Origin of the sequence: Enterobacter cloacae complex sp. ECL414 (genome assembly GCF_021869685.1) — a bacterium.
In the GTDB taxonomy this organism is placed as follows: domain Bacteria; phylum Pseudomonadota; class Gammaproteobacteria; order Enterobacterales; family Enterobacteriaceae; genus Enterobacter; species Enterobacter kobei.
The window spans coordinates 1,151,271-1,266,150 of sequence record NZ_CP091481.1 but is presented as its reverse complement, the minus strand read 5'-3'; the positions used below and the strand labels follow the sequence as shown (position 1 = coordinate 1,266,150).

Genomic DNA, 114,880 nt, shown 5'->3' with positions numbered 1-114,880 from the left:
GGCCGCGAAGCCTGGCAGCGCAGTCAGTAATCCAAGTGCTACCAATGAGCGTGCAATTTTTTTCATTTTTTATCCTGTTGTGTTATCAGCGTTTTTGTATGTAGGTCATCGCCAGCGCCACCGCGAGCACCAGCCCTTTTATAATGTCCATGGCGTAATACGGCACGGAGAGCATCACCAGCCCGTTCGACAGCACGCCGAGAATAACTGCCCCAACCAGCGTCCCCAGCGCGTTCGGCTTGCCGGAACCCGCCAGCGAGAAGCCGATCCACGCCGCGGCCACCGCATCCATCAGATAACCGCCCCCGGCATTCACCTGCGACGAGCCAATGCGCGAGGCCAGCAAAATCCCGCCCAGCCCCGCCAGCAGCGAGGCGATCACGTAAGCTGCCACCTTGTAGCGCGTGGTGCGAATACCGGAGAGGCGTGCGGCTTCCGGGTTGCCGCCGATGGCGTACATGCGTCGGCCATGCGTGGTGAGGGACAGTCCCAGCTGCGCGAGAACCGTCACCACCAGCATGATGATGACGATGGTCGGCACCTGCCCCAGCAGGCTGAACGCCGCCGGAATGGTCCCTTCCGCCATATCACCGCTCGGCAGCACCATGTTTTCGGTAATCGACCCGCCATAGCTGTAAGTCATCGCCACGCCCTGGATCACAAACAGGCTGGCGAGGGTTGCGAGCATGTCCGGAATACGCAGGATGACGATCAGAAACGCGTTGAACAGCCCCACCAGCGTGCAGAGCGCAAGGGTAATCAGAATCGACTCGGTAGTGCCGAAGCCGTGCCAGACGAAAAGCGATATCACCAGCGCGTTTGCCAGCGACGCGGTGGATCCCACGGAGAGATCGAACCCGCCGACGGTCAGCGAAATCGATACGCCAATGGCAATCACCGTCACGATGGCGATCGCGCGCAATATGTTGATGATGTTGTTCGGATCGAGGAAGTTGTCCGAGGCCAGGCCAAACACCGCCACCAGCGCGACGACGGTCAGCAGCATGCCCCACTTGTAGAGAAAATCGAAAATATGCTGACGGCCTGACGCCGCCGCAGTCACTGAAAGGGCCTTACTCACGACGCCGATCCTCCGGTTGAATAATAAAGTAGTGTCTCTTCACGGGCCTCGGCCCCGGCGATTTCCGCCACGATACGTCCGTCCCACAGCACGCAGATGCGGTCGCACAGCCCGACCAGCTCGGCAAATTCACCCGAGGCATAAATCACCCCTTTGCCCTCGCGCGCCAGGCCGTCAATCAGCTGGAACAGATCGGTTTTGGCTTTCACGTCCACGCCCTTAGTCGGCTCATCGAAAATCAGCACGCTGGCATCATTACGCAGCCATTTACCGATGGCGACCTTCTGCTGGTTGCCGCCGGATAAACGGCGCAGCACCTGCCCCGGCCCCCGCGCACGCACGCCGACGCGGGCAATCACCTCTTCTGCCCAGCGCCACGCCTGACGATGACCAAACAGGCTCCAGCGCGAGAAGCTGTTATCGGCGCACACGGCAAGGTTCATGCTCACGGGCTCGTCGATAAAAATACCCTCCTTGCGCCGCTCCTCCGGCACCAGCGCCAGCCCGCGCAGCACCGAGTCGGCCGGGTCGCGCGGTTTCCAGGGCTGATGATTCAACTCGCCTTGTGTCACCCGGCTTTTCGTGGCGCCAAACAGCGCCTTGCAAAGTTCGGTTTTGCCCGCGCCCGCCAGCCCGGCAATGCCCAGAATTTCGCCTTTGCGCAGGTGAAGGGAGATATCTTTCAGCAGCGCGTCATCGTGCAGGCCCTCTACGCGCAGCAACGTTTCGTCGCTGTGCGGGGGGCGAGCAGGCGGGTAAATATCGCTCAGCACGTGGCCAAGCATCTTCTCAACGATCGCTTCGCCGCTGAGATCGGCCATCGGGCCGGACTCAATCAGCTTGCCGTCACGCAGCACCGTCAGGGTGTCGCAGATGGCTTTCAGCTCGTGAATACGGTGCGAGATAAACACTACGCCGATGCCCTGCTGCTGCAGGCGTCTCACCACCGCAAACAGGCGCTCGCTTTCGTGTGCATCCAGCGGTGCGGTGGGTTCATCCAGAATTAAAAAACGGCAATGATGGGACAGCGCCCGCGCCAGCAAAATCTGCTGTTTTTCAGCAAGCGTGCAGCTGTCGACCGATCGCCGAACATCCATGGACACGTCCAGTTGCGCCAGCGCCTGTATCGCCTGGTGACGAACCGCACGCCAGCTGAAGCGGTGCCCGGGCTGCGCAAGCTGGTCGAGCATGATGTTCTCGGCAATGCTCAGCCCCGGGATCAGCGCCACGTCCACTTCCTGCTGCACAAGGTGAATGCCCAGCCGCTTGGCGTCCAGCGGCTCGCGGATCGTCACCGACTGGTTGTTAATGCAAATCTCGCCTTCATAGCGATCGTGCGTTCCGCACAGCACCGCCATCAGCGTCGATTTCCCCGCGCCGTTGGCGCCGGTCAGCGCATGCACCGACCCTCCGCTCAGGGTAAAGTCCACCCGTGACAGCGCCTGAAAGCCGGAAAAGGCCAGGCTGATACCACGCATCTCAAGGCGACTGGAAACCATCCGCGTAAATCCTTCATTACTCTTCTGATTTATCGAATTTTTCACAGCGCCGGTTGACTGACAACGACGGAAAAGGCATAAGATAAAGCGAAATATTATTAGCCATCCGGATGTCCAGACATAACATCGGGTTAGCGCGTGCTAAAAAAGGACAACACCATGAGCAATACCGATATCCGCGTCGTGCCCGGCCCGGCGAACTACTTCTCCCACCCAGGCAGCCTTGCGCATCTCAATGATTTCTTCACGCCGGAGCAGCTTTCCCGCGCGGTGTGGATTTACGGCGAGCGCGCCATCGAAGCCGCGCGCCCTTTCCTGCCAGCGAGCTTTGACGCGCCGGGGGCAAAACACCTGCTGTTTAAGGGCCACTGCAGCGAGCGCGACGTCAGCCACCTGGTGAATGAAGCCGGCAGCGACGTCAGCGTGGTGATAGGCATCGGCGGCGGCGCGGTGATGGATACCGTCAAAGCCGTGGCGCGCCGTTCAGGTGTACCGTTCGTGGGCATCCCCACCATCGCCGCGACCTGCGCGGCGTGGACCCCGCTCTCCGTCTGGTACAACGATGAAGGCCAGGCGCTGCAGTTTGAGATTTTCGACGACGCGAACTTCCTGGTGCTGGTGGAGCCGCAGATCGTTCTCAATGCCCCGGCGGAATACCTGCTGGCGGGCATCGGCGACACGCTGGCGAAGTGGTACGAAGCGGTTGTGTTGGCACCTGAGCCGGAAAACCTGCCCCTGACCGTGCGGCTGGGCATCAACAGCGCGCTGGCGATCCGCGACGTGCTGCTGGAACGCAGCGAGGAAGCGCTGGCAGACCAACAGCGTGGCGAGTTATCGCAGGCGTTCCGGGACGTAGTGGATGCGATCGTTGCCGGCGGTGGAATGGTCGGCGGTCTGGGCGAGCGCTACACCCGCGTGGCGGCGGCGCATGCCGTACATAACGGGTTAACCGTGCTGCCGCAGACGGAAAAATACCTGCACGGCACCAAGGTGGCCTACGGCATTCTGGTGCAAAGCGCCCTGCTCGGCCAGGACGACGTGCTGGCGCAGCTGGTGGCGGCCTATCAACGCTTTAACCTGCCGACCCGGCTACGCGAACTGGACGTTGATATTAATAACCGCGACGCGCTGGATAAGGTTATTACCCACACCCTGCGTCCGGTGGAGTCGATTCATTATCTGCCCGTTGAGTTAACCCCTGACGTTCTGCGCGCCGCGTTTGAGAAGGTGGAAACATTCCCCCGTTAAATGCGCCGACCGTCTATACCTAATGATGATTCTCACCACTCTCTCGCAACGAGGTCATCATGCAGATCGATTTAACAGGTAAGAAAGCGCTGGTTACCGGCGCCAGCCGTGGGTTGGGCCGTGCGATAGCCCTGTCGCTGGCCCGCGCCGGTGCCGATGTGGTTATAACGTATGAAAAATCAGCCGATAAAGCCCAGGCGGTCGCCGATGAGATAAAAGCGCTTGGCCGATACGGTGAAGCCGTACAGGCTGACAGCGCCAGCGCGCAGGCGATTCAGGATGCCGTCACCCATGCGGCGCGCGCGCTCGGCGGGCTGGACATTCTGGTCAACAACGCCGGGATCGCGCGCGGTGGCCCGCTGGAGTCCATGACGCTGGCTGACATTGACGCCCTGATCAACGTCAACATCCGCGGCGTGGTGATCGCCATTCAGGAAGCGCTGGTGCACATGTCTGACGGCGGGCGCATCATTAACATCGGCAGCTGCCTGGCAAACCGCGTGGCCATGCCCGGTATTGCCGTTTACTCCATGACCAAGTCGGCCCTCAACTCTCTTACCCGCGGCCTGGCGCGCGATCTCGGCCCGCGCGGCATCACCGTCAACCTGGTGCATCCCGGTCCGACCAACAGCGATATGAACCCGGAGGACGGGGAACAGGCGGAAGCCCAGCGCCAGATGATTGCGGTCGGCCATTACGGTCAGCCGGAAGACATCGCGGCGGCAGTCACTTTCCTTGCCAGCCCAGCCGCCGGGCAGATCTCCGGTACCGGTCTGGACGTGGACGGCGGTTTGAACGCCTGATCGCATATTTCTGCAAGCCTCTGTCACCCGGCAGAGGCGCTTCCGGGCCGCCTCGACGGTTTGCGTTTTGCCGCTTTCTCGCGGTTTTTCGCCGCTCTACAGTACCCCATTAGAAATTCGGATTTTATCTAATAGTCTTATTATTTCCTTATATTTTGTGTGGGCGTACAGTGGAGGTACGGATGAAGATTGTCTGGTCAAAGAATGCAAAGAAAGAGTTTTCCAAAATCGATGGCCGATATCAGCGAAGAATCAAAGTTAAACTTTCTGAGCTAGACGATCGCTCAGCTCCCCGGCCCGATATCAAAAAAATATCGGCGACAGAAAATCATTTCCGGCTACGCGTTGGCGATTACCGCATTCTGATTACACTTCGGGACGATCCCGATAAACATTGTTATGTTTTGGCCGTCAAGCGCAGAACATCAACGACCTACCTTCACGAGGAGAAAGCCCCCTATGGCTGTTCAGCTAATTAAGGACGATGACGGAAAAACGCAGTACGTGGTTATTCCCTATGATGAATACTTTCGTATGTGCTTACAGATGGCAGAAATCGACGACGAAACCGACGATGATCTGGAGGATATTGAAGTCGAACACGATTGTTATGATGACGTAGGTTTACCGGGGGAAGTGTGCGACATCATGCATAACGAGAACGTCAGCCTGCAGGCCGCGTGGCGCATCCATTGCGGGTTATCCCAGCAGGAGGTGGCGCAGAAACTCGGCATCACCCAGTCCGCCGTCTCACAGCTGGAAGCGCTGGACTCCCGCCCGCAAAAACGTACCCGCGAAAAGCTGGCGGCAATTTACGGCTGCAAGCAGGAGCAGATCAGCCTCTATTTACCAAAAGAGGGTTAACAGCACTTCGCCCCGCCCTTGCCGCCGTAGCGGGCGTCCTGGCGGTCGCGGAAAAAGGCTTCGTAGGTCATGGGCGTCTGGTCCGGGTGGTTGACGCGCATATGTTCAACGTAGTTGTCGTAGTCCGGCACACCAATCATCATTTTGGCGGCCTGGCCCAGGTACTTACCTGCTTTGGAGAGGGTGTCGAACATCGTTCTGGTCTCACAGAAAATGTAGGCCGGGTAAGCGCTAGCGCCACCCGGCACACTGGTTAATGCGCCCCTTTCGCCTGGGTGACAATCTCTTCCAGGTTTTCAGGCATTGGCTCATACGGTGTCTCTTTCGCCGTTGGCTTATCCACTTTCAATGCTGCCAGCGCGGTTTTAAGAGAATACAACGCCAGCACCACGACCACCACCATAAAGAAGATGGTCAGCCCGGCATCCAGACGGTTATTAAACACCAGCTGCGACAGCTGAGACTCGGTGTACTGCGCCGGGATCTTGCCGCTGTCGATCATCGCCTGGAACTTGTTGGCAATCGCCAGGAAGCCCACTTTGTTATCCGGGCTGAAGGCTTTCTGCCAGCCTGCCGTCAGGGTACAGATCAGCAGCCACGCGGTCGGCACCAGCGCCACCCACGCATAGCGCTGGCGCTTCATTTTGAACAGCACCACCGCGCAGAGCATCAGCGCCATGCCTGCCAGCATCTGGTTAGCGATACCGAACAGCGGCCAGAGCGTGTTAATGCCGCCTAGCGGATCCACCACGCCCTGATGCAGGAAGTAGCCCCACGCCAGCACGCACAGCGCCGTCGCCAGCAGGTTTGCCGGGAGCGAATCGGTACGCTTAAGGTTCGGGGAGATCACCCCCAGCAGATCCTGCAGCATAAAGCGCGCCGCACGCGTACCGGCATCCACCGCCGTCAGGATAAACAGCGCCTCGAACAGAATGGCGAAGTGATACCAGAACGACACGTCCATCAGCCCACCCAGCGCACCGTGGAGAATGTAGGCCATACCCACCGCCAGCGTTGGCGCACCACCCGCACGGGAGATAATTGACTGCTCGCCCACCTCATTAGCGATATGCGTCAACGTTTCCGGGGTAATCGCAAAGCCCCAGCCGCTGACCACCTGCGCAGCAGACGCCACGACGTCAACGGTCCCGGCCGGGGCCAGTACCGCCATCGGGCTGTTCATCGCGAAGTAGACGCCCGGGTCGATAATACAGGCGGAAACCAGCGCCATAATGGCGACGAAGGATTCCATCAGCATGCCGCCGTAGCCAATCAGGCAGGCCTGATTTTCATTCGCCAGCATCTTCGGCGTGGTTCCGGAGGCAATCAGCGCGTGGAAACCAGACACCGCACCGCAGGCGATGGTGATAAACAGGAACGGGAACAGGTTGCCGGTCCAGACCGGGCCGGTACCGTCGATGAACTTAGTCAGCGCAGGCATGGTCAGGGTCGGACGCATAATCAGAATGCCGATCGCCAGCCCGACGATGGTACCGATTTTCAGGAACGTAGAGAGGTAGTCACGCGGGGCCAACAGCAGCCATACCGGCAGCACCGCCGCAACAAAGCCATACCCCACCAGCATCCAGGTCAGCTGTATACCGGTAAAGTCGAAGAACGGCGCCCAGGTCGGGCTTTCCGCCACCCAGCCGCCGGAAATAATGGCGAACACCAGGAACACCAGGCCAATCACCGACACTTCACCAATGCGTCCCGGGCGCAGGTAGCGAATATAAATTCCCATAAACAGCGCCAGCGGTATGGTGAACGCGACGGTGTATGTCCCCCACGGGCTGTGGGTCAGCGCTTTCACCACAATCATCGCCAGCACCGCGAGGATGATCACCATGATCATAAAGGTCGCCACCAGGGCAATCACCCCGGCGGTTGCCCCCATCTCCTCTTTCACCAGCTCGCCCAGCGAACGGCCGTCGCGGCGGGTGGAGACGAACAGCACCATAAAGTCCTGCACCGCGCCCGCCAGCACCACGCCCGCGAGGATCCAGATCATCCCGGGCAGGTAGCCCATCTGGGCCGCCAGCACCGGCCCCACCAGTGGGCCCGCCCCGGCAATCGCCGCAAAATGGTGACCGAACAGCACTTTTTTGTCGGTCGGGACGTAGTCCAGACCGTCATTATGACGTACGGCAGGCGTCATGCGCGTCGCATCAACGCCCAGGACGGTTTTCGCGATATAGCGGCCATAAAAACGATACGCGATCAGATAAATGCAGACGGAGGCGACAACGATCCAGAGCGCATTGATCTGTTCCCCCCGGTTGAGGGCGATATAGCCCAGGGCAAAAGCTCCCACAACGGAGAGCCCTGCCCATGTAAGGTATTTCCCTGAGTTGTTCATTGTGGTTATCCGTTGTTGTGAAACAGTGAGATGTTACATTTTGTTTCTAGAACAACGGCAAATATTTAACAACTCTGAAACGCAATAATGTGTGGTCAAACCAGAGATTTACACCACAGTGTTAAGCCGATCACTTTCAGCTAAATGACTTACCCCAACACCATCGTACTCAACCTGCAGGTACAGCATCGTCGTCCCTGCTCGTCGAAAACCACAATTTCCCAGCTCTGGTTTGTTCTCCCCAGATGCAGCGGCTGGCACACCCCACACACCTTTCCCTGCGCCACGGCACGGTGGTGTGTGGCGTTCAGTTCGGTGCCCACGACGCTTTGCCCGTCACGGGTCATCAGAAATCCGGCCATCGACCCCAGCGTTTCCGCCAGCGCGGCTGAGGCGCCGCCGTGCAGCAGGCCAAACGGCTGATGGGTACGCGCATCCACCGGCATCTCGGCCTCGAGCGTGTCGTCGCCGAGGCGGGTATAGACGATGCCCAGATGCGCCACCAGGGTGTTCATGCTGGTCGCGTTCAGCTCGTCGAGCGATAAATGACGTTTCCAGATCATTTACGCCCCCAGCGTGGAGCCGCCGTCCACCACGATATCCTGCAGAGTGATATGGCTGGCGGCATCGGAGGCAAGAAACAGCACGGTACTGGCAATCTCCTGCGGACGGGCGATTTTGCCAAGCGGAATACCAAGCTTGAACTGCTCGCCAAAACCGCGAATGCGCTGCTGCTGTGCATCGTCGTTCGTCCACAGGGTCCGCTGCATATCGGTGTCCGTTGACCCCGGCGACACCAGGTTACAGCGTATGCCGCTGCCCGCCAGCTCCAGGCCGACGGTCAGGGCGAGGCTTTTCAGTGCCGCTTTCGAGGCGCCGTAGGCGCTCATCCCGATACGCGGCGTATGTGCCGCGTCAGAGGAGACGGTGACGATCGCCCCGCCCTGCTGACGGCGAAACTGGCCCATCGTCTGCTGGAACAGGTTGAACGCACCGCCAACGTTGACCGCGAAGGTCTGCTGCCAGTCCTCCTGCGAGAGCTGGTCCGTCGCCCCCATACGCAGAATACCCGCCGCGTTGACCAGCACGTCCAGGCGTTCAAGCGAAGCCAGCACGCGGCCACACACGTCACTCACCTGCGAGGCATTTGCTACGTCCAGCGTTTCAGTCGCGAAGGGGTAGTCGTCCTGCGGGAAGGCCAGATCGAACCCGGTCACCTGCGCGCCCGCGTCAACAAACGCCAGCGCCGTCGCGTAGCCAATCCCCTTCCCCGCGCCCGTCACCCAGACGGTTTTGCCGCTGAAATCAAATCCCGCCATCACTTCACCTCGCGGGAGAGCAGCGCCCACCAGGCGTCGAGGGTAGGATTTTTGGCCAGCATCACGAAGTCGATATCGCCATGCACTTTGCGCCAGCGGGCGGCCAGCGCCATCATGCGCACCGAGTCCAGACCATAGTCGATCAGGTTTTCGTCATCCATCGGCTCATCGGACTCGTCCAGCAGCGGCAGGATCAGCGCGCGCAGCGCCGTTTTCGATGCCGGAATGGACGGCAGCAGCTCGTCGGTCATCACCACGCGGCCTGAACGCCCGGCAACGTAGTTGAGGGACATCAGGTGCTCGTCGCGGGTGAAATCCGCCAGCGCGTCGGCGATAAAGAACGGCTTGATGTCGCGCATAAAGGCATCGGTCGCAGTGGTCATACAGCCGATGTGGGCGTACACGCCGGTAATCAGCAGCTGGTTGCGGCCGGTCTCTTTCAGCATCTGCTCCAGCGGCGAACGATGGAACGCGCTATAGCGCCACTTCACCAGCACGGTGTCCGCTTCGTCCGGCGTCAGTTCGGCCACAATACGCTGCTGGTCCGGCGAGCGGGTCAGGCCCGGCCCCCACATGTCGTTCAGCAGGGCGCGGTCCTCATCGCTCTGCTCTTTTGGCTGCGCGGTGTAGTACACCGGAATATTGTGCGCTTTGCAGTACGCGCGAAGTCTGGCGATGTTCGCCACCACCTGCTGCATCATGGCGCTGTTTTCGCCCCAGAAATTCAGGAAATACTCCTGCATGTCGTGGATCAGCAGCGCGGCACGTTCTGGCTCGAACGCCCAGTTCACTTTATTGGCTGGCAGTTCTGCAGCGGTCGGCAGCGCGTAAGCGGTTAATTTTGGAATGGCCATACTCTGTTCCTCAGCCCTGTGCCCGTTCAGCCAGCCACAGGCGCAACTGTTTCTTATCAACTTTGCCGACCGGCGTCAGCGGGAGCGCATCCACGCTCTCCACGCGGTCCGGCAGTTTAAACTCGGCAACGCCCTCCTCGCGAAGAAAGCGGCGCACCTCGACCGCGCGCAGGGGCTTTTTCACCACCAGATACGCGCAGCTCTTTTCGCCCAGCAGGCTGTCCTCCATGCTCACCAGCGCGGCGTGGATCACCGACTCATGGCGCAGCAGCAGGTTTTCGATCTCTTCCGCGGCGATCTTCTCTCCGCCGCGGTTGATCTGATCTTTCTCGCGCCCCTGCACGGTGATATAGCCCTGCTCGTCGATGGCGATCAGATCGCCGGAGCAGTAAAAACCCTCAGCGTCGAAAGCGCTGGCGTTGTGTTCCGGGCTGTTAAAATAGCCGCGGAAGGTGTACGGCCCGCGCGTCATCAGACGCCCGACTTCCCCGCGCGGCAGCGGATTGCCGTGTTCATCTGCCACCCACACTTCGTCGTCCGGACACATCGGGCGGCCCTGGGTATTGATGATGCGTTCCGGGGCGTCGTCGAGCGCGGTGTAGTTCACCAGCCCTTCCGCCATGCCAAACACCTGCTGAAGCTGACAGCCGATTTCCGCCGGAATGCGCGCGGCAAGCGTGGCGGAAAGGCGCGCACCGCCCACCTGCAGGAGCTTGAGAGATTTAAGCTGTGCGTTCCCCGCGCCGTCGGCAATCGCCTGCAACCACAGGCTGACCGCCGGTGGCACCAGCGAGGTGACGTTGATCTGATGTTGTTCAATCAACGGGAAGCAGAGCGTGGCGCTCGGGTCGCTCGCTAACACCACGCAGCCACCCGCCGTGAAAACGCCTAACGATCCCGGCGAACTCATGGCGTAGTTGTGCGCCGCGGGCAGCGCGTTCAGATAACGGGTCTTCGCGGTAATGCCGCAAATCTCGTTGCTGCGGCGGATGCTGTAGTCGTAATCGTTGTGCGTGCGCGGGATCAGTTTCGGCGTGCCGGTGCTCCCCCCGGAAAGCTGAAAGAAGGCCACTTCATCGGCGGGCGTCGGGTTCGGGATGACGTTGTCCGCCGGGCGGGTAATCGCCGCGTCCAGGGCGTGTTCGCCCTTATCGCCGCGCAGGAGCACGACGCGTACCGACCGATGCGCATCCACGAAGGTGTTGAGGAAATCATCGCCCGCGAACAGCGCGTGATCGCGATCGGCAATCAGCACGGCGGGTTTGATCTGCATAGCGTAGGCGTTCAGTTCGCTGCGCTGATGGCTAAAGAGCGCGTTGACCGGCGCGACGCCAATGTGCAGCAGCGCAAAGAAGGTTATGTAGAACTCGGCCACGTTGCCGAGCTGTACCAGTGCGGTTTCACCGCGATGCAGCCCCTGCGCCTGAAGTGCGGACGCGAGGTTGTTCACCGCCTGATTAAAGTTACGATAGGTGATAAGCCGATCGCCGTCGATAATCGCCACGGCATCGCTGTCCGCATGGTCCGTCAGGATGTGGGTCAGCGGCAGATCCTGCCAGTAGCCTTTTTCTCGGTAGCGACGGGCAAAATCCTCCGGCCAGCGGGTAAAGGGAATGGTCATCAGTCTTCCTTAGTGCAAACCAAACACGTTGAGCATGGTGGAAAGCTTCACACCGGTTTCACGCCATTCGCCCACCGGAGAGGAGGCAGGCACAATGCCCGCGCCGGCAAACAGGCGAACGGTATTGTTATGCAGACGCGCGCAGCGGATGGTCACCACCCACTCGCCGTTCCCTTCGCTGTCGCACCAGCCGACGATGCCGCCGAACAGCTCGCGATCAAACGGTTCCAGCTCGGCAATCAGCGCTTTCGCCGCCTGATGCGGGAAGCCGCTCAGGGCAGGCGTCGGGTGCAGCAGGCAGGCCAGCGTCAGGGCGTTCTCGTTTTCACGCGCCTCGCCCTCCACCGGCGTTGCCAGGTGCCACAGCGTTGGCGTGGTAATGAGCTGCGGAGAAGACGGCATGCTCAGGTGATGGCTGCGCGGTTCCAGAATCGCTTTCATCGCCTGGGTGACCAGATCGTGCTCGTGGCGATCTTTTTCGGACGCCAGCAGCTTATTACCCGCCTCGCGATCCAGTACATCGTCCGGCTGACGACGCGCGGAGCCTGCCAGCGGCAGCGAGCTAAAGTGCGCGCCCTCTTTGCGCAGCAGCAGTTCCGGGCTGGCGCCGAGCAGCACGCCCCCGTCCTCCAGCGGTACGTGGAAGTTAAAACTGGCCGGATTCTGGGCGATAAGGCGCTCCATCAGGGCACCGCTGTCCAGCTTTTTGTCAGCCGCGATATCAATCAGACGCGACAACACCACCTTGTTCACCCGCGGGGTGGCGGTGAGCGACGCTGCACGCGCGACCATCTCTTCAAACACGGGCTGCGCAGGGATCTCGGTGCGTTGTTGCACCTTCAGCGCCTGTGAACCGGAGAAATAACGTGCGGATTGCTGACGCGCAGGACGGGAAAAGGTCTGCCAGCGTTGCGGAATAAACAGCGACGACGGCTTGCGGGTATCAAAGGGAATGGCACCCACCATCACCGGATGGGCAATGCCGCTGGCTTTCGCATTCCGGAAAGCCTGGGCTAATTTTTGCTGGAAGTGACCTGCCGGATCGTCGCCGCCGACGGCGGGTTCACTGAAGCGGGCAAAACAGCCGGAGGTGGTAAAACTGCGGTAAGGCGACATAAAGAAAAAGCTGTCTGATGGCAGCGTGGTCGCGGTGTGCTGAACTTCCTCAGCCAGGGACGTGTCCATATCATCCTCCACAAACGATAAAAGAAGCAATAATGATTATCATTTATATTTTCGTCGGCTAACCTAATCCCACAGCGCCCCGCTGTCAACCGTCGGACAAATAACTTATGCGACAAACGCTTGCATCCCTTCCCGGCAACCATGAAAATGAGAAGCATTATCTTCAACAAAAACAGGATGCCGAGCTGTGAATCTTCCCGCCCTTTTCCGTAATGCCCTTTTTTTAACAGGCGTATTTGTTTTAGGCGTTACCTCATCGATTGCCGCCGACTGGCCGCGTCAGGTCACCGACAGCCGTGGCGTTCATACCCTTGAGCACAAACCGACGCGCATTGTCTCCACCAGCGTGACCCTGACCGGCTCCCTGCTGGCAATTGATGCGCCGGTTATCGCCAGCGGTGCGACCACGCCGAATAACCGCGTCGCGGATGCGCAGGGTTTCCTGCGCCAGTGGGGAGACATTGCGAAACAGCGTAAGGTTGCGCGGCTGTATATTGGTGAACCCAGCGCAGAGGCGGTGGCCGCCCAAATGCCGGATCTGATTTTGATCAGCGCCACCGGCGGGGATTCGGCGCTGGCGCTGTACGATCAGCTCTCGGCCATCGCGCCCACGCTTATCATCAACTACGACGACAAAAGCTGGCAGGAACTGCTGACGCAGCTGGGCACGATGACCGGACACGAAAAGCAGGCCACCGAGCGCATTGCCGCATTTGATGAACAGCTCGCCCAGGTGAAGCAGCAGATGACGCTGCCGCCGCAGCCAGTAAACGCCATCGTCTATACCGCCGCCGCACACACGGCGAACCTGTGGACCACGGAATCGGCCCAGGGCAAGCTTCTGCACCAGCTGGGCTTTACGCTGGCGGACCTGCCTGCCGGCTTGCATACCTCGAAAAGCCAGGGGAAACGCCACGACATTATTCAGCTGGGTGGGGAAAACCTGGCGACGGGGCTAAACGGCGAAGGGCTGTTTGTCTTTGCCGGCGACCAGAAAGACGTGGATGCGATCTACGCCAACCCGCTGCTGGCGCACCTGCCAGCTGTGCAGAACAAGCGCGTCTGGGCGCTGGGAACGGAGACGTTCCGCCTGGATTATTACAGCGCGATGTTGGTTTTACAGCGTTTAGAGGCAATTTTCAGGTAATAACTGCGCCCGGTGGCGCTTCGCTTACCGGGCCTACGGGTGCAAAATGTAGGCCCGGTAAGGCGCAGCCGCCACCCGGCAAATCACACCGGAGCACTCTCCTGCCTGAACCGACGCAACTCCACCAAAACCGCCAATAAAATCACGCCAACAACGGCTAACACTAACCCGCTGCTGCTCGCCGAGGCCACCGGACTCATGACGGCTCCCAGTCCGCCAAGGATCGCCGCACCGATCGCATCCCCCGTCACGTTCTGCGCGGTCCACAAACCGTTAATGCGCCCGAGCATCCCCTCCGGCGTCTGGGTCTGGATCAGGGTGTACTGTAAAAGCGAGCTGATGGCGCTCAGCCAGCCAAAAATCGTCAGACACATCACCCCGAGCGCCCACACCGGCATCAGGCTGAAGAAGCCAATGGCAACAAACGAGGCCAGCGTGGCAAGCAGCATAATCAGCCCCGGACGCGCGCTCTGCGCCAGATGACCGCTGGTCAACGCGCCGCACGCCGCGCCGAGCGGAATGGCGGCGTAGAGAATACCGATTTCCGAGGCGCTCATCTGCCACTCGCCCGCCAGCGCCGGGTACAACACGCGCACCGCACTCGCCATGGTCAGCAGGCCACCGAGCAGCGCAATGCCGCCAATCAGCGGGTTGCTGAACAGAAAACGAATGGCCGCCATCAGGGACTTCAGCGGATGCTCACGCGGCTGCGGCGGAGGTGGCAGCAACGGCAGGCGCAGCAGCGTCAACGTGGTAATGAAGGTTCCCGCCGCCGCCAGCCCGTAGTTCCACGCCACGTTGCCGGTGGCCAGCAGCAGGCCACCCACCATCGGCGAAATCACCGAGCCGAGGCGCACGGTGAGCATGGTGATCGCCCCCGCCTGCATCAGATTCTCACGCCCCACCAGCGCAGGCGTCGCCGCCAGCAGCGCCGTCACGCCTAGCGAGGCAAAAAAACCGTCCCACAGCCCCAGGGCGTAAATTGCCATCAGCGACGGCTCCGGCAGCAAAGCGTTAATACACAGCCCGATAAAGCCCACACCACAGGTGCCGCGCGCCAGCAGGATCAGTTTTTTACGCTCGTAGCGGTCCGCCAGCACGCCGCCGACCATCAGGCCGATAAACATTGCGCTGCCGGTTAACGTAACCGATAACCCCACCAGCCAGCTGGAGTGCGTCATGGCCTGGATCTGGACCGGCACCGCCACGCCGAGAAGCCCGAGGGACAAAATGGAGATAAAGCGCGCGATAAAAACGGCGCGATACGCCGGGTGCGTTTTGAGCAGGCTGAGGTTGAGCAGCCAGGATTTTTGATTCATGACAAAGCCTTGAGTCTATTTCTACCCATTCCATGGGCGCACATGCTAACATAGCCAAATAAGATAGATAACGATAATCACTATCATTATCAAATCATGGATGTTGCTATGTCGTTTTCCTCTTCTGCGGTGCGCGCCATTGCCGTGCCCGTATTATTGCTGCTGTTGATCCTTGCGATTGCACTCAGTCTGCTGGTTGGCGCGAAGTCCCTGCCCGCATCCGTTATTGTCGATGCGCTCTCCGGAAGTTGTCAGAGCGCCGACTGCGTTATCGTGCTCGACGCTCGTCTGCCCCGAACCCTCGCCGGACTGCTGGCCGGTGGTGCCCTCGGTCTTGCCGGGGCCCTGATGCAAACCCTCACCCGTAACCCGCTGGCGGACCCCGGCATTCTCGGCGTGAACTCTGGCGCCAGCTTTGCCATCGTGCTCGGCGCGTCGCTGTTCGGATTGACGTCACCTTCTGAGCAACTGGTGATGGCCTTTTGCGGCGCGCTGGCCGCCTCGCTGGTGGTCGCGTTTACCGGCAGCCAGGGCGGCGGACAGCTAAGCCCGGTACGCCTGACGCTGGCTGGCGTAGCGCTCGCAGCGGTGCTGGAAGGCTTATCCAACGGCATCGCCCTGCTCAACCCGGACGTCTACGACCAGCTGCGCTTCTGGCAGGCCGGCTCGCTGGATATCCGTACTCTCGACACGCTGAAAGTGGTGGCGCTCCCGGTCATTATCGCCGCCGCCGTGGCGCTGTTGTTAAGCCGGGCGCTCAACAGCCTCAGTCTTGGCAGCGACACCGCGACCTCACTCGGCAACCGCGTGGCGCGCACGCAGCTGGTTGGCCTGCTCGCCATCACCGTCCTGTGCGGCTGCGCGACCGCCATAGTCGGCCCGATTGCCTTTATCGGCCTGATGATGCCGCACATGGCGCGCTGGCTGGTGGGGGCCGATCACCGCTGGTCATTGCCGGTCACCTTGCTTGCCACCCCGGCCCTGCTGCTGTTTGCCGATGTGCTCGGGCGTCTACTGGTGCCAGGCGAACTGCGGGTTTCGGTGGTCAGCGCCTTTATCGGCGCGCCGGTGCTGATCGTCCTGGTACGACGCAGACGCGGAGGTGGCGCATGAGGGTTCTGTCCCGTCGTTTAATCACCAGCGTATCTCTGCTGGTTATCGCCACGGTTATGCTGGCGGTCTGGAGCCTGCAAAGCGGTGCGGTCACGCTCGATTTCGTGCAGGTCTTCCACGCCCTCACGGGCAGCGCCCCGCGCAATATCACCCTGGTGGTCACCGAATGGCGACTGCCGCGGGTGGCGATGGCGATTCTGGTGGGCGCAGCGCTCGGGGTCAGCGGCGCGATTTTCCAGTCGCTGATGCGCAACCCGCTCGGCAGCCCGGACGTAATGGGCCTGAATACCGGAGCCTGGAGTGGCGTACTGGTGGCGATGGTGCTGTTCGGCCAGCACCTGACAGCCATCACCTTTACGGCGATGGCGGGCGGTATTCTGACGTCGCTGGTTATCTGGCTGCTTGCCTGGCGCAACGGCATCGATACCTTCCGCCTGATCATCATCGGTATTGGCGTGCGCGCCATGCTGATGGCCTTTAACACCTGGCTGTTACTGCAGGCCTCGCTGGACACCGCGATCTCCGCCGGGCTGTGGTATGCCGGTTCACTCAACGGCCTGACGTGGGGCAAAACCTGGCCCGCCGCACCGTTGATTTTGCTGATGTTTATCGGCGCGCTGCTGCTGGTGCGCCGCATGCGGCTGCTGGAGATGGGCGACGACAGCGCCTGCGCGCTGGGCGTGAGCGTTGAGCGCTCGCGCCTGATGCTGATGCTGGTGGCCGTATTACTGACCGCCGCCTCCACCGCCATCGCCGGGCCGATATCCTTTATTGCGCTTGTCGCCCCGCACATCGCCCGGCGTCTTAGCGGCACCGCGCGCTGGGGATTAACCCAGGCGGCGCTGTGCGGATCGCTGTTACTGCTGGCCGCCGATCTCTGCGCCCAGCGGCTGTTTATGCCCTATCAACTGCCGGTGGGCGTGGTAACCGTCAGCCTCGGCGGGATTTACCTCATCGTCTTGCTCGTTCAGGAGTCACGCAAGAAATGACAGACACAACAACCCGCTTGCGCGGCGAAAACCTTACCCTTGGCTACGGCAAAAAAATCATTGCCCGTGATTTAACCGTCGCTATTCCGGACGGCCACTTCACGGCGATTATCGGCCCGAACGGCTGCGGCAAATCAACCTTGCTGCGCACGCTGAGCCGCCTGATGACCCCGGTTGAGGGCAGCGTGTTTCTGGACGGAGAGCAGATCCAGCGCTTCGCCAGCAAAGAGGTGGCCAGGCGCATCGGGCTGCTGGCGCAAAACGCCACCACGCCGGGGGACATCACGGTGCAGGAACTGGTCTCGCGCGGGCGCTATCCGCACCAGCCGCTATTTACCCGCTGGCGTAAAGAGGACGATGAAGCGGTAAACCGCGCGATGCAGGCGACGGGGATTACCGCTCTCGCCCAACAAAGTGTCGATACCCTTTCCGGGGGCCAGCGCCAGCGCGCGTGGATTGCGATGGTGTTAGCGCAGGAAACCTCCATCATGCTGCTGGACGAGCCAACAACGTGGCTGGATATCAGCCATCAAATTGACCTGCTGGAGCTGCTGAGCGAGCTGAACCGCACCCAAGGGTATACGCTGGCGGCGGTGCTCCATGATTTGAACCAGGCGTGCCGCTACGCGACGCATCTGATTGCCTTGCGCGACGGTGAGATTGTGGCGCAGGGCGCGCCGAAGGAGATTGTGACGCCGGATCTGATCGCGCAGATCTACGGTATGCGCTGCATGATTATTGACGATCCGGTGGCGGGAACGCCGCTGGTGGTGCCATTGGGTCGGCGGTAATTGCCGCGTGGCGGCTACGCCTTACCCGGCCTACATTCAGCTCCCGTAGGCCCGGTAAGCACAGCGCCACCGGGCATTTGCACTATCCCAACATTTCCCTCAACACCGGCCCAATCTTCTCAAACGCCTGCGGCGAAATGATATCCACGTGGGCGCAATCCTGGCTATGCACCTCAAGCTCCGCCACCCACGGCGCCCAGGCGACCTGCGGATCCATCGTGCGCGTGCGCTCGGCGACAAACAGCGTCGCTTTGCCGTCAAACCGCGCGCTGTGCGCCGTGGTGAGCAGGCGCACCGCATCGGCGTAGTTGCCCTCGATGGCGCCAAACAGCTCGCTGCTGCCCTGCCCCTGCTGCGCGGCGATAAACGCCTGCCGCTCGCGCTCAATTTCCGCCAGCACTGCCGGGTCGAGGCCGTTGGCCTCTTTCTCCGCCCAGTTCTGGGTTTCCGGTGGCCAGGTATCCAGCAGGCCAAGGAACGCCACCTCTTCACCCTGCGCGCGCAAACGAGCGGCAATAGCCTGCGCCAGCGTGCCGCCGAGGGAATAGCCGAACAAATAATACGGCCCCTGCGGCTGCTGCTTACGCAGCGTATTCAGGTGATGATCAATCACCCCATCCAGATCCGCACACTGCTGCATCGGCCCTTCCGGTCGGGGAGACTGAATACCGGTGATAGACCAGCGCGGGCTGAGGTGGCGCGCCAGCACGCTGAACTGCCAGGCAAAACCGGACGCCGGATGGAAGCAGAACAGCGTCGGGCCATGGCTTTCACGCAGCGGCAGAACGGCTTCATACCCCAGACGCTGCGCCTGCTCGTCGTTCATTTTTAAGTCCAGCAGCGCACTGAGCTTGCTCACCGTCGAGGCGACCATAATCTGCCCCGGCGTGACCTTGCGGGCGAACGTGCGGCTGAGCTGCGCCGCCAGCCGCATCGCCAGCAGCGAGTGGCCGCCGAGGGCAAAGAAGTCGGCTTCGATATCGTTCACCTCGCAACCCAGCAGCGCGGCAAACGCCTGCGCCACGCCGATTTCGGTGTCCGTTTCCGGCGCGCGTCCGGTGGTTTTGCTGGTCAACTCCGGCAGCGGCAGCGCCTTGCGGTCGAGTTTGCCGTTCGCGCTGAGCGGCAGCGCGCTGAGTTGCAGCAGCACCACCGGCACCATATGCGGCGGAAGCTGCGCCTTAAGCGATTCCAGCAGCGCATCGCGATCCAGCGGTAAACCGGATTCGGAGACAACGTATCCCACCAGCTGGCGGGCATCGCCCCCCGTTGCCGCCGCCTGGTTGAACACGCAGGCATGCGCCACGGCCTGCGCCACGTCCGGCAGCGACAGCATCGCCCGGTCGATTTCGCCCAGCTCAATACGCTGGCCGCGAATTTTTAGCTGATCATCGCTGCGGCCCAGATATTCTACCGCCCCGTTATCCAGCCAGCGGGCGACGTCACCGGTGCGATACATCCGCTCGCCCGGCGCGAACGGGTCGGCGATAAAGCGGCTGGCGGTGAGATCCGGACGCCCCAGATATCCCTGCGCCAGCTGAATGCCGGTGAGATACAGATCCCCCGCCACGCCGAACGGCACCGGGCGCATCATTGCATCCAGAATGCGCAGCCCCGTGTTCCACACCGGGAAACCAATCGGCACGCTATTGCCTTCAATGGCCGCCAGCTCAGGGCCAAACGCCGGATACCAGCTCACGTCCACTGCCGCTTCGGTCGGGCCGTAGAGGTTGTGCAGCGGCGCACGGGTGAGCTGTTGCCACTCGCGGCACAACCCGGTCGGCAGCGCTTCGCCGCTGCAGAACACCTGCTTAAGCGTCCTGCAGCAGTCGACGTTTTCCGGCGTCAGCGAGGCGACAAACGCCGCCAGCATCGACGGCACAAAGTGGGTCGTCGTGACGCCATACCGGGCGAAGAAGCTCTGCATCGCCTGCGGGTCCCGGTGCGCATCCGGCTCGGCCATCACCAGCTTCGCCCCGGCGATAAACGGCCACCAGAACTCCCAGACCGAGACGTCAAAGCTGCACGGCGTTTTCTGCGCCACCACGTCATTCGCTGTCAGCGGGTAGTGGTTCTGCATCCACTTCAGGCGGTTAACGATGGCGGTATGCCCAACCATCACCCCTTTCGGACGCCCGGTTGAACCCGAGGTAAAAATGATGTACGCCGTCTGCTCCGGTTTCGCCACGCGCAGAGGCTCAGTACCCGCAGCAGGCAAAAGCATGTTGTAACTAAACGAAGCTATGGGCAGTTCGCTAAAGCGCGGAAGCTGCTCATCGGTGGTAATCAGCAGGGACGGCTTTGCGTCCTCCAGCATCATCCGCAGGCGGTCGTCCGGGTAACCGGTGTCCAGCGGTAACCACGCGGCGCCGGCTTCCACAATGCCGTGCAGGGCCAGCGTCAGGAATACCGAACGCGGGAGGGCCACCGCCACGCTGTCGCCCGGCTTCACGCCGCGCGCACGCAGCAGGTTTGCCAGCGCGACCACCTGCTCGCGCATCTGGCGGTAGTTCAGCTCGATGTGCGCATCCGCCAGCGCGGGGGCGTCCGGCGTCCTGCTCGCCTGTTCCGCCACCAGCTCCGCGAGCGTGGTGGAGGGTAGCGCCAGCCCGGTGTCATTGATGCGCGCAAGCTGCGCGTACTCTTGCTCTGACACGGTTTCCACTTCCCCACATCGCAGGTCCGGGTTAGCGGCAAACTGCACCAGCATCGCGTTCAGGCGCGCGACGTGGCCCTTCAGCGTTGTTTCATCGTAACGCTGTTTGCTGGCGAGAATTTCAATGCTTAATCCGCCCTGTTCGTCCGGGAACAAGGCCAGCTCGAGATCGTTCACCGGTCCGGTCGCCAGCGTGTGGGTGATGGCCTCTACGCCGTCGAGTTCCAGTTGATAATCGAACACCTTAACGTTCAGCACCGGGCCAAACAGGGCTTCATCACCCGCCGCCTTACCGCTGTCGCGGAGAATTTGCTCCGCGTCGTAGCGCTGATGGCGGCGCATTTTTTTCAGCTGGCTCGCCAGACGCAGCGCCAGCCCAGGCAGGCTCTCCTGCGGATCGATATTCACCGCCAGCGGCAGAACGTTGAGCACCGGTCCGGTTGCGGTCAGCGCGACGGAGCCCATGCGGCGCATAAAGATAAACCCGGCGGCGTAGTCCAGACGCCCGGTCAGGCGGCCCAGCCACAGCGCGACCAGCGCAAGCGCCAGATCGGTACGCTGAACCTGCCCTGCAGCCTGCGCAAGCTGGCTAAACGCGCTGCTGTCGGCGACGATTTTCAGGCGCAGGATGTCAGTTGTCGCGGCGCGCCCCGGCAGCGGCGCGGAAGAAAGAGAGACCGGAGGAGGAAGCTGTCTGCGCTGCGCTGCCCAGAAGTCACCGTCGCGTGCATACACCTCGCTTTCACGATAGCGCTGATACTCTTCCACCACCTCGGCGAAGGGTGAAAAAGGAGAAGGTGGCGTGGGGTCGCCCTTTTTCCATGCGGCATAAATAGCGGCAATCTGGCGGGTAATCGCCGGGAAACTGAAGCCATCCACCACTAAGTGATGATAACGCTGATACCAGTACCAGCGTTCTTCCCCCACCTGAATCAGCAGATGAAACGCCAGCGGTTGACCGCTGTCGACGCGCAGGTTCTGGTTGAGATCGGCTTCCATCAGCGCCACGGCGGCATCATGAGAGTCCACGCGAACGATGGACGGTTCCGGCAGCATGACGGTTTCATCCACCCACTGCCACACCTCACCGTTATCTTCGGCAAAACGCATCCGCAGGGTATCGGCCTGCATCATGCCTTCAGCAATGGCTTTTGCCAGCAACGGCGCGTCGATATCGCCCTTTAGCTCAGTGTAGTGCGCCACGCTCCAGGCATTTGGCAGCGCGGACAACTGCTCCGCCATCCAGATACCCGGCTGGGCGGCGACAAGCGGAAGACGGCTCATGCGTTTTCCCCCGCAAAATACGACGGCTCAAGCGTCTGCCAGTGTTCCGCCAGCCACTGCTGGCACACGTCCTGAGGCTGCGCTTCGCATACCACGCGCCAGCCCGCGGGCAATTCGCACTGCTGCGGCCACAGGCTGTACTGCCCCTGGTCGTTTTGCAAAATGACAAACTGTCCCTGCGGATTATCGAAAGGATTGCTGAATTCCATACAGACTCCGTTATTGAATAAGCGGCTGCCAGAGGGTCATCAGCCCCTGCGTCAGCCCACCGCGCCAGCAAAGCGCGTCGTGTCCGCCGTCAACCTGACGCCAGTAAACCTGCTGCGCGTGCAATTCGGCGTAAATCGCCTGATTCACGCGGAAGATAAGCGGTTCGTTGCGCCCGGCCTCAAGGACGATGCGCAGTCCGCGTGCGGTTTTTTCACCCGCTTTAAGCTGCCCGATGAGTAGCCCCTCCTGCTGTGCGCCGCGGTGCGGCCACCAGTAGGAACCGGACTGACTGAGCACGCAGCCAAAGCGCTGCGGCCAGTTGAGGCCCGCATAAAGGGAGGAAAGCCCGCCGAAGCTCTGACCCGCCGCCACGGTACGGTCGGCGCGGTCGCTGAAGGGGGCAATGCATTGTATGTGTGGGAGGAGTTCTTCCTGTACCGCCAGCCAGAAATCGGGGTTGCAGGGCAGCTCGCGGCTGCGGTGTGCGGTATCAATCACATCAATTAAGACATAGACCGCCGGGGGCAGTTTGCCTTCACGGGTAAGCGCGGCCAGCGCGGGCCAGACGGGCATGCTTTCGGCCCAGAACTGGCCATCAAGCAGCACCGCCAGCGGGCGCTCGGGGTTTTCCTCCCCGGTGGTAAAAATCCAGACTCGGCGGCGGTTTTTCAGGCGTGCGCTTTCCCAATCAATGCAGACCGGCGCGTGGTGGGGCGTATCAGGACGCTCCCAGCCAGGCTGAACGGGTGCGCCCGGCATTTCCAGCGCCGAAACGGCATGACCGCGACCACCGCGCCAGCTCTGCGGGTTAAGCGGGTCGGAAACCGCATGCGGCAGCAGTTTACCCCAGCCTTCGCGCAGCGCCATACGGTCCGGACTCTCGCCTTCAAACACCGCATCGGCAAAATCGTTTTCATTCACGGAAGGGATAAAACAGTAGCTCCCCCGCCACGCGGGACTGAACTCTCCCTCCCACTGCCAGACGTCGGTATCCGGGATGCGTTTGAGGGACTGCGGGCGGGCATTTTGATGGTGATCGGTCACGCCGGTGATATTGAGCCAGACGTGTTTAATCGGTGACGAAGTCTGCGTTCCGTTCGGATCGCGCCACCAGAACGTGACGCGAAATTTACCGTTTTCAGGTTTCAATTCAGGCCCGCTTTTCGACTGCCACCACGCTTCACTGCCCGTTGTTAACGCCGTCACCCTTATAACCTCATGTTTAACAGTCTTTTTTGTTTCAGGACAAATTTTATTGATAATATTATTGATAACTATTTGCATTTGCAATAGCGTAATGCCCGCGCTGTGGGAAGCGCGTTCATGAATAACCATAAAAGCGGGACGTACAATGAATAAGAAGATTCACTCTCTGGCCTTGCTGGTCAATTTAGGGATTTATGGTGTCGCGCTGCCCGCCATGGCAGACGACAACGCCGCCTCCGCGCAGCACGAAGACACGATGGTGATCACCGCCGCCGAGCAAAATTTGCAGGCGCCGGGCGTGTCGACCATCACCGCCGATGAGATCCGTAAAAACCCGCCCGCGCGCGACGTGTCGGAAATCATCCGCACCATGCCGGGCGTGAACCTCACCGGTAACTCCACCAGCGGCCAGCGCGGGAATAACCGTCAGATTGATATCCGCGGCATGGGCCCGGAAAACACCCTGATCCTGATCGACGGTAAACCGGTTACCAGCCGTAACTCCATCCGTCTGGGCTGGCGCGGCGAGCGTGATACGCGTGGCGATACCGGCTGGGTACCGCCGGAGATGATCGAGCGCATCGAAGTGATCCGTGGTCCGGCGGCCGCCCGCTACGGCAACGGTGCGGCAGGTGGCGTGGTCAACATCATCACCAAAAAATTCGACGACCAGTGGCACGGCTCCTGGAACACCTACCTGAATGCGCCGGAACATAAAGACGAAGGTTCCACTAAGCGCACCAACTTCAGCCTGAGCGGCCCGCTGGGCGGCGATTTCAGCTTCCGCATGTTCGGTAACCTGGACAAAACCCAGGCCGACGCGTGGGACATCAACCAGGGCCATCAGTCTGACCGTACTGGCGCCTACGCCAACACCCTGCCCGCAGGTCGTGAAGGTGTAGAAAACAAAGACATCAACGGCGTCGTGCGCTGGGACTTCGCGCCCATGCAGTCCCTGGAGTTTGAAGCAGGCTATAGCCGCCAGAACAACCTTTATGCGGGCGACACGCAGAACACCAATAACGACAACGCGCTGGTGAAGAAAAACTACGGCAAAGAAACCAACCGTATTTATCGCCAGAACTTCGCGGTGACCTGGAACGGCGGCTGGGATAACGGCATTACCACCAGCAACTGGGCGCAGTACGAACACACCCGCAACTCCCGTCTGGGCGAAGGACTGGCTGGTGGGACGGAAGGTCTGTTTAATAGCGATAAATTCACCGACACCGATCTGGCCGACGTGATGTTGCACAGCGAAATCAATCTGCCGATTGATTTCCTCGTTAACCAGAATCTGACCCTGGGCACCGAGTGGAACCAGCAGCGCATGAAGGATTCGACCTCCTTCACGCAAACCCAGCAGGGCGGCACCATTCCGGGCATGAGCAACGACCGTAGTCCGTACACCTCGGCGGAGATTTTCTCCCTGTTTGCGGAGAACAACATGGAGCTGACCGACAGTACCATGCTGACCCCTGCCCTGCGCTTCGATCACCACACCATCGTCGGCAATAACTGGAGCCCGTCACTTAACCTGTCGCAAGGTCTGGGGGATGACTTCACGCTGAAGATGGGTATTGCGCGGGCTTACAAAGCGCCAAGCCTGTATCAGACCAACCCGAACTATCTGCTCTACAGTAAAGGCCAGGGTTGCTACGCAAGCGGCGACGGCGTCGGCTGCTACATGATGGGCAACGACGATCTGAAAGCCGAAACCAGCATCAACAAAGAGATCGGTCTGGAGTGGAAACGCGACGGCTGGCTGGCGGGCGTGACCTGGTTCCGCAACGACTACCGCGACAAGATTGAAGCGGGCTATGCGCCAATTGGCCACACCTCTTCCGGTAAGGTGCAGACGGATATTTACCAGTGGGAAAACGTCCCGAAAGCGGTGGTTGAAGGGCTGGAAGGCTCCCTGAACGTGCCGGTCAGCGACACGATCAACTGGACTAATAACATCACTTACATGCTGCAGAGTAAGAACAAGGAGACCGGCGACCGTCTGTCGATCATTCCGGAGTACACGCTAAACTCGACCCTGAGCTGGCAGGTGCATCAGGATGTGTCGCTGCAGTCGACCTTCACCTGGTACGGCAAGCAGCAGCCGAAGAAGTACAACTACAAGGGTGAACCGGTGAGCGGGTCTGAGAAAGACGAAGTTAGCCCGTACAGCATTGTTGGCCTGAGCGCGACCTGGGACGTGACCAAAAACGTCAGCCTGACCGGCGGCGTGGATAACGTCTTCGACAAGCGCCAGTGGCGTGCGGGTAATGCCCAAACCACGGGGAATGCCACCACCGGCGCGTATATGTACGGTGCGGGAGCGTATACGTATAATGAGCCGGGTCGCACGTGGTATATGAGTGTGAATACGCATTTTTAAGGCACTGAAGTAAACCTTCCCTCTCCCCTCCGGGGAGAGGGTCAGGGTGAGGGGAAACCATGCACGCAACCCACAGCACGTTCATTCTCGCCGACCGCACCGTTCACCGCGTCACCTTCGACCCCACCACTTTTACCGACGCCGATCTCCTCTGGCTTCCCCATCACGCAGAGCTTTCAAACGCCGGACGCAAACGCAAAGCCGAGCATCTTGCCGGGCGCATCGCCGCGGCGCATGCCTTACCGGACCACACCGTACCCGGCATCGGCCCCAGCGGGGAACCGCGCTGGCCACAGGGTGTTTCCGGCAGCATCACCCACAGCGGCACGCAGGCCATGGCTGTCGTTACGCGCGACCACCCTGCGCTTATCGGCATTGATTGCGAAACGATCCTCCCCGAAAACGAAGCCCGGGAAATCAAAGACGGCATTATTGATGCGCAGGAAGAGAGCGTCCTTTCCCGCTCGGGTTACCCGTTCGCCCTCGCCCTGACGCTGGTGTTTAGCGCCAAAGAGAGCCTGTTCAAAGCCCTCTTTCCGCAGGTGCAGGCCTGGATGGGATTTGACAGCGCCCGCGTCACGCAGCTCGTCGATAAGACGCTTACGCTGGCATTGACCTGCCAGCGCGCGGGCTATCCCGAAGGCACCGCCTTTACCGTTCACTGGCAACAGCACGGCGAACAGGCGATTACCCTGCTGTCACACTCTCCTGTCGACGGGCCTTCACGCTGGTGACCACAAACGTCACGATAAACACGACCGCGAACAGCACGACGATGGTCGGGGCAGGCGCGCTGTCGAGATAAAATGACGCATAGACGCCGCTTACGGACACGAGCGCGGAAACGGCTACCGCCACCAGCAGCGCCATGTGGAAGCGCCGGGTGATCAGCACCGCCACCGCGCCGGGCGCAATGAGCAACGAAATCGACAGAATAATCCCCACCGCTTTCAGCGTCGCCACGATGGTCAGCGAAACCATGCACAGTAATCCATAGTGCAGCCAGCGAGTGCGCAACCCGCTCGCCTGCGCCTGCTGATAATCAAAGCAGAACAGCAAAAAGTCCCGCCACTTCAGGCCAATCACCAGCGCAATCAGCCCCGCCACAATCCCGCTTTGCAGAATGTCCATCCCGTTAATACCCAGCATATCGCCGAACAGAATATGGTCGAGATGCACCTCGGGTTTGACGGCGATGTAGAGGATCAACCCGGTACCGAACATGCCGGAAAAGACGATCCCCATAACAGTATCCTGCTTGATGCGGCTATTGTCTTTCAGGTATCCGGTGGCGACCGCGCAGAACAGACCGGCAACGAATGCGCCCAGCGCCAGCGGCAGCCCCATCATCCAGGCCAGTACGACGCCGGGAAACACCGCATGGCTCATGGCGTCGCCCATCAGCGCCCAGCCTTTGAGCACCAGAAAAACCGACAGCAGCGCGCAGGGCACGGCGACCAGCAGTGAAATCAACAGCGCGTTGTTCATAAACGCAAACTGGAAGGGTTCAAGGAGCAGCGCGATCATGGGTGGATCTCCTGCGCCTGACGCGCCCGGCGGCGGCTGGCGAGCAGCCCGTGCTTCGGCGCAAAGACGAACGCCAGCAGGAACAGCAGCGTCTGGGCGACCACGATAATACCGCCGGTCGCGCCGTCGAGATAATAGCTCGCCCATGCGCCAAGGAAGCTGGTAATGCTACCCATGGCGACGGCAATCATCAGCAGTCGCGGGAAGCGATCGGTCAGCAGCCACGCGGTCGCGCCGGGCGTGACCACCAGACAGATCACCAGAAATGCGCCGACGGTTTGCAGTGCAGCCACGGTGGAAACCGCCAGCAGGGTAAAGAACAGGATCTTCAGACGTTCGGGACGCAGACCGATGGCGCGGGCGTGGTTCTCATCAAAAAAGGTCACCATCAAATCTTTCCATTTGAACAGCAGAACAAGCATCGACACCACGCCGATAATCGCCAGTTGGACGATGTCTTCCGGGGCAATGGCGAGGATATTCCCGAGGACGATAGTCTGAATATTCACCGAGGTCGGGTTGAGTGAGACCATAAACAGCCCCAGACCGAAAAAGGAGGAGAAGATCAGCCCGATGATGGCGTCCTCTTTCAGGCGGCTGCGCTGGTTGAGAAACAGCATGCTGCCCGCCGCCAGCCCGCCCGACAGGAACGCCCCCAGCGAAAACGGCAGCCCGAGCATGTAGGCTCCCGCCACGCCCGGTACGATGGAGTGCGAGAGCGCATCGCCAATCAGCGACCAGCCTTTTAGCATCAGATAGCACGAGAGAAACGCGCACAGCCCGCCCACCATCGCCGAAACCCACATCGCGTTCAGCATGTACTCGTAGCCGAAGGGTTCCAGAAGTACGCTCATTTTACCTCCTGACGGTGCGTCACGAAGGGGCGTTCATCGTCGGTAATAATGCGATCTTCAGAGCCGCTGAGCACCACGTGGCGCAGCACGCCGCTGAAGGCGCGCTCCAGATTTTCGGCGGTAAAGGTGGTTTCCGTCGGGCCGCTTGCCAGCACGGTACCTTTGACCATGACCGTGTAATCGCAAAACTCGGAGACGGAGCCTAAATTGTGGGTCGATACCAGCATGGTTTTGCCCTCATCGCGCAGTTCCCGCAGCAGGCTGATAATTCTGGCTTCAGTTTTAACGTCCACGCCGGTAAACGGCTCGTCGAGCAGGATCACCTCGCCCTGCTGGGCAATCGCCCGCGCCAGAAACACGCGTTTCTTTTGCCCGCCGGAGAGCTCGCCAATCTGCCGATGGCGCAGCTCAAGCATATCCACCCGTTTCAGAGCGTCGGTGACGATCTGCCGATCCAGCGCTTTTGGCCGACGCAAAAAACCCATATGTCCGTAGCGGCCCATCATCACCACGTCTTCCACCAGCACCGGGAACGACCAGTCAACCTCTTCCGACTGCGGCACGTAGGCGACCAGGTTCTGACGGAGCGCCCGGTGAGGCGGTAATCCCAGAATAGTGATCGTGCCGCTTGCCGCCCGTACAAAGCCCATCACCGCCTTAAACAGCGTAGATTTGCCGGAACCGTTCACGCCGACCAGTGCGGCAATCGATCCGCCCGGCACGCTGAACGAGGCATCACGCAATGCGGTATGACCGTTGCGGTAGGTCACGGTCAAATCGGTTACGACAATCCCCTTCTGCATGGTTACTCCTTCATGCCGTCACGGATGCCCTGCACCAGCGTGCGGGTCGTGACGTTCAACAGATCGATATAGGTCGGCACCGGGCCGTTTTCTGCGCTCAGGGAGTCGACATACAGCACGCCGCCGTAATGGGTATCGGTTTCCCGTGCCACCTGGCGCGCGGGTTTATCGGAGACCGTACTTTCGCTGAACACCGCCGGGATGCGATGTTTTTTCACCAGATCGATAACCTTGCGCACCTGCTGAGGCGTGCCCTGCTGATCGGCGTTGATCGGCCACAGGTAAAGCTCTTTCAGGCCCAGATCCCGCGCCAGATAGGAGAACGCCCCTTCACTGGTGACCATCCAGCGTTTATCTTCCGGGATCTCCGCAACCTGCTTACGCAGCGGTTCGAGGGTGGCGGTGATCTTCTGCTTATAGGCTTCAGCGTTGCGCTGATAGGTCTGCACATTCGCCGGGTCGTACTTCACCAACGCGTCACGAATGTTATCGACGTAAATCAGGGCGTTATCCGGAGACATCCACGCGTGCGGGTTGGGTTTGCCGTTATACGGCCCTTCCCCGATCCCCATCGGCGTAATGCCTTTGGTGACAATCACTTCCGGCACGCCGTTCAGATGCTGATAAAACCGCTGGAACCACAGCTCAAGGTTCATGCCGTTGGCCAGGATCAGCTGCGCCTTCTGGGCGCGCTTGATGTCGCCGGGCGTCGGCTGGTACTCATGGATTTCAGCGCCCGGTTTGGTGATGGAAGTGACTTCTGCGGCGTCCCCCGCCACGTTTTTCGCCATATCAGCGATAACGGTAAAGGTCGTGATGACCTGGAATTTTTCAGCCGCCTGCGCACCCGCGGTGGCCGCGGTCAGTAGCAGCGAGCTGAACAACAGACGCTTCAATCCTTGCAGTAGGTGCATCGCAGAACTCTCCCGAGGTGATTAAATTCAAAGCAAAATTAGCCCGTGCTATAAGGTATAGCACAGGCTATGTTTAAATGAAAATAGTTATCATTAAAGATATGTCAACGAAGGCGGTTCGTTTTGTGGGCCGGGTAAGCGCAGCGCCACCCGGCAAGAGGGCTACCTAATGCCCGGCAAGGGCCTTATAAAATGCAGGGTTCTCCCGAATCACATTCAGTACCTTCGCCGCCAGTCCGGTTGGGTTGCGACGTTTAGACTCCCAGCTTTTTATCGTGTCAACGCTCGTGCCAAGCGCCTTCGCCATTTCGCTTTGGGTGATATTGAGCTGTTCTCTGATTGCGCGAACATCTGCAACTTCATAGCGGGTTACTCTGGAAGCAGCCTTCCTTCCGCTATGAATCTCAACGGCTTCTTCAAGCGAAGATTTTAATTCATCGAATATACTCATTGTCTGCCTCCTCCTGCCTGAATGGAGTACATAGTACACCTACCATTTATGGCATAGGAAGTAGTATTTTTCAGAACAGAAGTCAGTTTTTTAAGTTCAGCTTTCTCTGCCTCAGTCAGGCTGTCCCTGGTGCTTTTTAGGTAGGCCATGATGAAATAGATCACCTCTTCCGTTGCCAGAAAGTAAATCACTCTGGCTCCCCCTCTCTTTCCTTTTGAGCCTGCGGCCAGCCTTATTTTACGTAATCCCCCCGTATGCTGAATCAGGTCACCTTTATCAGGCCGGGCAATGAGTTCCTTTTGGAGATCCTTTAATTCATCATCCGTAGCAATGCTTTTGATCTGGCGGGTAAAAAGTGAAGTTTCGATAAATTCTATCGCGTGACTCATCCATGGTTCCTTCCCGAAAAACAACAACAGCCTGGCTCATCAGCGCAGGCTGTCGCTGCAATATTACTCTTCCATGAGTAATATTGCGTCAGTTGACTGTATTTATATACAGCATGATGAAGTTTTAAGAATCTGTTTAGACATCCGGGAACATCACGCTATTCCCCGGCGCTTCCCTGTGCAGATGGATAAAGTTCAGGTGGCGCTCGTACTGGTCCAGAATGTCCGTAATCACCTGCTCCTTGCTGTAGTCCATCAGGTCGTTCCCCTGGCTACCTTCCAGCAGGAAGGTTTCCAGCCGATAGTAGGTCGATTTCCCGCTGCGCGCCCGGTAGGTAAACCCGGGCACGGAATACTGCTGCGGCCAGATCTGGTAGACGAAGTTTTGCTCGTCGCCCATGTGCACCAGCAGATCCAGGTGCCCCAGGTTTTCGCCTTCATCCGGCGGCAGATTTTTCAGCTCCACGTAGGCACCCCGCAGGCGCAACTCCTGTGCGACTTCCTCCATCGCCGGGAAGCAGACCGTCTCCATCATCTGTTTGGTGTAGCGCGTGCCCGGGTAGTTCATCAGGCGCGACAGACGTTTCTTCCAGCTCAGCCTGTCCTGCGCGCCCATCGGACGCGGTGCGGTATCACGGCTGGCGCTGACGCGGCGGTAGTCTTCCACTTTGAGCGATTTATACAGCCCAGCCATCACGAAGAAGATGACGAAGCTAAACGGTAGCCCCATGATCACCGTCGTGTTCTGCAGCGCCGAAATACCGTTGGTCATCAGCATGCCGAGCGTCAGAAGACCGATGGCGACCGACCAAAAGATGCGCAGCCAGTTCGGCGCGTCGCTGTTGATGTCCTTCAGCTTCGAGGTGAAGTTGCCCAGCACCAGCGCGCCGGAGTCCGCTGAGGTGACGTAGAACAGCAGCCCGGTGATGGTCGCCACGGAGGCGCTAAAGGTGAACGCCGGGTACTGCGCCAGCAGGCTGTAGAAGCCGCGCTCCGGGTGCGCCATCGCTTCCTGAGCAAAACCCGCATTGCCGTGGATGATCTCGTGCAGCGCGCTGTTGCCGAAAATCGACAGCCACAGCAGGGTAAAGGTGAACGGGATAATCAGCGTGCCCATCACAAACTGGCGGATGGTGCGCCCGCGCGAAATTCGCGCCAGGAACAGGCCGACAAACGGCGACCACGCAACCCACCACGCCCAGAAGAACAGCGTCCAGTTATTCATCCACTCCACCGGACGGTCGAAGGCGAAGCTATTGAGCGTCATCCCCATAAAGCGGTTCACGTAGTCGCCCACGTTGAGCACCAGCGCGTTGAGCAGGAACGAGGTGTCGCCCATAAACAACACGAACAGGATCAGGCCCAGCGCCAGCGCGACGTTCAGCTCGGAGAGCACGCGGATGCCCTTGTCCACGCCGGAGGTCACCGAGATGGTGGCGATAATCACGGAGAGCGCAATCAGCGCCGCTTTCGCCGCCATTGAATCCGGAATATCAAACAGCACGCTTAGCCCGTAGTTGAGCTGCACCACGCCGATACCGAGCGTGGTCGCGATGCCGAAGATGGTGCCAATCACCGCTGCGATATCAACGGTGTGACCAATCGGCCCGTTAATTTTTTTGCCAAAAATCGGGTACAGCGCAGAGCGGATAGTAAGGGGCAAATTATAACGATAGCTAAAGTATCCGAGCGCCATCCCCATCAGGGCATACATCGACCAGCCTGTCAGGCCGTAGTGGAACAGCGTCCAGACCATCGCCTGGCGCGCGGCTTCCATCGTCTGCCCTGCCCCTTCCGGCGGCTGCATATACTGCGTGACCGGTTCAGCCACGGAGAAGAACATCAGGTCGATGCCGATACCCGCAGCAAACAGCATTGCGGCCCAGCTCAGCAGGCTGAACTCGGGCTTGGACTGCTCTGGCCCAAGCTTCACCGAACCGAAGCGCGAGCAGGCGATGCAAACCACGAAGACAATATAGAGCGTCGCCGCCAGAAGATAGTACCAGCCAAAGGTCTTCGACACCCAGTTCAGCGTGTGCCCAATCCACTCGGCGGAAAAATCACGAAAGAAGATTGTCGTCAGGGAAAACAACAAAATCAGCCCGGCGGAAGTATAAAAAACGACCGGGTTGATTTTGTCTTTTTCTCTGTCTTGTGAAAGGTCTGTCATCCAGTATCCCCACTGTTTTTGTAACTATTAAAATCCAAATCCGCAACAATTAAGACACATTTTATATTGAACGTCCAATCAAAAAACGCTTTAATGTATTACCAACGCTGATGAATGGAGTGGCAACAATGCCCAAAGTGGGGATGCAGCCGATCCGGCGCAGGCAGCTTATTAACGCCACGCTGGAAGCAATAAATGAAGTGGGAATGCACGACGCAACCATCGCGCAGATCGCCCGCCGGGCGGGCGTTTCCACGGGGATCATCAGTCACTATTTCAAAGACAAAAACGGTCTGCTGGAAGCGACCATGCGCGACATCACCGGGCAGTTGCGCGATGCGGTATTAAGCCGCTTGCACGCCCTGCCGGACGGCAGCGCGGAGCAGCGATTACAGGCGATTGTCGGCGGCAATTTTGATGAAACCCAGATCAGCAGCGCGGCAATGAAAGCCTGGCTGGCCTTCTGGGCGAGCAGCATGCACCAGCCGATGCTCTACCGTCTGCAGCAGGTCAGCAGCCGCCGCCTGCTGTCGAACCTGGTGTACGAGTTCCGCCGCGAACTGCCGCGCGAGCAGGCGCAGGAAGCGGGCTACGGGCTGGCGGCACTGATCGACGGGCTTTGGCTGCGTGCCGCACTGAGCGGCAAACCGCTGGATAAAACGCTGGCCCAGTCGCTCACCAGCCACTTTATCAGCCAGCATTTACCGACCGAATAACCGAGGAGAAAGTATGTCCCGAATGGCAGAACAGCAGCTTTATATCAATGGTGGTTATACACCCGCCACCAGCGGTCGCACCTTCGAGACCATCAACCCGGCCAACGGTGAAGTCCTGGCGAGCGTTCAGGCCGCCGGGCGTGAAGACGTCGACCGCGCCGTGGAAAGCGCAACACGCGGGCAAAAAATCTGGGCGGCGATGACCGCCATGGAGCGCTCACGCATCCTGCGTCGCGCCGTGGATATCCTGCGCGAGCGTAACGACGCGCTGGCGAAGCTGGAAACCCTCGATACCGGTAAAGCGTATTCCGAAACCTCGACAGTGGACATCGTCACCGGCGCGGACGTGCTGGAGTATTACGCAGGGCTGATCCCGGCGCTGGAAGGCAGCCAGATCCCGCTGCGCGACACCTCATTCGTCTACACCCGCCGCGAGCCACTGGGCGTGGTGGCGGGCATCGGCGCGTGGAACTACCCGATCCAGATCGCCCTGTGGAAATCGGCCCCGGCGCTGGCGGCGGGCAACGCGATGATCTTCAAGCCGAGCGAAGTGACGCCGCTCACCGCCCTCAAGCTTGCCGAAATCTATACCGAAGCGGGTCTGCCGGACGGCGTGTTTAATGTCCTGCCGGGCGTAGGCGCGGAGACCGGCCAGTACCTGACCGAGCATCCAGGCATCGCGAAGGTCTCCTTTACCGGCGGCGTTGCCAGCGGCAAAAAGGTGATGGCCAACTCGGCGGCCTCGTCCCTGAAAGAGGTGACGATGGAGCTGGGCGGCAAATCGCCGCTGATTGTTTTCGACGATGCGGATCTGGATCTGGCGGCAGACATCGCCATGATGGCCAACTTCTTCAGCTCCGGTCAGGTCTGCACCAACGGCACCCGCGTGTTCGTGCCCGCGAAATTTAAGGCCGCGTTTGAGCAGAAAATCGTTGAGCGCGTGGGCCGGATCCGCGCGGGCGATCTGTTCGATGTGAAAACCAACTTTGGCCCGATGGTTAGCTTCCCGCACCGCGACAGCGTGCTGCGCTACATCGCCAAAGGTAAAGAAGAAGGCGCGCGCGTGCTGTGCGGCGGCGACGTGCTGAAGGGCGAAGGGTTTGATAACGGCGCGTGGGTGGCCCCGACCGTGTTCACCGACTGCACCGACGAGATGACCATCGTGCGCGAAGAGATCTTCGGCCCGGTGATGTCCATCCTCACCTATGAAACCGATGAAGAAGCGATTCGCCGCGCCAACGATACCGACTACGGACTGGCGGCGGGTATCGTCACTGCCGATCTGAACCGCGCCCACGGCGCGATTCATCAGCTCGAAGCGGGCATCTGCTGGATCAACACCTGGGGTGAATCCGCCGCAGAGATGCCGGTGGGCGGTTACAAACACTCCGGCATTGGCCGCGAGAACGGCGTTATGACGCTGCAGAGCTACACCCAGGTGAAGTCCATCCAGGTTGAGATGGGTAAATTCCAGTCCATATTTTAACCGGGAGGTTTATTTGCAATTTGACTACATCATTATCGGCGCCGGCTCTGCCGGCAACGTACTGGCAACACGACTGACTGAAGATCCGAATACCACCGTGCTGCTGCTTGAGGCGGGCGGACCGGATTACCGCTTTGACTTCCGTACCCAGATGCCTGCCGCGCTGGCGTTCCCGCTGCAGGGCAAGCGCTACAACTGGGCGTATGAAACCGAGCCAGAGCCGTTTATGAACAACCGCCGCATGGAGTGCGGGCGCGGTAAAGGGCTGGGCGGTTCGTCGCTGATCAACGGCATGTGCTACATCCGCGGTAACGCGATGGATCTCGACCACTGGGCGAAAGAGCCGGGTCTGGAGCACTGGAGCTATCTCAACTGCCTGCCGTACTACCGCAAGGCAGAGACGCGCGACGTGGGCCCGAACGACTACCACGGCGGCGACGGTCCGGTGAGCGTTACTACCTCCAAACCGGGCGTGAACCCGCTGTTTGAGGCGATGGTGGAAGCGGGCGTGCAGGCGGGCTACCCGCGCACGGACGATCTCAACGGCTATCAGCAGGAAGGCTTCGGCCCGATGGACCGCACGGTCACGCCGAAGGGCCGACGCGCCAGCACCGCGCGCGGCTATCTGGACCAGGCAAAGCAACGCCCGAACCTGACCATCCGTACCCACGCCATGACCGACCGCATCCTCTTTGACGGCAAGCGCGCGGTGGGCGTCGAGTGGCTGGAAGGCGAAAGCACGATTCCGTCGAAAGCGACGGCGAACAAAGAGGTGCTGCTGAGCGCAGGCGCCATTGCTTCCCCGCAGATCCTCCAGCGTTCCGGCGTGGGCAGCGCGGAGCTGCTGAAGCAGTTCGATATCCCGCTGGTGCACGACCTGCCCGGCGTGGGCGAAAACCTGCAGGATCACCTGGAGATGTACCTCCAGTACGAATGCAAAGAGCCGGTCTCCCTCTACCCTGCCCTGCAGTGGTGGAACCAGCCGAAGATTGGCGCGGAGTGGCTGTTTGGCGGCACCGGCGTGGGGGCGAGCAACCACTTCGAAGCGGGCGGGTTTATCCGCAGCCGCGAGGAGTTCGCGTGGCCGAACATTCAGTACCACTTCCTGCCGGTGGCGATTAACTACAACGGTTCGAATGCGGTAAAAGAGCACGGCTTTCAGTGCCACGTCGGCTCCATGCGCTCGCCGAGCCGCGGCCACGTGCGCATCAAGTCGCGCGATCCGCATCAGCATCCGGCGATCCTGTTCAATTATATGTCCCACGAGCAGGACTGGCAGGAGTTCCGCGACGCGATCCGTATCACCCGTGAGATCATGCACCAGCCTGCGCTGGACAAGTACCGCGGTCGCGAGATCAGCCCGGGCGTCGAGTGCCAGACCGACGAACAGCTGGACGAGTTCGTGCGCAACCACGCCGAAACCGCCTTCCACCCGTGCGGTACCTGTAAGATGGGCTATGACGAGATGGCGGTTGTCGACGGCGAAGGCCGCGTTCACGGGCTGGAAGGGCTGCGCGTGGTGGATGCGTCGATCATGCCGCAGATCATCACTGGTAACCTGAACGCCACCACCATCATGATTGGCGAGAAGATTGCAGACGCCATTCGCGGGCGCGAACCGCTGGCGAAGAGCACGGCCGCGTATTATGTCGCGAACGGGGCGCCGGTTCGCCGCTGAGGGTGCCCCCTCACCCTTACCCTCTCCCCACAGGGGAGAGGGAATAAACGTCTGCTAAATTTATTTTCATTTCCCTGCATCCAGTTTCCACCCTGCCTTCGTATATGGGTATGTGAGCAACCCCTTTGCTCCCCAATCCGAGGAATGATGATGAAAAAGCTAACCCGTGTTGCATTCGTAACCAGCGCTTTACTCTTCTGTGCAGGCGCATCAGCAGCCATGACGTCTGACACCGTGATGGTGGGCGGAGCGGCAATGTTCCCGAGCAAAAATATTGTTGAAAACGCCGTGAACTCGAAAGATCACACGACTCTGGTGGCCGCTGTCAAAGCTGCCGGACTGGTGGATACGCTACAGAGCAAAGGACCGTTCACCGTATTTGCGCCGACCAATGCGGCGTTTGCGAAATTACCCGCCGGTACGGTCGATAACCTGGTCAAACCCGAAAACAAAGCACTGCTAACCAGCATCCTGACCTATCACGTTGTTGCCGGTAATTACGATATGAAAGCGCTGGAACAGAAAATTAAACAGGGTGGTGGTCGCGCGGAGCTGAAGACCGTTAACGGTCAGCCGCTGTGGATCATGAGCAACGGCCTGCACAATATTCAGCTTAAGGATGGTCAGGGCAATGTGGCAAACATCAGCACCTACGACGTTCATCAAAAAAATGGCGTTATCGATGTCATTGATACCGTTCTGATGCCTAAGTAGTTGTCTATACTTCGGAAGTGTGCCGTTGCCTTTCGGGAAAAACATGGATAACGCGCTGGCTGAACAGCAGCAGAAATTAATGCAGGCGGTCGCGAAAGGCGATCGCCGTGCATTTGAACAACTCTACCGACTCACCTCGCCGCATCTGTTTGCCGTCGCGCTGCGTATGTTGCGTGACCGGGCATGGGCAGAAGAGATCCTTCACGACTGTTTTCTCACGGTCTGGAGTAAAGCCGAAACCTATAACGCCGCCCTCAGTTCCCCGATGACCTGGCTTACGCATATTGTTCGCAACCGCTGTATTGACTGGCTGCGTTGCGGGCAAACCCGGGCAGCCGACCGCGAGACGCCGTATACCGACGCGCTTCTGCCGAGCGAGAATGACGAGCAGAACAACTGGCACGACGATGTGCAGGCAGAACGGCTCAGGCATTGTCTCGAGCATTTGAGTAGCGAGCAGCGCCAGAGCATTACGCTCGCCTACTATCAGGGGATGTCTCACAGCGATATTGCCGACTGGCTCCAGCAGCCTGTAGGCTCAGTGAAAAGCTGGATACGTCGCGCAATGGATCATCTCCGGGAGTGTGTGGGGCTATGAATAACGCAGAAAAACGCGACGACATGCTGGCAGCAGAATATGCCCTCGGCACCCTGCGGGGAGGCGCGCGGCTTCAGTTCCAGAAAAGGCTTGCCAATGAGCCCGCTCTGGCCGCCCGCGTAGCGTACTGGCAGGAAATGCTCAGCACGCTCGATAGCCATCTTGTCCCCATTCCTCCCCCTGAGTCGGTGTGGAAAAAAATTGCCCTCGAACTGCCGTCTAAACAGCCGTTGCGCAACCATCGACCTTACCTCGGCTGGATGGTGGCAGCCGGTCTTGCCGCCTTTAGCGTCGTGACGTGGTATTCCACCCGCGCGCCGACGCTCGCACCGCTGATGGTGCTCAACGATGCCCAACAGCGCGGGCAGTGGGTCGTGAGTGCGGACAGCCGCCGTCAGCAGCTGAGTATTGCTCCTCTCGGACCTGCCGCCGTCCCGGCGCAGCACAGCCTGCAGTTGTGGCTGATCCCGACCGGACAGAACCCTGTCTCGCTGGGATTGCTGCATAGCAACATACCGACGAAGATGACCCTCAGGAACATAACGCTTCCTCCTGGCGCCACGATAGCGATAAGCCTTGAACCAGAAGGCGGCTCACCCACTGGCCTGCCGACAGGCCCGGTGCTTTATAGTGGCAAAATCTAATCCTTAGGCCTTGTTCGCAGGGCCTCCAGCGTCACCCCATCTCTTTCAATACTATTCTCGATTACATATAAGAAATAAATATTACGCATGCAATCCATTTAAGTATTAAAAAACGATATTGACAGACTCTTCCACACTCCATTAAGTTTTAAAAAGCTATCATTTTATTTGCGATACACAATATATCAAAAATCCGCGTTAATGAATTTATCATTATTCATTAACACCTCCCTGCCTTTTATTTTTTGCATTACTCAACAGCGAGATAAGATCATGAATAACAGTGCAAACAACGTTGTCGTTATCACCGGCGCCAGCAGCGGCATCGGTCAGGCCATTGCCCTGTATTTAGCGAATAAGGCCTTTTCGCTGGTGCTGGTGGCGCGCCGCCTCGACAGAATTAATGCCCTGGTGGATCAGATTATCCAGCAGGGCGGCAAGGCAATTGCCGTGAAGGCCGATGTCACCCGTCAGGAAGAGGTTCAGGCCGCCATCGATGCCGCTGTGACGGCCTACCAGCGCGTGGACGTACTGATCAATAACGCCGGTTACATGGCGATAGCCCCCATCAGCGAGCGCAAAACCGACGAGTGGGACAAGATGATTGATACTAACCTGAAGGGCGTGCTGTACGGCATTGCCGCGGCGTTACCGGTGTTCCAGCGTCAGGGTAGCGGACACTTTATTAACGTGGCTTCCGTTGCGGGTATCAAAGTGCTTGCCCCCGGCGGCGTCGTTTACAGCGCCACTAAATTTGCCGTTCGCGCCCTGAGCGAAGGGTTACGTCAGGAGGCGGGGAAAACCATCCGCACGACGCTTATTTCCCCCGGCGCCGTCGAAAGCGAACTGCAGTTCGGCAGTTCTGATAAAAACAGCCTGGCGTTTTTGCACGAATTCTATAAGCAGGCTATTCCGGCTGACGCCATTGCCCGAGCCGTTTTATTTGCCATTGAACAGCCTGGCGACGTTGATATTAATGAAATTGTGGTTCGTCCGACGCAGGAAGAATTTTAGCATGCCTTAAATAACGCTAACCGAGGTGTCATCATGATTAAATCATTAACGTCTATATCAGATTTAAATATGCGAACGGGTGCCGATATTCTCCTTGAACTTCTGGAAAGCGAAGGCGTGGAATATATATTTGGCAATCCTGGCACCACCGAACTGCCGCTCATTGATGCACTGCTTCGCCATGAAAATATTCACTATATTCTGGCACTCCAGGAGAGCAGCGTGGTTGCCATTGCCGACGGCTATGCCAAAGCCTCCGGCAAAACGGGCTTTATCAATTTGCATACCGCCAGCGGTCTTGGTCACGGCATGGGGAACCTCATTAACTCGCGGATCATGAAAACCCCGCTGGTGGTCACCGTCGGACAGCAGGATACGCGCCACTACGTGCGTGATCCGCTTCTGTATGATGACATTGTTTCCATTGGCTCCCCGGTCATGAAATGGGCGCAGGAGGTCACCCACGCCGAGCAACTCCCGGTACTGGTGCGTCGTGCGTTTCATGCCGCCAGCTATCCTCCCGCCGGTCCCGTCTTGCTCTCATTGCCAATGAATGTCATGGAAGAACTCAGCGATGTCGGGATACAAACGGCCTCCAAAGTGAATTATCACACCGTTGCGGGCTCGCTGGATGAGCTGGCGGAAGAGTTGAGCCAGGTTGCAGCCGGCAGGATCATGATCGTGGCCGGAGATGAAGTGCACTCCAGCGGCTCGACGCCGGAGATTGTCCAGCTGGCGGAAAACCTTGGCGCTCATGTCTACGGTTCGTCCTGGCCGCTGAATTTACCCTTCCCCACGCAGCATGCCCTCTGGCGCGGCAATATGCCCACCACCGCCAGTGAAATCGCGGGCATCGTCAATGCCTACGACGCCGTTTTTATCATCGGCGGCAGAAGCCTGATCACCATATTATACAGCGAAGGGGACGCGATTCCGGGTTCATGCGCGGTCTATCAGCTCTCCGCCGACATGAACGAGCTGGGTCGCACCTATGCCACCCGCCTCTCGGTGATGGGGGATATCAAACTCTCGTTGCAGGCGCTTCTGCCGATGCTTGAGCAGCGCCTGGTGGCGGGCAAGCTGATCCACCAGCAGTTGCTGAAAACCGCGCGCAGCGAACGTGAAAAAGAGTGGCAGCAGCAGGAAGAGCGCCTGTCGGCCGAGCGGCTGCGATCGGCGATCTCACCGATGGTGGCGGCATATGAAGTCATTAAAGCCGTTCCACCAGGCACCACCATCGTCGATGAAGCCATTGCAACAGCGAGACATGTCCGTCGGTTTATCTCCGACCAGCAACATCAACGCTACTTCTTCATGCGCGGCGGCGGGCTGGGCTGGGGTATGCCTGCGGCAGTAGGCCACTCGCTGGGGCTGGGCCGCGAGCCGGTGGTCTGTCTGCTGGGCGACGGTGCCTCCCTGTACTCCCCGCAGGCGCTCTGGACGGCGGCGCACGAAAACCTGCCGGTCACCTTTATCGTCATGAACAACCGGGAGTACAACATCCTGAAAAACTTTATGAAGAGCCAGGCTGACTACAGCTCAACGCAGCTCGGGCGTTTTATCGGGATGGACCTGGTTAACCCGCATATCGATTTTCAGTCGCTGGCCAACGCCATGGGCGTTCACTGCTGCCGGATCACGGATGCCGCAGATATCGCCGCAGCGGTGACAAAGGGCGTCCAGTCCGGAGAAACCAACCTGATTGAAATTGCCATTTCCGCAGATTAATTATCCGTTCCAGCTGTACCCTACATACAAGACTTATAACCGAAATGCCTCAAGCCGCTGAATCTGCCGCCCTTCTGCGTCAAAATTCTCCGCGGCCAGCCAGGCGCACAGCTCCGCGTTTCTTTGCGGCCATTCGCCATCAATAATGGAGAGCATATCGCTGTCGCGGTTACGCCCTTTGCGCACAAGTTTCTGACGCAGGCGACCTTCCCAGACAAAACCCAGCCGCTCCGCCGCATTGCGCGAGGCAATGTTCATTGAATCGCATTTCCATTCCAGTCGACGGTACTTATGCTCAAAGGCATTTTTCAGCAGCAGCCACACCGCCTCGGTACCCAGACGCGTGCCCTTCATTTTGCGCGACCAGGTGACATGCCCGATTTCCACCGAGCCGAGAAACCGCTCAATCGCCATGTAACTCACCAGCCCTACCGCCTGTTCAGTGCGTAAATCGATTACGGCAAAGGGCACCAGATCGTCATCCATCACCTTTCCCAGCACCCAGTGCGCAGTGGCCTCAACGCTTTCCGGCTGAGTGCTGGCAAGCCACGTCCAGTCACTGTCATCACCCAGCGCGTAGGCTTCGTATAAATCAGCCGAATGGCGATCGGTATCCAGCGGCTCCAGTCGGCAATACTGACCGGTAAGTGGGGTGCGGGTTAAGATCCGGGCGCATTTCCAGTCTGGAACAATATCGTTAACGGTTTGACCATGTTGATTGATTTCGGGCACGGCGGTGACTCCCTGAAAGGTAAGGAGTTTGTTATAGCAGGTTAAAAAGCGGACGAAAAGCAGCGCATTCTAATAGCCTTAGCGTATGCGTTATTCCCGGAAGGCATAAGCAAAGCTGAATTTCGACTTTGCGGAATGTCTTAGTCGACCTAACGTAGCGGAGCATAAAACAATCACAATAGAGTTATTTCAGGGATCGCTATGACAAAAAAACTGTTGCCGTTACTGGTGCTGGCCGCGCTCTCAAACGCAGTCCACGCCGCTACTCCGCCGAATACGCTGGTGGTTGCCCAGGGGCTTGATGACATCGTAAGCCTCGACCCGGCCGAAGCCAACGAGCTCTCCAGCATCCAGACCGTACCGAGCCTGTATCAGCGTCTGGTGCAACCGGACCGCGATAACCCGGAAAAAATCACGCCGATTCTGGCGGAAAGCTGGGAAGCCGACGCGGCAGCAAAAACCTTGACCATCAAGCTTAAGCCCGATGCGAAATTCGCTTCCGGAAACCCACTGCGCCCGGAAGACGTGATCTTCTCGTATACCCGCGCCGTGACGCTGAACAAATCCCCGGCGTTTATCCTCAACGTGCTGGGCTGGGACGCGAGCAACATCGCCAGCCAGCTGAAAAAAGTGGATGACCATACCCTCCAGCTTCACTGGACGGCGGACGTTAGCCCGTCGGTGGCGCTGAATATTCTCTCCACGCCGATTGCCTCCATCGTCGATGAAAAGCAGGTGGTGGCGAACGTGAAGGACAACGACTTCGGCAACGCCTGGCTGAAAATGCACTCGGCAGGCAGCGGCGCGTTCAAAATGCGCGTTTATCAGCCGCATCAGGCTATCGTGCTGGAAGCCAACGAATCGGCTCCCGGCGGCGCGCCGAAGCTTAAAAGCATCATCATTAAAAACGTTCCCGATCCGGCTTCCCGTCGCCTGCTGATCCAGCAGGGTGATGCCGACGTGGCGCGCGATCTGGGTGCAGACCAGATTAGCGCCCTGGAGGGCAAGCCGGGCGTGAAGGTGCTGAGCATTCCGTCCGCCGAGCAAAATTATCTGGTGTTTAACACCGGCAACAGCGCTAACCCGCTGCTCAACAACCCGGCGTTCTGGGAGGCTTCACGCTGGCTGGTTGATTATGAAGGCATTACCAAAAACCTGCTGAAAGGCCAGTATTTTGTGCATCAGAGCTTCCTGCCGGTCGGTCTGCCGGGCGCGCTGGAAGCGAATCCATTCACGTTTGACCCGGCTAAGGCGAAAGAAATTCTCGCCAAAGCGGGCATTAAAGACGCGCACTTCACGCTGGACGTGGAGAACAAGCCGCCGTTTATCACCATCGCCCAGTCCATGCAGGCGAGCTTTGCTCAGGGGGGCGTGAAGGTCGATCTGCTGCCCGCTGCCGGGAGCCAGGTCTATGCCCGCGTGCGCGCAAAGCAGCATCAGGCGGCGATTCGTCTGTGGATCCCGGACTACTTTGATGCACACTCTAACGCCAGCGCCTTTGCGTGGAACGATGGCAAATCCAGTACCGTAGCCGGTCTGAACAGCTGGAAAATTCCCGAGCTTAACAAAGCCACGCTGGCGGCGGTTGCCGAGCCGGATCCGGCGAAACGTCTGGATCTGTACAAGAAAATGCAGGAACAGCTGCAACATAGCTCGCCGTATGTGTTCGTCGATCAGGGCAAAACCCAGATCGTGGTGCGCGATAACGTGAAGGGATATCAGCAGGGCTTGAACGCGGACATGGTCTGGTACGATCGCGTCACGAAGTAGCCTTTGTTGCCGGGTGGCGCTGCGCTTACCCGGCCTGTGTTCTCGGTTTTGTAGGCCGGGTAAGGCGAAGCCGCCACCCGGCATGAAGAGATTTCCCATGCCACATCTTTCCACCCGCGTGCTTCAGGCTCTGCTGACTCTGCTGCTCACGCTTTTCGGGCTGCTGCTCGTCACGTTTGCGCTCTCGGCATTTTCACCGGTCGATCGCGTGCTGCAGATCGTCGGCGATCACGCCAGCCAGTCCACCTACGATCAGGTTCGCCACCAGCTCGGGTTAGATCGCCCCCTGCCCGTGCAGTTCTGGCACTACCTGCAAGACCTTGCCCACGGTGATCTGGGCACTGCCAGCGCCACCGGCCAGCCGGTGTTGCAGGACTTGCTGCACGCTTTTCCCGCCACGCTCGAACTGGCTACGCTGGCCTTAATCATCGGCGCCGTGCTCGGCGTGATTGCCGGGGTGCTGTGCGCCCGCTATGCCGGTTCGCCGCTTGATTTAACGCTCAGAACGCTCACCCTGCTCGGCAACTCGGTGCCGATTTTCTGGCTTGGCCTGCTGATGCTGGCCCTGTTCTACGCGAAGCTGCAGTGGAGCGCGGGTCCCGGCAGGCTGGATGACATCTGGCAGTTCACCGTAGAACCACGCACCGGCTTTGCGCTGGTGGATACCTGGCTTTCTGGCGATCGCGAGGCGTTTCGCAACGCCCTCAGCCACCTTGTGCTGCCGGTGCTGCTGCTGGCCTATTACTCGCTCGCAAGCATTACCCGCCTGACGCGCTCCGCCTGTCTGAGCGAAATGAACAAAGAGTACATCCTGCTCGCTCGCGCCAAGGGGGCCGGGGAGATGACTATTCTGCTGCGCCACGTGCTGCCGAACATTCGCAGCACCCTGCTGACGGTGATTGCGCTGGCCTACACCAGCATGCTGGAAGGTGCGGTATTAACGGAAACCGTCTTCTCCTGGCCAGGCATCGGACGCTACCTCACCACCGCCCTGTTCGCCGGAGACACTACCGCCGTCATGGGCGGCACGCTGCTGATTGGCATCTGTTTTGTGCTGATCAATAACCTTACCGACCTGCTTGTGCAGGCAACCGATCCCAGGGTGCGCTGATGCCGTTTTATCTCTTTATACGTCGCCTGCGCCGTTCTCCTGCCGCCTTTTGCGGGTTGATTGCCATCGTGCTGCTGATGGCTATCGCCCTATTCGCCCCCTGGCTTGCACCGGTTGACCCGAACTGGCAGGACGCCGCCTCGCGCCTGCAGGCACCGAATAGCCAGCACTGGTTCGGCACCGACAGCTACGGGCGCGACCTGCTCTCGCGCCTGATTTACGGTACCCGTCCGGCGCTCGGGCTGGTGGCCTTAGTGACGATCATTACCCTGCCCACCGGGCTGCTGGTGGGGATCCTGTCCGGCTACTACGGCGGCTGGATGGAGCGCCTCCTGATGCGCTTTACCGACGTGGTGATGTCGATGCCGCGCCTCATCCTTGCGTTCGCGTTTGTGGCGATGCTGGGTCCGGGGCTGGTCAACGGCGCGCTGGCGCTGGCCTTAACCACCTGGCCTGCTTATGCACGTCAGGCGCGAAGTGAAATTCAGCGTCTGCGCCACAGCGATTATCTGGCCGCTGCCGAGATGATGGGAATTCGCGGCCCGCGCCTGCTGGTCGGCCATATTCTGCCGCTGTGTCTGCCGTCTGCAATTGTGCGGCTGGCGCTGGATCTGGCCGGCATTATTCTGGCCGCCGCCGGGCTCGGTTTCCTCGGCCTTGGCGCCCGTCCGCCAATGGCTGAATGGGGGGCAATGATTGCTGACGGCATGCAGGTGATTTTCGACCAGTGGTGGATCGCCGCCATTCCCGGCGGAGCCATTCTGTTTGCCAGCCTGGCCTTTAACCTGCTAGGCGATGGCCTGCGTGACGTACTGGAGCCGCAACATGACTGAACACCGTGTTATCGTCGATGCGCTGAATATCGACTACCCCGCCGCACGCGTGGTCAACAACCTGAGCTTTACGCTTGGCAACGAGTGTCTGGCGCTGGTGGGTGAATCCGGCTCGGGTAAATCGATGTCTGCCCGCGCCCTGATGGGGCTGGTACGTAAGCCCGGCATGGTGAGCGCCCGGCAACTTAACGTGCTGGGCAACGATCTGCTGACCCTGAACGCCCGCCGCTGGCAAGCGCTGCGCGGCAACGGGATTGCGATGGTTTTGCAGGACCCGCGCTACGCGCTCAATCCGGTGAAAAGCGTTGCCGCTCAGCTTGACGAGGCGCTCACGCTGCATCAGCGCCTGCCCCGTTCAGAACGCGTGGCGCGCATTCACGACATCATTCGCGCTGTCGGACTGAGCGAACATGTGCTTCAGCGTTATCCCGGCGAACTTTCCGGCGGCATGGGCCAGCGGGTGATGATTGCGATTGCGCTCATCAACAACCCGCAGGTGCTGATTGCCGACGAACCGACCTCAGCGCTGGACGCTCGCCTGCGCAACCAGATCCTCGAACTGCTGGTGCAGCAGTGTGAAGCGCGCCAGATGGCGATGCTGTTAATCAGCCATGACCTGCCGCTGGTGGCGGAACACTGCGACCGCGTGCTGGTGATGTATCAGGGCGAAAAGGTAGATGAGATGGCGGCAAGCCAACTCCCTCAGGCAACGCATCCGTATACGCGCACCCTGTGGACCTGCAGGCCAAATGCCAATACCTTTGGGCAGATGCTGCCGACGCTCGACCGTTCGCAGCCGTGGAAGGAGGCGAACGATGGCGCTCGTTGAGGTTAACCAGGTTCAGGTCACCTTCGGGGAAAAGACGGCGGTCTCTGCCGCCAGCTTTACCATCGCGAAAGGCGAAACCTTCAGCCTGATCGGGGAATCCGGCTGCGGGAAATCGACCCTTCTGCGCGTGCTGGCGGGGCTGCAGCGCGAGTGGCGCGGGAACATTACGCTACTGGGAGAGACGTTAACGCCCGGGCGACGTTTTCAAGGCACGCTGCGTCGCAACGTGCAGATGGTGTTTCAGGATCCGTGGGCGTCTTTGCACCCGAACCACACCATTGCACGCACGCTGTCGGAGCCGTTGAACATCCATGGCGAAACGCAGATTGCGGAAAAGGTGGCGGATGCGCTTAAACAGGTGGGCCTGTCTGCCGATGCGGGGAAACGTTATCCGCACCAGCTTTCCGGCGGCCAGCGTCAGCGCGTGGCGATTGCCCGTGCGCTGCTGTTGCGCCCGCAGCTTCTGCTGCTGGATGAACCGACCTCGGCACTGGATATGTCCGTGCAGGCGGAAATTCTGAACCTGCTCAACCGCCTGAAAGCCGCCCACGACATGACCTATCTGCTGGTGAGCCACGATGCGGACGTGATTGCCCATATGTCCGACCGGGCGGCATTTATGGCACACGGGGAGATCCAGAAGGTGTTTGATCGGGAGGCGATGTTACGGGGCGAGCACAGGATGGGGTAAACGGGTGCGGCTGTGCCCGGTGGCGCGATGCTTACCGGGCCTACGTTTCGTGCCGCGTTGAGGTTTTCGTAGGCCGGGTAAGGCATCGCCGCCACCCGGCAACAAATCACTTCAGCAGCTTGACCGTAGCGTCAATGTCAATTTCATCTTCGGTAAAGATCAGCGTCGTGTTCTGGAAGGTCGTGATCGCCAGCTTCTTCACGGTGCGCATTTCACCCGATTTTACCTCGGATTTCGGTTTAATGCTGTTCATCAGCAGACCCACCGACAGCACCGCGTTTTCTTTGTCGATTTTGGTTTCAACCGGCTCTTCTTCGCTGAACACCACGAAGGATTTGATCGAGGTGAGCTTCACGCGCTCGCCCGCAATATAGAGGTGTTTACTCTCGGGGATCACCTTCACCGCATAGGCGGAAAGGCCTTTGTTATTCGTCGTCGGTTCGAACGTCACCGCCGCATCTTTCTTAATCAGATCAGGGTTGGCGACCTTAATCACATGAAAATAGCGGTTATCGCCGTTTTCATCTTTGATAAATCCAAAGCCTTTATCTTTAAACCACGTTGTGATTGTTCCGTTCATCGCTGTTACCGCCTGTCAGATCGTAATGACTAAAGTTTTGCAGCGCGCAGTGTAATGCACAATGGCTAAGGAGACAAAAAAAAGCCCCTGCACGGGGGCAGGGGAAAACTCATGTCAGAGCTTATTAGTATTTAGTTGAACACCATCCCACCATCAATCAATAAGGATTGCCCGGTCATGTAATCAGAATCCGGCCCGGCGAGGTATGAAACGCAGGCGGCGACATCTTCCGGCTCGGACAAACGACCCAGCGTGATGCGTTTGGCAAAAGTTTCCGTCCCGTAGCCAAGCGGTTTGCCCGCCGCCTCGGAGACCTGACGGTCGATTTCCGCCCACATCGGCGTTTTGACGATGCCCGGGCAATAGGCGTTAACGGTGATGCCCAGCGGAGCAAGGTCTCGCGCTGCGGTCTGGGTTAAGCCGCGAACCGCGAACTTGCTGGAGCTGTACACGGCCAGTTCCGGGTTGCCGGTGTGGCCTGCCTGGGAGCAGGCGTTGATGATCTTCCCGCCGTGCCCCTCTTTGCGGAACGCGTCGATGGCAGCCTGAATACCCCAGATCACCCCTTTCACGTTGATGTTGTAGACCTTGTCGACAATCTCTGGCGTGATGGATTCGATAGACGTGGACGGCGCAATCCCGGCGTTATTAACGATGACGTTAAAACCGCCCAGCGCGGTGCGCGCTTTTTCCACCGCCGCAAACACCTGCTCGCGGTCAGAGACATCCACCTTCACGGCGACAGCCTTGCCGCCGTTGCGGATGATTTCATCGGCGACGGCTCTTGCTGTCTCATCGTTATAGTCGGCAATGGCAACGGCAAAGCCATCCTTCACCAGGCGCAGCGCAATCGCTTTACCAATCCCCTGGCCTGAGCCGGTTACGAGAGCAACTTTTTGCATTTCTCTGTCCTTATATTGAGTCACAAAATCTGGCTGAGATGGAGCTGGCCCATCAGCAGCGGGTTATCGCTGTAGTCGACGGGAATGGCCACCACGGCCGGGCCATCGACATCCATCGCCGCGCGCAGCGTCGGTTCGAGCGCTTCAGCACTCTCCACGGCAAAGCCTTTCGCGCCGAAGGCATCGGCATAGACTTTGAAATCGACCGGGCCGAACTCGACGCCGGAAAGGCGCTGGTATTTTTTCTCTTCCTGGATCGCCACCATGTTGTAGCCGTTATCCACCCAAATGATGTGCAGCACGTTGGCGTTGAGGCGCACCGCGGTTTCCAGCTCCATGCTCGACTGCAGGAAGCCACCGTCACCGGAGACCGATACCACCTTGCGGCCCGGGTTCACCAGCCAGGCACCAATCGCCCACGGCAGGGCAACGCCCATGGTTTGCTGGCCGTTGGAGATCATCACCTGACGCGCGCGGAAGCTGTAAAGGTAGCGGGCGATCCAGATGTGGAAGCTGCCCATATCGACGGTCAGGGTCACGTCGTTATTGACGATGTCCTGCATGGCGCGCACGATGCGCAGCGGGTGCAGAGCAAACTGGTTGAGTGAGGCGCCGCGACGATCGAGCAGATCCCGCTGATGCTGACGATCGACCAGGATTTCAGAGGCGCGCTGGCTCAGCTCCAGCTTATGCTCGATCCGGCTGGCAAGCAGGTTCAGCGTTCCGGCGATATCCCCCACCAGCTCAAGATCCGGCACGTAGTTACGCTCTTCATAGGCAGGCAGCACGTCAATGTGCACCAGCGTGGCGTCGCCGCTGTTCCACATAGACGGCTCGTACTCCACCGGGCTGTAGCCGATGCAGATAATCAGATCCGCCAGATGCAGTAGTCGGTCGCCCGCCTGGTTATTGAACAGGCCGACGCGTCCGGCAAAGCGGGTAAAGTTCTCCTGGTTCACCGCCCCGGCGGCCTGATAGGTGCTGGTGACAGGGATACGGCTTTTCTCCAGCAGCTTACGCAGGGCATCGCTGTTCGCGGGCTGGCTGGCCATCAGGCCAAGTAAAATGACCGGGTTTTTAGCGTTTTCGATAAGCTTCGCCACGTCGTTAATCGCAGACTCCGGTGCCGACCCCATCAGCGCCGCACCGCTGGTGGGTAAAATCGCCCCCGTCGCAGGCTGGTCGACAATATCCTGCGGCAGGCTGACGAACGCGCCCCCCGGCCTGCCGTGCTCGGCAGCGCGAAACGCGTTCGATACCACCTCGGCAATCGCGTCCGGCGAGCTGACTTCGACGGCATATTTGGTCACCGGGCTGAACATAGCGACGGTGTCCATGCTCTGGTGCACCAGCTTCGCTTTATCCGCGCGTTTGACCGCCCCGCCCAGGGCGACCACCGGGTCGCCCTCGCTGTTGGCGGTGGCAATGCCGGTGATCAGATTGGAACAGCCGGGACCGGAAGTCACCAGCGCCACCCCGGCTTTACCGGTCAACCGCCCTACCGCTGCCGCCATAAACGCCGCATTCGCTTCGTGACGCACGGGAATGATCTCGATGGAGGAGTCCAGCAGGGAGTCAAACACTTTGTCGATTTTCGCCCCCGGGATCCCGAACACCTGCTTCACGCCCTGCGCTTCCAGCTGGCCGACAACCATATCGGCGCCATGCGCCCACTGACGTGACTGTTTCTCACTGTTCACGGTAGTTCTCCTGTTAGTTTTCGACGGAACGGATCGCTGCATCCAGATTGCTGGGGTGAAGGTTGGCCTGTAAAAATGCGCTGTCGGCGGGCAGGTCAATCATGAGCTTGTGAATTTCGCCGAAGGTGAGCACACCGCTCTCAAGCTGATAGTCGAGCAGGTGTCCCCCGCCCTGACGGTCGTCAGTAATAAAATGCTCGTGATAACCGGCCACGTTAATGCCCTGCATATGCTGCGGGGTGCGGAACCCGACCAGCACGCCCTCGCGCTGGTTGAAGCGGAACACCGGCTGGTCATCCAGCACGTCGGTCATCGCCCGGTACGGCGGCGTCTGGCGCGGTACGGTGCGGGTGTGGGCGTGGCGGAAATTACCGTCGATACGCAACGCACAGAACAGGTTATCGGACGGGATTTGCTGGTCGATCACATCGTGGATCTGCTGACGGCTGACCGGCGTATCAAAGGTTTTACGGTACTGCGGCTGAAACCAGGTCATCACCGCGAACGGCGTTTTCTGCTCCGGCTTCGCGGCCCGGGCGCTGCCGTCGGCACGCAGCTGGTATACCTGGCTGCTGAAGGCAATCATTTCGCCATCCAGCTCGTTGAACGTACCCAGGCCAAAATCACCGTGTGCCAGCAGATCGGCGATGGTGGTCTCACCTTCGTATACGCCGCTTAGCAGGGCGCTCATTAGCGATGTTTGATAGATCACGCTGTCAGGATGCTGGGCGGAGAACCCACGCAGGGTCTCGCACAAGCTGGCCTCACAGTCGCAGGCAGATGAATGCATCATCATGCTCGTCCTCTTCAACTTTATTTAGAAAGGTTAAATAAATGTTGACCCGATTCAGCAGAGAGTTCCAATATAGAAACCATGCTGGTTTGAGACGTTTTAGATATGGAACTTCGTTATCTGCGGTATTTTGTCGCGGTTGCACGCGAGCGACACTTCACCAAAGCAGCCAAAGCGCTGGGCATTTCACAGCCACCTCTGAGTCAGCAGATCAAACGGCTCGAAGAGGAAGTGGGCACCCCGCTGTTCAGGCGTCTGACGCGAGGCGTAGAGCTGACCGAGGCGGGAGAAGCCTTCTATGAGGACGCCTGTAAGATCCTGGCGCTGAGCGACGCCGCGCTGGAGAAAGCGCGCGGCATCGCGCGCGGACTGAACGGCAGCCTGTCGATAGGCATCACCAGCTCCGACGCTTTTCATCCTCAGATTTTCGCGCTAATCCGTCAGTTTCAGGTGCAGAACATGGCGGTGCAGGTTCATCAGGTAGAAGCGAATATGTCGTCGCTGACGACGATGCTGGCGGACGGTGAACTGGATATCGCCTTCGTGCGCCTGCCGTGCGAAAGCAGCAAGATGTTTGAAATCAAAATTCTCGACCGCGAGCCGATGGTGGTGGCGCTGCATCGCGACCATCCGCTGGCGGAGAGCGATTCGCTGGCCTTAGAGCAGCTGCGGGATACACCGGTGGTGCTGTTCCCGCAGGAGGTCGCGCCGGGATTGTATGACAGGGTTTACAGCTACTGCGAGCGGGCCGGAATCGACGTGCAGCACGCGCTGCAGGCGTCACAGCTTTCATCTTCGCTGAGCATGGTTTCCGCGGGCGGCGGATTCGCGCTGGTGCCAAAATCGATGGCGGCCATTTCTCCACCGAATGTCACCTATCATGCGTTGAACTCACCGGAACTTTATACCGATATCGCGCTCTGCTGGCGTCGGTTTGAGCGTTCGCGGACGGTGAAGCGGTTTTTGACGATGATGAGTGAGGGGTAGCTCGGTGCGGCTGTGCCCGGCGGCGCTGCGCTTGCACGGGCCTACGGTTCGTGTCGGGGTGGGGTTGTTTGGTATTTTGGTTTTTGGTTTTGTAGGCCGGGTAAGGCGTAGCCGCCACCCGGCAATGCCCTTCTGGAAGCCGCCTCGCAAACCTGCAAGCAACCTTATGTAATTCATGGGCATCCCCTTTTCATCCCTTCTTCACGGTCGTAAAGTGCCTGCGTTGCGGCACATCCGTAACCGGGCGTAGGAACCCGTTAGCATAACATGACGTTTTTTTGCACATAGAGGATGCTAAATGGCGACTACCCCTGGATTTTCTTATGCGCTTTCTGAAGAAAGTGTTGTTCATCATCTCATCAATAACCCAATTCCCGATTCTGTGGATCTTTTCGCACTGGCAGATGCTTGTGCCGCCTATGTGAGCGTGCTTGTTGAAACTGACGACTCGGTAACGTTTGCCACGCTCTGTAAGCGATTGCTGGCTGCGCTTAAGCAACTACGGGAATGCTGTGAAGCTGAACTTCCAACGTATCTCGTTGAACAGTTGATTGCGGGAGAAAAGATTAACTCCTGCGTGCCGGACTGCTGGCAGGAGACGACGCTACAGGTGGACTATGCCGTGGCGTTAACGCTGGCGGTTATGGGTGGGACGTTGCCTGCGAACGTGGCGAAAGAACTCACAGGGCTACTGCATGATATGGTCTGGCTGCTGGCGGAGTTTGTGAAGGAGCCTTATATTACGGCGCACTGAGGCGGGTGAAGGGAGGTCGGGGTTCTGCTGGGTAAGAAGCAGGATTTCGGCCTTATGCAAAATACAACGGTGTATGTTGAATGTCTGTTAAGAGCGAGGATAGGACATTCCGGTAAAGTGCATTTTTTAAAATTCATTCTTCATAACATTTTTTTGACGTTGTCTAACCAGTCTGGAAGATGCTCTCTATACCAGTTTAGATAAATGGGAAATGCAGCCTTTTGCCGCTTTTGAAGTAGGGTAATCACTTCCGTGACAATCCAGGCTTTGGCTATAGCAATTTCTCTGGCCAGATCTATGATATTTTTGTGGGAGGATAGCTTGCAATAGCGTTCTGAAAGGGCCATAAACATTTGTTTTTTCCCCATTCCCTTTATAAGGGGAGCCAGGTCGATAGCAGGACTCCCTTTGCCAAATCTTTCCCAGTCAAAAAGAACTAAATCACCGTTTTCTCTCATTCCCCAGTTGCCTGCGTTGCTGTCGCCTGAAACCAGGCTTTGGTAACCAAATAACTCATTACTACATTGCTGAAATCGTCGTAGCTGCTGTGCACTTTTTTCTGGTAACGCCAAAAGCACGAGAGAGTTTTCTAACGCTTTTTCTGTCCATGTATGAGTGTGATAAAGCCATTCAGAATGCGCAGGATAACGATGCAGGCGGCCCAGCATAGCTATGGCATAATCATTTGCCACATTGGCTTGTTCAACCGAGTAAGGAATATACTCCATACTTAATTGGCGTAAGGCTGCATCAGCAGACAAGAGCTTAGGAGTTGCAACCTCTGCCTGATTAAGCTCTGTTGCCACGTATTTATAAAAGGCCCACTCAACTTCGCTGACAGGCCACTTCTCTATAACTATATGATCACAATCACTGGTATTCAGAGCCACTCTGGCAGTGCCCATTTTGGATAAATCCATGGCAGACATGCACTATCCCTCCAAAATTAGCGGATTGGTTGTTCTTGTTTATTAAGTGTAATGCAAATAGGTAGTGGTGCGGATGAAGTTATAAAGCACCATTCCTAATTTGCGCGTATGGCAACGTCCGCTCCTGGCACAAAGCGGACGTATCTTACACAATCACCCCATATAATGTTCGCACTCATTTAATGAGCGCCGTTATCACGAGCATATGAAAACTGCAGTTCATGACCATTTCCACGTTCTCAACCCGCTGACCTGCCCCCACGATTAGATACAACACTCAGTTAGTAACGTCGGAATCTTCATTCTCAGAATGACCCTTTCTCCAGCCCGCTGCAAATTCAGACGGTGTCTGATAATTCAGCGTGGAGTGCGGGCGGCATTCGTTATAATCCTGCCGCCAGTCATTAATAATTTTCCTGGCATGAACGATATCGCTGAACCAGTGCTCATTCAAACATTCATCGCGAAATCGTCCGTTAAAGCTCTCAATAAATCCGTTCTGCGTTGGCTTGCCCGGCTGGATTAAGCGCAACTCAACACCATGCTCAAAGGCCCATTGATCCAGTGCACGGCAAGTGAACTCCGGCCCCTGGTCAGTTCTTATCGTCGCCGGATAGCCTCGAAACAGTGCAATGCTGTCCAGAATACGCGTGACCTGAACGCCTGAAATCCCAAAGGCAACAGTGACCGTCAGGCATTCCTTTGTGAAATCATCGACGCAGGTAAGACACTTGATCCTGCGACCGGTGGAAAGTGCGTCCATGACGAAATCCATCGACCAGGTCAGATTGGGCGCCGCCGGACGGAGCAGCGGCAGACGTTCTGTTGCCAGCCCTTTACGACGTCTTCTGCGTTTTACGCCCAGGCCACTGAGGTGATAAAGCCGGTACACGCGCTTATGATTAACATGAAGCCCTTCACGGCGCAGCAACTGCCAAATACGACGGTAGCCAAAACGCCTGCGCTCCAGTGCCAGCTCAGTGATGCGCCCTGATAAATGCGCATCAGCAGCCGGACGGTGAGCCTCATAGCGGCAGGTCGACAGGGATAAACCTGTAAGCCTGCAGGCACGACGTTGCGACAGACCGGTCGCATCACACATCAACATCACGGCTTCCCGCTTCTGGTCTGTCGTCAGTACTTTCGCCCAAGAGCCACCTGAAGCGCCTCTTTATCCAGCATGGCTTCGGCAAGCAGCTTCTTGAGTCTGGCGTTCTCTTCCTCAAGCGACTTCAGGCGCTTAACTTCAGGCACCTCCATACCGCCATACTTCTTACGCCAGGTGTAAAACGTGGCATCGGAAATGGCATGCTTGCGGCAGAGTTCACGGGCGGGTACCCCAGCTTCGGCTTCGCGGAGAATACTGATGATCTGTTCGTCGGAAAAACGCTTCTTCATGGGGATGTCCTCATGTGGCTTATGAAGACATTACTAACATCGGGGTGTACTAATCAACGGGGAGCAGGTCACCGCCAACCACCGCCTATAGTCGTTCCAATCTGGAAACATGGGGCAAGGATGCTCGCAGTCTCAAGAGCGCCTTTCGACACAGCGACCAGACCATTTCCCAATCATGCACTCGCTCTGGACGATCTGAAGTGGTCAACAAAAACTGGCCACCGAGTTAGAGTTTTTCCAGTATCGATTTTCCGATTCGTTTGGGGGTAACCCACCGTTATATTCGTGCGGTCTTAGTGCGCTGTAATATCCAACGATATAATCCGTTATGGCGTGAGCTGCCTCGCTGAAGCTTACGTAACCCACCACCGGTATCCATTCGTTCTTCAGACTTCTGAAGAAGCGTTCCATTGGGCTGTTATCCCAGCAATTTCCGCGCCGGCTCATACTCTGCCTGATCTGGTATCGCCACAATAACTGCCGGAACTGCCTGCTCGTATAATGACTGCCCTGATCGCTGTGGAACATCACCCCGCCGGGCTTACCACGGGTTTCCCATGCCATTTCCAGCGCTTTCATGGTGAGCCTGCTGTCCGGCGAGAACGACATGGCCCAGCCCACTGGTTTTCTTGCGAACAGGTCGAGAACAACGGCGAGGTACGCCCAGCGCTTACCCGTCCAGATATAGGTCACATCACCGCACCACACCTGATTTGGCTCGGTCACGGCGAACTGCCGTTCAAGGTAGTTAGGGATAGCAACATGTTCATGACCACCACGTTTATACCGGTGAGTCGGCTGCTGACAGCTGACCAGCCCCAGCTCTTTCATGAGCCTGCCAGCAAGCCAGCGTCCCATCTGGTAGCCTCTCCGGGTTGCCATTGTGGCGATGCTTCTTGCTCCGGCCGAACCGTGGCTGATGCCATGTAGCTCAAGTACCTGACTGCGTAATACAGCCCGTCTGCCGTCTGGTTTTTCAGGACGGTTTTTCCAGTATCTGTAGCTGCTGCGATGAACCCCGAACACATGGCAGAGTGTGACCACAGGATAATGCGCTCTGAGTTTCCCGATTATCGAGAACTGTTCAGGGAGTCTGACATCAAGAGCGCGGTAGCCTTTTTTAATATTTCATTCTCCATTTCAATGCGTTGTAGCTTTTTCCTCAGCTCACGTATTTCGATTTGTTCTGGTGTTATCGGAGAGGCTTTTGGTGTTTTGCCCTGACGCTCATCACGCAGTTGTTTGACCCATCTTGTCATTGTGGAAAGGCCAACATCCATAGCTTTGGCGGCATCTGCCACCGTGTAGTTCTGGTCAACAACCAGTTGAGCGGATTCGCGTTTAAACTCTGCGCTGAAATTTCTTTTTTTCATTGGAGCACCTGTGTTGTTCTGAGGTGAGCATATCACCTCTGTTCAGGTGGCCAAATTCAGTGTGCCACTTCAATCTTTACCGAATACAAAAAAGGAGCACTACCCGTCACCAGACGACATACGAAAGCTCTTACCTAGCCTGGCTGGATGAAATTTCAGTAAAAATGGTGGTCATTGATGTGGCTGGGGTACATTTTAGAGTATTGTTTTTTGCTGATTTTGAGCGGGGATAGATCTTCATCAAACACATCAGCACACACGCAGAGTGTGACAAGCTCACGGACCTCTACCGCAGAACGAAAGAATGAATTATGCAGCAGCCATCAAAGCGGCAAATGATCTGACAAACGAGCTCCCTTTCCTGGGATCAAGCCCGTCACGACAAGATTATGAGGATGCGCTGACACTTGTGGAGTATCTGATTGAGCATGACCCCGATAGCCCGCTGGTAGAATTGCTCACCGCCAAAATCGATAAATACGAAAACGAGTCTGCGGAGTTTGCAGAATTTAACGCGCGCTTTGCCAGCATTTCATCTGGAGTTGCACTGCTGAGAACGCTGATGGATCAGTACCAACTCACTCAGAGCGACTTTGAGAATGAGATTGGCAAGAAGTCTCTGGTGAGTCGGATCCTCAACGGACAGCGCACGTTAACGCTGGATCATATGCGCGCGCTGGCGAAGCGTTTTGGATTGCCAGTGAGTGCGTTTGTGGGGAATTGAGCGAAAGCAGGTTAAGGTGACAGGGAATTAATGATGACATCGTAACGCTTCCCCACTCCCTTTTCCTGGTAATTGTCTGCGGCACACCATCTGTTACTCTGGCTGAACTCAAGGAGTGACAAGGATAAGCGATGCTGAACCCAGGATTCGTTACCCGCAAAGTGCTTGCTAACTGGCAGGATGTTCCCGCTTTTCTCCCCCACTTCCAGTTTTATGAAAAACACCAAACGGTCATCCACACTTGTCACCCTGAAAATATTCTGCCGTTGATTGCAAACTTTGACATCCGTCAGGATGCCGTGATTCGGCGGTTAATGTCTTTGCGGCAAATACCGAAAAAATTATTACGGAATAAACAGGCCGGGTCGATGAGCAACTTTGGGTTGCACAGTTTTACCCTTTTGACCCAATCAGCGTCAGAGATCTGTTACGGGTTAAGAGGACAATTCTGGCGTACAGATTTCAACCTTGAAAACATGCCAGATGCAAGCGCTTTTCAGACGCCAGTCGCTGCGGGTAAAGCAAAGCTGCTGCTGCGCTATCAGGTAACGGAACGCGCACCAGGCCAACATGAGCTCTCCACGGAAACCTTTGTTTATTGTTCCGACAGAAGCACTCAGCTAAAAATGACAGCTTACTGGCTGGTCATTCGGGCAGGCAGCGGCTGGATCCGTAAAAGAACGCTGAAGGCAGTTAAGTCGAATATTGAAGGGCTGGAGTGAGATGCTAACGAAAACGTTACAGCGTTAATCAGCAACGCTAATGCCATTTGGTCTCAAACCGCCAGCTGATTGTAAATAACCTTCTTATACGTTGAGCTCATCACAGATGGCATGTATCGTTTGCGCCTTAAGCCAATTGTGTACAATACGTTATGGAAGATACTGATAATGGATTTTAGATTTAGATTAATTACAGCAGAAGATCGCCCTTTTATGGTGCAGATGCTTTATGAGGCAACGATAGCCTCTGAACAAACATTTGATATAGATAATATTGAAAATTTTCCCCATTCATATGCATATATAGAAAATTTCCCTGAAGCGGGCGAGGTGGGTATTATTGCGGAATCCACAGATGGAACTCCAGCAGGGGCTGCCTGGCTCAGGAATTTCCCCGAAGGGGACAAACCTGGGATTTCGGGTCCTGAGTTAACGATTGCTATTGCTCCGTCATATCGGCGACAACACCTGGCTAAACGTATAATGGCGCAACTTTATCAGGCAGCCAATGCGTTAAATATTAAAACGCTGAAGCTGGGTGTTTATCAAAAAAACTTGCCTGCCCTTGCGTTTTATAAAAACGATGGCTGGGAGCCAGATGTTATCTTTGGCGATTACGTGATGATGAAGCGCGCTATTTAATCGGCGCTTATTAAAAAGAATTCCGTCGAGGTAATGCCCACTGTCGAGCACGACCCCGACATTAACGCTGGAGCATATGCGCGAGCTGGCGAAGCGTTTTGGAGTGCCGGTAGGGACATTTGTGGGGAATTGATTAGGATGGAATTCAACCAGGTGTTAAGTAAAAAAGTGACGCAGCTATTCTGTTCGCCGTTGAAGTTGGCTCAACAATTGTGCCCTCTGCACGAAACGGCTCTGCATAACCATAAATAATATTAGGTTATGCATCAGTTCTTTGAGGCAAAGCTGTTATCGGATATGAAAATTTAATAGTTACCATACCCTATTAATAAAGCCGGCATAATCCGGGTTATAAATCTAGAAACTCTTAAATTAATGACTGAACTTAAATATTTAAGCCAGACTCTGACTTTGAGCTTTCAAAAAGACAACCTCACCACCGATAATTTTAGAAACAGCCTCTTTACTTTCATGCAAATAATTCTTCTAAAAATTCCGAGAACGAATCAGCGACCAACTCAACCTCTTTATCATCCATCAGAAAAATAAACACCTTCCCTAATGAATCATCAGATTTGAGAGATAATAGAAAAGTGTTCCCACCGTCATCATAAGCAAAAGGAACCATATTCTTTAACTCGCCAAACGACTCGATAAGATCATGATAGAGTTGCTCAATTGGCAGGTCACCATATTTTATAGGGTTAAAACCGCCAAGCATAAAAGGATTACCCTCTTCATTATCATGAGGATACCCACCATTATTTTTAAGATAAAAATCAAGAAATGATGCGGGAAGATGGTGATCAAAGTACGCATTGAACGCGTTTATTTCGTCTACAGTCAGTTCATTTTCTGAATCAGTAAGATACATTAGCATTTTCCTCCAACGGTTCTGCGGGCACGGTTTCTAGCTGGATGAGTATAGGCATTTCCAGTGGCAGCCTTGTACTGACTAACGCCACCAGTATGCGAAATTCCCTGATGAGCACTTTGTTTAACCAACTGCATAGTCCCTTTGTTAGTTTCAGGATTATAATCATCAAGATGGTGCCAGACATAAACACTTGGCGTAGTTTTTTGATTCAATCCAGCCTCTATATTTCCAACATGGAAATCTTGCAAATAATCTCCGGTATATTCAATAGAAACAACAGGATTAATGCCAGCTTTATTATACAAGTCATTACTTCCCAAATAATCCGACCCACCTGTAGGGATTTGATCAACAGTACTGTATCCACGCTCACTAAGCTTAGCGATTGGATCGATGGCAAGACCCAGCAGCTCAATCCATCCCCACGGATTAGCCGCATAATGATAAAGGTTTCAACCACCATTCAACCAAAACTGATCCTGTACAATAAACCGACCGCCCTGTAGGTCATAGCAGCGAAACAGGTTATAGTACGGTCCAGATTCACCGTCAGCTTATAGCCCGGCATAGCGAAACGGCTGATGTGTTTCACAATCCGTGAAAATCCTTTGCTCTGATGACGTACCTCGCAGCATTCGCCAGTTATCACGAAATCGATTTGGCCTCTTAGGGAAGTAAGAGGTTGAAAAGAGTTGTAGTTACAGCGTGATTCTAAGATGAATATTGATTTTATCTGGAATCGGTCTTTTCATCCTTTAGTTATGCGTCTATTCACTATGTCATTCACATAATGTTCAATCGAAATATTGTGCTCCCGATTAATCTGAGAAATGAATGCGCTAAGATGCTCTTGCGATGCATGAAGGGTAGTGGCAATAAGGTTATCAAAATCGTTCTGAGTAAATCGTTTGTGTCCCTTCAACGTCGAGTGCTGAAGCAGAGTGTGTGCGGTCACTTCCATGACGGCCCGCCGATAATGATCGGACAGCAGGACGTCAAGATCGGTCTGACGAATATCAAACTCAAAATAAAAGCTTACAAATCCCGATTCAACAGGTAATGAATAAATCAGTTTGTCGCCTAATTGCTCAACGTAAGGTTCATATCCTTCTCCCATTACTCGCGTAGTCTGCATAGAATCCCTCTCCTTTCATTCATCATAATTAATTCAATTAAATAAATACACAGCATAACCATTTTAAAATCTTGCATAAAATATCTGTAAGAATCACAGAGAGCACCCCTTCGCAAAAAAAAATAACATTATCGCTAACTCTCTTTTGAACGAAAAGAATTTACCCATAAAAATAATTATAAAACGCATTAAAACTTTCATTACCGATGAGAGGTACAATTCTTTTCCGCAACTCATCAATAAAATCATCCTTTACTTCGTCATTATCATCTGCTATATCAAAGATATCGTATTTACCATATACTAAATCAATAAGCTCAGCTAATGAAAATATAAATCCAGAGAGACTATCAGCTATTTTAAAAGGTTCAACTACATCATAACTTGCATAAACAGGAGTGTTATCTTCATCGACAACTGCAATTATAGGTTTACCTCCACCTAAATCATCACCAATAACCAGGTAATTGTTTGGCAAATACTCATATCCATTTTGAGCCTTCGAGATCTCACTCACAGAGTGAATTTTAAATGGCGTGAAGCCTGTTTCAATCTTTAATTTTTCAGGATTATAATTTTCATATAAAAATTCCACCTCTGTCGAACGAGGTAAGTTGGACGGGAAGGCATTGTCCAGATCATTGACGGTGCTGAAAATCCCTGAAAGCGAGTATTTATTGCAAATGAAAATAAGTTGTTTTAATGCTTTTTCAATCTCATTAATAATAGTATCAGACGCATCCATAAATATAGCCCTCAGCAATAACCAATTAAATTAAAAAAATTTTTATAGAACTAATTAAAAAATAAGAAAGTAAATGCATTCTGAATAAAAAACAACCTGTATTATATCAGCCGAAAATAATTAACATTAATCCAGCTTTTATTAATCACTTATCTTTACGAGCACTGCCAAAAACCAGCCACGATATTCCCGCCAGATATATTTTTATACAAATACAAAGCACCGTAACCAAAGATGTAATCACCATCAAGCAATGCATCTGGATAATAATCTTCATCTATCTGCATGAAAAATTCATAACCATCTTTTTGCAAAGCATCAAAATAATAATCTTCCGATTGTATTAACCTTGCATCTTCGGTTTTAGTGATAAAGTCAAACTCTTCCTTTTCAACCTTATCATACCCAACAATAACTGCCTTATTAATATGTTTTATCGTAAATGCATCATTATTGCTTTCATCAGAAAACGGATACGTAAAAACTTTTACTGAACAATTGGGGTAGATATTGTTATCAATCATATCCTCATGCCCTTCAGGAATAAGTATCGTAATATACTCATGTCCATCATCAGGATTCTGAACTGTCAAATAAAACTTATGCCCCTGAATATCACCTAGTTTATCTAAAAAGAATTCAGGGACATTTCCACCTATCCGCCCAATGACATTACCATCAGAAAAGATACTTATTTTAGAGATCAGGTTATCTTTAATCATTTCTTCAACTCACCCCCATAAAAAGTACATTTTCTCTTTCCTAATTCCCATAACAATTTCAGCGTAAAAATTCTTAGCATCTTTAAGTCACATTTATGATCAACTACAATGTACGTCTCTTTAGATAGGATTGAAAAACAAATTAATAAAAGCCGGAAAAGTTTATTTTCTTTACCGACTAATGGATTTAATAAAGCCTGGAGTCTGAACGTGATTTAGCATCTCTTATACCAAGTCAGCAGAAAAGGAAATATGTTATTAATGAAATAATTGGGCACTCCATCAATGCATCAATGAAGCCCCCTGTAAAAAGTAGTGATCAACAAAGCCACCCTCTTACGAGGGTAAGAACCTGTATCACCATGCTTCATCTTCAGGAATTATTTTTCCGATAAAACTGTCAAAATCTGGCTCAAGATAGATCTCCTCCTGATTTTCCAAATCACAAAAATATACTGCACCATCATTTATCCCAACACAATAGGGAAACCCACCTCCATCAATTGCGAATGGTATAAAATTTTCTGCAAGAATTTTTTTGTTAACTACTAAATCCTTATAGTAATCATCAACAGTTAATATGCCTGAACTTTTAGTATGTAATATAGGTAAGAAATATTTTATATCATTCTCGTAGTGTTCACTTTGATAAACACGACGACCTTCGTCCAGTATGCCACCATTACTTATAAGCCATAAAGATTTTAAGGCATTAGGAAAAGTTACGCCCAGCGAAACTTCGATCTTGCCTAGCTCATTAGCAGATACAGCAGGTGAAGAATCTATAAGTTTAATCATCATTTCTCTCCTATTGACAATGTTTAGGAATACGACCTCTCAGCCATCCTTTACTATGAGATATTTTTATAGCTTCAGGAGAGCCATACTTCACTCCAAAATGTTTTTCGAACTGAGATACAGACCCCTTATGTGGGAAAGATGCTTTGTGCGCCTCAGTCGTGACTAACTGCATAGTTGACTTACCTGTTTTTGGATCAAAATCATCAAGGTGATGCCATGTATATTCGCTTGCATCAGCTTCACTTATGCCTGCAAGTTTGTAGGCTTCTGTGAAATCCCGCCCCCTTGATCCTTGAAGGGTAATTTCAACGATATTTCGTTGTGTCCCAGTAACAGGATAAAGTGATGGGCTTCCACTAAAGTCAACGCCGCTCAATGCCAGACCCATAGGGTCTATCCATAACAGAGAGTTAGGGGCATAGTTATATAAATTTAAGTTTCCACCCGCCAACCCAATCGGATCCTGCACAATAAACCGCCCGACCTGCGGGTCGTAGTAGCGGAACAGGTTATAATGCAGGCTCGTCTCACCATCAGCATACTGCCCGGCATAGCGAAGCGGCTGATGCGCCATCGCCGTGCGATTCACAAGCCGTGAGAACCCTTCGCTCTGATGGCGCACCTCGCCAAAGCTGCCGTACTGGCCGCTCCAGCGCACCGCGCCGCGCTCGTCGTACACTTCCAGCGGCGCGCCGTTCAGATCGGTGTTAAACCAGTAAATCTCACCGCTGTTCTGGTCACGAAGATGATCCACCCGCGCCAGCGGGCTCCAGGCTTCATTCGGGTCGTAGATATAGGTGTTGCACAGCCCACTCTCCTGCTGCTCCTGCAGCAGCCGGTAGCCCTGCCACAGGAAGCGCGTTTCGGTGGTGCCGTGCGTCGTAGTGACGATTTTGCGCGTGCGGCGGCCCAGCGCGTCGTAGTGATAGCGCGCCTCAAACCGCCCTTCCGGCCCGGTTCCCCGGGCGGATACCAGACGGTTCTCGGCGTCATACGCATAATGCTGTTCATACAGCCCGTTGCGGCGGCTGACCAGGTTGCCCCAGTGGTCGTATTTCATAAACAGTGCCTGCCAGTGCTGCAGGCGGTTATCCGTGACCGATACCGCATCGTCACTGGCTGCGAGGTTATCCGCGGCGTCATAGCTGAACTGCGCGCGGCTGTGCCCCTGTCGGGCCTCGTAGTGCTTCAGCAGACGACCTTCGGCGTCGTAGCCGTAATCCACCTCACCGCGCAGGGTGTCGCTGACGCCGGAAAGCTCGCCGCGCGCGGTGTAGCGATACAGCCGTTCCAGGAGCGCTTTCTCCGGCAGGGTCACGTCCGTACTCAGCTCACTGCGCTGAAGGGTGCGTCTGCCCAGGCTGTCATACTGGCGGAACTGCTCGCGCGCGCCCTGGGTGCGGCGCACCTCGCGGTGCAGGCGGTCGCGGGTGAACTCGGTCACCAGCTGCTGCCCGAAGCGGATGGCGCTGACGTGGCCGGAGCCGTAGTGCAGCCAGGCCAGCTTTTGCTCGCCGGGCAGCGTCAGGCCGGTCAGGTTGCTCAGGGCATCCCATTCGTAGCCCACCGCGCCGTTAATACCGGATTCGCTCAGCACGCGCCCGTTGGCATCGTGCCGGTAAACAATCTCATCGCTTTCGATACCCAGGGCAACGCCTTCGGCAGTCGGCGTGCGGCGGATGCGGGTAATCTGGCCGCTCAGGTCGCGGAAGTAGCGGTACACCGCGTGGCGCTGAGTGCGCCCGATCAGCAGCCCGCTGTCGTCATAGCTGAACTGCTGGACGCGACGGGCGATGCCGCCGTCGGCGGCAGGCCGGCCGTTCTCTTCGAGCGCGCAGAGGAACCCTCGCGCGTCCCATACCATATGGCGCACGGTCTCGTCCGGGCGCGTTTCGCTGAGCGGGCGGCCCACGGCGTCGTAGGTGAAGCGGTATTCCGCCCCGTTGCCGTTATCGAGTCGCAACAGGTTACCGCGCGGGTCATAGCGCCACTGGCGCACGCGGCCAATTCGGTCGGTAAGGCTGACCGGGAGGCCGAGCGCGTTATAGGCCCAGCTCACTTCGCTTTCCAGCGGGTCGCGCCAGCCCGTGAGCTGACCGCGTTCGTTCCACACCAGCGACTCACGGCTGCCGTCCGGGTGGATCACGGCGCTCAGCAGCCCGGCACGGCTCCATTCCCGGCGCGTAATATTCCCTTCCGCATCCTCGCTGGCAATCAGCTGCCCGACTCGGTCGTAGGTAAAGCGGGTCACGCTGCCGGAGCAATCGGTGCGCTGCGTCAGCAGCCCCTGGTGGTTCCAGACCAGACGCACCACGCCGCCAATGGCGTCGGTGATGCTCCCCGGCAGGTTTTCTTGATCGTCGGGATAGTCATACGCGGTGGCGTTACCGGCCGGATCCGTTTCCGACAGCAGGCGACCGCGAAGGTCGTACATGGCCTGCGATGAGGTACCGTCCGGATACACTGTCCGGGTGATGCGGTCGGTCAGACGATACCAGTGATACTCCGTACGGCGGCCCGCCGGGTCCGTCTCGCTGGTCATGCGGCCGTATTTGTCCCACGTGCTGCGGCGCATCGCGCCGCCGGGGAGAATGACGTCGCAGAGTTCGCCGTCGCGGTAAACAAACGTCGTCTGACGACCGTCGTAATCCGTGAAGCGCGCAACGTTGTCGTCGTCGTCCACCAGCCAGTGCGCCTGCGCGCCGTCATCGCGGGTCGCACGGCGGGTGCCGTTATCAAAATCGTATTCGAACGTCAGCTGTTCGCCGCCGCTGTGGCGGAAGCCGACCACGCGCGGCAGGCCATCAATCTCCTGCCAGCGGTATTCGCTCAGCAGGCCGTTGGCGTCCTCATGGGCGCTCATCAGCCCGTCCTGCCAGCGGAAGCGTCGGCGCACGCTACCGCCCCGGCCGGTCACACAGACCAGCTGGCGCTGTTCATCATAAGCGTAACTGACCAGGCAGATCTCGTCATCCAGCCAGGCACCGGCAAGCCTGTCACTGTCGTAGCGGCAGACTACGCGCTGGCCCGCGCTGTCGGTAAGGGCATGCAGAGTATTATTCGCATTCCACTCGAAGAGGATAGCGTTGCCGCAGGGTTCAGAGATGCGCTGGAGCAGCGACGGGGCATTATCCTTAAGCGGCGCATAGTGCCAGCGCTCGCCGCTGACGTCATACACCGACCAGCTGTCGTCAGAGTGGTGCTCAAGCCAGTTTTTTTCGCTTTCGCAGTAGGTGCGCATCCCTTTCGGGACATTCGGGAAGGCGATGTAATCACCGGACGGCGCACGCCACACCAGCCCGTCCTGATACGGCTCCAGGCGGCTTTCCCAGAACAGGCTCCACCCGCGGCCCAGCACGCTGTCGCCGGGGTTGCCGCTGCGCCAGTAGCGCTGCCAGCGCACCGGCAGACGGGAAGGCAGGACGAAGTCCAGCTCGTCATCCCCGCTGAGAAACTTCTGCCCGCTTACGATATCCACCGGGCGGGCGATGATCCCCGCGGCGGCAACGCCGGTCATCAGCGTGCCGGCGCGGCAGGCGATACGGGCCAGCTTATTGATACCGGGAATTTTCCCCAGCAGCTTAGACAGCGCCCCAACTTTGCCAGCGGCACCGCCCCACCCGCCGAGCAGGCCGGCGAACAACAGGGTAAGATCGGAGACTTTATACAGCCACTCGGGGACTTCAGACTGAATGGGCAGGGTTTGCTGCGGGTCGCCGCCGATGATGACGTTATCCGAACCGGTCATCACCTTCGCGTCGCAGGTGGTACGATCCCCGATGCGGGACGCAGGCTGGCTGTTAATGAAGACTCGCTTAGAGCCTTCGGCCATCTGCTGCGAGCCGTCGTCAGAACAGTCGACGGTGCTATCGGTGGCAAGCGCGGCGGGTTTACCGTTGATAAACACATTGGGCGAGCCGGAAGTGATGACGCCTTTCTTCGTCATACTGGATGCCCCGGCGTCCGCGATGCTGTCGCGGGCGGCGGTCGCCAGCTCCCCGGTGTAGTACCCTACGGCCAGGCTCGCGCCGACGAGCAGGACGCCCACGCCCAGGCAGGATGCGCCAAGTCCGGCAATAAACATCGCCCCCGCCAGAATGCCCCCGGCGGCGGCAATCAGGCCGCCGACAATCGTTCCGGCAATCATCCCGGCAAGCGCACCGGAGTGGCCGATATCATCACCTACGCGTGCAGCTTCAAACATAACAACGGTCCCTGATGTTAATGGTGGAAGCGAAAGCTCCTGAGAAGATCGCCAAACATCGCGCGGTCAGCATCGCCCGGCGCGCGGGTGCAGGTCATGGTGAAGACCAGAATTTTATTGCCGTCGACGTTAAACACGGCCTGCTGCTGCCAGATGCGTTTGCCGTCGCGCAGGTAGCTGGCATGGACGGTTTCACCCTGTGAAAGGCCGTCACCCAGCGTAGCGGCGCTACGCTCCCCCTGCTTCCATCCCTTGATGTGTTTTTCCATCAGGGCGAGCTGGCGATCGATGTACGCGGCAAGCGCTTCGCCAGCGTTGAGGGCATCACGGGAGAGGTTGAACGCTGGCGCGTCCGCTGCGGGCGGCGCGAAGACGTTGACGGTACGATCCTGATAACCTTCAGGAAAATCGATCAGACCTTCACTGAAAAGGCACTGCGAAGTTGGTTCTGACATTGAGCGGGTCCCACCACATATTTTCAGAAGCGGTAAGTTTCGCATATGTGTTTAAGGCTGACTATCCCCAGATTTTCGCCCCACCGCCACGCTCGCCGACAGCCCCGCCACCAGCTCAACCCCCTCCGGCAACCTGTCGATATGAATACGCACCGGCACGCGCTGCGCCAGCCGCACCCAGCTAAAGGTGGGTTCGACGTCGGGCAGCCCCAGCACGCCCGTTTCGTCGTTGCTGTCCCCGATCCCACGCCCGATGCTCTCCACGTGCCCCGTGATGACCGGATCGTATCCCATCAGCACTATCTGCGCGGCATCCCCGACGCGAATATGGCGCAGTTTAGTCTCCTCAAAATACCCCACTACCCAGAAGCTGTGGGCATCGACGATGGCGACCTTTGTCTCCCCCGCCGTCGCGTAGTCTCCGGGCCGAAGCCGCAGGTGCGTAACGTACCCCGAGACCGGCGCACGCACGGTGGCGTGCGCCAGATTCAGCTCTGCCAGATCCAGCGCGGCCAGCGCGCCGTGATAATTGGCCGCCGCGACGTTCGCCGCGCTGCCGGTTTGCTGCACATCCTCGCTCGAAATGGCGTTTTTAATCAGCCTGCGGCGATGGGCCGCGTCCTGGCGCATCACCATCTCATGGCGTTTCGATTCCACATCCGCCTGCGCGCTGGCCACCGCCAGCCTGAGCCAGCGCGGATCGATGGCGTAGAGCACATCGCCCCGGTTCACCCACTGGTTGTCCCGCACGGCCACGCTGATGACGGGCCCGGAGACGTCCGGCGCAATCTGCACCACGTCCGCCCGCACGCGGCCGTCGCGGGTCCACGGCGTTTGCGCGTAGTGTTTCCACATCATAAACGCCAGCAGCGTGGCCGCTGCGACGGCGCTTAACGTCAGCGCATAGCGAGCCAGTAAAGAGAGCAGTGATTTCATGACAATAACCCCAACGCGATCAGGCCCTGCATCAGCAGGTAAAAGATGACAATCCAGATTGAAACATCCATCAGTGGGCGAAACGGCAAGCGCCGGTAGACCCTGCTGAGAGAGAAAAGCGCGACGAGGCTCAGCGTGCAGACCAGCGTCGCGAGGGCGGCCATCAGCAGCCCCGGAATAAAAACGCCGCCGATATTAATATCGTTAACCATGGTCTGGCCCCCGTAATGCACAGTGAAGATCCACCAGCCTGAAGACAAACTGGCGCGTCGGTTCATCTGCGGCAGGCAGGTTTTGCTCGATGATGGCGGTAATGCGTTCGCCTAAGGCGTGGCGGTCCGCGGCGTTTATCCGATGAAATAGCGCGTCAACCTCCCTGCCGGGGGGGGTGTCACTGCGACGTATATGCATGACTGAAAGCCCCAGGCGCAGCGCGAGCAAAAGCCTTTCAAGCGCCTGCTCTGGCGCACGCTCGCTGCGCTGCAAACGCGGCAGCAACAGGGCAGTTCGGTCCATCATCAGGTTGATCCAGTGCGTTTCGTCGACCCGCAGCGTGCCTTTCACGCTGCGGCGAATGTCGCGCTGGCAGAGGTTCAGCAGACGCGTGATGGCGGCGTCCGCCTGCACGGTTTGCATCAGGCTCATGCTGATGACGGCAAAGCCGGTCGCTGCAAAGAGCGCAATGGCGGTGTTAGCCGCGACGGCGAAGTCGCCGCTGTAGTGCGCGCCCAGCTCGCACAGAATGGGCAGCGTCAGGGTGATACCCATCGCCATAAACGTGGTTGGCGGGCGCGCCTGAAGCGACCCGGCCAGCAGATACGCCGGAGCAAGCACCGCCACCAGCACCGGGAAATCGCTTACCTGCGGCAGCAGCGCAAAGCTGTAGAGCAGGCTAATCACCACGCCCCAGAACGAGCCAATGATGTATTTCACGATGTGGGGCGCCGGCGTGTCGAAACTGCCAAACAGCGTGCAGCAGACGCCAAGGATAGAGACCGCCGTACCGCCATCCGGCCACGCAGAGAAAATCCAGACCAGACAACCGCTCATAATGATGACGAAAGCCCCAAGCGCCGTGCGGGCGGCGGTAAGCGGATCGCGGTGGAAAACGTAGCCTTTTGCCGCGCGGGTTTGCATCTCCCCAAACGCAGGTTTTGCGTGGTGGATAGCCCCGGAAAGACGCTCGCACTGCTCCAGAAGCGCGATGGCCTCTGAGAGGTAGCGAATAAAACTGACCTGCAGCGCGTCGTCAATCGTCTGCGCATGCGCGGCATACCGATCGATAAGAAGCGTACAGCGGAGCCGCAACGCCTCAGCCGCGCTGCTGGCACCCGCGTCTTCAGCGGCAAGCCAGGCCTGAACATCCTCCCGCAATGCCTGCATGTCGGCGGGCAGAATTCCGGGCGTCAGCAAGCGATCGTGTAGTTCACAGTTGACGATCGCGAGCCGTGCCAGCCGATCGTGAATCGCTTTTCTGGCCTGCCGCACCGGAGCGGACAGGGCAAAATCATACGGAACATGGTGGCTTATCCCCTGCAGGAACTGCAGCGCCAGGGCCAGATGCAGGGGGCCGGAAGCCGCGCCGGGTTTACCCGCCAGGGTGTCCCCCACCCGACCGCGCGCGGCCTGTAGCGTCTGGGATAATTTCGCGTTGAATAGCCCTGATACGCGTGCGGGCAGCACGTAGCGGTGAATCAGCCCCGCACAGAAAATCCCAATCGCGATCTCCTGCACGCGGACGAGGGCAACGTTAAAAATGCCACCCGGATCGGATACCGCGGGAAAACCAATCAGGCTCGCGGTGTAACCGGCCAGCACGAAGGCATAGGCCCGGGGCGTGCGCTCCAGCAGGGAGAGCCACAGGCAGAACGTGATCCAGCCGGTCAGCACCACGCTGCACAGGATCGGCATATTCGTGAAGATGGGCACGATCAGAACGGTCGCGCTGGCCCCCGCCACGGTCCCGACCAGCCGGTAGAGGCTTCTGCTCAGCGACGCCCCGACCGACGTCTGCGAGACGATGTAAACCGTAATAATGGCCCATGAGGGACGTTCGAGACCTATCGACAGCGCGAGGTAGTAAGCCAGCATCGCCGCGGCAAAACTCTTCGCGGAGTAGATCAGCGCGCCCGCATCGTTTCGCAATGTGGCGGGGAGACGCACGTGATGAGAGAAGATCTTATTCATGCCGGGATTATTACCGGCTTGCAGACCCGCTTAAATACTCTATTCTGTCAAAAAATACCTAAATGTTGCCAGAATCATGAAGCCGCAATCCGCTAATACGCTGTATGACCCTGACTCTACCGCCTCTCCTGCCGTGGCGCGTCATCTGGACTTTGTGGACTACGCTGCGGAAGTGCCGGTGCATACCCATCGCAAGGGCCAGCTGATTATTGCCCGTTACGGCGCGGTCAGCTGTTACGCGGAGAATGACATCTGGATCGTGCCGCCAGACTGCGCAGTCTGGATCCCCGGCGGGATCCCGCACAGCGCGAAAGCGACGTGGAACGCGCATCTGAACTATTTGTTTATTGAGCCCGGCGCGGCGGCGCTGCCGGAGAGGTGCTGCACCCTGGCGATCTCGCCGTTGATTACGGAGCTGGTCGACCGCCTGACGCGCGAAGGCGTGGATTATCCTCCCGACAGCCACGCCGCCAGGCTGACCCGGGTCACGCTGGATGAGCTCGCCAGCATGCCGCAGCAGAAGCTCAGCCTGCCGGTCTCGACCGACCCGAAAATTCGCGCCATGGCCGACGCGCTGGTCAGCCGCCCTGAGGACAGAAGCACCCTGAAAGACTGGGCGAAACGGCTCGCCCTCAGCGAGCGCTCGTTTGCACGCCTGATGCAACGCGAGACCGGGCTGAGCTTTGGGCGATGGCGGCAGCAGCTGCACCTGATTATTGCCCTGCGGGAGCTTGCCAGCGGCGTGCCTGTCCAGAACGTGGCGGCAACGCTTGGGTATGAATCCGTGAATGCGTTTATCACCATGTTCAGAAAAGCGATGGGCAGCACACCCGCACATTATTTTGCCGAACGGAAAAACAGCGGCCGTTAACCCGGCCCCTCGCTCCCCGCCGCCAGCAGCGGCACCACCACGTCGCTGATGGGCACCGCAATCCCGTGTTTGCGGCCATAGCGCGGGATCACGCCGTTGCGGATATCCCACTCCATTGGACGGTTGGCCTGACGATCGGCCAGGATCGACGTGCCCAGGTCTTCAGGCGCACGCTGAAAGTTCTCCAGGATCTCCCCGGCCACCGCATCGTCAAGCTTCGCCCCCTCGGCGCGGGCAACGGTAAGCCCCTCGCGCAGATAGGCCAGCGCAAGTTCGCTGATGTCCTCACGCCTGAACATCCCGGCGCGGCGGTTAGCCAGCACCATCAGCCCGGCGACCGCGTTTTGCAGCAGCTTGCGCCAGGCGACCGTGGCGAAATCTGCCGAGAGTTCCACTTCACAGCGCGTACCGCGAAGCGCATCCACCACCCGCTGCGCCTGCGGCACCTCCGGCAGCGTCAGGCGAGGTTTGGCACGCAGCCACACGGAGGCATCCGGCTCGCGCTGTGCCGGGAACCAGACCACCGACGGCAGCACCGTTGCGCCGTTGACCCACGGCTCAAGCTGGGCTTTCTGCTCCACGCCGTTTTGCAGGGCGCAGACCACGGTGTTCTCATCACACAGCGCGCGCAGCCACCCGGCGCTGTCGGCATTTTGCGTGGTTTTAACCGCAATAAAAACCAGATCGGCGGGACGCGTAATGACGGCAGGATCGGTTAAGACCGGACCGGGTACCACCGTTTCGCCCTCGTCATAACGCAGGCGTAATTCCGGATGTGCGGTACGTCCGCACAACAGCGGCGTGCGGCCCACGTCATGCAGCACCGCGGAAATGGTGGTCCCAATCGCACCGGGACCTATCAGCGCAATCACTGGATTGTCAGACATGATTAACTCCCCTTTTCGCTAAGCCTGCTAACAGTTATACCACCCTGAAAAGTGAGCGCCACGTCGTTGTCTATACTCAACACACAACTGACAACGGAGTGCGCCATGCCTTTACCCGATTTCACGTCCTCTGAACCGTTCACCCTCGGCATCGAACTCGAACTGCAGGTGGTTAATCCGCCCGGGTACGATCTGAGCCAGGACTCTTCCGCGCTGATCGCCGCCGTCAAAGACGACATCAAAGGCGGAGAAGTGAAGCACGACATCACCGAAAGCATGCTCGAAATCGCCACCGGCGTATGCCAGACCATCGACCAGGCAGCGGCGCAGTTCTCGGTGATGCAGCAGAGTATTCTGCGCGCGGCGGCGGAGCAGCATATCCAGATCTGCGGCGGCGGGACGCATCCGTTCCAGAAATGGCAGCGCCAGGAGGTGTGCGATGACGAGCGCTATAACGTCACGCTGGAGCGCTTTGGCTACCTGATTTTGCAGGCCACGGTGTTCGGCCAGCACGTACACGTCGGCTGTCGAACCGGGGACGATGCCATTTACCTGCTGCACGGTCTGTCGCGCTTTGTGCCGCACTTTATCGCCCTCGCCGCCGCGTCACCCTACATGCAGGGCACGGACACGAAGTTCGCCTCATCGCGTCTGAATATTTTTTCGGGATTTCCGGATAACGGCCAGATGCCGTGGGTCAACAACTGGCAGGCGTTCGAAGGGCTGTTCCGCCGCCTGAGCGCCACCAGCATGATCGACAGCATTAAAGACCTGCACTGGGACATTCGCCCCAGCCCGCACTTTGGTACCGTGGAAGTGCGGGTGATGGATACGCCGCTGACGCTCGGCCACGCGATAAACATTGCCGGGCTGATCCAGGCAACCTCCCACTGGCTGCTGACCACGCGGCCCTATAAGCATCAGGAGAAGGATTTTCTGCTGTACCGATTTAACCGTTTTCAGGCCTGTCGCTACGGGCTGGAGGGGATTCTGACGGACGTGCATACCGGCGAACAGAAAACCGTGGCGGAAGATATCGCCTGGCTGCTGGAACAGGTTGCGCCATCGGCCGAGAAGCTCGGCGCGACAAGCGCAATCACTGAAATTGCCCTGCTGTTAAAGCAGGGCAAGAGCGAGGCGCAGCGCATGCGGGACTTTATTGCCGACGGCGGCTCGCTTATTTCTCTGGTTCAGAAGCACTGCGAGCTGTGGGCGACGAGTCCGTAAGGCCGTGGCCCCACTCACGCAGACGCTGGAACAGCACGAACAGAGCGGGGATGAACACGATCCCCACGACGGTCGCCACCAGCATACCGCTGAACACCGTGGTGCCAATGATGCGACGGCTCTGGGCACCCGCCCCGGTCGCCAGCATCATTGGCATGACGCCGATAATAAACGACACGGCGGTCATCATCACCGCGCGGAAGCGGCGCGATGCCCCTTCCCTCGCCGCATCGACAATCGTCATTCCGTCCATGCGCCGGGCGCGGGCGAACTCCACGATAAGAATCGCGTTTTTGGCCGCCAGCGCGATCAGCAATACCAGGCCAATTTGCACGTAGACATCGTTAGCGTAGCCCGCCATCCACAGCCAGACCAGCGCCCCGCCGATGGCTAAGAGCACTGAGAGCATCACGCTCGCCGGGAGCGTCCAGCTCTCGTACTGGGCGACGAGAAACAGCCACGCCATCACCACCGCCGCCAGCACAATCCATATCGCCTGATTGCCGGTCTGCTGCTCCTGATACGACATGCCGCTCCAGGCGTAGTCGTATCCGGCAGGCAGGCTCTCTGCCAGAATTTCGCTCATCACCGCCATCGCGGTGCTGCTGCTCACCCCTTCCGCCGCCGAGCCGCTCACCGACACGGACGGAAACTGGTTGTACTGCTGCAGGAACGGCGCGCCAACGCCCGGCGTGATGGTGACGAGGTTGCTCAGGCGCACCCGCTCGCCGCTGTTGCTGCGTACAAACAGCTCGCTGATTTGCTCAGCGCGCTCGCGCCACTGCATTTCGTTCTGCATAACAACGTGGTAAACGCGGTTGTTGATGCTGAAATCCCCGGCGCGCGTGCCGCCAAAGGCGGTTTGCAGGCTACTGAAGATGCGCGATACCGGCACGTCGAGACGGGCCGCACGCTCGCGATCGACGGTCAGCGTCAGCTGCGGGACGTTGCTGCTCCAGGTGGTGAACACACGGCTTAGCTGCGGGTGCTGATTGGCTTTCATCAGCACCCCGCGCGTCACGCGCTCCAGCTCCGCCGGGCTTTGCCCCGCTTGCGCCTGTATGCGCAGATCGAAGCCGGAGGCGTTGCCCAGCCCCGGCAGGGTCGGCGGCGCGAAGGTCATGATGGTCGCTTCCGGCAGGGCCAGCAGCTGACGCTGCAGGGTAGCCATCACCTCGTCCAGCGGCGGGCGCTCGCTCCAGTCTTTGAGCATGATGGAGATAAACCCGCCGTTGGAAGCGCTGGTGCCGTTAAGAATGTTAAAGCCGGAGACCTGAATCACGTCTTCCACCGCCGGATTTTTAGCGATTAATTCGCGTGCGGTGGTCATTACCGCTTCGGTGCGCTCCAGCGAGGCGGCTTCCGGCAGCTGAACGCTGGCAAAGAAGTAGCCCTGGTCCTCCTGTGGCAGGAAGCCTTTTGGCATCGACGTAAAACTGAACGCCACCACGGCCGCCGCGCCTGCGGTGGCCAGCAGCGCCAGCCACGGGCGCAGGGTGAATACGCTTACGATCCGGGTATAGCGATTGCGCGTGGCATCCAGCCCGCGGTTGAATCCGCGAAAAATCGCAGCGGGCTGTGCCGGACGCGGGCGCAGCAGCATTGCACAGAGCGCGGGCGTCAGGGTCAGCGCCACCAGGCTTGAGAGCGTGACCGCCGTGGAAAGCGTGACCGCGAACTGGCGGTAAAGCTCACCGACAATCCCCGGCAGCAGCGCCACCGGCACAAATACCGCCAGCAGCACCAGCGTCGTGGCTATCACCGGCCCGGCAATCTGGCGCAGCGCCAGCGCGGTCGCCGCCGTGCGGCTCTGCCCTTCGGCCATCAGCGTTTCGACACTCTCCACCACCACGATGGCATCATCCACCACCATCGTCAGCGCCAGAATGATGGCGAACAGGCTGAGCGTGTTGGCGGAGTAGCCCAGCATGTACAGCACCGCAAACGTGCCCACCAGCGACACCGGAATGGCGAGCGCAACAATCAACGTCGCGCGCCAGCTTTGCAGGAACAGGGATACAACAACAACGACCGCCAGCATCGTCAGCGCCAGCGAGACGCCGATCTCCTTGATGGTGGCCGCAACGAAGGTGGTAGTATCGAATTTCACCTCGTAGACCAGGTCGTCCGGGAAGCGCGACGCGAGGCGCTCCAGCTCGGCGCGCACCGCGTCGGCCACGCGCAGGGCGTTGGCGGACGGTGTCGGGTAGATGCCGAGGTAGGCGGAGTCGTGTCCGTTCAGCTGCGCGCCGGAGCTGTAGCTACGCGAGCCAAGCTCGATGGTGGCGACGTCCTTCAGGCGCACCAGCTGGCCCATCTCGCCGGCGCGGATAATGATGTCAGCAAAATCATCAGCCAGGTTCAGGCGCCCCAGCCCGTTGATGGTCAGGGTCTGCTGCTGGCCATTAAACACCGGCGGCGTGCCGACCTGGCCCGCCGCTCCCTGCACGTTCTGCTCGCGCAGCACCTGCGCCACGTCGTCCGTGGTAACGTTCAGGGCGTTCATGCGGTCCGGACGCAGCCAGATGCGCATGCTGTAGTCGCGCGCGCCAAACATCTGCACCTGACCGACGCCCGGCAGGCGCGACAGCGCCTCACGCACCTGGGTGCTGGCGTAGTTACTGACGAATAGCGGCGTGTGGGTATTGTCAGGTGAGTAAAGACTTACCCCCATCATCAGATTGGTGGCGCGTTTGCGCACCTGCACGCCGTTTTGCTGCGCCTCCGCTGGCAGTTGCGCCACGGCCTGCGCCACGCGGTTTTGCACGTCGATGGCGACTAAATCCGGATCGGTCCCCGCGGCAAAGGTGATGTTAAGGCTGTAGGTGCCTTCATCCGAACTCGTGGACTCCATGTACAGCATGTGATCCACGCCGTTAAGCTGCGTCTCCAGCGGCGTGGCGATAGCCTCCGCCACGTCAGCCGAACTGGCCCCCGGCCAGCTGGCAGAGACATTCACCACCGGCGGCGTGATCTGCGGATACTGCTCCACCGGGATAATCTTCAGCGCGATGGCCCCCAGCAGGGTAATGACCAGCGCTATCACCATCGCAAAGCGCGGGCGTTTGATGAAAAACGTCAGCATGATGGCTCCTTAATTCAGTATCTGGACGGCAGCACCGGGCTGTACACGCTGTGCACCGTCAGTGATCGCTCGCTCACCAGGCTTAACACCGGAAGCAATCTGGAACTGCTGCCCAACCTGCCCGGCAATTTTTAGCGGGCGTTTTTCGGCGTTTCCGTCGGCACTCACCACCCAGGCAAAGAATCCATCGCCATTCTGCTGGACCGCAGCGGCAGGGAGCGTCAGTACCGGCTGCTCGCTGGCCGGGCGCAGCGTCACATTTACGTTGCCGCCGGGCAACAGCTGATGGCGCGGGTTGGCAAACCCGGCGCGCAGCATCACGCTGGCGGTGCGCGGGTCGATGCGGTTATCCACCGAGGTCAGTTCACCCCGGATACGCTGTCCGTTGCTGTCAATGAATACCTGCCACGCCTGTTTCATGGCGCTGATATCTGCATGCTGTCCGGCTTTGGTGGCAAAGGCGCCCTCTTCCAGCGCAAAAGCGATGCGGATCGGATCAAGCTGTACTACCTCCACCAGCACGCCGTTTGCGGGGTTGACCAGGCTACCTGCGTGGAAGTTGCTGTGCCCCACGCGACCGTCAATCGGCGAGGTGATGCGGGTGTAGTTCAGGGTGACGTTGCGTGCATCGAGCCGGGCTTTGGCCTGCTCCAGCGCGGCGCGGGCGACGTCGCGCTGCATACGCGCGTTGTCCACGTCATGACGGCTGATGGCCTTGCTGCTGCCCAGGCTTTCAAAGCGGGAAAGCTGCTGCTGCGCCTGGCGCAGCGTGGCTTCAGCGCTGTTGACTTCGGCCTGCGCCAGACGCACGGCGGCACGCGGCTCGGCATCGTCCAGCTCAAACAGCACATCCCCTTTTTTCACATACTGCCCGTCGCGAAAGTGGATTTTAGTGATAACACCTTCCGTGCGGGCGCGCAGCTCAACGGTGTGGATGGCTTCAATGCGCCCCGGGATCTGACGCTCGGCGGCGTGGGCGGTCTGCTCCACGTTGGCGACGCGCACGGGAATGGCGGCGAAGACGGGTTGCAGGGTGCAGGCAAGGAGTGCGAACAGGAGTGGGAATTTCATGGAAGTACCTCAGCGTGATTTCCCCCTCACCCCGCCCTCTCCCACAGGGCGAGGGAGGTCAGAGTTCCCTCTCCCTGTGGGAGAGGGTTAGGGTGAGGGGTAAGGTTTTGTTATGCAGCCTTACGGAACCTGCGGGTCAGTCGCTTCTCGATTTCGACGACGAAGAACATTCCCATTGCAACCGCCAGCGTCACAAACCAGTAGCGGAGCGGCAGCGCTTCGGTGCCAAACAGCATCTGCATAAACGGCAGGTAGATGATTGCGGCCTGGAGCAGGAACAACACGCCCGTGACCAGCCAGATGCCTTTATTCGCCAGCAGACCACGGTTCAGGGAGAACCCTTCAGTGTTGCGGCAGTTAATCATGTACACCCACTGGGCGCAGACCAGCATCTGCAGCAGCACGGTGCGGATGAACTCCGCGCTGTGGCCGCGCGGGGCCAGCCAGGCCTCCAGCGCAAAGGCGGCAATGGCAATCATGGTGCCGACAAAGGCCACGCGCCACACCGCGTAGGCGTCCATCACGTGCTGCCCGGTCTGACGTGGTGGACGGCGCATGATATTGCGCTCGGCGGCTTCAAAGGCCAGACCGAAGGAGAGCGTGGCGGAGGTCGCCATGTTCATCCACAGAATCAGCACCGGCGTCAGCGGAATGATGTTCCCCGCCAGCAGCGCAATCACAATCAATAGCCCCTGCGCCAGGTTGGTCGGCATGATGAACAGAATGGTCTTCTTCAGGTTGTCGTAAACGCGACGCCCCTCTTTCACCGCGCTGGCGATGGTGGCGAAGTTATCGTCCGTCAGGACCATGTCCGCCGCCTCTTTGGTCACTTCCGTGCCTTTGATGCCCATTGCGATGCCGACATCCGCCTGACGCAGCGCCGGGGCATCGTTCACGCCGTCGCCGGTCATACCGACGATTTCACCTTTCTCCTGCAGCGCTTTCACCAGGCGCAGCTTATGCTCCGGGCTGGTACGGGCAAAGATGTCATAGGTCACCGCCGCATCCGCCAGCTCGGCATCGTTCATCTTCTCAAGCTGATAGCCGGTCACCGCCTGCTCGCTGTTGGTGATCCCCAGCATCTGGCCGATGCTCATCGCCGTCTGCGGGTGATCCCCGGTGATCATCTTCACGCGGATCCCCGCCTGCTGACAGGCGTTAATGGCATCAATCGCTTCCGGGCGCGGCGGATCCATCATTCCGGCAATGCCGAGGAAGATCAGCCCGTGGCTCAGATCGTCGTGCGTGAGCGCCGTTTCGCCATTGGCTGGCTTAAACGCCGCCGCAACCATGCGCAGTCCCTGACGCGCATAGCGCTCCATCTCGTTTTCCCAGTACGCGCGGTTGAAGGCGTCTGCACCGTGGCGGGTTTGCTGCTGTGCGCACAGGGCGAAAATGACGTCCGGCGCGCCGGTGATCAGGATCTGCTCCTCGCAGCCAATCTGATAGTGGGTGCTCATGTACTTGTACTGCGAGTCAAACGGGATCTTGTTAACCAGCGTCGTTGTTACCGGCGCGAGGTTGGCTTTCGCCGCCAGCACCTTCAGCGCGCCCTCGGTTGGCCCCCCGGTGATGCCCCACAGGCCGCGCTCGTCCTGAATCAGCTGGCTGTCGTTACAGAGGTCAATAGTGCGCAGGTACTGCTCCAGCACGGTGCCCGGCTGGATCTGCACTGGCTCATCACTGCCTTCCAGGTAAATGTTGCCCACCGGCTCATAGCTGTTGCCGTCCACGCGGTAGCAGGTGTCGGCGGTGATGATGGCTTTGACCGTCATCTCGTTCATGGTCAGGGTGCCGGTTTTATCCGAGCAGACCACGGTCATCGCGCCCAGGGTTTCAACCGTCGGCAGCTTGCGGATGATCGCCCGCTTGCGCGCCATCGCCTGCACGCCCAGGGAGAGGATAATGGAGATAATTGCAGGCAGACCTTCCGGTACGGAGGCGACCGCCAGGCTGATGAGGGAGAGCAGCAGCTCGCCCATTGGGATCTCGCGGAATGCCAGGCTGAAGACAAACAGCGCGGCCATCATCGCCAGAATAATGGCGAAGATCGCCTTACCCAGCTTGTCCATCTGCACCAGCAGCGGCGTGCGGTGTTTTTCAATGCCCGCCATCATCTGATTGATATGGCCAAGCTCGGTCTCCTGCCCGGTGGCAATAACCACGCCCACGCCACCGCCCGCGCTCACGGTAGTGCCGGAGAAGACCAGGTTGGTGCGATCGCCCAGCGGCAGCTCACCATTCAGCGGCTGAGTATGTTTATCCACCACGGTGGATTCACCGGTCAGAATCGCCTCTTCCACGCGTAAATTATGCGCCTCAATTAAACGCATATCCGCCGGAATACGATCCCCAGCGCGTAATACAATAATATCGCCCGGGACTATTTCAGTTGTGGGGAGCGTTTCATGATTGCCATTACGAATGACGCGCGCTTCGCTGGAGAGCATGTTACGAATACTCTTCAGGGATTTTTCCGCGTTGCTTTCCTGAATATGACCAATTAAGGCATTGATAACCGCCACGCCTAAAATAACCAGCGTATCAACCCAATGCCCCATGACCGCGGTTAATACCGCGGCGGCAAGCAGGACGTAAATCAGTACATCGTTAAAATGCGCGAGAAAGCGCAGCCAGCCCGGCTTGCCTTTTTTCTCCGGCAATGCATTCGGGCCATGTTTTTGCAGACGCGCCTGCGCCTCTGCGCGGTCCAGACCGCTCACCTGGCTCTGCGTATGAGCCAGCACCTGCTCTACGGTCTGCTGGTATGCCAGCCCGCCGGAAGGCGGCATGTTTGGGGATAATTTTTTTTCGGTCATCGTATTTTTCCTTCAATATCCGGTGAACAGAAGCCTGAATTCCTTTCGGGCTTTAATTTATTCATTTTTAAGTCTTGCGGCTAAAATTGATCTACCGCAATATATTTACCGCTGGGTTATTCAAAATTAATTACGATTATTTCGACAAGCTGATTTTTACAAAATATTTCTAAACCAACGCTAAACGAGGGGGAAGCATGTTTGGTATTTATCGCGGACGACGCCTGGCGTTATACATTGTCGCAGCCATTGTTATTGCGACGTTAATTGGATATAGCACATATAGTTTTGTAAAATTATTTTCATGATGCAGACATTTATTTACATGGCATAATATTAATATAATCACCACGATTAAATCATTCTCCTTACGCGCTTTATTTGCCGGAGAAGGTGATTATTTCATTAAAAAAGCCCAGGCAGGTTGATATTGCTTTACGTTAAAGGATGCCGGACAATGACATTTTTAACTGACGATTAACATTACGATGAAACACCCGTTAGAATCGCTGCTGACTGCCGGGGGCATTTTATTACTGGCGCTGATCTCTTGCCTGCTGTTACCCGCGCCGTCGCTGGGCCTGGTGCTGGCGCAAAAGTTGATGACGACCTTTCACATGGTCGATCTGAACCAGCTTTACACCATTTTGTTTTGCGTGTGGTTTTTACTGCTTGGCGCTATCGAATTCTTCGTGCTGCGTTTCGTCTGGCGCCGCTGGTTTTCACTGGCGTCCTGAATACATAAAAAAAGCCGGGTAGCAGCTTCGCCTTACCCGGCCTGTGTGTTGTCAGTTTCAGTGCGTCCGACTGTGGTTTTCCTTGCGGTACGCCCCTGGCGGCTGATGGAAGGTGCGGGTAAAAATGCGCGTGAACGTCTGCTGCGATTCAAACCCGTAGCGCAGGCAGATCTCATAAACGCGCTCGTCCGATTCACGCAGATCCCGTGCCGCCAGCAGCAGCTTGCGTTCGCGAATATAGAGCCCCAGGCTTTCACCTTTATACTGCATAAACAGCCGCTGCAAATGCCATTTGGAGTAACCCGCATGGCGGGCAATGTCTTCAATGCGTAACGGCTGGTGCAGGTTGTCGTCGATCCATTCGACGATCGTATCAATGACTTGAGCGGAAATGGTCATACTGCTCTCCCCTTCTGCTTCTTGCTTAAACATTATTCCCACCACTGACGAAAAGTTTGTGTGGTATCACTCACCCGAACGGGCTCGCCCAGTTCCGGCGTGAGCAGTCGATAGTTTTTATCCTTACTGGCTTTTGCCAGCTGGATCAGCGGGTCGTTCCAGGTGTGTTTCGCCAGCACAAAACGACCGTTATGCCCCGGCACCACCGCCTTTGCATTCAGGTCGACCGACGCCTGAGCCGTCTCCTCTGGCAGCATGTGGATGTACTTCCAGTCCTGGTCATACTGGCCGTTTTCCATGATGGCTAAATCCACATCACCAAACTGCTCGCCGATTGCCTTAAAGTGCGGGCCGTAGCCAGAATCTCCGCTGTAGTAGATCTTCTGCTCTGGGGTGACAAACATAAAGCTGCCCCACAGCGTCTGGTCACGTTTAATGCCTCGCCCGGAGAAGTGACGTGCGGGCAACAGGTGAACCGTCAGCGCATCGCTGATGTGCACCGACTGGTTCCAGTCGCGTTCGTCGATAATCTCTGGCTTCATCCCCCAGTAGCGCAGGTGTGACCCTACCCCGAGCGGCGTCACCACGCGTTTCACCTTCGGCAATAACGCCCTGATAGTGGCGTAATCCAGGTGGTCGTAGTGATCGTGAGAGATAATCAGCAGGTCGATCTCCGGCATGCTCGCCGCGCGCCACGGATACTCCCCCGCAAAGGCTTTATTGAGAAACGAAAACGGCGCGGCATAGTTACCAAGGACCGGGTCGATCAGGATGCGTTTTCCCGCCAGCTGCAGATACCAGGAGGAGTGGCCGAGCCATACCAGCGTGTCCTGCTCCAGCGGCAGGCTCGCCAGATCGGTTTTCACCAGCGGCAGCGGCTGAGCCGGGCGGGCATTTTCGGTTTTACGGGTCAGGAATTGCCACCACGCCACCAGCATATTTTGTTGGCCGGTAAAGCCAGGCGTCGGGAGCGTATTGTGGAATTTCCCCTCGTAGTAGTGCGGAGACGCTTCCACTTCCGTGAGCTGCGCACCCTGCGGTGGCTGGCCAAAACCGGCATTCAGAACAAACGGTAAACTCGCAGCTGAAGCAATAATCATGACGAACACCACGCAGATGAAGAGAGTTTTTTTCATATCCTGACCCGAAAACGCGAGCCATCCGATGGTTTGCGTGGGGTAAACTTGATTATGAGTGAGTAAGCACTCATTATAGATATGATGAGAAAGTCGTCAAGACGTTTTCGATCTTTGACATTCCGCGTTGCAGCGTGTCAAAGCACGTGTTTCAATCAGGGTTTTTATCAATGAAAGGGGGAAAAATTTAGTGGCACGTCCGAAGAGTGAAGATAAAAAACAGGCCTTACTGGACGCCGCAACGGCGGCATTTGCACAGTCAGGTATTGCCGCCTCAACGGCGCTCATTGCCCGTAAGGCGGGTGTCGCCGAAGGGCACCCTGTTCCGCTACTTTGCTACCAAAGACGATCTGCTGAATGCCCTCTATCTGCACCTGAAGCAGGATCTCTGCCAGACCATGCTGGCGAACCTCGATCGCACCATCACGCTGCCGAAAGAACATACCCGCAATATCTGGAACAGCTATGTGGACTGGGGGATTCGTAACCCCGTGGCGCATGCGGCTATTCGCCAGATTGGGGTCAGTGAAAAGCTGAGCGCCGAAACGGAAATGGCGGTGAAAGAGATGTTCCCGGAACTGCATGAACTGTGCCGTCGTTCGGTGCGCCCGGTGTTTATGTCGGATGAATTCAAAACGTTTGGCGATGCGCTGTTTTTATCGCTGGCCGAAAGCACGATGGAGTTTGCCACCCGCGATCCGTCCCGCGCCGTCGATTTTAAAGCCCTGGGTTTTGAAGTGATGTGGCGTGGACTGGCTCAGGAGGAGAGCGATGGACAGTAAATCCTTGCAGGAACACGCGAAGCGCGTCGCGCTGGAGATGCCTTTTACCGAACACTGCTGGCCGTTCGGCCCGGAGTACGACGTCTTCAAGGTCGGCGGGAAAATTTTCATGCTGATGGCAACCGCACACGGACGGCCGCACGTTAGCCTGAAATCCGATCCGGAAACGTCGCTGTTAAATCAGCAGATCTACCGGGGCGTTGAGCCTGGTTACCATCTGAATAAAAAACACTGGATTTCCCTTTACGGCACCGAGGACATCACCCCGGAACTGGTTGCCGACCTGATTGCAGATTCCTGGAATCTGGTCGTTGATAAACTGCCGAAGAAAGACCAGAAGTGGATACGCCCTGCCTGATTGTTCGTCTGAGACGAACAGATTAAGCGCTCGAAATGCACTTATCTTTTGCCGCTTTGCGCGGTAATCTGCTCTCCTTTCGCGCCCGCGTACGGGCGAATTTCATTACCAGGAGTAGTTATGGATATCATTTCTGTCGCCCTGAAACGCCACTCCACCAAGGCGTTCGACCCGACTAAAAAACTGACCGCTGAAGAAGCAGAAAAAATCAAAACCCTGCTGCAGTACAGCCCGTCCAGCACCAACTCCCAGCCGTGGCACTTTATTGTGGCCAGCACCGAGGAAGGTAAAGCGCGCGTGGCGAAATCCGCCGCAGGGACCTATGTGTTCAACGAACGCAAAATGCTGGACGCCTCTCACGTAGTGGTGTTCTGCGCGAAAACCGCGATGGACGATGCCTGGCTTGAGCGCGTCGTGGATCAGGAAGAAGCCGATGGTCGTTTTAACACGCCAGAAGCCAAAGCCGCGAACCATAAGGGCCGGACTTACTTCGCCGATATGCACCGTGTGGATCTGAAAGATGATGACCAGTGGATGGCGAAACAGGTTTACCTGAACGTCGGTAATTTCCTGCTGGGCGTGGGTGCCATGGGTCTGGATGCAGTGCCAATCGAAGGTTTCGATGCCGCGATCCTCGACGAAGAGTTTGGCCTGAAAGAGAAAGGCTTCACCAGCGTAGTGGTGGTGCCGGTTGGCCATCACAGCGTGGAAGATTTCAACGCCACGCTGCCGAAGTCTCGCCTGCCGCTGAGCACGATTGTGACCGAGTGCTAATCCCGACGGGCCGCCGCGCGCGGCCCGTTACGTTTTACTGATGACCAGTCTGCGATGCGGATGGACATCACGATCGTTTCCCCAGGCAAAAGCAATCCAGCGTTCTTCCAGTTCAGCGTATGAACTCACTGGTGTTAATTCCCACTCTGCGCCTACCGTACCGTCCGCCACGCTTATCTGGTAATTCATGCTGAACGCCCAGTCTATCATCCGCAACCAAAACCGCTGCCCGTCTCCCGTTTGCTCGCTGTCTGAGACCACGATATCGTATTCGCTGAGCACCCACTGAAAGAAAAGTTGTGGCAACCCGCTGATAACGGATTGATGGACCGCGCGGGGCGTACGCCAGACCATCACTTGCGTGGCGGCACCGTGAGGAAAGGTAATTTCTTTATGAAACGTCAGCTTCACGGCATATGCCGTATAAGGCTTACCGTCGTCGGTGGTCACGAGACGGTATTCATCGCTATAGCGCGACTTCAGAAGCCGATACCCCACAGGCAACAAAAAACCTGGCAGATGAAAATCCACCGTGCCCCGCAACAGAAACGCTTCGGTATGTTCAACGTTTTGAGTGATAAGCCCAAGTTTTTGGCTAAATTCTGCGGAATCAATCATCAGTGGCGACATCGGTGGTTTCTCATCGCGTAAGTATAGTCCACTTCACTACTCATCTAAATGATGTAGATTCAGCAGGTTGGTCTCATTCAGACCTTATCTTACGCAATGTGAACCGACACGGCAGGATCCGTGCTGATTCCCTGAAAACGTCTCGCAAAAAAATTATTTAGCCTGTTCCGCCAGCCATGCCATCGCCCTCTCCCCCGCCTCGTCCACCGGTAAATAGACCAGCAGCCGCGACCCGTTTCGCGGTGCGGAGTACCAGTACATCTGCTGCAGCGTAAAATCCCCCAGCTCGGGATGGGTAAACAGCTTGAGCTGGTTCTCCACGCCGCGCACGTCGTTGCGCTGGTGCCACAGCGTTTTGAACTCCTCAGACACCGCAAAGAAGCGCGCCAGTTTGGCTTCCCACAGCGGGTCGCCACGGTGCTCGGCCATCGCCGCGCGGAAATAGGAGACAAAAATCGGCAGCACATCATCGCGTCTGCCGAGCCGCGCGCGCCACGCGGGATGGGTGAGAAACAGGTAAATACAGTTGCGGTCCTCCGGCGGGATTTCATTGAAATCAACGCCCATCAGATGCCCAAAACTGTCGTTCCACGCCACGATATCGAAATTAGGTTTCTGGATGCTGGCAGGTTTTGGCATCAGCGTATCCAGCAGGCGACGCGTGCCTTCGCTGATCCCCTCGCAGCAGACCGCCTGCGGTGCTTCGCCCGGCGGCAAACCGGCGAGCACGAAAAGATGCCGGGCTTCGGTCGGAGTACACTGCAGGGCTTTCGCTATGGCTGCCATCACCGCGCTGGACGGATTGACGTCCCTGCCCTGCTCAAGCCAGGTATACCAGGTCACACCCACGTCGGCGAGCATCGCCACCTCTTCGCGGCGCAGACCCGGCGTGCGGCGGCGTCCGCTGCGCGGCAAACCGAGACGCTGCGGATCGAGGCTTTCACGCCGGGCGCGTAAAAATGCGCCCAGCTGTTTTCGCGTGTCATCCTGAAGTGAGGCGACGGGTTCAGACATCAACGCCATAAATCCCCCTGCATGGTAGTGCCAGTACCAGTATAAGCAAGAACTGGTACCCGTTTATCAGATGGTTGATGCTACGACCATCTGATGAATGACGCAATGGAGTTACCATGAATACGTCAGTTGTTTCACCGGGTCGCGCAGGCCTGATATTGCTGTTAACCGGCCAGATGCTACCCATGATTGATACCTCAATCACTAACGTGGCGCTGGATGCCATTACCCATTCACTGCACGCTACCGCCACCGAGCTGGAGCTGATTGTCGCGCTTTATGGCGTGGCGTTTGCCGTCTGCCTCGCGCTCGGCAGCAAGCTGGGAGATAATCTTGGCCGCCGTCGCCTGTTTATGTGGGGTGTGGCAATCTTTGGCCTGGCCTCGCTGCTGTGCGGAATGGCGGGGAACATTGAACAACTGCTGGCCGCGCGTATTATTCAGGGGGCGGGTGCCGCCCTGATCATGCCGCAAATTCTTGCCACGCTGCACGTCACGTTAAAAGGCACAGCCCACGCGAAGGCGATTAGCCTGTTCGGCGGCATTGGGGGGATTGCGTTTATCGTCGGCCAGATGGGCGGCGGCTGGCTGGTATCGGCGGATATCGCCGGACTGGGCTGGCGTAACGCCTTCTTTATTAACGTCCCCATCTGCCTGGTGGTGCTGGCGCTGAGCCGTCGCTACGTGCCGGAAACCCGCCGTGAAACGCCGTCGCGCATCGACTGGGCAGGGACCGTCTTGCTGGCCATCATGCTCTGCTGTCTGCTGTTCCCGATGGCGCTCGGCCCACAGTGGCACTGGCCGTGGTCGCTAAAGGTTATGCTTCTCGCCATTATTCCGCTGGTCTGGCTGATGGCACAGAATGCGCGCAAAAAAGAGCGTGGAAATGCCCATCCGCTGATCCCACCGCGTCTGCTTCAGCTCCGCAGCGTTCGCTTTGGCATCGTAATTGCGCTGCTCTTTTTCAGCGTCTGGTCCGGGTTTATGTTCTGTATGGCGCTGACCATGCAAACGGGTCTGGGAATGGCGCCGTGGCAGTCCGGGAACAGTTTTATCGCCCTCGGGGTGACCTATTTTATCTCCGCGTGGTTCGCGCCGCGGCTGATTGCGCGCTACAGCACCAGCACGATTCTGCTCACCGGCCTGGCAATCCAGATAATCGGCCTGCTGGCGCTGATCGCCACGTTCCGCTACTGGGGAGTGCAAAATACGGCGCTGACGCTGGCGCCAGCCACCGGGCTGGTAGGCTACGGTCAGGCGCTGATTGTGAACAGCTTCTACCGCATCGGGATGCGCGATATTCAGCCTGATGACGCAGGGGCCGCCAGCGCCATCTTAATCACCCTGCAGCAGGCCGCGCTGGGGCTTGGCCCGGCCATTTTCGGGGCGATTTTGCTGCACGGGCTGCAACATCATCACGGGGATTACGCCCAGGCGATTAACTTTTTCCTGACGGTGGAAACCGGCCTGATGGTCATCCTGGCGCTGGCAACGCTGCGCATCCGTCATCGGCTGTGTTTACCCGTCGTGAAGGTCTGCCAGGCAAGCAAATAAGCCTGAGGTATTTGCATAATAGATCCGCAGCCGCCATTATGGGGCTGCATCAATACAGGAGACGTTATGCAGGAATTAATTGCTCAGGTTGAAGAGTTAGGCATTGAAATTAATCACACCACCTCTTTAGTGATTATCTTTGGTATTATTTTTCTTACTGCCATCATCGTTCATTTTATTCTGCACAAAGTCGTGCTGCGCGCATTCGAGAAACGCGCCCGGGCCAGCAGCCATTTATGGTTGCAGATCATTACCCAGAATAAATTATTTCACCGTCTGGCATTTACCCTTCAGGGGATAATCGTCAACGTTCAGGCCGTTCTCTGGCTGCAAAAAGGGAGCGAAGCGGCAGAAATGCTCACCACCTGCGCGAAGCTGTGGGTGATGGTGTATGCCCTGCTCTCCTTCTTCTCGCTGCTGGACGTCATATTCAATCTGTCGCAGAAAATGGCGACCGCCTCACAGCTGCCGCTGAAAGGGATCTTCCAGGGCATCAAGCTGGTGAGCGCGATTCTGGTGGGGATCTTAATTATCTCTCTGCTGATCGGTCAGTCACCGGCCATTTTGATTAGCGGCCTGGGTGCTATGGCCGCCGTTCTGATGCTGGTCTTTAAAGACCCGATACTGGGACTGGTCGCCGGGATCCAGCTTTCCGCCAACGACATGCTCAAGCTTGGCGACTGGCTGGAGATGCCGAAATACGGTGCCAACGGCACGGTTACGGACATCGGCCTGACCACCGTTAAAGTGCGCAACTTCGATAACACCATCACCACGATCCCAACGTGGGCGCTGGTCTCTGACGCCTTTATCAACTGGAGCGGCATGTCAGCCTCCGGCGGCCGACGCATTAAGCGCAGCCTGAATATCGATACCACCAGCATTCACTTCCTGGACGAGCAGGAGCAGCAGAAGCTGATTCAGGCGAAACTGCTCAAGCCCTATCTGGCCGCGCGACATGAGGAAATTAGCCTGTGGAATCAGAAAAATGGCGAAGGTGAATCGGTATTAGACCTGCGCAAAATGACCAATATTGGTACCTTCCGCGCCTACCTGAATGAATATCTGCGTAACCACCCGCGCATTCGCAAAGATATGACGTTAATGGTGCGTCAGCTGGCACCGGATGCCAACGGCCTGCCGATTGAAATATACGCTTTCACCAATACGGTGATCTGGGCAGAATATGAGGAGATTCAGGCTGACATCTTCGATCATATTTTTGCGGTGGTGGAGGAGTTTGGTCTGCGTATTCATCAGTCACCTACCGGGAACGATATTCGCTCCCTGGCAGGGGTTATAGCCCAATAATCAGGTACTGGCGCGGGAAATAAAGCGCCAGTCCATCATCACTCTTTCCGTGGGCGCCTCGGGGTTGTCGATTTTATTTAAGAGCAGGTCGACCGCCTTGCGCCCGATATCCCGCGACGGCTGTTCGATGGTGGTCAGCGAAATCATGTCCGCCAGCTCGGTACCGTCAAATCCCACAACAGCAATATCCTCCGGCACCCGCAGCCCGGCCTGCTGAATGGCGCGCAGCGCGCCCGCCGCCAGCGTATCGGAGACGGCAAACACCGCATCCGGTGGATTATCCTGCAACAGATTTTGCATCGCCACCATCCCGGCGCGGAAGCTGAGATCGCTGGCGTATTCAACCGCCTGATACTCCAGATCTTTCAGGTGGATCACGCTCTTATAGCCGCGCTCGCGCAGACGGGCATATTTATAGCTCAGGTCGTGGTTGATCATCGCGATGCGTTTGCGTCCACCGTCGGCAAGCTGGCTGACGGCATGCTGCGACGCATCAACGTCGTTAATCCCCACGCAGGAAACCGCGCCGGCATCGGCATATTCGGCACACTGCACCCACGGTGCGGAGCCAATCAGCGCGGCCAGTTCCGGCAGCTTTGAGAAAGCGTCCATGGTGATAATGCCGTCGACGATTTTGCCCGACAGCAGGCTCAAGCCCGAACGGGAACGTTCGATGTCCGACCCGGAGTTACACAGCAGGATCCGATAGCCGTTTTTCTCCGCCTCTTCTTCGATGCCCTTCACCACTTCGGCGCAGAACGGGTTGGCAATGTTTGAGACCATCACCAGGATCATATAGCTCCGGGCAGTACGTAACTGACGGGCCAGTAAATTAGGCTGGTAGTTGCTCTCTTTGATGGCCTGCAGGACGCGCTCGCGGTTTTTTGCCTTCACGGTGTCGCTGTTATTGAGCACGCGGGAGACCGTTGCCACGGAGACCCCGGCCAGCTGAGCGATTTTCTGAATTGACATAGCGACGACACATCCTGCGGTTAGCGTTTTGTGCAGGCTACCATAAATTTGTTGCCCGGCGAACCGGGCAACACGTCATTGCGCCACGCGTACCCAACGCTGCTGCTGATGGCTTTTCACTATGGCATCAATGATATACATCACGTTTGCGCCATCGTGGAAGGTCGCAAACTGCGGCGCCTCCGGCATCGCTCCCGCCCGCACGGCGCGGTAGAACTGCATCATCATATTTTTAAAGGCGTCAGGCCAGCCTTCGATGTGCCCGCCGGGGAAGTGTGCGCTGCTGGCCACGTCAGGGTTCATCAGGCCCGGATCATCGGTGAGCGTCTGATTTGCCAGCGCGCGATGGCCGATCCACAGCTGTTGCGGCACCTCCTGATCCCACGCCACTGACTGCTCGCTGCCGTTAATCTCAAACGTCAGGCGGTTTTTACGCCCGGCGCTCACCTGCGAGACGCTAAAGCAACCTTTGCTGCCATCGTCAAAGCGGAACAGCACTGAGCCGAAGTCTTCGGTACTGACCGGTGTGTTGGTATACGCCGCCGCCTCATCGTGGGAGAAGGTCTGATGACCGCCCATGCTGGCCTTACGCGTCGGCCAGACGATGGAGAGATCGGCCATGACCTCGGTAATGCGCCTGCCGGTCACAAATTGCACCGTATCGCACCAGTGGGAGCCGATATCCGCCACCGCGCGCGAAGCCCCGCCAAGCGCGGCATCCACCCGCCAGTTGTAGTCGGTTTCCAGCAGCATCCAGTCCTGTAAATAACTGCCGTGTGAGGCGAATAGCCGCCCGAGGCTGCCCGCGCGCATCATGCTCGCCGCCTGGCGCACCATCGCAAACTGGCGATAGACAAAGCTCACGCCGTGCACCACGCCAGCCTGCTCCGCCCGCGCCACCAGGTCACGCGCCTCGTCCGACGTCATGCAGAGCGGTTTTTCAGAAAAGACATGTTTTCCCGCGCGCAGGATCTGACGGTTAATCTCCGCGTGCAGATGATTGGGCGTGCAGTTGTGCACCACGTGCAGGTCAGGAAGTGCGAGCAGTTCCGCCACGCTGGCGCAGGCGTGGGGCACGTTAAGCTGGCGTGCTTTTTCCTGCGCGCTGGCAAGCGTGCCGTCGCAGAGCGCCACCACCTGCACAAACCCGAGACGCCGCAGCGCCTCGATATGCGCCGGGCCGATAAACCCGCTGCCGACAATCCCGACATTAATCATGGCTGCCCCCTGCCGCGAAGTCATCAAACGCACGCCCGGATACGGGGATGATGTGGCGGCGGATAAACTCGCTTCCCTCACTTGCGCCGGTATCACCGTCTTTCAGGCAGCACTCCCACTCCAGCACCGCCCAGCCGTCATAATCGTACTGGGTCAGCTTGCTGAAAATGCCTTTGAAGTCGATCTGTCCGTCGCCGAGCGAACGGAAGCGCCCGGCGCGGTTGATCCACGGCTGGTAACCACCGTACACGCCGCTGCGCCCATTAGGACGGAACTCGGCATCTTTGACGTGGAAGGCTTTGATGCGCGCGTGGTAAATGTCGATGAAGGTCAGGTAATCCATCTGCTGTAACAGCATGTGGCTCGGGTCGTAAAGGATATTGCAGCGCGGGTGATTATCCAGAAGCGCCAGAAAACGCTCAAAGCTCACGCCGTCGTGCAAGTCTTCGCCCGGATGCAACTCAAAACAGACGTCCACGCCCTGTTCGTCAAAGGTATCCAGAATCGGTCGCCAGCGGTTTGCCAGCTCCTCGAATGCCGCCTGAAAACGCTGCTCGTTATGCGGCGGCCATGGATAGAAAAACGGCCACGCCAGCGAGCCAGAGAAGGTGGCGTGCGCTTTCAGGCCGAGTCTGGCTGAGGCGACTGCCGCCTGCTTTAGCTTTTCCGTTGCCCATGCCCGACGAGCCGTATCATTACCGCGCACGGCGGCGGGGGCGAAGTGGTCAAACGCGTCGCTGTAGACCTCGTTTACCGCCACAAGCTGCCCCTCCAGATGGGTCGACAGCTCGCTGATGACCAGCCCGTGCGCGCCCAGCTTGCCGGTAATGTCATCGCAGTAGGCCTGGCTCTCTGCCGCTTTTTCGACATCAAAAATGTGCGGATGATTGCAGGGGATCTGCACCGCTTTGTAACCCTTCGCCGCCGCCCAGCCTGCCAGTCCGTCGAGCGTGTTGAACGGCGCTTTCTCGCCAATAAATTGCGACAGAAAAATGCCCGGTCCTTTCATCGTCCTCATAACCCCTCCTGAACATTACGCCTTGTCATCGTCATACCTGAACGTGAGAAGGAAAATCAGCGCGATCGCCGCGGCAGCCACCGCCGGGATCCACCAGAATGTCACCCATGCCTGCGGCACGGTCTGCCCGGCCACCAGACGGTTATAAAGCGCGCCGGAAATCTGAGAGCCCAGCAGCATGCCGATGCCGTAGGTGAACATGACAATCATGCTTTGCGCCTGTCCTTTCACCTTTTCACCCGCCACGCGGTCGGTGTAGATAAAGCCGACGACGAAGAAGAAATCGTAGCAGACGCCGTGCAGCAGGATCCCCAGGTACAACAGGATGCGTCCTTCCTCGCTGACGCCCAGCGCAAACATGGCATAACGCACGAACCACGCCAGCATGCCGATCAGCAGCATGACTTTCACCCCCAGACGGCGGAACAGCAGCGGAATGACCAGCATGAAGAAGATCTCTGACATCTGCCCGAAGGACATGGCGGTGCTGACGTCTGCAATACCGGCATCCGCCAGATACGAGGCGGTATAGGCGTAATAGGTGCCAAGCGGGACGGAGATCAGCATCGCGCAGACGGAGAAGACAAAGAAATGGCGGGTTTTGAGTAGCGCAAAGGCATCGGCACAAAAGAGATCGCGCACCTGCACCGGTAGCCCTTTCGCTGGCGCTGGCGTGTGCGGCAGCGTCAGGCTGTAGAGTGCGAGCAGCAGGGAGCTGGCTGCCGCCACCTGGAAGATGGTGACGCTGGACGCCACGCCGGTCACGCCGATGAAAATTCCCGCCACGATCCAGCCGATGGTGCCGAACACGCGCACCACCGGGAAAGTTTTATCCACGTTCGCCAGGCTGTGAAATGCGATGTTGTTGGTCAGCGCCAGCGTTGGCATATAGCAGAGCGTGTAACCAAACAGCAGGCCAATCAGCAGCGCGCCGTTTTCGGCAATCAGCGCCCCCGGCACGAACCAGAGGATTGCCGCGCCCGCCAGGTGCATCACCGCCATCACCTTCTGCGAGGCAAAGAAACGATCCACCAGCATGCCGAGCACAAACGGCGAGAGAATGGAGGCGATGGGCCCGGCGGAGAACGCATCGCCAATTAACAGAGACATGTTGTGCCGGGTCATCACCAGGCCAAGCGTGACTGACCAGCTACCCCAGATGAAAAACTGCAGAAACATCATCAACGACAGACGCGGCACCAGCAGCCGGTGCTGTGTTATCGCCTTTTCACTACTTTCAGTTGACACCATGATAAGCCTCACCCGGAAAAAGTAATCGATTACAAATGACAGCAAATAAAAAGTAATCGATTACAAAATAAAGATCCTGTGGATCGAAACAGAATTGGGAGGGGGGTCACGATAAAGGTCGATGTATGACAAAACGAGGCGTTCTGATTGTCACTATAGCCTAAAGGCTATAAAATAATATAGCGAGGAAGCTAAAGGAGAAACGATGTGGAATGTCGAGACAACGGACATATTTGATCAATGGTACTTCGAACAAACAACAGCATTAAAAGAAGATGTGCTAGCGATGATGCATATTCTTGCTGAGTTTGGCCCAACGCTTGGGCGGCCATACGTAGATACCGTGAAGGCTTCAGCCTATGCGAACATGAAGGAATTACGGATTCAACATGCGGGAAATCCCATCAGAGCTTTTTTTGCTTTTGATCCTGACCGTAAGGCAATTGTGCTCTGTGCTGGAGACAAAACCGGTTGCAATCAAAAACGGTTTTATAACGAAATGATTACGCTGGCTGACGTTGAGTACAGCAGACATCTGGCGGATAAGGAGGCCATATGGCAACGCTAAAAGAACTCATGGCACAACAGAGTGCGGAAAGTCAGGAGCGTATTGCGGCTAAAGTTGATGTAATACGCAGAATTGTTGCCCTGAACCAACTGCGGGAAGAGCTCAATATTTCGCAGACAGAACTGGCCGCGGCAATGGGGGTAAAACAACCAACTGTGGCAAAAATCGAACAGCCGGGAAACGATCCCCGGCTTTCAACACTCAAACGCTATGTCAGTGCGCTCGGCGGTGAAATGAGCATTGATGTGACGTTACCGAATGGGAAACGAATAGCGTTTCAGATTTGATATTGCACATTCAAAGCCGGGTGGCGGCTTCGCCTGACCCGGCCTACAAAATAATAATGGCCCCGGACATGTAGGCCCGGTAAGCGAAGCGCCACCGGGCGAAAAACGTGCTACTTTTTACGGGATAATTTAAACGCAATAAACAGGAACACCACCCACACTGGCAGCAGCATCGCTGAGAGACGCATCTCATCCATCGTGCACATCAGCACCAGAATTAGCCCCAGGAACGCGATACAGATATAGTTCCCTGCCGGGTAGAGCAGCGCTTTAAACTGCGTCTCGCGTCCCTTGCGTCGCATCGCCGCACGGAAGCGCAGGTGCGCCAGGCAGATCATGATCCAGTTCAGCAGCAGCGTGGCGACAACCAGCGCCATCAGCAGGCCAAATGCCGCTTTCGGCAGCAGGTAGTTGATCAGCACCACTAATGACGTAATCGCGCCGGAAAGGAACAAGGAATTAATCGGCACACCGCGACGGCTGACGCGGGTGAGGAACTTCGGCGCATTCCCCTGTACGGAAAGGCCAAACAGCATACGGCTGTTGGAGTAAACGCCACTGTTATAGACCGAAAGCGACGCCACCAGAATGACGAAGTTCAGCGCCGACGCTACCACATTGCTGTTCAGATCGTGGAAAATCATCACGAACGGACTGCTGTCAGATTTCACTTCCACCCATGGATAGAGCGCCAGCAGAACCACCAGCGAGCCGATGTAAAACAGCAGAATACGGTACACCACCTGGTTGACCGCTTTTGGGATACTTTTATGCGGGTCGCGCGCTTCGGCAGCGGTAATACCAATCAGCTCCAGCCCGCCGAAGGAGAACATGATCACCGCCAGAGAGAGAACCAGTCCTTTCCAGCCGGTTGCCAGAAAGCCGCCGTGCTGCCAGAGGTTATCAATGGTTGCCCGCTCGCCGCCGTGACCGGAGAACAGCAGCCACAGGCCAAAGCCGATCATCCCGATAATCGCCAGTACCTTGATCAGCGCAAACCAGAACTCGGTTTCGCCATACAGGCGCACATTGACGAGGTTAACGGCATTAATGATGATGAAAAAGGCCGCCGCCCAGATCCACGTCGGGACATCCGGGAGCCAGTACTGCATGTAGATGCCTGCGGCGGTCAGTTCGGCCATCCCCACCAGCACGAACATCACCCAGTAGTTCCAGCCGGAGAGGAAGCCTGCAAACGGGCCCCAGTATTTGTAAGCAAAGTGTGCGAAGGAGCCTGACACCGGCTCTTCAACGACCATTTCGCCGAGCTGGCGCATGATCAGGAAGGCGATAATCCCGGCGATGCCGTATCCCAGCAGTACCGCAGGACCAGCCATTTGAATGGCGGGGCCGATGCCGAGAAACAACCCGGTACCAATCGCGCCGCCGAGGGCAATTAACTGAATATGTCGATTTTGCAAACCACGTTGCAGCGTCGGATTCTGATCCGACGAGGCTTCAGCGCTACCATGGCCTGAAGCGGATGACGCGTCTTTCACGCCCTACCCCTGTCTCTTTTTTAGAAGGGGCACGTTTTAACACTTCATGCTGGTGGTAGCAAGTTTAACGCCGGGCCAGCGCATGCGCCCGGCGGATTAACGTCACGACCCGATGATCCCGCCGTCCGCTTTGACGATCACCACCGTTGACGAACGCGGGCGTCCGTTCGGGCTGGCGTCCGGCCAGTTAGAGACGGCACGCGGATTGGCCGGGTCGGTAATATCATCCCCGCCCTCTCCCGGATGCTGAATATTGATAAACAGCGTCCGGTTGTCCGGCGTAAACGCAATACCGGTGATTTCACACCCACGCGGGCCCGTCAGGAAACGACGAAACTCATTGCTGCCCGGAATGGTGGCCACCATCTGGTTATTGCCCATCCCCTCATACGCTTTTTTGTTGATCGTGCTGGAAGAGACGTCGGTCTGAATCCACAGAACGCCCTGATGATCGAACGACAGACCATCCGGGCTGCCGAATGCCGCGCCCTGCATAGAGCCTTTGGCCTTCGGATCGTCGCTGTCTGTGCGCCCGCCCATGACCAGAATATCCCATGTAAAGCGTGCGGCGGCAGGATCGGCCCCCTCTTCGTGCCAGTGCATAATATGACCAAACACGTTATTAGCACGCGGGTTGGCGGCATCGACCGGGGCTTTCCCCTCTTTACCGCGATCGCTGTTGTTGGTGAGCGTACAGTAGACGCTGCCGCTGGCGTGCGGATCGACGGCTATCCACTCCGGGCGATCCATTTTCGTCGCCCCCACCACGTCAGCCGCCAGGCGGGTTTTAATCAGCAGATCGCCCTGGTTTTCAAAACCGTGGCTTTTATCCAGGCCATTCTGCCCGAAGATCAGCGGCAGCCAGTCGCCGCTTCCCTCTTCATTGAACCTGGCAACATACAGCGTACCCGAGGTCAGCAGCTGCATATTGGCCTCACGGTTCGCAGGATCGTATTTTTTGTCAGAGACGAATTTATAAATGTACTCAAACTTCTGATCGTCCCCCATATAGACCACCACGCGATTATCGGCGGCGAGCGTAACGGCGGCCCCCTCGTGCTTGAAGCGGCCAAGTGCGGTGTGCTTGCGCGGTGTGGAGGTCGGGTCGTAGGGGTCAATCTCTACCACCCAGCCGAACCGGTTAGGCTCGTTAGGCGTTTTATCGACGCTAAACCGCTCATCCACCTCGTTCCAGCGGTAAGATTCGTCGCTGTCGCTGATGCCGTAGCGTTTTTCGAGCGGATTGAGATCGGCTTTTTTGACAAAAATATCCGACCAGTTCTCCTCGCAGGTGAGGTAGGTGCCCCACGGCGTGTGGCCGTTGGCGCAGTTTTGCATGGTGCCCAGCACGCGCTCCCCCTGCGGGTCGGCGGCGGTTTTCATCAGGGGCTGATGCCGCGCCGGGCCGGTAAGCTGCATCGGCGTATTGACGGTGATACGGCGGGCATAAGAAGACGGGCGAACCACCTCCCAGTCGCTGCCCGCTTTTTTCACTTCCACCACCGACACGCCCATCGCGTTCTGCCCCTTGCGGGCTTTGTCGAGGTTCCAGTTCGCCATACCGTCCGTAAACAGCATCCCGTTATCGATGTATTCATGGTTCAGCGCCAGCAGACCATGTTCCGGGTTTTGCTCCCCCTGCGGCAGGCTAAACCACGCCATACCGTCGTGGTGCATCCCCGCCTGCACGGCCTGTTCGTCGGTCGTGTTGCTGGCATCCGGCTTAAATGCCGGCATGTGGTCTTTGATGCCCGTCGGGTCACCCCAGCGATAAAACGGGCGGGCAATATAACCTTCCGGCACCCTCACCGTATCGTCCGTGGAAACGGGAATACTGGTAAACCCAAGCGACACCGCTTTTGCCAGCGCGGACGGCTTCGATACCGCGGCAATGGCGCTCTCAGGTTTGATCAAAAAGGGAAAGGAAACGGCAGCACCCGCTACGGCGCCCATCTGGAGAAAACGACGGCGGGAGAGGAAAACCTCTGCAACCTCGGAGAAAACCGGATTAGCGCTGCGGTTAGTGATGTCGTCGCGATGTTCTTTTTTAAAAACGGATTTGAGGGGTCTGCCCATAGCGGCTTCCTGTCATTGGCCAAGAGGTAAGGAGTTGGCGAACAGTGTAAGAAGCTTTTGTTACAATTTTATAACAGGATAACGGCGGGATTGGGGCGTCCCTGCCCCGGATAACGAGGTGGAACGCTTAGAACTCGTAGCCCACCGAGACCTTAAAGGTTCGCGGTTCGCCCTGAGTGATGTAGGTACCGGAATCGTCCACGCTGGCCCAGTAGTTTTCATTGGTCACGTTGTCGATGCCTGCGCGCACGGTCATCTGGTTTGCATTGTGGTTTAGCGCGAAGCGGTAGCGCATGCCCAGATCCAGCGTGGTATAGCTGTCCAGCTTTTTGCTGTTTGCGAGATCGGCATACTGCGTGCCCGAGTGGTTCACGCGTGCGGTGGCGGTCAGGCCGTCAACTGGCTTGATGTCGTACTCTGCCCCCAGCACGGCATAGAAGTTCGGCACGCCAATCGCATCGTTGCCTTGATTCACGCCGTTTTTGGTTTTGGTCAGCTCGGCCTGCAGCCAGGTGGCGCTGGCGTTCAGGCGCATCCCGAGCATGGGCTCGCCAAAAACGTTGAGCTCTACGCCACGGTTACGCTGTTCAGCGTCCAGGCCGTAGTGATTGTCATCGTCGAGGATCGCCGATGGCATTTTGATCTCAAACAGCGCCAGAGAGCCGCCCACGCGTCCAAAGTCTGCCTTCAAGCCGACTTCATTCTGTTTAGAGTGAACAATACCGGTGCTTTGACCGTAGTTGGTGGCGGTGTCCGGCGCGGTTTTTCCCGGCTGCAGCGCTTCGGTGTGGTTGGCGTAAAGGGAAATCTGCTCCCACGGCTTATAAACCACGCCGTAGGTTGGCATCCAGCGGCTACCGTCGAAGCCGTCCGCGTCGTTTTCCGCACCGGTAATTTTGTTATACCCGCGGATGACCACTTTCTGATGACGCGCCCCCGCGGTGAACAGCAGCTTGTCGTCCAGAACGCCCAGCGTATCGCTCAGCAGCCAGCCCTGAGTACGGGTGCGCCCGCTGGTCAGCGGATCGCTGTATTTGCCACCTGATCCATTGAAGTTGGAGCTGTCCGGCATATCAACGCCGGTGTTGTGGTAGATGTTGGTGGTCGGGTTATCCTTCGTCGCCGACATTTTCCACGCGATTTTTTCGTTTTTGGTCGTCGCCGAGTAGCCGACGTTCACCTTGTGCGACACAAAGCCGGTATTGAAATTCCCGCGAATGCCCGCCATGCCGCTAACGGAATCGCTGATGCGGTTAGTATCCAGACGGCTGACCGTGGCTTTGCCGCTTTTGTCCAGCAGCTTCGGCGCGCTGTAGATCCCTTCTTCGTGCGCGTGCTGCGCGCCCAGGCCGGTATAGGCGGTCCAGTTATCGGTGATGTCGTATTCGCTGCGCCACATCCCAAATTCGTTTTCGATGTTGCTGTAGGCCCACTTCTGGGAGAAGTTACGATCGTTTTTCGGCGGTTCAGGCACGAAATCCACCGCCGAGATGTTGACGCTGGTCGGGCTGCCGTGGAAGGTTTTCTTCTGATAGCCCAGGTCCAGCGAGGTGCGGAAACGGTCGCCATTGTAATCGAGACCGGTGGAGAGCAGCGTGGTGCGGCGACGGTCGTTCGGTACGCCGGTTTCCCCTTCACGGTGGACCAGGTTCACGCGCGCGCCGAACTGGTCGCTGTCACCAAAGCGACGGCCTGCATCCAGCGTGGTGCCAAACTGCGAATCTGAGGTGTAATCCACGCCCACTTTTGCCTGCGGGGTATCGCCCGCATGTTTCGGCTCAAGATTGATCATCCCGCCCACGCCAGAGCTTGCCGCGCCGTTCATCAGCGCGTTGGCGCCTTTGAAGATCTCAATGCGGTCAACCATCTGCGCATCCACCACCTGACGCGGCAGTACGCCGGACAGCCCGCCAAACGTCATGTCGTCGCCGTCAAACTTCAGGCCGCGAATGCGGTAGGTCTCAGCGCTGTTACCGTACCCCTGAACGTACTGCACGCCCGCATCGTTGGCGACCACGTCAGCGATGGTTTTCGCCTGCTGATCTTCCACCAGCTTCGAGGTGTAGCTGATGATGTTAAACGGCACGTCCATGGCGTTCTGCTGGCCCAGCATCCCCATGCGCCCGCCGTTCGCCACTTGCCCGTCAAGAAAGGCCGGGACCAGCTGGTCGCCGCCGGGTTTAAAGTCACTGGCAGGTGCAGCCTGCACAACAAGCGTATCTTCTTTTTTATCATCCGCCGCCTGGACGGAATGTGTCACCGCCCCAATGGCGAGCGCCAGCAGCGTTTTGTGTATTTTGGTGTTGTCCATCGTTAACTCATTTGAAAGTGCGCGAAAAAATGACCCGTTGTCGGGCCTTAGAATGTATTAACTTCAATGCAAATGAGAACTATACGCATTATCTATGCATTGGCAAGCGTCACGCGTTCATGAAGGGAGGTAATGAGGACGATGGGGAACAACCACCCCGTTTTGGGGTGGTTACGATTATAAAACGCGCGCAGTGCCCGTCACATCAATGCGTACCGCCGCGCCCGGGTGCCAGCCCGGCTGACTGACGGTCCTGAGGATAACGGGCTGTTCATGCCCCGCTAATCCCAGCGTCAGCGTAGACAGCTGACCGGTGAAGTCGACATCAAGAATGGAGACCGGGCTTTCATGAGGCGCACATGCCGTCACGCGCAATTGTTCAGGACGCATCATTACCCGGCCCTCTCCTGTTGCATGCGGATTGTCCGTCGGCACCTCGCCCAGTGCACACACGGCGTAACCGCCAGCGAGCCGAGCAGGCAGGATCACGGCACCGCCAAGAAACAGCGCCGTCTCTTCGTCAACGGGACGGGTATAGACGTCATAAGGCGTACCCACCTGCGTGAAGCGGCCAGAGCGCATCACGGCAACCTGCGTGGCAAAAGACAACGCTTCGTTCTGATCGTGGGTGACCAGAATTGAGGCCACGCCCGCTTCCGCCAGCAGATCGGCCGTTGCTTTACGCGTCATGGCGCGCAAGCCGGTATCCAGCGCCGAGAACGGTTCATCCAGCAGCATCAGCGAAGGACGCTGGGCCAGCGCACGGGCAAGCGCCACGCGCTGCTGCTGTCCGCCGGAAATCTCATGGGGCCAGTGCGTCGCGAGCTGCCTGTCGAGAGAGACCATCTCCATCAGCACCTCAACGCGCTGGCGCTTCTCATGGCGGGTACCGTCCAGCCCCCAGGCAATGTTATCTGCCACGTTGAGATGGGGGAACAGCGCGCCCTCCTGGGGCACATAACCGATCCCGCGCAGGTGAGCAGGAACAACATGATTTTCATCAAACAGCGTTTTTCCCTGCATGACGATGCGGCCGGTATCCGGCGTCTCAAACCCGGCGAGAATACGCAGCAGCGTGGTTTTTCCCGACCCGGAGGGGCCGACAATCGCCGTGCGGCTCCCCGGCGCAACGCTCAGGTTTAAGCTGTCGAGCACCTGCACGTCCGAAAACGATTTTGAAATGGCGGTTAATTCAAGCATGTCATAGCCCTGCAATTTTTTTCGACTGCATATAGAGAATGGCGGTCAGCGGGAGTGAGATCAGGATCATCAGCATTGCGTAGGGCGCGGCGGCCACATAATCAATTTCACTGGTCAGCGCCCAGAATCCGGTGGAGAGCGTGCGGGTTCCCAACGGCGAGAGCAGCAGCGTGGCGGTCAATTCGTTGCTGACGCCAAGGAATACCAGCGCGGCGCCTGCCGCAGCGCCCGGTGCGGCCAGCCGCAGGGTAACGCTCCAGAGCGCTTTCGCAGGCGTGCTGCCCAGGCTGCGCGCCACGTTTTCCAGCTCCACCGGCGACTGGGCAATCCCTGCCCGCAGGTTAATGAGCGCGCGGGGCATAAACATCAGCAGATAGGCCAGGAACAGGGTGATTTCCGTCTGATAAATGGGGCGAGCGTAATGAATAGTGACCGTGACCAGCGCCAGCGCGGTGACAATGCCCGGCAGCGAACTGGTGATATAGATGCACCCTTCCAGCATCCGGAAAATACGGTGCGGATAGCGGATCCCAAGCCACGCGATGGGGATGACGCACGCCGTCGTCAGGAGCGCTCCGCCCACGCCGAGCATCAGCGTCTGGCGCAGGGAGTGCCAGAGATCGGCGTTCATCCAGTTTTGCACGCCGCCGAGCCAAATCCAGCGGCACAGGACAAGTAACGGCACGCCCAGCGCCAGAATGACCAGCGCGAGGAAAAACAGCTGTCCCAGCGCAGCCGCCGCAGGCTTCAGCGGCCAGCGTTTCTGTTCACGTGCCGCGCCAGCGCCAATGCGTGCATAGCGCGCTTTCCCGCGCGTCACGCCTTCCAGCACTAAGATCGCCAGGCAGCATAAGGCCAATACGCCCGCCAGCATGTTCGCTGCCGGGCCGCTGAAGGTGGACTGAAACTGGTCATAGATGGCCGTTGTGAAGGTATCAAAACGGATCATCACGTACAGACCGTATTCCGCCAGCAGGTGCAGCGCCACCAGCAGCGCGCCGCCGCAGATAGCCAGTTTTAGCTGCGGCAGCACCACGCGGAAAAAGACCCGCCACGGTGGGGTGCCGAGCGAGGCGGCCACATCTTCCAGCGTCGGGTCAAGACGACGCAGCACCGCCGCAACCGGCATATAAATAAACGGATAGTAAGCTAAAACGGAGAGGAACACGCCCGCGGAAAGGCCATGCATCGAGGGAACCACGCTCACCCAGGCATAGCTTTGCACAAACGCGGGGATCGCCAGTGGGGCGACCGCCAGCGCGGACCAGATCCCTCGCCCGGCAAGCTGCGTGCGCTCCGTGAGCCAGGCGATCGCCACGCCTGTCACGATACACAGCGGTACCGCCAGCGCCGTCAGCCACAGCGTGTTGCTGAGCAGTTCAGCAACACGTGGGCGAAATACCAGCGCCCTAATCGTTTCCCAGCCCGTCTCAACGCCTATGGCAATGATAAAACCCAGGGGCAGAAGTGCCAGTAAAGAAAAAAGGACAGCTAACGCTACCATCGGCAGTGCGGGACGCCTGCGGCCAGGCTCCCGCACGCTGTTTTTGCCGAGGTCGAGACTCAGACCAGACATAAGACCTTCACTTCACTCTCAGGATCACAGCAGACCGGCTTGCGTCATCAGCTCGATAACTTTTTTACTGTTGAGCGTTGAAGGTTCAACTTTCGGTGCATCCAGATCGTTCAGCGGGACCAGTTTCGGGTTAGAGGCCGCGTTCACGCCCACCGCATATTCAAAGGCATTGTTGGTGCGCAGGCTTTCCTGGCCCTCTTTACCGGTAATGTATTTGATGAATGCCTGGGCCTGCGCTTTGTGTTTGCTGGACGCCAGCACGCCACCACCGGAAAGGCTGACGAACGCGCCCGGATCCTGGTGTTTGAAGTAGTAGAGTTTGGTGTTTTTGCTGTTCTCACCCGTTTTGGACTGATCGACAAAACGGTAGTAGTGATAAATCACCCCGCCATCAATCTGGCCGGCGTTGACGGCTTTCATCACGGTGCTGTTGCCTTTATAGGCAACGAAATTCGCTTTCATCGCCTTCAGCCATTCCAGCGTGGCTTTTTCGCCTTTAAGCGCCAGCATTGCGCTCACGATGGCCTGGAAATCCGCGCCTGACGGTGATGCCGCCCAGCGGCCTTTCCACTCGGGTTTGGCCAGATCCATCAGCGACTTAGGCAGCTGCTGTTCGCTCAGTTTTGCCGGGTTATAGACGAATACGGTGCTGCGGGCGGCAATGCCGATCCAGCGGCCATGCGCCGGGCGGTACTCTGCCGGTACCTGCTTCAGGGTGTCTGCATCCAGCGGGGCAAACAGGTTGGCGTTATCCACCAGTACCATGGACGGCGAGTTTTCCGTCAGAAATACGTCTGCAGGTGATGCGCTGCCTTCCTGAACCAGCTGGTTACCCAGCTCGCTGTCATCGCCGTTACGCAGCGTGACCTTAATGCCGGTCTCTTTGGTAAAACCGTCAACCCACGACTTCACCAGGTTTTCATGCTGCGCGTTGTATACCACAATGCCTTCGCTGTTATCAGCGGCAACGGATTGTGTGGAAAGGAAAAGCGATGATGACAACAAGGCAAGCGAGAAGCAGGACAGCAGGCGAGAATTCATGAACATATCCTTAATAGAGCAACGTGAATAATGACGCATAGCGTTGTGGGACAGGATTAAAGCATACAAAAACGCTAATGATAATTAGTATCAATCCAGTTTAAGCGTAAAAGTGTAAAATTTCTTTTTTGCGGGGAGTGAAGTGATAAAAATCCAGATTTAAAAAACGGATTAATTAAAGATTAAGAAAACATTAAGACCAGCCCGAATGGATTTTAATTAGGCTTCTATTTATTAAGCGGTTATTTATCTGAAAAGGGAAAATAATAGAGCTCGTTGCAGATCTAAGGGGAATAGTGAGAAGAGGAAGAGGCGTTAACAGCTGAAACTAAATGGCACGCCCTGTAGGATTCGAACCTACGACCTACGGCTTAGAAGGCCGTTGCTCTATCCAACTGAGCTAAGGGCGCACTGAGAAGAGTGAACTTCGCGGCGGTGAAACGCGAAGAATTATACGGTCAATGGCAGGTGAGTCAATGCCTTTTCCGCTTTCAGAGGCAATTACCGCTAGCCGATTGTAAATACGGCTATTTTCTCAACATTTCTCGCTGTTTCACCTTAAAATTTAGCGCTGCGAAAAGGCTTAGTTGCATTTAAGTAACGCCTGCTGTTTTCCTGAACGTCAGCTCGTCACACTAGAGCGAGGTATCCCGGCCGCCTGGAGGCTGACAGACAACAGGACAATGGAGTGACAGCGCAAAACCCGTTCGATACGCTCCCCCGATTACAGTCTATTTCTCAGGACATCGTCGGCATCAAACTGGAGCCTATCGTCGCCCTCAACGCCCGGCGCCGGGTCGGCGTGGAGGTCCTGAGCGTCTTGTCCGACACCGGGCATAGCGAGGACTTCTTCCGCCATCAGTCGGCAGACGCGTCTTTGACGCTGCTTGAAGCGCAGCTGGCCGCATTAAAAAATACCCCGCACGGCAATAATCTTTTTATTAATCTGCCGATAACCGTGTTGACAGCATCTGCGCCTTTTGTGCGGCTCATCAATATGAAAACCGCGCCGCTGAATATTGAGATTGTCGACCTCCCTCTCTTTCTGACGCTTTCCGCCGCACAGAAGCAGAGCGTCGTTAACAACCTGCGGCAACTTCAGGAACGGGGACACACTATCTGGCTGGATGATATCGACGAAACTATCATTCAGCCGTTTTTATTTTGTCGATTACCGTTGAACGGCATCAAAATCGATAAGAACGCATTCTGGCGTTTACGCGCCACACCTGCACTGAGGAAACTGGTTTCACTTTGCTTTCAGCTGGCCGGAAGCGTACTCATCGAAGGTATTGAGACTGAACGCGATCGTATCTGGGCACTGCAGGCGGGTGCCGATCTCGGCCAGGGATATTACTGGCCGTCCTGGACATGGCCGGAGGATTAACACGCCATTTCCAGGAGGGAGGCCATGCGAATGACAGTGCGCCGTTACCGGCGGCGGCGTACAGGAAGTGATGCACTGGGATTTACGCACTCACCTTTTGCCCCCCCCTTTTTCGACCGACTCGAGTTTTTGAGCCAGTCCATCAACCAGCCCCGAAAAACCGATGCCCCGTTTATCATCCTGGTAACGGAGGACAATTTTTTGCGCTCCGGTTTTCTCAATGGGCAGTTTCCGCTAAGCAGCTGTTGCGACTTCACGTCGCTGGACGATGCGCTGGGTGCGCAGAGCCAATGGCCCTCGGCCCGTCTGGTAGTGGATATTGAAAGCCGTTCCACGGGGCTGATTGATCAACTGGATCAGTTAAGAAGACATAGCCTGTATCCCCCCTTCCTGACGCCGTGGCTGCTGATCCGGGCTGATAATTATGACGCGCGTCTCTTCTGCAAAGCGGCAGGTCCTTTTCATGTGCTCGAACGTCAGATGAACGCAGCAGGGCTTCAGCACAGCCTGATGGAACCCCGCCCCCTTCAGGGCTCCGATAGAGACTGGTTCTCGCGCAACGAATGGCCCATTTTGCAGGAGCTTGCCCGTGGCAAGACGTTACGACAGATTGCCCTTCTGCAGAATCGTCCCTATAGCCGCATTATCTATCGCCTCAGCTGCATCCTGATGAAGCTCGGGCTGAGCCATCGCCAGGAATTGTTACACCTTCTTAATAACCTCTCAGACTGCTCGTTTTAACTTACGTCCTAACCCCTTATTTCCTAAAGCGCTTTAAGAATTTACTTACCAATTATGTTAATTTAATGTTAAACATTAACAATAAAGTCGATTTTATAACTATTCCTAATTTATGGCCTTGAACCATGTGAAATGTCAAAGATTGAATCAACTGCAGCACTTTCCTCCATCCGTTAAGTGAATGCAGAAGGCGTTAACGAGATGATAATGATGTAAAAACAAGCAGCTTCCCTTTACGCACCAGGAGCGGGAAGCGAAGCTGGCAGCACGTTCTCCTGTACGATGATGGAGCGACGTTGATATCGCTTAAGGACTTTCAGATGAAGGTCTGAGGCCCTGAGAGGGCACTTTTTCGCCTCCTCTTCTCAAGATCCTGCCTGAAATCGAGATGCCATTTCATTAACATTTTCGCAACATAAAGAGACATCTGTTATTTTTTGTTATTACATAAAGATGAAAAGATGCGGTAAATGGGATACCAGGATAATTCCGCTAAATTTAAAAAGGAGGCCATTCAGATCCAGAAGATAATACAAACCAATAAGCGGAACGTAATTTACAGGGTTTTCGGAAAAAACTTACCCTGTATAATAAGATGCGTATCAAAATTGAATAAGAAAAACCTTTTTGCCAACACCAGCCAAATGAGACGACCGCGCTGAGGCAGAGTTCTTTTCATTACGTAAACAGGGATGCTTTCGCTCTTTCCAGGGAAATACTACGGTATAGGGATCTGCTCATTATATCCTTCCGGCATTTCGAGAGTTTTACAAAACTCTACATAACGCTTTTAACAATCTGAGGCATTAAAAATGAAACCGGCATCCGTTATCATTATGGACGAACATCCTATCGTCAGAATGTCGATAGAAGTCCTGCTACAGAAAAATAAGAATATCATCGTCAAGCTTAAGTCTGGCGATAGCCATGAAGTTCTTGACTGCATCCGCAATCACCCTATCGATTTGGTGATCCTTGACATTGAACTTACGGGCACAGATGCCTTTGCTTTACTTAAGAGAATCAAAAACTTAAACAAAGACATTAAGGTTCTTTTCTTATCATCTAAATCAGAACTGTTTTACGCCGGACGTGCCATTCGCGCCGGGGCCAACGGCTTTGTCAGTAAACGAAAAGATTTGGGTGAGATCTACAACGCCGTAGAGATGATCCTGATGGGCTATTCTTTTTTCCCGTCGGAGACGCTGAATTTTATAAACCATATGGGGTCGGGAAAGGGAGAGCTGGCAGATATGCCGTTATCGAATCGCGAGGTTACGGTATTACGTTATCTGGCGAATGGGCTGTCCAATAAGGAAATTGCGGAGCAATTGCTATTAAGCAACAAGACCATTAGTGCGCACAAATCCAATATTTATTCCAAGCTGGGGGTGCAAAGCATCGTGGAATTAATTGATTACGCTAAAGCACACGAACTGCTATAACCTGAATTCACTCCCTGCAGTTTATCTGAGCTGCAGGGAGTGCGGTCAGTGCTAATTATAATTAATCATGAAGGTCGCATCAGCATCAGCCTTTCCGGGCTGAGGGTTATCGGCAGTAGCAATATAATTGGCATAAAATGACAGTGTCGCATTCCCCTGCGCATCGACCGTGACCGGCTGGCTGGCCTGCTGGAGATCCAGACGCGATTTATCCGCATCCCTGATCTCGACGGCGACGCGGCTTGCCGTGCTGGCGTCGTTCAGTGCCAGCAACCCGTTGTTGCTCCCGTCAGCTTTACCGGAAAACGTAATGGACGCGGCCCCTGGCGGACAGCCGGTCAGTTTCAGCGTAAAAGGCATGGGCTGCGTGCGGCTCCCGGTAGTGCTGAGCTGCTTCGTGGGCCAGGTGCCCAGCGTGACGGTTTTGTCACTGTCGTTCCCCTCGGCTATGCAGGTAAAATCGACGATATTGCCGTAGAGCTGAATGTTAATTTCGCCCAACGCGGTTTCCGCCTGAGCCTGTGTGCAAAGCGCAAAGAGCGCTACGGTGATAAAACGGATCCCGTTTCGCATATCGGCTCCTTAGTCGTAATCCACACGCAAATACCCGCGCGAGGTAAAGCGCCCTTCCGCGGGCTTATTGCCCGTCACGCTCACTGGCCAGACCCGGATCCCCACCTGCGCCTGCGCGCTGTCGTCCAGACGGAACGGAATTTTGCTCGTCAGGTTGTTAGGCGTTAACGGCGTACCACTCTCGTTGGCAATGATGAACCCCACATCCGGGTTATCCGATACCAGTGCGTTACTGGAGACCTTTTCAGCCTCAACGCGCATCGTCAGCATGGCATTCGCCTCTACGTTGGTGCATTTAATCGCGATGGTTTTACTCTGCGATGAAACCCCTTCCGGCTTGTTACCCGCGCCCGCTTTGCTGAACAAGGAGGCGCCAATGTCCCCGAAATCAAACTCAACCACATTACCGGCATTGATTGCGCAGCTTTGCGGTACCTGAATGGTTCCGCTGTAGCTGATGGTATAGACCGGTGTGGTTAACGGGTCAGAGGCGGTCGTAGTCACGTAAACACGGAACATCGTGGCACGCGGGATCACCACCATGTTGATAAAACGCCGGGTCACCTTAAGACGGAAAACCAGGTTGGAATCCTTAACGCCAAACGGTTTGTTTTTTGAGACGTTCGGATGGCTCCCCATCTGGATATAGTTTTGCGGGGGGTAAAACTCGCCAGCATAGCTGTCCGTGATTTTCATGGCCCCATCCAGATAGTCGTTAAGCTTCAGATACTGGTAGCGATCGCTGGTCCCGGTGATCGGGTAATCGGTGACGTAGCTGCGTCTGGTGGTATTGCCGGTCGTGCCCTTCGGGCAGACGGCATTCACCCCCACCCATTGCGATTTTTCGCTGAGGGTCACAATCTGACCCACCTGGTTATTCGAGCTGTTGAATTTATCCGTCAGGTCGTAGTACACCTCTGTCGGCACGCCATTTTCGTTGACGCACACGGTCGCCAGTGCGTGTGACGCGGGCAGTAAAGCCAGAAGTGATAAAGCAAAAATGTGGATTTTAATCACAGCGGATCCCCTTAAGTGTGATTGCCTGTTGCAGGCTCTTTTCAGGCAAGCTGTAAGGCGCACGGCACTGGGACTGTGCCCCGTTCCCCCACTGGATCAGCAGTTCGCCTTCGAGCGGCAGCCCACTCAGGTAAATTTGCCCGTCATCTCCCACCATGCTGGTCACGCCACTCTGGGTTTCACGCACCACGGCGCCGAACGGCACGGGCTGGTTACCACGTGTGACGGTCAGCAGGGCACGCACGCCAATACGGGTGTCAAAGCTGGCGCGCACCAGTGCGCCTTTGGTCGGCACCACGCTGCTCACGTTATTTTCGATATCGGTGTTGTTGCTCATGGTATTGGTATCCAGCGCCACGCGGTTATAGCGATAGACGGTGGCATACGGCATCACCGCATAGCCGCGCCAGTCGGTCTTCACACCGGTCTGGTTTTCCACGCTGACGCCTGATGCCCCCGGGGCTTTGATCAGCACGTTGGTGTCGCCCAGCGGCTGGCTAAAGGTCACGCCGTCAGCATGGCCGACCACCCCGCCGGAGAGCTGCCAGTTGAAATCGTGCTGATCGCGGGAATAGTTGTAGCCCACCCCCAGCGTGCCGTAGGTTGCCTGCCAGTTGGCGCTGGCGCTTCCGCTTGAGCCGTTGGTGCTGGCGTGTCCCTGGGTCACGCTGTAGTTCAGGTTGCGGTCCTCCAGCAGCGTGCCGCTGACGCCGGTTTGCCAGCTGGTATCACCCTCACTGTTTCGGCTGGCGGATGCCGTGGCGTAGGCGCGGTCAATCGCGCTGTCCCGGCGATAGCCCTGACGGGTAAACAAGCTAAACGGCACGGAGACGTTGAACGACGCGATCCGGTCAGTCCCGTCGATCCCGACGGATTTGTTCCACGACCACGAGACGGAATAGTTGATCCCCTTCACGCCCCCCGCGTAACCCAGCTGATACCAGAGGTTCGTTTCGTCCGTCCCCCAGTAGGTTTGCTCACTCCCGGAAATATAGACCGAGCCGTAATCCCCCAGTGACTGAGAGACGTTGAGCTGAAAGCGGCCTTTTTTGTTCCACGTCAGGTTGTGATAACTCTGTACGTCAGGCACATCGTTACCGTCCTGATTATCGGCATACTGATAGCCTTCCATTGAGCGCCAGGCGACATCATCCAGGGTGTAAAACCCTTTGGTGGAGTAGCGGTAGCCCAGCAGCTGGAAGTTGGTGCCGAAGCCGTTGAGCGATTTGGCATAAAGAAAACGCAGCGACTGCCCTTCGTGCTTGCTGTCGTCCGCGAGCTGGCTGCGGGCATGAGTGATATCGACCGATACCGCGCCCCAGTCACCGAGGTTTTTCCCGGCCCCGACGGCCAGCGCGGTATAGCGTGACGCCAGCTGCGTACCGCCATACAGGGTAAAGCCGTTGACAAGACCGGTCACCAGGGTGCCCTGGGTGAAGAACGGCGTATCCTGGTCGCTGTTACCGCTGCGATAGTCCCCCGCCACGAGATCGTATTTCCAGCGCCCTTCTCGCTGCAGCAGCGGGACGGTGGAATACGGCACGGTGTAGCGCTGCTGGCTGCCGTCTTTCTCTTCCACCGTCACCTCCAGGTCACCGCTTGAGGAGGTCGGGTTAAGATCGGTGATAGCAAAGGCACCAGGCTGAACGTAGCTTTGATAGATAACGTAGCCGTTTTGACGCACCACAACTTTGGCTGGCGTCCTGGCAATACCGCGCACGGTCGGGGCGTAGCCCTGCAGGCTGTCCGGGTACATGCTGTCGGACGAATAGAGTCGTCCGCCGCGAAAACCGACACTGTCGAAAACATCATTCCCGGTATTGCTGTCGCCCAGCACCAGTTCGCTTTTGAGCGGGATAACGGTGCGCTGCGCCCAGGTGCCAATATTCTCCCACTCACTGTGCCGCTGCCCGTTATTCTGGGTGTAACGCCATGCGCCGTTGTTACGTAAACGCCAGGCACCATAGTTCAGCCCGCTCTGCAGGTTGAGATAGTAGCTGTCGTCTTCGCTTCCCCGGTTGCCCGTGAAGCTGTAGTTCACCAGGGCGGCGGGAATACCTTCATCCCACTGTTCGGGCGGGATGTAGCCGCGCGCACTGTTTTGCATCGCCACCTGCGGCAGGCTGACGTTCAGACGCTGTGAGGCAAAGTTAAATACCGTTTCGCTGCCGGGAATGGCCGTGGTCAACGGAACGCAGGTTTCGCCCTGCACGTTAGCCAGTTCGGGAAACGCCGCAACGTTGACGCCAAAGCGATCGAGCATCGCGCGCGTAATGCACGGGGTCAGACCGCCCGCCACCGGTGGCGTATTCTCAGCCTGCTCAAAACGCACGTCCTGAGTGCCGATAAACTCATCGTTACGCCAGATATCCACGCGATAAACGCCGGGTGCCTGCTGGTGTCCTTGTTCAAAACGCGACAAATCCGCCACGCTGGCAGTATCGTCAGACAAGAAGGCCGGGTTGAAGTAGCTTTCGCTCCAGCCAGCCTGGGGCCAGAGCGCGGCCATCAGCGCCAGCGCAACCGGGCAGTAACGTCCCTGATGGTTTTTCATCGCCCTGTCTCTACTCACAGGTTGACGCTACGCGCCGGTGTAATGGCACCGTAGTCGTTCACGCTCTGCCATGAGAGCGTACCGCTGGCACCGGCTGGCAGCACCTGCTGAGCCGAGTTTTTCGGTGCCACCATCAGGTTCTCCAGCGTCTGACCGCCCAGCTTCAGGTTGACCAGGGTGATGTAGTAAGGAGACGCATTGCTGACCTTGAGATGGTTACCAACGCGCTCAAAACGCAGTTGAGAGAGTGCCTCTTCTGGCTGCATCGCCAGATTATTCGGGCGTACAAACAGTTTGATACGCGAAAGGATCGCCAGCTGCAGCACGTTATTGTTTTCTGTTTTTGCTTTGTTCACTGACGGGATCGCCTTCACGTTCATGTAAAAGAGCGACTCGCGATCGGCGGGCAGCGCTGGCCCGGCGTAAATAATACGCAGCGTGTTTTCACTGTCCGGCTCGCTAACAAACAGCGGCGGCGTGACGGCAAAGGTTTTCTCCTTCTGCCCGTTTGCATTTTCGATCCACGCGTTAATTAAATAGCGTTCTTGTTTATTGCTGTTGGTGATCGCCAGCGACGTTTGCTTTGCATCCGCCGGGTAAATAACGCGTGTGGCCCCCAGCGCAATACCGCCGGAAGCATTCGCGCAAGTAGAAACCATCATTAAAATAAACGATAACATCAGTCCTGGTTTAATTAGCATATTCATCAAAACCGTACCTTTAATAATGTGTTCGCAGGTGTTATGGATAAATCAACGTAAACCAGACATCCGACTGAATATTGCCTGGCACGAGGTGTTCGGAAATAGCGCGATAGCGGGCGCTAAAATGAAATGCGAGCTCGCTGGTATTCACCGGCAACCAGCTGACGGCCGTTGCATTTGGGATAATCTGACGTTGCTGTTCATCAAAAAGCGCCAGTCCCACACCGCTGCTGACAGGTGTTTCGCCTGGCCGCGATGTCGCCAGAAAAACCTGCGGATCTTCCTCTGGTGTAACACCCTGAAACTGGATCCCTACGGTGCGCGAGACATCCACGCTGCAATCCAGCAGTCGCACGGTGAAGGGCACGTTAACCGTTGAGAAACTGCCCACACCGGAAAATGAATTGGTTCGGTACTGCCCCATGTCGATGCGCATATTCTGGCTGTCGGGCGCCACGGCGCAGCCGCCGTTTACCAGCTCCCCGCGAAGATGCACTTTGCCACCGTCGATCACCACGGTATGTGCCGATGCCGGGCCAGCCATCGCAAGGGTTAACAGCAGTAGTGTTCCAGTCCTTGTCATCCTTCATTCCTGGCATTTGCGTATGACGGCCTCATCCCTGAGGCCTGAACATCCTTGTGCGAGGGAATTATTCGTATTTCATTACGAAGGTGGCGTCAGCGTTCGCCTGGCCTGGCTCGGTGGTCGCAGCCGTTGATTTATAACGCGCGGTGAATTTCAGGGTGTTAGTCCCTTCAATCAGCGTCTGAGCGGCAGAGAAGGTCGCACCGTCTGGGGTCAGCACGCTGGATTTGCTGTCGAGGATCTCGATACCCACGCCTTTTGCGGTGTTGTCGTTGTTACCGGACGTCACGGCCAGCAGGGTTTTGTCGGTTGGGTCGATCTGACCGGTGAAGGCAACCGCAGCGGTTTTAGCGACCAGCGGATCGCAGTCATTCAGCTCAATGTTGAATGGAATATTAGAGGTGGTGTCGCCCACTTTGGTGAATTTCGCGGTACGATACTGACCGAGATTAACGGTCTGCTCGGAAGAATCAGTATTTACTGAACAAGCAGCATTAACCAGTTCACCTTTAAAATGCACGGTACCGCCATTTACGGTTACCGGCGTGGCTGGATCTTCAGCATGAGCGGCACCCGCGACCAGGGCCAGTGTAGCAATAACAGTAGAAGCAATGTTGCTGAGTTTCATGTCTATTCCTTTAAAATGTAAATAACCCTTCCCGCGAAAATCGGGAATAAGAAATACGTTCAATTGATTAATTGAAAGCTTATTTCGGAGGAGACAAAGTAGCGCAGGAATAGGTTTTTAAATATGTCAAAACGCTGCCATTTCGCCAGGTCACATCCTAATACTGTCTAAGAAATTGACCACCCACTAAGAAGGGTTTTTGCGTCTCGCTGATAAAAACGCGTAAAGGGTGACTGACAGCGGCGCTCGCTTCTGACAAAATACAGGCAATCCCCCCTTTCAAACGTTACAGACGGAATCATCTCTCTGATGGCAGCAAAGATAATTGACGGTAAAACGATTGCGCAGCAGGTGCGCTCTGAGGTCGCGGAAAAAGTGAAGGCGCGTAAAGTTGCCGGAAAACGCGCTCCCGGGCTCGCCGT

The 114,880-nt window shown here is 57.2% G+C and carries 105 protein-coding genes, 1 tRNA gene and 1 pseudogene (2 of these 107 only partly in view); 42 read left to right on the top strand and 65 right to left on the bottom strand.

The window, feature by feature from the left end; translation table 11 throughout:
* The 3 genes in view from L3068_RS05825 to L3068_RS05815 are tightly spaced (at most 19 nt apart) and all read right to left on the bottom strand, a layout consistent with a single transcriptional unit that may run on beyond the window.
* Nucleotides 1-66: the 5' portion of a sugar ABC transporter substrate-binding protein gene (locus L3068_RS05825; protein WP_117580669.1), read on the bottom strand. Its footprint begins 999 nt before the window's first position; 66 of the gene's 1,065 nt are visible here — the first part of the coding sequence; the start codon lies at nucleotides 64-66; its stop codon lies off the left edge, out of view.
* 19 nt (nucleotides 67-85) lie between these two features.
* Nucleotides 86-1,081, bottom strand: coding sequence for an ABC transporter permease (locus L3068_RS05820; RefSeq protein WP_023332366.1), 996 nt, complete (start codon nucleotides 1,079-1,081; stop codon nucleotides 86-88).
* Entirely contained in the window at nucleotides 1,078-2,580 is a 1,503-nt protein-coding gene (locus tag L3068_RS05815) for a sugar ABC transporter ATP-binding protein (protein ID WP_047344414.1), read from the bottom strand. Before L3068_RS05815 ends, L3068_RS05820 begins: the two co-directional genes overlap by 4 nt.
* Before the next feature lie 159 nt (nucleotides 2,581-2,739).
* Here L3068_RS05815 and L3068_RS05810 point away from each other — a divergent pair, with 159 nt between their 5' ends.
* From L3068_RS05810 to L3068_RS05795, 4 genes are all read left to right on the top strand, one after another.
* The gene (locus L3068_RS05810; RefSeq protein ID WP_023336901.1) at nucleotides 2,740-3,828 is read left to right on the top strand and encodes an oxidoreductase; all 1,089 of its coding nucleotides are present in this window, start codon (nucleotides 2,740-2,742) and stop codon (nucleotides 3,826-3,828) included.
* Between the two features lie 59 nt (nucleotides 3,829-3,887).
* Nucleotides 3,888-4,631: an SDR family NAD(P)-dependent oxidoreductase gene (locus L3068_RS05805; protein ID WP_014882958.1), complete on the top strand. Its 744-nt coding sequence runs from the start codon at nucleotides 3,888-3,890 to the stop codon at nucleotides 4,629-4,631.
* A 182-nt stretch (nucleotides 4,632-4,813) separates the two neighbouring features.
* Nucleotides 4,814-5,110, top strand: coding sequence for a type II toxin-antitoxin system RelE family toxin (locus L3068_RS05800; RefSeq protein ID WP_048339223.1), 297 nt, complete (start codon nucleotides 4,814-4,816; stop codon nucleotides 5,108-5,110).
* Nucleotides 5,091-5,495 carry a helix-turn-helix domain-containing protein gene (locus tag L3068_RS05795; protein WP_014882956.1) on the top strand — a complete coding sequence of 135 codons (405 nt, stop codon included), beginning with the start codon at nucleotides 5,091-5,093 and terminating at the stop codon, nucleotides 5,493-5,495. Before L3068_RS05800 ends, L3068_RS05795 begins: the two co-directional genes overlap by 20 nt.
* Here the strand turns inward: L3068_RS05795 and L3068_RS05790 are convergent.
* The 7 genes from L3068_RS05790 to entC all read right to left on the bottom strand — a co-directional run bounded on the left by L3068_RS05790 (nucleotide 5,492) and on the right by entC (nucleotide 12,833).
* Nucleotides 5,492-5,689 carry a YbdD/YjiX family protein gene (locus tag L3068_RS05790; protein ID WP_014169079.1) on the bottom strand — a complete coding sequence of 66 codons (198 nt, stop codon included), beginning with the start codon at nucleotides 5,687-5,689 and terminating at the stop codon, nucleotides 5,492-5,494. The genes L3068_RS05795 and L3068_RS05790 overlap by 4 nt on opposite strands.
* 59 nt (nucleotides 5,690-5,748) lie before the next feature.
* Nucleotides 5,749-7,854 carry a pyruvate/proton symporter CstA gene (cstA, locus tag L3068_RS05785; protein WP_023332362.1) on the bottom strand — a complete coding sequence of 702 codons (2,106 nt, stop codon included), beginning with the start codon at nucleotides 7,852-7,854 and terminating at the stop codon, nucleotides 5,749-5,751.
* A gap of 149 nt (nucleotides 7,855-8,003) precedes the next feature.
* On the bottom strand, nucleotides 8,004-8,417 hold the full coding sequence (gene entH, locus L3068_RS05780) for a proofreading thioesterase EntH (protein ID WP_032637220.1): 414 nt from the start codon (nucleotides 8,415-8,417) through the stop codon (nucleotides 8,004-8,006).
* Entirely contained in the window at nucleotides 8,418-9,173 is a 756-nt protein-coding gene (entA, locus tag L3068_RS05775) for a 2,3-dihydro-2,3-dihydroxybenzoate dehydrogenase EntA (protein WP_032637221.1), read from the bottom strand.
* Entirely contained in the window at nucleotides 9,173-10,027 is an 855-nt protein-coding gene (locus L3068_RS05770) for an isochorismatase (RefSeq protein ID WP_014882952.1), read from the bottom strand. The genes entA and L3068_RS05770 overlap by 1 nt, the downstream gene beginning before the upstream one ends.
* Before the next feature lie 10 nt (nucleotides 10,028-10,037).
* Nucleotides 10,038-11,648, bottom strand: a complete 1,611-nt coding sequence (entE, locus tag L3068_RS05765; RefSeq protein ID WP_117580671.1) for a (2,3-dihydroxybenzoyl)adenylate synthase EntE — start codon at nucleotides 11,646-11,648, stop codon at nucleotides 10,038-10,040.
* Between the two features lie 9 nt (nucleotides 11,649-11,657).
* Complete coding sequence (gene entC / locus L3068_RS05760; protein WP_047344416.1) at nucleotides 11,658-12,833, bottom strand: isochorismate synthase EntC; 1,176 nt, start codon at nucleotides 12,831-12,833, stop codon at nucleotides 11,658-11,660.
* Between the two features lie 187 nt (nucleotides 12,834-13,020).
* Here entC and fepB point away from each other — a divergent pair, with 187 nt between their 5' ends.
* Complete coding sequence (gene fepB, locus L3068_RS05755; RefSeq protein ID WP_047344417.1) at nucleotides 13,021-13,980, top strand: Fe2+-enterobactin ABC transporter substrate-binding protein; 960 nt, start codon at nucleotides 13,021-13,023, stop codon at nucleotides 13,978-13,980.
* Between the two features lie 83 nt (nucleotides 13,981-14,063).
* Here fepB and entS read toward each other — a convergent pair whose 3' ends face one another.
* A complete protein-coding gene (gene entS / locus L3068_RS05750) occupies nucleotides 14,064-15,299 on the bottom strand; it encodes an enterobactin transporter EntS (protein ID WP_014882948.1) in 1,236 nt (411 codons plus the stop codon).
* A gap of 108 nt (nucleotides 15,300-15,407) precedes the next feature.
* Here entS and fepD point away from each other — a divergent pair, with 108 nt between their 5' ends.
* The 3 genes from fepD to fepC are packed head-to-tail and all read left to right on the top strand — an operon-like array spanning nucleotide 15,408 to nucleotide 18,192.
* Nucleotides 15,408-16,412: a Fe(3+)-siderophore ABC transporter permease gene (gene fepD / locus L3068_RS05745; RefSeq protein ID WP_047344418.1), complete on the top strand. Its 1,005-nt coding sequence runs from the start codon at nucleotides 15,408-15,410 to the stop codon at nucleotides 16,410-16,412.
* Complete coding sequence (gene fepG, locus L3068_RS05740; protein ID WP_047344419.1) at nucleotides 16,409-17,401, top strand: iron-enterobactin ABC transporter permease; 993 nt, start codon at nucleotides 16,409-16,411, stop codon at nucleotides 17,399-17,401. Before fepD ends, fepG begins: the two co-directional genes overlap by 4 nt.
* A complete protein-coding gene (gene fepC / locus L3068_RS05735) occupies nucleotides 17,398-18,192 on the top strand; it encodes an iron-enterobactin ABC transporter ATP-binding protein (protein ID WP_032637228.1) in 795 nt (264 codons plus the stop codon). Before fepG ends, fepC begins: the two co-directional genes overlap by 4 nt.
* Nucleotides 18,193-18,274: 82 nt before the next feature.
* Here fepC and entF read toward each other — a convergent pair whose 3' ends face one another.
* From entF to fes, 3 genes are read right to left on the bottom strand one after another with little or no spacing between them, the layout of a single operon-like run.
* Nucleotides 18,275-22,132: an enterobactin non-ribosomal peptide synthetase EntF gene (gene entF / locus L3068_RS05730; protein WP_117580673.1), complete on the bottom strand. Its 3,858-nt coding sequence runs from the start codon at nucleotides 22,130-22,132 to the stop codon at nucleotides 18,275-18,277.
* Nucleotides 22,129-22,341: an MbtH family protein gene (locus L3068_RS05725; protein WP_014882944.1), complete on the bottom strand. Its 213-nt coding sequence runs from the start codon at nucleotides 22,339-22,341 to the stop codon at nucleotides 22,129-22,131. The genes entF and L3068_RS05725 overlap by 4 nt, the downstream gene beginning before the upstream one ends.
* A 10-nt stretch (nucleotides 22,342-22,351) precedes the next feature.
* Nucleotides 22,352-23,548 carry an enterochelin esterase gene (gene fes, locus L3068_RS05720; protein WP_117580676.1) on the bottom strand — a complete coding sequence of 399 codons (1,197 nt, stop codon included), beginning with the start codon at nucleotides 23,546-23,548 and terminating at the stop codon, nucleotides 22,352-22,354.
* A 145-nt stretch (nucleotides 23,549-23,693) separates the two neighbouring features.
* Here fes and L3068_RS05715 point away from each other — a divergent pair, with 145 nt between their 5' ends.
* Together L3068_RS05715 and entD are read left to right on the top strand one after the other, a co-directional pair.
* On the top strand, nucleotides 23,694-25,934 hold the full coding sequence (locus tag L3068_RS05715; RefSeq protein WP_023332349.1) for a TonB-dependent siderophore receptor: 2,241 nt from the start codon (nucleotides 23,694-23,696) through the stop codon (nucleotides 25,932-25,934).
* Nucleotides 25,935-25,993: 59 nt separating this feature from the next.
* Entirely contained in the window at nucleotides 25,994-26,668 is a 675-nt protein-coding gene (gene entD, locus L3068_RS05710; RefSeq protein WP_117580678.1) for an enterobactin synthase subunit EntD, read from the top strand.
* Here entD and L3068_RS05705 read toward each other — a convergent pair.
* The 7 genes from L3068_RS05705 to betT form a co-directional block, all read right to left on the bottom strand.
* Nucleotides 26,622-27,461, bottom strand: coding sequence for a metal ABC transporter permease (locus L3068_RS05705; RefSeq protein ID WP_117580680.1), 840 nt, complete (start codon nucleotides 27,459-27,461; stop codon nucleotides 26,622-26,624). The genes entD and L3068_RS05705 overlap by 47 nt on opposite strands.
* Complete coding sequence (sitC, locus tag L3068_RS05700) at nucleotides 27,458-28,315, bottom strand: iron/manganese ABC transporter permease subunit SitC (protein WP_032637232.1); 858 nt, start codon at nucleotides 28,313-28,315, stop codon at nucleotides 27,458-27,460. The genes L3068_RS05705 and sitC overlap by 4 nt, the downstream gene beginning before the upstream one ends.
* A complete protein-coding gene (sitB, locus tag L3068_RS05695) occupies nucleotides 28,312-29,118 on the bottom strand; it encodes an iron/manganese ABC transporter ATP-binding protein SitB (protein ID WP_048997049.1) in 807 nt (268 codons plus the stop codon). The genes sitC and sitB overlap by 4 nt, the downstream gene beginning before the upstream one ends.
* Before the next feature lie 2 nt (nucleotides 29,119-29,120).
* Entirely contained in the window at nucleotides 29,121-30,032 is a 912-nt protein-coding gene (locus tag L3068_RS05690) for a metal ABC transporter substrate-binding protein (RefSeq protein WP_117580682.1), read from the bottom strand.
* A 166-nt stretch (nucleotides 30,033-30,198) separates the two neighbouring features.
* A complete protein-coding gene (gene nadS / locus L3068_RS05685; protein WP_014882936.1) occupies nucleotides 30,199-30,483 on the bottom strand; it encodes a NadS family protein in 285 nt (94 codons plus the stop codon).
* Nucleotides 30,480-30,872, bottom strand: coding sequence for a type II toxin-antitoxin system RelE/ParE family toxin (locus L3068_RS05680; protein ID WP_023336881.1), 393 nt, complete (start codon nucleotides 30,870-30,872; stop codon nucleotides 30,480-30,482). The genes nadS and L3068_RS05680 overlap by 4 nt, the downstream gene beginning before the upstream one ends.
* Before the next feature lie 136 nt (nucleotides 30,873-31,008).
* Entirely contained in the window at nucleotides 31,009-33,042 is a 2,034-nt protein-coding gene (gene betT, locus L3068_RS05675) for a choline BCCT transporter BetT (protein WP_023336880.1), read from the bottom strand.
* Nucleotides 33,043-33,170: 128 nt separating this feature from the next.
* Between betT and betI the strand changes: the two genes are divergently transcribed.
* The 8 genes from betI to L3068_RS05635 all read left to right on the top strand — a co-directional run bounded on the left by betI (nucleotide 33,171) and on the right by L3068_RS05635 (nucleotide 41,620).
* Nucleotides 33,171-33,758, top strand: coding sequence for a transcriptional regulator BetI (gene betI, locus L3068_RS05670; RefSeq protein ID WP_014882933.1), 588 nt, complete (start codon nucleotides 33,171-33,173; stop codon nucleotides 33,756-33,758).
* 13 nt (nucleotides 33,759-33,771) lie between these two features.
* Nucleotides 33,772-35,244, top strand: coding sequence for a betaine-aldehyde dehydrogenase (gene betB / locus L3068_RS05665; RefSeq protein WP_047344427.1), 1,473 nt, complete (start codon nucleotides 33,772-33,774; stop codon nucleotides 35,242-35,244).
* Between the two features lie 13 nt (nucleotides 35,245-35,257).
* A complete protein-coding gene (gene betA, locus L3068_RS05660; RefSeq protein ID WP_117580684.1) occupies nucleotides 35,258-36,922 on the top strand; it encodes a choline dehydrogenase in 1,665 nt (554 codons plus the stop codon).
* Nucleotides 36,923-37,072: 150 nt separating this feature from the next.
* Nucleotides 37,073-37,636, top strand: coding sequence for a fasciclin domain-containing protein (locus tag L3068_RS05655; protein WP_014882930.1), 564 nt, complete (start codon nucleotides 37,073-37,075; stop codon nucleotides 37,634-37,636).
* 43 nt (nucleotides 37,637-37,679) lie between these two features.
* Nucleotides 37,680-38,234, top strand: coding sequence for an RNA polymerase sigma factor (locus L3068_RS05650; RefSeq protein ID WP_023332333.1), 555 nt, complete (start codon nucleotides 37,680-37,682; stop codon nucleotides 38,232-38,234).
* Nucleotides 38,231-38,878, top strand: coding sequence for an anti-sigma factor (locus L3068_RS05645; protein WP_214602757.1), 648 nt, complete (start codon nucleotides 38,231-38,233; stop codon nucleotides 38,876-38,878). The genes L3068_RS05650 and L3068_RS05645 overlap by 4 nt, the downstream gene beginning before the upstream one ends.
* Nucleotides 38,879-39,151: 273 nt before the next feature.
* On the top strand, nucleotides 39,152-39,892 hold the full coding sequence (locus tag L3068_RS05640; RefSeq protein WP_117580688.1) for an SDR family oxidoreductase: 741 nt from the start codon (nucleotides 39,152-39,154) through the stop codon (nucleotides 39,890-39,892).
* A 33-nt stretch (nucleotides 39,893-39,925) separates the two neighbouring features.
* Nucleotides 39,926-41,620 (top strand): thiamine pyrophosphate-binding protein, encoded by a 1,695-nt coding sequence (locus tag L3068_RS05635; protein WP_117580690.1) that lies wholly within the window; start codon nucleotides 39,926-39,928, stop codon nucleotides 41,618-41,620.
* A gap of 33 nt (nucleotides 41,621-41,653) precedes the next feature.
* On the opposite strand, the gene L3068_RS05630 is transcribed toward L3068_RS05635, so the two are convergent.
* The gene (locus tag L3068_RS05630) at nucleotides 41,654-42,352 is read right to left on the bottom strand and encodes a GNAT family N-acetyltransferase (RefSeq protein WP_014882926.1); all 699 of its coding nucleotides are present in this window, start codon (nucleotides 42,350-42,352) and stop codon (nucleotides 41,654-41,656) included.
* Nucleotides 42,353-42,553: 201 nt separating this feature from the next.
* On the opposite strand from L3068_RS05630, the gene L3068_RS05625 reads away from it, so the two are divergent.
* The 5 genes from L3068_RS05625 (at nucleotide 42,554) to L3068_RS05605 (ending at nucleotide 47,586) form a co-directional block, all read left to right on the top strand.
* Nucleotides 42,554-44,122 (top strand): ABC transporter substrate-binding protein, encoded by a 1,569-nt coding sequence (locus L3068_RS05625; protein WP_014882925.1) that lies wholly within the window; start codon nucleotides 42,554-42,556, stop codon nucleotides 44,120-44,122.
* Nucleotides 44,123-44,219: 97 nt separating this feature from the next.
* Nucleotides 44,220-45,233 (top strand): ABC transporter permease, encoded by a 1,014-nt coding sequence (locus L3068_RS05620; protein WP_014882924.1) that lies wholly within the window; start codon nucleotides 44,220-44,222, stop codon nucleotides 45,231-45,233.
* Nucleotides 45,233-46,066, top strand: a complete 834-nt coding sequence (locus L3068_RS05615) for an ABC transporter permease (protein ID WP_117580692.1) — start codon at nucleotides 45,233-45,235, stop codon at nucleotides 46,064-46,066. Before L3068_RS05620 ends, L3068_RS05615 begins: the two co-directional genes overlap by 1 nt.
* Complete coding sequence (locus L3068_RS05610) at nucleotides 46,059-46,895, top strand: ABC transporter ATP-binding protein (RefSeq protein WP_023338154.1); 837 nt, start codon at nucleotides 46,059-46,061, stop codon at nucleotides 46,893-46,895. The genes L3068_RS05615 and L3068_RS05610 overlap by 8 nt, the downstream gene beginning before the upstream one ends.
* On the top strand, nucleotides 46,882-47,586 hold the full coding sequence (locus L3068_RS05605; RefSeq protein WP_014882921.1) for an ABC transporter ATP-binding protein: 705 nt from the start codon (nucleotides 46,882-46,884) through the stop codon (nucleotides 47,584-47,586). The genes L3068_RS05610 and L3068_RS05605 overlap by 14 nt, the downstream gene beginning before the upstream one ends.
* Before the next feature lie 106 nt (nucleotides 47,587-47,692).
* On the opposite strand, the gene L3068_RS05600 is transcribed toward L3068_RS05605, so the two are convergent.
* From L3068_RS05600 to budA, 4 genes are all read right to left on the bottom strand, one after another.
* Nucleotides 47,693-48,166, bottom strand: a complete 474-nt coding sequence (locus tag L3068_RS05600; protein WP_014882920.1) for a cold-shock protein — start codon at nucleotides 48,164-48,166, stop codon at nucleotides 47,693-47,695.
* 131 nt (nucleotides 48,167-48,297) lie between these two features.
* The gene (locus L3068_RS05595; protein WP_117580696.1) at nucleotides 48,298-49,068 is read right to left on the bottom strand and encodes a (S)-acetoin forming diacetyl reductase; all 771 of its coding nucleotides are present in this window, start codon (nucleotides 49,066-49,068) and stop codon (nucleotides 48,298-48,300) included.
* A 20-nt stretch (nucleotides 49,069-49,088) separates the two neighbouring features.
* Nucleotides 49,089-50,810, bottom strand: a complete 1,722-nt coding sequence (alsS, locus tag L3068_RS05590; RefSeq protein ID WP_269836085.1) for an acetolactate synthase AlsS — start codon at nucleotides 50,808-50,810, stop codon at nucleotides 49,089-49,091.
* The gene (gene budA, locus L3068_RS05585; protein ID WP_014882917.1) at nucleotides 50,782-51,561 is read right to left on the bottom strand and encodes an acetolactate decarboxylase; all 780 of its coding nucleotides are present in this window, start codon (nucleotides 51,559-51,561) and stop codon (nucleotides 50,782-50,784) included. Before budA ends, alsS begins: the two co-directional genes overlap by 29 nt.
* 105 nt (nucleotides 51,562-51,666) lie before the next feature.
* Between budA and L3068_RS05580 the strand changes: the two genes are divergently transcribed.
* Together L3068_RS05580 and L3068_RS05575 are read left to right on the top strand one after the other, a co-directional pair.
* The gene (locus L3068_RS05580) at nucleotides 51,667-52,548 is read left to right on the top strand and encodes a LysR substrate-binding domain-containing protein (protein ID WP_014882916.1); all 882 of its coding nucleotides are present in this window, start codon (nucleotides 51,667-51,669) and stop codon (nucleotides 52,546-52,548) included.
* 298 nt (nucleotides 52,549-52,846) lie between these two features.
* A complete protein-coding gene (locus L3068_RS05575; RefSeq protein WP_023332323.1) occupies nucleotides 52,847-53,302 on the top strand; it encodes a hypothetical protein in 456 nt (151 codons plus the stop codon).
* 140 nt (nucleotides 53,303-53,442) lie between these two features.
* On the opposite strand, the gene L3068_RS05570 is transcribed toward L3068_RS05575, so the two are convergent.
* The 3 genes from L3068_RS05570 to L3068_RS05560 form a co-directional block, all read right to left on the bottom strand.
* Nucleotides 53,443-54,231, bottom strand: coding sequence for a phosphotransferase family protein (locus tag L3068_RS05570; protein ID WP_045268289.1), 789 nt, complete (start codon nucleotides 54,229-54,231; stop codon nucleotides 53,443-53,445).
* A gap of 277 nt (nucleotides 54,232-54,508) precedes the next feature.
* Nucleotides 54,509-55,629 (bottom strand): IS3-like element ISSen4 family transposase gene (locus L3068_RS05565; protein WP_087451024.1). Its coding sequence is split into 2 segments (ribosomal slippage): nucleotides 54,509-55,371 and nucleotides 55,371-55,629, totalling 1,122 coding nucleotides; the frame shifts between segments, so codons are not numbered across the junction.
* A 204-nt stretch (nucleotides 55,630-55,833) separates the two neighbouring features.
* A protein-coding gene (locus L3068_RS05560; protein WP_094461488.1) for an IS3-like element IS911 family transposase occupies nucleotides 55,834-57,002 on the bottom strand; the annotation gives its coding sequence in 2 pieces (ribosomal slippage) (nucleotides 55,834-56,753 and nucleotides 56,753-57,002; 1,170 coding nt in all).
* A 304-nt stretch (nucleotides 57,003-57,306) separates the two neighbouring features.
* Here L3068_RS05560 and L3068_RS05555 point away from each other — a divergent pair.
* From L3068_RS05555 to L3068_RS05545, 3 genes are all read left to right on the top strand, one after another.
* Nucleotides 57,307-57,726 carry a helix-turn-helix domain-containing protein gene (locus L3068_RS05555; RefSeq protein WP_117581084.1) on the top strand — a complete coding sequence of 140 codons (420 nt, stop codon included), beginning with the start codon at nucleotides 57,307-57,309 and terminating at the stop codon, nucleotides 57,724-57,726.
* Between the two features lie 131 nt (nucleotides 57,727-57,857).
* A complete protein-coding gene (locus L3068_RS05550; RefSeq protein WP_117581086.1) occupies nucleotides 57,858-58,448 on the top strand; it encodes a hypothetical protein in 591 nt (196 codons plus the stop codon).
* Between the two features lie 168 nt (nucleotides 58,449-58,616).
* Nucleotides 58,617-59,090, top strand: coding sequence for a GNAT family N-acetyltransferase (locus L3068_RS05545; RefSeq protein WP_181969310.1), 474 nt, complete (start codon nucleotides 58,617-58,619; stop codon nucleotides 59,088-59,090).
* Nucleotides 59,091-59,559: 469 nt separating this feature from the next.
* On the opposite strand, the gene L3068_RS05540 is transcribed toward L3068_RS05545, so the two are convergent.
* From L3068_RS05540 to L3068_RS05490, 11 genes are all read right to left on the bottom strand, one after another.
* The gene (locus L3068_RS05540; protein WP_117581090.1) at nucleotides 59,560-59,964 is read right to left on the bottom strand and encodes an SMI1/KNR4 family protein; all 405 of its coding nucleotides are present in this window, start codon (nucleotides 59,962-59,964) and stop codon (nucleotides 59,560-59,562) included.
* Nucleotides 59,964-60,272 (bottom strand): HNH endonuclease signature motif containing protein, encoded by a 309-nt coding sequence (locus L3068_RS05535; RefSeq protein ID WP_225990829.1) that lies wholly within the window; start codon nucleotides 60,270-60,272, stop codon nucleotides 59,964-59,966. Before L3068_RS05535 ends, L3068_RS05540 begins: the two co-directional genes overlap by 1 nt.
* A gap of 443 nt (nucleotides 60,273-60,715) precedes the next feature.
* Nucleotides 60,716-61,102 carry a hypothetical protein gene (locus tag L3068_RS05530; protein WP_014882892.1) on the bottom strand — a complete coding sequence of 129 codons (387 nt, stop codon included), beginning with the start codon at nucleotides 61,100-61,102 and terminating at the stop codon, nucleotides 60,716-60,718.
* A gap of 160 nt (nucleotides 61,103-61,262) precedes the next feature.
* Complete coding sequence (locus L3068_RS05525) at nucleotides 61,263-61,847, bottom strand: hypothetical protein (RefSeq protein ID WP_080361091.1); 585 nt, start codon at nucleotides 61,845-61,847, stop codon at nucleotides 61,263-61,265.
* 155 nt (nucleotides 61,848-62,002) lie between these two features.
* A complete protein-coding gene (locus L3068_RS05520; RefSeq protein WP_117581092.1) occupies nucleotides 62,003-62,569 on the bottom strand; it encodes a hypothetical protein in 567 nt (188 codons plus the stop codon).
* Nucleotides 62,570-62,926: 357 nt separating this feature from the next.
* Nucleotides 62,927-63,370 (bottom strand): SMI1/KNR4 family protein, encoded by a 444-nt coding sequence (locus tag L3068_RS05515; protein WP_032628744.1) that lies wholly within the window; start codon nucleotides 63,368-63,370, stop codon nucleotides 62,927-62,929.
* 7 nt (nucleotides 63,371-63,377) lie between these two features.
* Nucleotides 63,378-67,574, bottom strand: a complete 4,197-nt coding sequence (locus L3068_RS05510; RefSeq protein ID WP_117581093.1) for an RHS repeat-associated core domain-containing protein — start codon at nucleotides 67,572-67,574, stop codon at nucleotides 63,378-63,380.
* Between the two features lie 17 nt (nucleotides 67,575-67,591).
* Nucleotides 67,592-68,029 carry a DcrB-related protein gene (locus tag L3068_RS05505; protein ID WP_045281655.1) on the bottom strand — a complete coding sequence of 146 codons (438 nt, stop codon included), beginning with the start codon at nucleotides 68,027-68,029 and terminating at the stop codon, nucleotides 67,592-67,594.
* A gap of 51 nt (nucleotides 68,030-68,080) precedes the next feature.
* Nucleotides 68,081-68,965: an efflux RND transporter periplasmic adaptor subunit gene (locus L3068_RS05500; RefSeq protein ID WP_117581095.1), complete on the bottom strand. Its 885-nt coding sequence runs from the start codon at nucleotides 68,963-68,965 to the stop codon at nucleotides 68,081-68,083.
* Nucleotides 68,962-69,177 carry a DUF1656 domain-containing protein gene (locus L3068_RS05495; RefSeq protein WP_014882886.1) on the bottom strand — a complete coding sequence of 72 codons (216 nt, stop codon included), beginning with the start codon at nucleotides 69,175-69,177 and terminating at the stop codon, nucleotides 68,962-68,964. The genes L3068_RS05500 and L3068_RS05495 overlap by 4 nt, the downstream gene beginning before the upstream one ends.
* On the bottom strand, nucleotides 69,170-71,152 hold the full coding sequence (locus tag L3068_RS05490) for an FUSC family protein (RefSeq protein WP_117581103.1): 1,983 nt from the start codon (nucleotides 71,150-71,152) through the stop codon (nucleotides 69,170-69,172). Before L3068_RS05490 ends, L3068_RS05495 begins: the two co-directional genes overlap by 8 nt.
* Before the next feature lie 76 nt (nucleotides 71,153-71,228).
* Here L3068_RS05490 and L3068_RS05485 point away from each other — a divergent pair, with 76 nt between their 5' ends.
* Nucleotides 71,229-72,023, top strand: coding sequence for an AraC family transcriptional regulator (locus L3068_RS05485; RefSeq protein ID WP_014882884.1), 795 nt, complete (start codon nucleotides 71,229-71,231; stop codon nucleotides 72,021-72,023).
* Here L3068_RS05485 and L3068_RS05480 read toward each other — a convergent pair.
* Nucleotides 72,020-72,910 (bottom strand): oxidoreductase, encoded by an 891-nt coding sequence (locus L3068_RS05480; RefSeq protein ID WP_117581105.1) that lies wholly within the window; start codon nucleotides 72,908-72,910, stop codon nucleotides 72,020-72,022. The two genes, L3068_RS05485 and L3068_RS05480, sit on opposite strands and share 4 nt — an antisense overlap.
* Nucleotides 72,911-73,015: 105 nt before the next feature.
* On the opposite strand from L3068_RS05480, the gene L3068_RS05475 reads away from it, so the two are divergent.
* The gene (locus tag L3068_RS05475) at nucleotides 73,016-74,137 is read left to right on the top strand and encodes a YbdK family carboxylate-amine ligase (RefSeq protein WP_014882882.1); all 1,122 of its coding nucleotides are present in this window, start codon (nucleotides 73,016-73,018) and stop codon (nucleotides 74,135-74,137) included.
* On the opposite strand, the gene L3068_RS05470 is transcribed toward L3068_RS05475, so the two are convergent.
* The 3 genes from L3068_RS05470 to L3068_RS05460 form a co-directional block, all read right to left on the bottom strand.
* Entirely contained in the window at nucleotides 74,088-77,222 is a 3,135-nt protein-coding gene (locus tag L3068_RS05470) for an efflux RND transporter permease subunit (protein WP_117581107.1), read from the bottom strand. The two genes, L3068_RS05475 and L3068_RS05470, sit on opposite strands and share 50 nt — an antisense overlap.
* A gap of 9 nt (nucleotides 77,223-77,231) precedes the next feature.
* Nucleotides 77,232-78,293 carry an efflux RND transporter periplasmic adaptor subunit gene (locus L3068_RS05465; RefSeq protein WP_117581109.1) on the bottom strand — a complete coding sequence of 354 codons (1,062 nt, stop codon included), beginning with the start codon at nucleotides 78,291-78,293 and terminating at the stop codon, nucleotides 77,232-77,234.
* A 110-nt stretch (nucleotides 78,294-78,403) separates the two neighbouring features.
* Nucleotides 78,404-81,112: a cation-transporting P-type ATPase gene (locus tag L3068_RS05460; protein ID WP_023336856.1), complete on the bottom strand. Its 2,709-nt coding sequence runs from the start codon at nucleotides 81,110-81,112 to the stop codon at nucleotides 78,404-78,406.
* 488 nt (nucleotides 81,113-81,600) lie between these two features.
* Here L3068_RS05460 and L3068_RS05455 point away from each other — a divergent pair, with 488 nt between their 5' ends.
* Entirely contained in the window at nucleotides 81,601-81,849 is a 249-nt protein-coding gene (locus L3068_RS05455; RefSeq protein WP_023332302.1) for a DUF1158 domain-containing protein, read from the top strand.
* Between the two features lie 57 nt (nucleotides 81,850-81,906).
* On the opposite strand, the gene L3068_RS05450 is transcribed toward L3068_RS05455, so the two are convergent.
* Nucleotides 81,907-82,248, bottom strand: a complete 342-nt coding sequence (locus tag L3068_RS05450) for a RamA family antibiotic efflux transcriptional regulator (RefSeq protein WP_236904874.1) — start codon at nucleotides 82,246-82,248, stop codon at nucleotides 81,907-81,909.
* Nucleotides 82,249-82,280: 32 nt separating this feature from the next.
* Nucleotides 82,281-83,384: a RomA family MBL fold metallo-hydrolase gene (locus L3068_RS05445; protein ID WP_023332301.1), complete on the bottom strand. Its 1,104-nt coding sequence runs from the start codon at nucleotides 83,382-83,384 to the stop codon at nucleotides 82,281-82,283.
* Nucleotides 83,385-83,574: 190 nt separating this feature from the next.
* Here L3068_RS05445 and L3068_RS05440 point away from each other — a divergent pair.
* From L3068_RS05440 to nfsB, 3 genes and pseudogenes are all read left to right on the top strand, one after another.
* Nucleotides 83,575-84,166: pseudogene (locus L3068_RS05440) on the top strand (TetR/AcrR family transcriptional regulator).
* Nucleotides 84,156-84,524: an MmcQ/YjbR family DNA-binding protein gene (locus L3068_RS05435; protein ID WP_014882874.1), complete on the top strand. Its 369-nt coding sequence runs from the start codon at nucleotides 84,156-84,158 to the stop codon at nucleotides 84,522-84,524. The pseudogene L3068_RS05440 and the gene L3068_RS05435 overlap by 11 nt, the downstream one beginning before the upstream one ends.
* Before the next feature lie 120 nt (nucleotides 84,525-84,644).
* Nucleotides 84,645-85,298 carry an oxygen-insensitive NAD(P)H nitroreductase gene (gene nfsB, locus L3068_RS05430; protein ID WP_014882873.1) on the top strand — a complete coding sequence of 218 codons (654 nt, stop codon included), beginning with the start codon at nucleotides 84,645-84,647 and terminating at the stop codon, nucleotides 85,296-85,298.
* Between the two features lie 27 nt (nucleotides 85,299-85,325).
* Here nfsB and L3068_RS05425 read toward each other — a convergent pair whose 3' ends face one another.
* Together L3068_RS05425 and L3068_RS05420 are read right to left on the bottom strand one after the other, a co-directional pair.
* Nucleotides 85,326-85,928: a hypothetical protein gene (locus tag L3068_RS05425; RefSeq protein WP_023336855.1), complete on the bottom strand. Its 603-nt coding sequence runs from the start codon at nucleotides 85,926-85,928 to the stop codon at nucleotides 85,326-85,328.
* A gap of 153 nt (nucleotides 85,929-86,081) precedes the next feature.
* Complete coding sequence (locus tag L3068_RS05420; RefSeq protein ID WP_014882871.1) at nucleotides 86,082-86,951, bottom strand: helix-turn-helix transcriptional regulator; 870 nt, start codon at nucleotides 86,949-86,951, stop codon at nucleotides 86,082-86,084.
* A gap of 107 nt (nucleotides 86,952-87,058) precedes the next feature.
* Between L3068_RS05420 and L3068_RS05415 the strand changes: the two genes are divergently transcribed.
* Both L3068_RS05415 and L3068_RS05410 read left to right on the top strand, forming a co-directional pair.
* Nucleotides 87,059-88,495, top strand: a complete 1,437-nt coding sequence (locus tag L3068_RS05415; protein WP_117581112.1) for an MFS transporter — start codon at nucleotides 87,059-87,061, stop codon at nucleotides 88,493-88,495.
* Between the two features lie 66 nt (nucleotides 88,496-88,561).
* Nucleotides 88,562-89,806, top strand: coding sequence for a mechanosensitive ion channel family protein (locus L3068_RS05410; protein ID WP_014882869.1), 1,245 nt, complete (start codon nucleotides 88,562-88,564; stop codon nucleotides 89,804-89,806).
* On the opposite strand, the gene L3068_RS05405 is transcribed toward L3068_RS05410, so the two are convergent.
* From L3068_RS05405 to L3068_RS05390, 4 genes are all read right to left on the bottom strand, one after another.
* On the bottom strand, nucleotides 89,807-90,778 hold the full coding sequence (locus L3068_RS05405) for a LacI family DNA-binding transcriptional regulator (protein WP_014882868.1): 972 nt from the start codon (nucleotides 90,776-90,778) through the stop codon (nucleotides 89,807-89,809).
* 75 nt (nucleotides 90,779-90,853) lie between these two features.
* Nucleotides 90,854-91,996 (bottom strand): Gfo/Idh/MocA family protein, encoded by a 1,143-nt coding sequence (locus L3068_RS05400; RefSeq protein WP_117581114.1) that lies wholly within the window; start codon nucleotides 91,994-91,996, stop codon nucleotides 90,854-90,856.
* Nucleotides 91,989-93,014 carry a sugar phosphate isomerase/epimerase family protein gene (locus tag L3068_RS05395; protein ID WP_032637265.1) on the bottom strand — a complete coding sequence of 342 codons (1,026 nt, stop codon included), beginning with the start codon at nucleotides 93,012-93,014 and terminating at the stop codon, nucleotides 91,989-91,991. The genes L3068_RS05400 and L3068_RS05395 overlap by 8 nt, the downstream gene beginning before the upstream one ends.
* Nucleotides 93,015-93,029: 15 nt before the next feature.
* Nucleotides 93,030-94,265: an MFS transporter gene (locus L3068_RS05390; protein WP_023332295.1), complete on the bottom strand. Its 1,236-nt coding sequence runs from the start codon at nucleotides 94,263-94,265 to the stop codon at nucleotides 93,030-93,032.
* 205 nt (nucleotides 94,266-94,470) lie between these two features.
* Between L3068_RS05390 and L3068_RS05385 the strand changes: the two genes are divergently transcribed.
* Both L3068_RS05385 and L3068_RS05380 read left to right on the top strand, forming a co-directional pair.
* On the top strand, nucleotides 94,471-94,833 hold the full coding sequence (locus tag L3068_RS05385; protein WP_045281668.1) for a type II toxin-antitoxin system RelE/ParE family toxin: 363 nt from the start codon (nucleotides 94,471-94,473) through the stop codon (nucleotides 94,831-94,833).
* On the top strand, nucleotides 94,821-95,120 hold the full coding sequence (locus L3068_RS05380) for a helix-turn-helix domain-containing protein (protein ID WP_014882863.1): 300 nt from the start codon (nucleotides 94,821-94,823) through the stop codon (nucleotides 95,118-95,120). Before L3068_RS05385 ends, L3068_RS05380 begins: the two co-directional genes overlap by 13 nt.
* Before the next feature lie 110 nt (nucleotides 95,121-95,230).
* Here L3068_RS05380 and pheP read toward each other — a convergent pair whose 3' ends face one another.
* The 7 genes from pheP to L3068_RS05345 form a co-directional block, all read right to left on the bottom strand.
* Nucleotides 95,231-96,619, bottom strand: coding sequence for a phenylalanine transporter (gene pheP / locus L3068_RS05375; protein WP_014882862.1), 1,389 nt, complete (start codon nucleotides 96,617-96,619; stop codon nucleotides 95,231-95,233).
* A 102-nt stretch (nucleotides 96,620-96,721) separates the two neighbouring features.
* On the bottom strand, nucleotides 96,722-98,695 hold the full coding sequence (locus tag L3068_RS05370; protein WP_117581116.1) for a PhoX family protein: 1,974 nt from the start codon (nucleotides 98,693-98,695) through the stop codon (nucleotides 96,722-96,724).
* A 127-nt stretch (nucleotides 98,696-98,822) separates the two neighbouring features.
* Nucleotides 98,823-101,006, bottom strand: coding sequence for a TonB-dependent receptor (locus L3068_RS05365; RefSeq protein ID WP_117581118.1), 2,184 nt, complete (start codon nucleotides 101,004-101,006; stop codon nucleotides 98,823-98,825).
* 177 nt (nucleotides 101,007-101,183) lie between these two features.
* Complete coding sequence (locus tag L3068_RS05360; RefSeq protein ID WP_117581121.1) at nucleotides 101,184-102,206, bottom strand: ABC transporter ATP-binding protein; 1,023 nt, start codon at nucleotides 102,204-102,206, stop codon at nucleotides 101,184-101,186.
* Between the two features lies 1 nt (nucleotide 102,207).
* Nucleotides 102,208-103,782: an ABC transporter permease gene (locus tag L3068_RS05355; protein WP_181969311.1), complete on the bottom strand. Its 1,575-nt coding sequence runs from the start codon at nucleotides 103,780-103,782 to the stop codon at nucleotides 102,208-102,210.
* A 24-nt stretch (nucleotides 103,783-103,806) separates the two neighbouring features.
* The gene (locus L3068_RS05350; protein WP_014882857.1) at nucleotides 103,807-104,823 is read right to left on the bottom strand and encodes an iron ABC transporter substrate-binding protein; all 1,017 of its coding nucleotides are present in this window, start codon (nucleotides 104,821-104,823) and stop codon (nucleotides 103,807-103,809) included.
* 333 nt (nucleotides 104,824-105,156) lie between these two features.
* A tRNA-Arg gene (locus tag L3068_RS05345) sits at nucleotides 105,157-105,233 on the bottom strand.
* A gap of 278 nt (nucleotides 105,234-105,511) precedes the next feature.
* Here L3068_RS05345 and L3068_RS05340 point away from each other — a divergent pair.
* From L3068_RS05340 to fimZ, 3 genes are all read left to right on the top strand, one after another.
* Nucleotides 105,512-106,210, top strand: a complete 699-nt coding sequence (locus L3068_RS05340; RefSeq protein WP_117581123.1) for an EAL domain-containing protein — start codon at nucleotides 105,512-105,514, stop codon at nucleotides 106,208-106,210.
* A gap of 24 nt (nucleotides 106,211-106,234) precedes the next feature.
* Nucleotides 106,235-106,951 (top strand): helix-turn-helix transcriptional regulator, encoded by a 717-nt coding sequence (locus L3068_RS05335; RefSeq protein WP_014882850.1) that lies wholly within the window; start codon nucleotides 106,235-106,237, stop codon nucleotides 106,949-106,951.
* Nucleotides 106,952-107,763: 812 nt separating this feature from the next.
* Nucleotides 107,764-108,396 carry a fimbria biosynthesis transcriptional regulator FimZ gene (gene fimZ, locus L3068_RS05330; RefSeq protein WP_014882848.1) on the top strand — a complete coding sequence of 211 codons (633 nt, stop codon included), beginning with the start codon at nucleotides 107,764-107,766 and terminating at the stop codon, nucleotides 108,394-108,396.
* A gap of 51 nt (nucleotides 108,397-108,447) precedes the next feature.
* On the opposite strand, the gene sfmF is transcribed toward fimZ, so the two are convergent.
* The 6 genes from sfmF to fimA all read right to left on the bottom strand — a co-directional run bounded on the left by sfmF (nucleotide 108,448) and on the right by fimA (nucleotide 114,458).
* A complete protein-coding gene (gene sfmF / locus L3068_RS05325; RefSeq protein WP_117581129.1) occupies nucleotides 108,448-108,969 on the bottom strand; it encodes a fimbria assembly protein in 522 nt (173 codons plus the stop codon).
* 9 nt (nucleotides 108,970-108,978) lie between these two features.
* On the bottom strand, nucleotides 108,979-109,986 hold the full coding sequence (fimH, locus tag L3068_RS05320) for a type 1 fimbria D-mannose specific adhesin FimH (protein WP_023332274.1): 1,008 nt from the start codon (nucleotides 109,984-109,986) through the stop codon (nucleotides 108,979-108,981).
* On the bottom strand, nucleotides 109,979-112,540 hold the full coding sequence (locus L3068_RS05315; RefSeq protein ID WP_045135508.1) for a fimbrial biogenesis usher protein: 2,562 nt from the start codon (nucleotides 112,538-112,540) through the stop codon (nucleotides 109,979-109,981). The genes fimH and L3068_RS05315 overlap by 8 nt, the downstream gene beginning before the upstream one ends.
* A 14-nt stretch (nucleotides 112,541-112,554) precedes the next feature.
* Nucleotides 112,555-113,247, bottom strand: a complete 693-nt coding sequence (gene fimC / locus L3068_RS05310; RefSeq protein ID WP_014882844.1) for a type 1 fimbria chaperone FimC — start codon at nucleotides 113,245-113,247, stop codon at nucleotides 112,555-112,557.
* Nucleotides 113,248-113,281: 34 nt separating this feature from the next.
* On the bottom strand, nucleotides 113,282-113,827 hold the full coding sequence (gene fimI, locus L3068_RS05305; RefSeq protein WP_014882843.1) for a type 1 fimbrial protein subunit FimI: 546 nt from the start codon (nucleotides 113,825-113,827) through the stop codon (nucleotides 113,282-113,284).
* Nucleotides 113,828-113,894: 67 nt separating this feature from the next.
* On the bottom strand, nucleotides 113,895-114,458 hold the full coding sequence (fimA, locus tag L3068_RS05300; RefSeq protein ID WP_014882842.1) for a type 1 fimbrial major subunit FimA: 564 nt from the start codon (nucleotides 114,456-114,458) through the stop codon (nucleotides 113,895-113,897).
* 309 nt (nucleotides 114,459-114,767) lie between these two features.
* Here fimA and folD point away from each other — a divergent pair, with 309 nt between their 5' ends.
* Nucleotides 114,768-114,880: the 5' portion of a bifunctional methylenetetrahydrofolate dehydrogenase/methenyltetrahydrofolate cyclohydrolase FolD gene (gene folD / locus L3068_RS05295; RefSeq protein WP_014882841.1), read on the top strand. It continues 754 nt past the right edge of the window; the window shows 113 of its 867 coding nt (coding positions 1-113); the start codon lies at nucleotides 114,768-114,770; its stop codon lies beyond the right edge, outside the window.

Bases quoted from the DNA above. Each gene is read 5' to 3' on its own strand.
- L3068_RS05610 (WP_023338154.1), top strand. From the start codon at position 46,059: ATGACTGAACACCGTGTTATCGTCGATGCGCTGAATATCGACTACCCC.
- L3068_RS05655 (WP_014882930.1), top strand. From the start codon at position 37,073: ATGAAAAAGCTAACCCGTGTTGCATTCGTAACCAGCGCTTTACTCTTC.
- L3068_RS05550 (WP_117581086.1), top strand. From the start codon at position 57,858: ATGCTGAACCCAGGATTCGTTACCCGCAAAGTGCTTGCTAACTGGCAG.
- L3068_RS05480 (WP_117581105.1), bottom strand. From the start codon at position 72,910: ATGTCTGACAATCCAGTGATTGCGCTGATAGGTCCCGGTGCGATTGGG.
- entC (WP_047344416.1), bottom strand. From the start codon at position 12,833: ATGGACACGTCCCTGGCTGAGGAAGTTCAGCACACCGCGACCACGCTG.
- L3068_RS05355 (WP_181969311.1), bottom strand. From the start codon at position 103,782: ATGTCTGGTCTGAGTCTCGACCTCGGCAAAAACAGCGTGCGGGAGCCT.
- L3068_RS05800 (WP_048339223.1), top strand. From the start codon at position 4,814: ATGAAGATTGTCTGGTCAAAGAATGCAAAGAAAGAGTTTTCCAAAATC.
- L3068_RS05625 (WP_014882925.1), top strand. From the start codon at position 42,554: ATGACAAAAAAACTGTTGCCGTTACTGGTGCTGGCCGCGCTCTCAAAC.
- L3068_RS05570 (WP_045268289.1), bottom strand. From the start codon at position 54,231: ATGTCTGCCATGGATTTATCCAAAATGGGCACTGCCAGAGTGGCTCTG.
- L3068_RS05500 (WP_117581095.1), bottom strand. From the start codon at position 68,965: ATGAAATCACTGCTCTCTTTACTGGCTCGCTATGCGCTGACGTTAAGC.
- L3068_RS05725 (WP_014882944.1), bottom strand. From the start codon at position 22,341: ATGGAATTCAGCAATCCTTTCGATAATCCGCAGGGACAGTTTGTCATT.
- L3068_RS05715 (WP_023332349.1), top strand. From the start codon at position 23,694: ATGAATAAGAAGATTCACTCTCTGGCCTTGCTGGTCAATTTAGGGATT.
- L3068_RS05335 (WP_014882850.1), top strand. From the start codon at position 106,235: ATGCGAATGACAGTGCGCCGTTACCGGCGGCGGCGTACAGGAAGTGAT.
- fimI (WP_014882843.1), bottom strand. From the start codon at position 113,827: ATGACAAGGACTGGAACACTACTGCTGTTAACCCTTGCGATGGCTGGC.
- fepG (WP_047344419.1), top strand. From the start codon at position 16,409: ATGAGGGTTCTGTCCCGTCGTTTAATCACCAGCGTATCTCTGCTGGTT.
- L3068_RS05370 (WP_117581116.1), bottom strand. From the start codon at position 98,695: ATGGGCAGACCCCTCAAATCCGTTTTTAAAAAAGAACATCGCGACGAC.
- entD (WP_117580678.1), top strand. From the start codon at position 25,994: ATGCACGCAACCCACAGCACGTTCATTCTCGCCGACCGCACCGTTCAC.
- L3068_RS05520 (WP_117581092.1), bottom strand. From the start codon at position 62,569: ATGATTAAAGATAACCTGATCTCTAAAATAAGTATCTTTTCTGATGGT.
- L3068_RS05400 (WP_117581114.1), bottom strand. From the start codon at position 91,996: ATGATTAATGTCGGGATTGTCGGCAGCGGGTTTATCGGCCCGGCGCAT.
- fepD (WP_047344418.1), top strand. From the start codon at position 15,408: ATGTCGTTTTCCTCTTCTGCGGTGCGCGCCATTGCCGTGCCCGTATTA.
- L3068_RS05360 (WP_117581121.1), bottom strand. From the start codon at position 102,206: ATGCTTGAATTAACCGCCATTTCAAAATCGTTTTCGGACGTGCAGGTG.
- L3068_RS05605 (WP_014882921.1), top strand. From the start codon at position 46,882: ATGGCGCTCGTTGAGGTTAACCAGGTTCAGGTCACCTTCGGGGAAAAG.
- cstA (WP_023332362.1), bottom strand. From the start codon at position 7,854: ATGAACAACTCAGGGAAATACCTTACATGGGCAGGGCTCTCCGTTGTG.
- L3068_RS05510 (WP_117581093.1), bottom strand. From the start codon at position 67,574: ATGTTTGAAGCTGCACGCGTAGGTGATGATATCGGCCACTCCGGTGCG.
- fimZ (WP_014882848.1), top strand. From the start codon at position 107,764: ATGAAACCGGCATCCGTTATCATTATGGACGAACATCCTATCGTCAGA.
- L3068_RS05485 (WP_014882884.1), top strand. From the start codon at position 71,229: ATGAAGCCGCAATCCGCTAATACGCTGTATGACCCTGACTCTACCGCC.
- L3068_RS05805 (WP_014882958.1), top strand. From the start codon at position 3,888: ATGCAGATCGATTTAACAGGTAAGAAAGCGCTGGTTACCGGCGCCAGC.
- L3068_RS05445 (WP_023332301.1), bottom strand. From the start codon at position 83,384: ATGAAAAAAACTCTCTTCATCTGCGTGGTGTTCGTCATGATTATTGCT.
- sfmF (WP_117581129.1), bottom strand. From the start codon at position 108,969: ATGCGAAACGGGATCCGTTTTATCACCGTAGCGCTCTTTGCGCTTTGC.
- L3068_RS05450 (WP_236904874.1), bottom strand. From the start codon at position 82,248: ATGACCATTTCCGCTCAAGTCATTGATACGATCGTCGAATGGATCGAC.
- L3068_RS05385 (WP_045281668.1), top strand. From the start codon at position 94,471: ATGTGGAATGTCGAGACAACGGACATATTTGATCAATGGTACTTCGAA.
- L3068_RS05815 (WP_047344414.1), bottom strand. From the start codon at position 2,580: ATGGTTTCCAGTCGCCTTGAGATGCGTGGTATCAGCCTGGCCTTTTCC.
- L3068_RS05640 (WP_117580688.1), top strand. From the start codon at position 39,152: ATGAATAACAGTGCAAACAACGTTGTCGTTATCACCGGCGCCAGCAGC.
- L3068_RS05410 (WP_014882869.1), top strand. From the start codon at position 88,562: ATGCAGGAATTAATTGCTCAGGTTGAAGAGTTAGGCATTGAAATTAAT.
- L3068_RS05380 (WP_014882863.1), top strand. From the start codon at position 94,821: ATGGCAACGCTAAAAGAACTCATGGCACAACAGAGTGCGGAAAGTCAG.
- betI (WP_014882933.1), top strand. From the start codon at position 33,171: ATGCCCAAAGTGGGGATGCAGCCGATCCGGCGCAGGCAGCTTATTAAC.
- L3068_RS05490 (WP_117581103.1), bottom strand. From the start codon at position 71,152: ATGAATAAGATCTTCTCTCATCACGTGCGTCTCCCCGCCACATTGCGA.
- fepC (WP_032637228.1), top strand. From the start codon at position 17,398: ATGACAGACACAACAACCCGCTTGCGCGGCGAAAACCTTACCCTTGGC.
- L3068_RS05525 (WP_080361091.1), bottom strand. From the start codon at position 61,847: ATGGATGCGTCTGATACTATTATTAATGAGATTGAAAAAGCATTAAAA.
- L3068_RS05680 (WP_023336881.1), bottom strand. From the start codon at position 30,872: ATGAGTCACGCGATAGAATTTATCGAAACTTCACTTTTTACCCGCCAG.
- sitC (WP_032637232.1), bottom strand. From the start codon at position 28,315: ATGAGCGTACTTCTGGAACCCTTCGGCTACGAGTACATGCTGAACGCG.
- L3068_RS05455 (WP_023332302.1), top strand. From the start codon at position 81,601: ATGAAACACCCGTTAGAATCGCTGCTGACTGCCGGGGGCATTTTATTA.
- L3068_RS05795 (WP_014882956.1), top strand. From the start codon at position 5,091: ATGGCTGTTCAGCTAATTAAGGACGATGACGGAAAAACGCAGTACGTG.
- L3068_RS05475 (WP_014882882.1), top strand. From the start codon at position 73,016: ATGCCTTTACCCGATTTCACGTCCTCTGAACCGTTCACCCTCGGCATC.
- fimC (WP_014882844.1), bottom strand. From the start codon at position 113,247: ATGAATATGCTAATTAAACCAGGACTGATGTTATCGTTTATTTTAATG.
- L3068_RS05470 (WP_117581107.1), bottom strand. From the start codon at position 77,222: ATGCTGACGTTTTTCATCAAACGCCCGCGCTTTGCGATGGTGATAGCG.
- L3068_RS05555 (WP_117581084.1), top strand. From the start codon at position 57,307: ATGAATTATGCAGCAGCCATCAAAGCGGCAAATGATCTGACAAACGAG.
- L3068_RS05460 (WP_023336856.1), bottom strand. From the start codon at position 81,112: ATGACCGAAAAAAAATTATCCCCAAACATGCCGCCTTCCGGCGGGCTG.
- L3068_RS05810 (WP_023336901.1), top strand. From the start codon at position 2,740: ATGAGCAATACCGATATCCGCGTCGTGCCCGGCCCGGCGAACTACTTC.
- L3068_RS05415 (WP_117581112.1), top strand. From the start codon at position 87,059: ATGAATACGTCAGTTGTTTCACCGGGTCGCGCAGGCCTGATATTGCTG.
- L3068_RS05530 (WP_014882892.1), bottom strand. From the start codon at position 61,102: ATGCAGACTACGCGAGTAATGGGAGAAGGATATGAACCTTACGTTGAG.
- nadS (WP_014882936.1), bottom strand. From the start codon at position 30,483: ATGAGTATATTCGATGAATTAAAATCTTCGCTTGAAGAAGCCGTTGAG.
- L3068_RS05645 (WP_214602757.1), top strand. From the start codon at position 38,231: ATGAATAACGCAGAAAAACGCGACGACATGCTGGCAGCAGAATATGCC.
- L3068_RS05515 (WP_032628744.1), bottom strand. From the start codon at position 63,370: ATGATGATTAAACTTATAGATTCTTCACCTGCTGTATCTGCTAATGAG.
- L3068_RS05365 (WP_117581118.1), bottom strand. From the start codon at position 101,006: ATGGACAACACCAAAATACACAAAACGCTGCTGGCGCTCGCCATTGGG.
- L3068_RS05575 (WP_023332323.1), top strand. From the start codon at position 52,847: ATGGCGACTACCCCTGGATTTTCTTATGCGCTTTCTGAAGAAAGTGTT.
- alsS (WP_269836085.1), bottom strand. From the start codon at position 50,810: ATGCAGCGATCCGTTCCGTCGAAAACTAACAGGAGAACTACCGTGAAC.
- betB (WP_047344427.1), top strand. From the start codon at position 33,772: ATGTCCCGAATGGCAGAACAGCAGCTTTATATCAATGGTGGTTATACA.
- L3068_RS05635 (WP_117580690.1), top strand. From the start codon at position 39,926: ATGATTAAATCATTAACGTCTATATCAGATTTAAATATGCGAACGGGT.
- L3068_RS05435 (WP_014882874.1), top strand. From the start codon at position 84,156: ATGGACAGTAAATCCTTGCAGGAACACGCGAAGCGCGTCGCGCTGGAG.
- L3068_RS05545 (WP_181969310.1), top strand. From the start codon at position 58,617: ATGGATTTTAGATTTAGATTAATTACAGCAGAAGATCGCCCTTTTATG.
- L3068_RS05505 (WP_045281655.1), bottom strand. From the start codon at position 68,029: ATGTCAGAACCAACTTCGCAGTGCCTTTTCAGTGAAGGTCTGATCGAT.
- L3068_RS05600 (WP_014882920.1), bottom strand. From the start codon at position 48,166: ATGAACGGAACAATCACAACGTGGTTTAAAGATAAAGGCTTTGGATTT.
- L3068_RS05495 (WP_014882886.1), bottom strand. From the start codon at position 69,177: ATGGTTAACGATATTAATATCGGCGGCGTTTTTATTCCGGGGCTGCTG.
- L3068_RS05770 (WP_014882952.1), bottom strand. From the start codon at position 10,027: ATGGCCATTCCAAAATTAACCGCTTACGCGCTGCCGACCGCTGCAGAA.
- L3068_RS05315 (WP_045135508.1), bottom strand. From the start codon at position 112,540: ATGAAAAACCATCAGGGACGTTACTGCCCGGTTGCGCTGGCGCTGATG.
- fimA (WP_014882842.1), bottom strand. From the start codon at position 114,458: ATGAAACTCAGCAACATTGCTTCTACTGTTATTGCTACACTGGCCCTG.
- sitB (WP_048997049.1), bottom strand. From the start codon at position 29,118: ATGCAGAAGGGGATTGTCGTAACCGATTTGACCGTGACCTACCGCAAC.
- L3068_RS05465 (WP_117581109.1), bottom strand. From the start codon at position 78,293: ATGAAATTCCCACTCCTGTTCGCACTCCTTGCCTGCACCCTGCAACCC.
- L3068_RS05425 (WP_023336855.1), bottom strand. From the start codon at position 85,928: ATGTCGCCACTGATGATTGATTCCGCAGAATTTAGCCAAAAACTTGGG.
- entA (WP_032637221.1), bottom strand. From the start codon at position 9,173: ATGGCGGGATTTGATTTCAGCGGCAAAACCGTCTGGGTGACGGGCGCG.
- L3068_RS05690 (WP_117580682.1), bottom strand. From the start codon at position 30,032: ATGCACCTACTGCAAGGATTGAAGCGTCTGTTGTTCAGCTCGCTGCTA.
- L3068_RS05790 (WP_014169079.1), bottom strand. From the start codon at position 5,689: ATGTTCGACACCCTCTCCAAAGCAGGTAAGTACCTGGGCCAGGCCGCC.
- entS (WP_014882948.1), bottom strand. From the start codon at position 15,299: ATGAATCAAAAATCCTGGCTGCTCAACCTCAGCCTGCTCAAAACGCAC.
- entH (WP_032637220.1), bottom strand. From the start codon at position 8,417: ATGATCTGGAAACGTCATTTATCGCTCGACGAGCTGAACGCGACCAGC.
- L3068_RS05350 (WP_014882857.1), bottom strand. From the start codon at position 104,823: ATGAATTCTCGCCTGCTGTCCTGCTTCTCGCTTGCCTTGTTGTCATCA.
- L3068_RS05580 (WP_014882916.1), top strand. From the start codon at position 51,667: ATGGAACTTCGTTATCTGCGGTATTTTGTCGCGGTTGCACGCGAGCGA.
- L3068_RS05540 (WP_117581090.1), bottom strand. From the start codon at position 59,964: ATGTATCTTACTGATTCAGAAAATGAACTGACTGTAGACGAAATAAAC.
- L3068_RS05595 (WP_117580696.1), bottom strand. From the start codon at position 49,068: ATGCAAAAAGTTGCTCTCGTAACCGGCTCAGGCCAGGGGATTGGTAAA.
- entF (WP_117580673.1), bottom strand. From the start codon at position 22,132: ATGAGCCGTCTTCCGCTTGTCGCCGCCCAGCCGGGTATCTGGATGGCG.
- L3068_RS05705 (WP_117580680.1), bottom strand. From the start codon at position 27,461: ATGATCGCGCTGCTCCTTGAACCCTTCCAGTTTGCGTTTATGAACAAC.
- budA (WP_014882917.1), bottom strand. From the start codon at position 51,561: ATGATGCATTCATCTGCCTGCGACTGTGAGGCCAGCTTGTGCGAGACC.
- betT (WP_023336880.1), bottom strand. From the start codon at position 33,042: ATGACAGACCTTTCACAAGACAGAGAAAAAGACAAAATCAACCCGGTC.
- L3068_RS05395 (WP_032637265.1), bottom strand. From the start codon at position 93,014: ATGAGGACGATGAAAGGACCGGGCATTTTTCTGTCGCAATTTATTGGC.
- L3068_RS05420 (WP_014882871.1), bottom strand. From the start codon at position 86,951: ATGGCGTTGATGTCTGAACCCGTCGCCTCACTTCAGGATGACACGCGA.
- L3068_RS05650 (WP_023332333.1), top strand. From the start codon at position 37,680: ATGGATAACGCGCTGGCTGAACAGCAGCAGAAATTAATGCAGGCGGTC.
- L3068_RS05615 (WP_117580692.1), top strand. From the start codon at position 45,233: ATGCCGTTTTATCTCTTTATACGTCGCCTGCGCCGTTCTCCTGCCGCC.
- L3068_RS05390 (WP_023332295.1), bottom strand. From the start codon at position 94,265: ATGGTGTCAACTGAAAGTAGTGAAAAGGCGATAACACAGCACCGGCTG.
- nfsB (WP_014882873.1), top strand. From the start codon at position 84,645: ATGGATATCATTTCTGTCGCCCTGAAACGCCACTCCACCAAGGCGTTC.
- L3068_RS05620 (WP_014882924.1), top strand. From the start codon at position 44,220: ATGCCACATCTTTCCACCCGCGTGCTTCAGGCTCTGCTGACTCTGCTG.
- entE (WP_117580671.1), bottom strand. From the start codon at position 11,648: ATGACCATTCCCTTTACCCGCTGGCCGGAGGATTTTGCCCGTCGCTAC.
- L3068_RS05405 (WP_014882868.1), bottom strand. From the start codon at position 90,778: ATGTCAATTCAGAAAATCGCTCAGCTGGCCGGGGTCTCCGTGGCAACG.